The sequence below is a fragment of the Mesorhizobium sp. LNHC221B00 genome, assembly GCF_000502935.1.
GTDB classification, from domain to species: Bacteria; Pseudomonadota; Alphaproteobacteria; order Rhizobiales; family Rhizobiaceae; genus Mesorhizobium; species Mesorhizobium opportunistum.
In genome coordinates this window covers 1-112,364 of record NZ_AYWR01000003.1, presented here as the reverse complement: position 1 = coordinate 112,364, position 112,364 = coordinate 1, and the positions used below count along the sequence as shown (strand labels likewise).

The window sequence follows — 112,364 nt, the reverse complement described above, 5'->3', positions numbered from 1 at the left end:
TTTGGGCGGCGTCTCAGCAGGTTAACTAGCGCTTTGCGCCGATCGACGAGTGGCCGATCGCGAAGACCCTCGCCGTCGATCTTGAGCAGGTCGAAGCCGGCAAGCATGGTCCTGACGTCTCCCGCCGCGGCCAAGAACCCGCTGAAGACTGGGAATGCGCGACAAGCCTTCTGGTCAACGACGAACGCCTCACCGTCTATTATCGCGTCCGAGGCGCCGAGCTCGGCCACCGCCCGGGACGATAGTCGGAAACCTGAGGGTCCAGTCGTGGAGGTTGCGGGTCGAGGTAGGCCCCCATCGATAGTCGTCCCATTTCATTTCGTGTAGCCAATCAGGGCCCTGCCGGACGCGGCCGACCAGCGGTCGATGTTCGCGACGACCCGAATGTCCAGTCTCGTGTAACTCAGCCTAAAGCGGCCTGTCCGCCCAAAAAATGACATTCAGTTGCCTCCAGCCTTTCGACACGACCCACTTCACGATCTCGTAACTCGCCAACCTAGCGGCTTGTTGCTTGAGCTGCGCGTTCCTAGGGTGTGGTCGCTAGGCCTCAGCAACAAGAGCTGGTTGCCAGGCGGGCGGAGGCTCAACGAGATAGCCAGCTCAGGACAAGGAGAGCAAGCAATGGTCGCTTTTACCCTCAATGGCGAGGCGCGAACACTCGACGTCGATCCAGAGATGCCGCTGCTCTGGGCGGTCCGTGACGTCATCGGACTCACGGGAACGAAATTCGGTTGCGGGCTTGCCCAGTGCGGCGCTTGCACGGTTCACGTTAACGGCATGCCGACGCGCTCTTGCCAGACCGCAGTCGGCGACATCGAAGGAGCCTCGATCACCACCATTGAGGGTGTGTCGGGCAAGATAGGCGAAACGGTCCAGGCCGTGTGGGCCGAGTTCGACGTACCTCAATGCGGCTATTGCCAGTCTGGCCAGATCATGTCGGCCGTGGCCCTCCTTACAGAAACGCCTAAGCCGACGGACGATGATATTGATTCGGCGATGAGCGGCAATCTCTGCCGCTGCGCCACCTATCATCGCATCCGCGCGGCCATCCACGAGACCGCCAACCGGCTGGAGACTTGAGGCATGTCGCAGTTTCTCTCGAAGCATAACTCCGTGCGGCCCACGCGCCGCCGGTTCCTCGTCGGCGCGGGCGTCACCACCGCTGGCCTCGCCGTGGGCTACCGGCTAGTGCTGGCGGCGTCCGACATCGCACAAACGACTACTGCAAAGGTTCAGGCGAACCCCTTCCAGACCTATGTCGAGATCACAAAGGAGAACCGGATCATCATCTACTCCTCGCAGTTCGAGATGGGACAAGGCTCCTATTTCGGCATCGCCACCCTGGTTATGGAAGAGCTCGACGGCGACTGGGCGCAGGTGGACGTGGTCGGCGGATATGGCAATACCGCGCTCTACGGCAATGTCGCCTGGGGCGGGGCCGCACAGGTAACTGGTGGCTCCACGTCGATGAGTTCGTCGTGGGAACGCTACCGCAAGGCGGGTGCTGCCGCACGGGCCTTGCTGGTGGCGGCCGCGGCGCAGCGGTGGGATGTGCCAGCCGGCGAGATCAAAGTCGCTTCCGGGGTCGTGTCGCACGCCTCAGGGATGCAGGCGCGCTACGGTGACCTGGCTGAAGCCGCAGCGGGAATGCCGGTTCCCGACGACGTGCCGCTAAAGCCGCGCGACAAGTGGGCCCAGATCGGATCGGACAGCCTCAAGCGCTACGATTCCGCCGGCAAGACCAACGGCGCGCAGACCTACACGATCGACCTCATGATGGAGGGACTCCAGACGGCCGTTATGATCCATCCGCCGAAGTTCGGCGCCGAGATCGAGAGCTTCGACGCAACCAAGGCCAAGGCACTCGACGGCATTGTCGATGTCGTCCAGACGCCGCGAGGCATTGCCGTGGTTGGCAGGGACACCTGGACGGCGCTGAAGGGCCGCGACCTCGTGGAGGTGACCTGGAACGAGGAGAAGGCCGAAGAGCGCGGCACGGCCGAGATCATGGCCGAATACAACAAGGCAGCAGACGATCTGGGCGCGGCCACCGCGCGCGACGACGGTAACACTCCCGCAGCGTTCGCCAGTGCTGAGAAAATCATCGAGGGGCACTACGAATTCCCCTATCTTGTCCATGCTTCGATCGAGCCACTCAACGCGGCCGCCCGAATCAACGAAGACGGCACCATCGACGTCTGGGGCGGACACCAGATGCCCGACCTTTATCAGGCGGCTGCCGCTCAGGTAGGCGGCACCACGCCGGACAAGGTGAGGCTGCACGTGATGAAGACCGGCGGCAGTTTCGGCCGCCGCGCGGTCTTGGATGCAGATGTCATCATCGAAGCTGTTTCCACAGCGCGTGCACTGGGACGCGGCAAGCCAGTGAAGGTGCAGTGGACCCGCGAGAATGACATGCGGGGTGGGCGGTACCGGCCGGCCTATGTGCACGCAGTCAAGGCGGGGCTCGACAAGAAAGGCAATGTCGTCGCTCTCCATGACCACATCGTGGGCCAATCGGTCTTGGGCGGTTCGACCTCTGCGGCGATGATCAAGAACGGCATCGATCCAACCTCCGTAGAGGGCGCCACCAACCTGCCCTATGCGATCCCGAACCTGAAGGTCGAGCTGACCACCACGGACGTGAACATCCCGGTGCTGTGGTGGCGTTCGGTAGGCTCCACCCACACCGCTTACGCGGTGGAAACCCTGATCGATGAGCTCGCCGCCGCTGCGAACCGTGATCCGGTCGACTTCCGCTTGTCAATGCTCGGTCACCATCCACGGCATGCCGCCGTGCTTAAAGTGGCTGCTGAGAAGGCAGGCTGGGACAAGCCTCTGCCGGAAGGCCGTTTCCGCGGCGTGGCCCTGCATGAAAGCCTCTCGACCTATGTCGCCGATGTGGTGGAGATCACCCTCAACGATGAAAATGGTTTCAAGGTCGACCGCGTCGTCTGCGCGGTAGATTGCGGCACCGCGATAAATCCTGACCAGATTCGCGCTCAGATGGAGGGCGGTATCGGATTCGGGCTAGGCGCGATCCTCCAGGAGGAGCTGACCCTGAAGGGCGGTGTCGTAGACCAAGAGAACTACGATACCTATACACCGCTCAGGATCGAGCAGATGCCGCGAGTCGAGGTGCACATTGTGCCGTCCGAGGAGCCGCCCACGGGAGTTGGTGAGCCAGGTGTGCCGCCGATCGGCCCGGCCGTCGCCAACGCGCTACGGGCGGCGACGGGCAAGACTATCCGCAAGCTGCCGATTATAAAGAACATGTCAGGAATGACACCATGAAACAGCCGCGATGAAGATCGCGCCGTTTTCGAACGCCTCCTGACAGGCGCTCATTTCCATGGGTCAAATTCCGGCGGCTGCCCGCTCCAATAGCCGGTTTGGAGACGGCACCCCGTGTTCTGAACGACCACAGACGGGCCTTGGCGCCGGTTCCACTGAAGAACCGCTTTCGAGACGCAAATGCGTCCACTCCATTGAAGAGCACAACCGTATAGCACCAGGAAGGCTAGCTACCTCCATCGCTTCGGAGACCCAGGAACCCTCAGAAAACCGAACCTCCCGAGCTCAGAGGCGCTCGTGATCACAATCGCGCTGGTGCGTGGATCATTGTTCAAGGGTTTGCCGATAGGCAGGCGAGATGGCCGATCGACATGATCTTCGCCCGATGCCCTACAAACACAATGCCAGCCGCTGTCACGGAGTCGCGAAGACGAAGGCAATGAGGGTCGACGCCGATACTCGTCGTTTGGTTGACAGAGCGCTTGGAATGCCATGCGCTTCACATCGGAGTAGCCATCCGGGAAGCCTGAAGCGCTTTGAAAACGCATGTGCTGCGGCTGTTATTCATAGCGTGGATGACTTTGATCAAAACAATCGATTTCATCACTCTTCCGGAATCGTGCATGGACAAAAAAGAGCCTCACGCACCAATCACACGCTGCTCTATCGCGTGACGAAAGCTGCCTTAGGAATAATCCAAAGGAGAAAATCTTCGATGCGCCCTGACGTGCAGTGGAGGTCGTGCCGAGAAAGTGAGTTGCAACTGGCCGACAAAGTCGGGCGGTGCGACCATGGTCGCTTCGGAGAATGAAATCGGGCCAGTTCACGGGGGCGGTACTGTTATTCGTCGACGGCCGCCCTTCCCAAGAACAGGCGGCATCGCAAGTTGGTTCTGCCGATGAAAACGACATCGCCGGATACATTTCAGCAGCCGCTCAGGATTGGATGATCCAGCCAAGCTCTCGGCGTGATGGCACTGTAGGCGTCACAGTCGAAGCATCTCATTGATCGTTTATGAGGCTTTCTTCGATGCCGCTGATGCCTGACGGGCGGTCGCAGCTGCAGGCGACAACACGGCCTATTTAGTTGGAAACAGTCGAGGTAAGCCAATTTGGCTTCCCGTTACTATTTGGAGAAAGAAATGCTGTGCCTAGGAATCAGCGGCGGACTTGACCAAGTCCATGAAAACCGATTCGAGCGTCCGAACGCCTTTATGCACGATGGCGCCGCGGTGCTCGTCCGAGACGGAAAGGTGATAGCCGCCGTAGAAGAGGAACGCCTCAATCGAATCAAGCACTCGAACAAGCTGCCAAGTGGTTCGATTCAATACTGTCTCTCGACGGCCGGGGTTCAGCTCAGCGACATTGATCGTGTCGCGGTCTACGCCAGCGAGCCCTATGCCAACGCCATGCTTGAAGGTATGTCCGCTTCCCAACCGGACATTCTCTCCACTCCGTTGGATGCTAAAATGTTGGTGCAGAACCTGTTAGCGCGTGAGTTCGGCACTAAGTTGGACAGTTCGCGTATTTCATTCGTAGGTCATCATCAGGCGCACGCCGTGAGCGCCTTTGCAATGTCGGGCTTCGAACAAAGTCTCATTCTAGCGATCGATGGCTGTGGTGATTTCCTGTCGGGCCTTGTGGCGGTAGGGTCTGGCACAGAAATTACGCAAATCGAGGCTTTCCCGGAGGACAATTCTCTTGGGCTGTTTTATCTCGAGACGATCCGCTGTCTCGGCTACGGCATGTTCGACGAGTATAAGGTAATGGGACTCGCGCCCTATGGCGACCCCGCTCCCTATCGCGAGCTCTTCGAGCAGTTCTACGAGCTCTCCGCCAACGGTGGCTACCGTGTTCACCTCGACCGCATCGGTCCGGCGTTGCTCCGCAACATCGAGATCAGGCGAAAGGGAATGCCTTTCACCCAGCAGCATCGAGATGTGAGTGCGTCACTGCAGGAAGCGCTTGAGCGGATCGTGTTCCACATTCTCCGGCACCACCGTGAGGCCACCGGCATGAAGCGGTTGTGTCTGGCGGGAGGGGTAGCCCACAACTGCACGATGAACGGCAAGCTGCTGTATTCAGGGCTTTTCGAAGACATCTTCGTGCAACCCGCGTCTCACGACGCTGGCTGCGCATTGGGAGCTGCGCTGATAGTCTCTAACGAGATGGGCCGCCCCGCGCCGCGTGAGCGACTGCAGGAGGTCTATTGGGGTCCTGATCTCGGGAGCGACCGCGCCGTGGAACAGGAACTGAATGCATGGTCCGGACATCTCGAGGTTGAACGCTCTTATGACGTAGCGAGCAGTGCAGCCCACTGGATCACCAACGGCGCCGTGATCGGCTGGGTGCAGGGTCGTTCGGAGTTTGGGCCACGTGCGCTGGGCAACCGCAGCATTCTTGCCGACCCTCGGCCCGCTGCAAACAAGGACCGGATCAATGCCATGGTCAAGAAGCGCGAAGGCTATAGGCCTTTCGCACCATCTGTGCTGGAAGAGGATGCGAGCGAATTTTTCGACCTCCCGGACGGTAAGCACGAATTTCCATTCATGAATTTCGTCGTTCGCGTGCGTGACTCAAAGCGCGCCTTGTTGGGTGCCATTACGCACGTCGACGGTACGGCTCGGCTGCAAACAGTATCGCGCGATGCCAACCCCGCTTACTGGGAGGTCATCAATGCGTTCAAGAAGCGGACAGGCACTCCAATTCTGCTCAATACGTCCTTTAACAACAATGCTGAACCGATCGTGGATACGGTTGCAGACGCGATTGCCACATTTTTGACGACAGAGCTGGATGGACTTGTGGTCGGGCCCTTCTTGGTAAAAAAACGGGCTGCAACGCTGCAGGATTGGACTGCGCTTGCGATTTCATTGCCTCCCTCAGTCTCCCTCCATCAAACCCGTGCTTACACAGCGCGAGATCATCAGGAGACTGTCTGCGAGATTATTCCGAACCACTCCAGCATTGACAGTGTGCGAATTTCAAACGACCTGTTTAATCTGCTGATGCGGATTGAGGGCGAAGCCGTGTTAAGCGATCACCTCAATATAATTGCGCCGGATAAGGCTAAGCATGAAGCTCTGCTGGAGGACCTGCGAAGACTGTGGGAGCAGCGCCTGGTTCGGCTGCATCCCTCACAAGCTGCTCGGATGGATCATGGGTCCGATAAAACGCCGGACCAGCCTAATAGGCTATCAATGTGATAGAGATGCCGCTCAAGCTCGGCCAATCAATAGTGTTCATCGACCCCGCCTGCGAGCTCACCGCTGTGATTAGGGGGGTCGAGGTCGCCCTGGTCAGTATGCTTAGGAATGCTATTGAATGGGTCGTGTGCCTGGGTTGGAAAGGCGGGTCTGGCCTCACCGGACTTCTGTGTCGAGAGGTCCAGCCCGCAAAACTTTAGAAACTGGCGATGATGACCTAAGCGGCGAAGATCGCCGGCTTCGGCAATGACGGTCAATGCCTCGATCGGTCCGATGCCCGGGATTTGTCGCAGGAGCTGATAATCCTGGCTGTGCCGCAGCAGATCGTCGGCCTGTGCTTCGATCTCATTGCGGTGCCGGATCAGGCTGCGTGCTTCGTCAATGACCATCTGGAACATGCGAATGGCAGGCGCATCAAGTCATCCAGTGGCAGCGGCAATCCGATCGATGGGCGCGCCGTCTCGAAAACATCGTCAGAATCTGTGTCTTGCTGACCTTGCGGCCGACGGCATCCCAAGCTGCTGCCACAAACTCCTCCTTCGTCAGCGCCGTGAAGCTTGCTGGGGTCGGAAAGGCATGGAGGAAGGCAAAGAACCGATCGCTGCGGCTGTTCCCCCGGAAGCGATCGATCTCGGGAAAATACAGCGGCTGGTAGTGTGTCAGCATGCGGTGCTGGATCTCGGTCTAGGCCCTGGCGATCGCTTCATGTGTCTTCGACAGTTCATGCACTTCGTTGATGCCGGCTCGCAGCGGATCATGGTAGACCTGCGTCGCCTGTATCCTGAGCATGTGTAGGATCACCTGGGCATCGATCTTCTTGCCGAATATGACGCCGAAGGCCTAAGGAAGCCCAGGCATCTGTTCTCGATTTTGCCTACTAGGCTGACGAGAAGGTCGCGTGCCGACAGCAGCACCCGCACGACACAGGTGCCGTGGCTCTTGATGCGAACCTGCTTAAACCATCCGGTCCGTCCGATCTGAGCAAGGCCCGCCGCTCGCGGCGGCCCGATTTGTCCGGCATCATCGAGAGGGCGGCGCTTGACACGATCGGAAGTCCGCGCTTCGTTAACTCGTTCCAGAGCCAGATCGCAAGCGGTCACGGCTCCATGCCGATCCGCTCCGTCTCCGCAGCTCCACAGTCCCGCCCGCATCTCCCGGTCGCGCCCGGGTAGCCATTGCGCTGCAAGGCGGGTCTGATCGCTACGGCGGCGCCGCCACCATCAGTCGGTTCGGCGACAAAGCCAATCATCTCCCGTAAGAGAAGTGCTTTCGGGCAAGTTCCGCAGGTTCAAGGAGATCGTTGACGGCGCCGCCACTTGGGAGCTGCGTCGAGTGCATGGTCGAGCTTGCCGCCCAAGGTACGTGGCTTCGAAATGCGTGCGATTGCGCCTCATTCAAGACCGGTAGCGGGTGGTCGCCGACATACAACGGGGCGCCGGCGACTGAAACGAACCCGTCGGCCACGACGGAGCAATCCTGCCGCCTGACCAGGCGCGTGGAAAAGTATCACAACGGTGACCACAGCGTCGCTTCAGGCCGTCAAAAGCTATTGCCGTGCGTCAAGGCGGGCTAGGTGACCCGTCGGAGGCCGGCACCAGCGGCTTTGTCGGGACAAGACCATGCTATTGGGATTTGGCCGCCGCAGCCGCGAGCATCGCTTCTCCCATCGCAATGGCCCCTTGGGCACGCAGCATTTCACCAGGGTTCTGAATGTCGCGCAAGTCTTTGTTCTGGCTGAGTTTTGATTTTCCAACCAGGCCGGTGATCTCGATCTCCAGGGCGACGATTGCCTTAACCATCGTGTCGATGAAGTCCTTCGGCGCGTCGCCCATCTTCCACGGGGCAGGCTGCGAGGCTTCTTGCATATGAGTGAGCTTCGCCACGTTACGGCGTACATATCGCCCATCATCCCGGACAGTGATGCGTCCGTGGGCGTGGACGACGAGATAGTTCCACGTCGGCACCTGCTTGTGGAGTTCGTGCTTGCTTGGATACCAGTTCGGCGAGATGTAAGCGTCGGCCGCACGGAAGATTACGAGAACCTCATCGCCATTGGCGACTTCCTCCCAGACTGGGTTCTTGCGAGCGACATGGCAATTGAGAACGCCCTTGTCTCCCTTCGAGCGGTCAAGCTCGAAGGGGAGGTGGTTCGCGTCCAGTGTGCCTTTGCTTTGGGTGACGAGGATACCAAGCGGGTGTTTCTCGATAAGCTCGAACAGGGCGTTCTGATCAGGGACGGCAAAATGAGGCGGAACGTACAACGGTTTATCTCCTGTCGCGAATGTGCGGTTGCTAGTAATCGGCGGAGCCTTACGGAACGGGCTCCTGAATCTTCGCTGCCGTCGACGAGTGCCCCGGATCTCGGTGTCCACCACGCTCAAGAACCGCCATCGAGAAATGGGCGGGCACATCAGATGCCGCCGCGTATGAGTGCGGTTGGTCAGTGACAAGCCGCGCACTCTCGCCTTCGCTTAAAATGACCACATGGGTACCTACCACAACGCTCAGGGCACCCTGACTGACCGAGATCAACTCGCGCGTATCCGGACTATGAGCATCCGCGGAAAACACGTCGCCCGGCATAATGACCCAGCTCCACAATTCGAACATCGTGCGTCCCGAGGTCGACGAATGCAGTTGTGCAGAGCTTCCCTTGGCGCTCGTCCAAAGCCTCCTGGTCTCTGTCCGCTCGATGGGAAGGCACACCGTGGAAGGGTGCTCGTTCAACAAATCGGCCACCGAGAGCGAAAACGCCGCCGCCAGCCGACACAGTATGCCGATACTGGGGTTCGCCCTACCCTGCTCCAGCGCGACCACGGTTCCCTTGGACAGGCCGCTTAGTTTAGCCAGTCGATCCAGGGTCAGGTTTTGGTCACGCCTCAAGTCTCGGATCCGGGCCGCTATCGCTTGCCCAAGGACCTGCTCGGCATCAAAGGCTGTCGTAACATCGGTCATTATATTGACTTAGGACCTCGGCTCACCTATTGCGGTCAGTATAATGACCGGGGCGAAATTGCAACTGCCCGTTAGGAAGGAAATAACCGATGCGTTTTGAGACGAAGGCGATCCACTGCGGCCGAGGGGTCGACGCGTCCACGGGGGCCGTATCCATGCCGCTGCACACCAGCACGACGTTCGAACGCGGTGTCAACGGGTCATTTCCGTCCGGCTTCGAATACACAAGGGATGGAAATCCTACACGCAATGCGTTCGAGGCGGCCATGGCGACGCTTGAGGGAGGGGAAGACGGCATCGCCTTCGCTTCGGGCATGGCCGCAATCGCTGCAGTTTTCGAGAGCCATCCGTCGGCGGGTCGGATCGTTCTGCCGGATGACATGTATTTCGGCATTCGTTCGCTGATCGAAGAGACCGACATTGGGTCTCGCTTCGACTTTGCCCCAGTCGACATGCGCGATTTGGACGCTTTGCGCGCCGCGGTGACATCGAAGCGGACTGGCCTCGTCTGGATCGAGACGCCGTCAAACCCGATGATCCGCGTTGTCGACATTGCGGCCATCTGCGCAATCGCGCACGAGGCAAACGCCTTGGCGGTGGTGGACAATACGTGGGCCACCCCAGTGCTTCAACTGCCACTCGAAATCGGGGCAGACGCAGTGATGCACTCGGCGACAAAGTACATTGGCGGCCACTCGGATTTGATGGCCGGTGTCGTCATTGTCCCAAACGCGTCACCCCTCGGTCGCCCATTGCGGATGGTCCAGAAACACAAGGGCAGCGTCGCAGCGCCCTTCGACTGTTGGCTGGCGTTGCGGGGCCTGCAGACATTGCCGGTCCGCATGCGCGCCCATTGCGAAGGCGCCCAGAAAGTGGCCGAGGCCCTGGCGTCTCATCCGCGCGTCGAAAAAGTGCTCTTTCCTGGTCTGCAAACTGATCCGGGACACGATCTTGCTACGCGGCAAATGAGCCATTACGGAGCGATGCTATCCTTTATCGTCGAGGGCGGAGCCGATGCTGCAATGGCCGTGGCCGGCCGCCTGAAGATTGTTGTCCGGGCGACAAGCCTTGGCGGGACGCATTCTCTGATAGAGCATCGCGCATCCGTTGAAGGTGCGAAGTCCAAAGCGCCAGGCGGATTGCTGCGAATCTCTGTAGGGCTTGAACATCCTCAGGACATTATCGATGACCTGATGCAGGCCCTAGGCGAAACCTGCAAAGCGGGAGTCCAATGACGGGTGCAAGACTCTGGCGCCGCTTTATGTGGCGGCTGGCGCAGCCGACGATCGGCAGAACAATGTTCCTGCTGAGTAGAACGCACGTCCTCTGGTGAACCGCTACCGCCGTGTCGCATCGTCTCGGGCGCGTGGTCGCATGGGTGATGAACGTCTTCGGGTTTCTGGACGATGGCCACGCGCCCGACCGGAAGCGGAAATACCCAGATTTGCCGTTGACCTGCTGATGCTCAACCTCGTCGGAGATCGCGGTCAGCAGATGGGATGGATGTGCTGGCACTACGGCAGTTTGACAAGCCGGCCATCGGGGCGCTAGCACCGTCCAAAGCCAAGAGTCGCAGGGCAGAACTGACCGCACCAAGCGGGCTGCGGGACCCATCAGCTAACGGCCAGGTTGGTACCTCAACGCGCATCAGCACCGTGGATGCCACATTGTCCTTGTTGCGAGCGCGATCTCGGAACTTCGTTGTGACGCAGTCAGTGCACAGAGCGCACCGCTGCAAGCAAATGAGCGGAAGAACGACACCCAGTGGAGGCGAGAAGTGATGCGGCGTCAAGATCCTCTGCGCTTTGCGGCAAACACACTGATCCCTCTTCACAACCCGGTCTTTCGTTCTATCTGGACAGCCACGCAGATATCCAGCCTTGGCTGGCTGGTGCAGAGCGTGGCTATAAGCTGGCTCATGGCCACGATTTCAGCCTCCGATCTGATGGTTGCGCTCGTACAGGCTGCATCGACACTGCCCGCGTTCTTCCTGTCGATCCTTGCTGGAGCCATTGCAGACAGCTTCAGCCGCCGTGGCGTGATGCTTGCCGGACACTGCCTGATCGCACTGGCATCCACGGCGCTGGCACTCTCTGTGGGACTGGGCTTTGCTAGTCCATGGCTGATCCTGGGACTGAGTTTCTTGGCCGGATGCGGCTTTGCCTTGAACGATCCAGCCTGGCACGCCTCGGTCGGCGATATCCTGGAAAAGCGCGACATACCCGCTGCAGTGACGCTGATGTCGGTGGGGTACAACGTGGTTCGGAGCATAGGACCGGCGCTGGGCGGTGTAATCTTAGCTTTGCTGGGCCCCCTTACGGCTTTCGCCCTCGCTGCGCTAAGTGACCTGGTCCCGTTGAGCGCTGTTTTGCGCTCACAGTGGCAAGTTCGCTCTTCGCCTCTTCCGCGCGAGCGGATGACTACGGCCATTCATGATGGCATGCGATTCACGGCGATATCCTCAGAGATCAGAGTGGCGATCGTGCGTGCAACCCTGTTCGGGCTATCAAGCATCTCGATCCTTGCTTTGCTCCCCCTCCTGGTTCGCGACCAACTGGCGGGAGGGCCAATTGTGTACGGCGTGCTATTGGCCGGCTTCGGCACAGGCGCCTTCATCGCCGGCATTGGCAGCAGCTACTTGAGACGCATCACGTCCCAGAACCGATTGATCACGCTCGCATCCGTTGCTTGCGCAACGTGCTGCCTTTTGATGGCCCTCACATCGTCGGTGGCTGTGGTGGCGATCGCGCTTGCAATCGGTGGCGCTGGCTGGGTTGTCACCTGGACCGGAACCGACGTGTGTGTGCAGTTGGCAAGCCCAAGGTGGGTCGTTGGTCGCACCCTGTCCATTTATTACGCCCTGACCTACGGCGGCATGGCAGCGGGTAGCTGGATCTGGGGTGCTGTCGCGCAGTACTATTCGCTGACGTGGGCTTTGGAAGGTGCTGCAGCGGCACTGTTGCTGGTCGCGGCTGTGGGAAAGCTATTGCCGGTGCGGCTATGGGAGGAATCGGATCAAGCGGCCGTCGACTTCAGGCCACCAGAACTGGCCCTCCCTTTGAAGCCCAGGAGCGGTCCGATCGTGATCAAGGTGGAGTACTCGATACTCGAGGAGAGTATCGATGAATTTCTGAGCTGCATGCGCGAAAGGCGGCGCGTTCAGAGCCGCGCCGGTGCGCGGGACTGGACCCTCCAGCGAGACCTTCAGAAGTCGACGCTTTGGACCGAGACATTCCGCACGCCGACATGGACGGACTATCTTCGTCTAAACCATCGACTAACGGTGAATGACAGGGACATAGGCGAGCGCCTTGCCGCTCTGCACATGGGTGATTCTCCGCCTCGCATCTCACTTTCAATCGAGCGGTCGACAAGCCCCGCCCCCGGCAGCCAAGTCCAGCCTGTGCCTTTTGTATCGCGCCCGTGAGAAAACCAAGACTTGTCTGGGCTTGCACACGGAACGAGCTACTCCTTAATTTGCCTGCCCGGATTGCAAATCGTTCCGGCCGGTTAGGCGAACATGAGGATTCGCGTGGCAATTATGTCCATCACGGGTCCCATGTTCAGCCCGAGACCCCCCTCTCTGCCGCCAGATCGGCTTGAGCACGGATTCAGGTCGCCTGTCCTTTGCATAGCGGCGGGCAACGAATAGCAAGGGGGCGGAGGGTATCCCCGTCTGCGAAGCGGGCAGAGGAGGATCCGCAAGGCGGGTTGCTGGGGAGACGGGCCGCGCGCCTCTTTCCGCCTAGTTTTCTCCGTTACAAAGTCCCCCGGGACGGACTGCCAGTTCACGCCAGGGCCAACAGCATGCTCGCACGGGCGACCGCCGCGTCTGCCGGTCCTGCGAGTAGAATAAGATCGGGAAGTGCGGCTTCATCCTCGATGCCAGAACTCGCGTCGCCGTACCGCGGCCGCCAGAGCCCCTTGCGCTGTCACGAGTCAGCCCACCTTTCTAGCTGGCAGCGCATCGGGAGCCGATCCGCAGCACCTGTCGGCGCGCCTTCCGTGTCAACGCAGAACATGATGCATATTCCCAGCGCTTTTTGACAGAGCGAACTACAAAATGCAGAACACTGACTCTCCGCCAAATGAATGCTGCGAGCAAGCAGCAGGCGGAGGAACTCCGTCTGGGCTGAGTATGTGTTTCAACGCAGACAAATAAATTATAGCCAGTTCACGAAACGCCGGGCCCGCTCCTCTGGCGTCCGATCGTCCAGGAAATCCCCTCGGCGCGCACCACGCCAGACACCTCCTTGCCGATATGATGCTCAAGCACCGGCCGCCAAGGCACCAGCGTGAACTCGCGCGATTTCTCGATGACACCGTATTTTCCGCCGGCGAGCTCGACGCAGCAGCGCAGTGTTCCGTCTATTCGATTGCCATGCTGCGCTTCAGAATACGAGAGCCCGAGTTCGTCCGAGAGCTGACTGGCAACACGGTTCAGCTCTCGTTGGCGCAGCATTGAAAGCATGTTGGCGCGATAGATGACCCGATCCTGCGCATCATGGGCAAGACCTTGCGCGATCAGCCACTGCTGTCGGCGGGCCTGGATCTGACGTACTTCGCGACCGAAGCCAGAGTCGCGCAAGGACTCAGGGTGGGCTGATACCAGCTCCTGGTCGATCCAGGTGGCGCCGTCGAAGCCTACTTGGCTCTCCAGCGGCATTGATGAGAGCTTGTCGACGACAACAGGCTGGGCCCTCGCTCGCTGACGCTCGTAATCCGCGACGCGGTTGAGATGGTCGGGCGCGACTGTCCATGTGCCGTCCGGCTCGCGCTCGACGCCACCGGTCGCACGGCGGATCGCCTCCAGTCGCCGCACGTGCGTTTCGGCAAAGCGTTCGGTGGCCGAGGGGTCATGCTTGAGATGGATATCGATGCTGTAGCGCCCGTCGTTGACCGTGGCGATGCCGGCAATTGTGCGGTCGACTTTTCTTGGCCCGGTGTCCCTCGGCCTGACCCGCACTATGCAGCCCTCTGGTGTCGGTTGGGTGGCCTCGCCTTTGCCGATATCAAAATAGTGGCTTTTGCCGTCCACGCCGTCGACGACGAGGTAATGGCGGTCAGTGATTTCGTCGGCCAGCCCGCGCCCGACGACACGTCCGACCACGGTTTGAGCCGACCCGTCGGATCGATCGTGGATAAGATGGTCGGCGGCACTGCGGACGAGCCCCTTGCCGGTCAGCTCGCGATGGATGGTCTTGACGATATCGCCGCGCGCGCCGATGCGGCGTAGCGTGGCTTCGAGCTCATCCTCCAAGCGCCAGCGACCGGCAGGCATCTCCCCGGCGAGGCCCATCCGCTCGAGCTTGCGCAGGCGGCCCTGGTGCAGCGTCTGGCGAAAGGTGTCTCGGCTGGCCAGTGAGACACACCCCTCATCGTCGCGCATGCGCATCAGCTGCCGGTCGATGCTGGTGAAGCGTTCCTGCTCCATCTCCTGGCGCAAGCGCTGCTCGATCTCGCGGTCGGTGCGCGGGCCAAGGTCGAGGCTAACCAGTTCGGCTGCGCGCTCGCGCAAGCCAGAGGAGATGTAGTCCCGCGCTATGACGAGGTTTTCGCCGTGATCATCCCTGCCGCGCACGATGATGTGGGTGTGAGGATGGCCGGTGTTGAAATGGTCGACGGCCACCCAGTCTAGCCTGGTGCCGAGGTCTTCTTCCATTTGCGCCATGAGGCGCCGGGTGAGCGGCTTCAGGTCATCATACTCGATTCCGTCTTCAGGGGCGACGATGAAGCGGAACTGATGACGGTCACCGTTCGAGCGATCGAGAAAGGCCCTGCCGTCCGCGCGGTCATTGTCGGCAGCGTAGAGCTCGCCACGCTCGCCTTCCCGGGTGACGCCGTCGCGCTGGAGGTAGCGGAGGTGCGCACGAGCCCCGTCGACTCCCTTGCCGGCCAGCTTGACGATGCGTGCCTTGACGACTGCGCGCCGCTGCCGAAACGCCGCGTGGCGGTCGCGCGCTCTAAGAACGGCGGCAGCGGCCCCGCCGCGCCCCACCCGGCTTCCGATGAAGCGGCTGCCGCGTCCGCTCCTGCCGCCTGCTCGGTTGATCGCGGCCTGCACCTGGCCAGCGTAGCGTTTGCCCGCCTTCGAGCCGCGCGAGCCAATTTTGCCGAGCTTCGGCGTGAATTCGTCATCCTGCATGCGGCCTCCGATGAACCAGCAGCAAAATCAGAAGCTTGCCCGCCAGACCCTCCTGGACCCGGAGGCAACCTCCTGGGAAAAGGATGTGCAGACAAACACTTCGCCGCCTCCAGGAGGCGCTGCCTTTATCTTGCCTTCCGCGGACCTGCCTCCCTGGCCCCCGCCCGAACCACGGTAGCCGCTGCCCTCACCTGCGATCCGGCCGGCCTGACCTTGCTCGCTCCGATCCGAGCGGCACCAGGAGTTGGCCATTCGGGCCGGTCACGGAAACACCGTTTCGGAGAAAAAACAGCGACTGCCCGGACGGGATTCCCGGCGCGCTTTTGGAACGGGATTTGCCGGTGAGCGCGTCCATATCGGCGGCCGAAATGCCCGCCGCCTTGATCTCTTCCAGATACGAAACCGTCTCGCTGGGCAGCGGTCGCCCGCGCTGCAAATGCTGCTCGTAGCGCTCCGGCCCGGCGTTATAGGCTGCAAACAGGCCTGGAAATCCGAAGCGGTCATACATGGCGCGCAGATAGGCAGTGCCTGCCAGAATGTTGTCGCGAGGGTCGTGCGGGACGGCTCCCAGGCCAAGCTCTGCGCGCAACTCCTCGTAGGTGGCTGGCATCACCTGCATGAGGCCAATGGCGCCGGCGCTCGACGTGACCGGCCGCCCATTGAGCGTCGTCTGCCCCCGGCTTTCGGCATCCATGACGGCATAAATCCAGGTTTGTGGAATGCTGAAACGCCGGCTTGCTTCGGCTACGAAGGGCTGCCATCTTGCAAGCTGCGGACTATGGGAGATGACGACCGGCTTCGTGTTGGTCGCGGCGGAACAGGAGCATGGTGCGAGACACGCCATGCCCAGCATAAGGAGGGTCACTCGGTCCATAGCGGCACGAGCCTCCCGATGATGTTTTCGGCCGGCACCGGCCCGAAATAGCGGCTGTCGAACGAGCGATCTTTATCGCTGCCGAGCAGGAAAACCTCGGCGGCGGCGAGTTTTCGGCATGCATTCCACCAAGGCAGCGGACGGTGCTGCGTGTCGGTTGCAAGCCGGCGCGCGGCTATCTCGCCGCCGATGATGATGGCGTCGCCGAAGGTGCAGACATGCTCGCCGGGCAGCGCCGCAAGGCGCTTGATCAGCGGCACGTTGCTGGGCAGATAGAAGCGTTCGGCGGCGAGATCGGCGACCGGTCTTGGTGGGCGGACGAGTACGAGATCACCAAGAGCGGCAGATCCGGATGCGGCGCGATAGAGGCCCACCGGCGCACTCGCCGAGGCGTTCCAGACCAGCCAGGGCGATGGTTTGCCGAAGGCGGCGAAGCCAATCAGGCCAAGGCCGATTGTGGCAACGACGATCGTCTTGCGGGCTCGAATGCGCCGCAGATGGCTGCCGATCAGACGGATGGTGGGACGCCGGCTCATGAGCGGCCTCCCTCACCGGCCGAGCCGGATTCGTGCGCGCCATCCTCGGGCGCGGTCTCCTGCGCGTGCCCCTTCGACCAGTCGTCGAGTTCGTCGATGTGATAGCGGACATAGCGGCCGTGCTTGCGGAATTGTGGGCCACCGCCTTTGAGGCGCATCTTCTCCAGCGTGCGCTGGGACAGCCCGATATAGAAGGCCGCCTGCGCGGTGTTGAGAAACGGACTGCCCTTCTTGGCGCGGGCTGCGCGTTCGTTTTCGTCGTCCATGATGATCCTCGGTTCGTTACGGGCAAGCGAGGCGAGGATCGGCGAGCGAGATCGTTTTGGGGACGGGCGAAGAGTGGGGGGCGAGTTTTCGCCGCCCCTTCGGCGGCCTCACGGGTCCTGAGAGAGGCCCTGCGCCGATTGGCGGCGCAGGGCTTTGCGGGTCGGCCGGTCAGTCGACCGGGTTCCAGATGATGGCGTAAGTGTCGTCGTCATCCTGGCCGGCGGCGCGGCCCAGATTGGCGTAGAGCTTGCGCGGGCCAAACTCGGGGGCCGCAATCGACAGGCTCACATAGTCCTTGCCGGAGGCCTCGCCGGTGCGGATCCAGGCCGCACCCACTTCGACCCCTTGCGTCAGCACCCGGAAGTCCGGATGGGTGTCGGCGCTCTTTGCCTGATTGGGCACGATGTCGATGTCGGCGCGGACGCTGAGCGTCTTGAGCTGGCCCTTGTAGCCGCCGTTTTCCTGTTTGGTGACGTATCCGATTGCGGTCATTTTCAGTCTCCTCTTGGTGCTCGCAGGGGACCATTCCCCTGCGATGGCGGACCGTGATGGGCGCGTCCGGATCGCCGGAACCGGCACGGCCGCAGCGATAGCGGAGGACCCGAGCGGGGAGTTTTTTTGAAGCGAAGCGGCGCGAGGAAGCCGCCGCAGGCGGCGGGGAAAAAAGCTGCCGGCGAGGGTTTCGGGCCGGCCGGATCCGCCCATAGGTCGTCAAGCCAGGCGCAGGGGAATGGTCCCTGAGACACAATGGAGACAGGTTGCGCGATCGGGGGCACAATAAGCAGGCGGCACTATGCAGGGGGCCGGCGGCGCGGGCTCTCTCGGCAACCGGATGTACAATTGGCGCCATGCGCCTGGCGCCTCAGCAAGCAATCCGGGGCGGTGCGGGGCTGCCGAAATGGGGGCGAATTGGCGTTGGAATTTATCGCACGCGGCACTGGCTCGGCAAGACGATCAATCGGAGCCGGCGCGGCCCGGAGCGGCGCGCGCGTCCTTAGCGGCAGTACTCGAGAAAACGCCGCTCGGGCCCTGATCGACTATTCGCCACGAACAGCGACTGCTTCCTTGCGCACAGATCGGCGAATAGGAAGGCCTCGCAGCTGGGTAGCTTTCGGCCGGGAATTTGATCCAGCGCGGCAGCCAGGCCTCAAGCTGAGGCGGCTTCTCGATGTTCTTGCCGCCGATCTCGGCGAGCATCGAATCGGCGATTTCCTTGTCGCGCAAGCGATCGAAACGCCATTGTCCGGTTGCCGCCATATGCCGACGACGCGCATGAATTGTCGTCGCCAAGCGCCCACCTTGCGCGCGAACATGCCGGCGGCAGCAAGGGGTCGCGATTGCCGCCGGCCACCACGCTATTCTCGGTCCGGTGATCCGAGCAGGGCCAACAGCTTGTGCCGCATTTGCCGAATGCGGCGTCAGCCTTGCAGCCGGCAAGGATGGCAGTCACCGTCTCGTTGGCTGCGCGCTGCGACCCGGGGCGCACCTTGGCGATGCAGATCGGCATAGTTCTGCATCGGGGCGGGTGAGTCCCGGGCGCCGTCGGGAATGGGCATCTCCTCGCTATCCGGCGTCGGCTCGGTCGTGGCCAGTTGAGCATCGGGCATCGTCATGCCGCAGTCCCTTCTTGCGCCTCGCCTTCCGCATCGGCCTGAAGGCCAAGCAGGAAATCGGCGGCCTTCGAAGCGAGGCTGGCGGCACGGAAAATGGCGCGGTTGTCCTCGCGCAGCACCTTCAGCCATGAGCCGATGTAATCGGCGTGACGCACGGTCGGCTCGATGCCGAGATTGCTGCAGACGAAGGCGGCAGTGATTTCGGCGACCAATTCTTCACGCGCGTAAGCCTTGGAGCCGAAGGAGCCGGAGAGGTCGCGAGCAAGCCGCGTCGGGTGGCCGGTCCAGTGGCCAAGCTCGTGAAAGCAGGTCCGGTAATAGTCGATCTGCTGATGGAACGCCGGCTGCGGCGGCACCTGAATGTGGTCGCTGCCCGGCATGTAGAAAGCGCGATCGCCGCCGACCCTGAAATCCGCACCACTGGCGCGAATCAGCGTTTCGGCCTGCGGCACGATCTCGCACTGAGGCAGCGGCTCGGCGGGGGCATGGAGGTGTTCCGGAAGATTGTCGCACTGCGCGACATTAAAGACGGTAAAGCGCTTCAGAAAAGGCACGGCCTGTGGTGCATCGCCCTCGTGGCGTGCGCGCTCCTTCTCGTCCTTGGGGACAAAGCGGTCGGCATGCACGATGGTCGTGCCGCGCTCGCCTTTCCTGACATTGCCGCCCAGGGCAAGCGCCTGCCGGAAGGTCAGCCAATTCTGGCTGGGATAGCTGCGCTCGATGACGGCGCCCCACAGGATGAGGATATTGATGCCGGAATAGCTGCGCCCCGTGGACGCATTCCTCGGCAGGCCGAGGCCTGCTTTTGCGCTGCCCCATGGCTTGACCCATGGCACGGTACCGCGCTCCAGCTCGGCAATGATGCGGTCGGTGATCTCCTGATAGAGGCTGGCGCCCGGGCGCCTGCCCTTGCCTGCGCCAGCCTCTCCGCTGGTGGTACGCTTGCTGTTTGCACGCATGTGTTATCCTCCGCTCACCAATCGCCGCGCCTTTCCCCGGAAGCGGGGTGGGCGGCGAGTCGCGACCGGAAGGGCCCGCCCAGTAGGCGGACCGCATCCGAAGGACCGGAACGAAGAGGAGGACCCTGAGCGGCACGCGAAGGGTTGCGGGCTGCCGCAGCGGGTCTAGAAGGGAGTGCCGCCCGCCCCGCGCCACCGGGAAAGGCCAACAGACAAACCGCGCCGCCCGCAAGGGCGGCGGCCGTCACAGCCCGAAGGGCTGCCCACGCCAAGGGGCGAAGCCGAATGGCCGAGACCGCCTGAGCTTGCCGAAGAAAAGCGGGCTCGGTTCACGAGCACCTGGTGCGCGTCGTCAGGCGCGCGGGCGCGCGCCAAGTTTTTTCGCACATGGTCAGGCGGCGCAGTTACGTCGAGAACCCAAAGGCACCGCCGCCGTGCGCGCGGCTTCCTCCGAAAACCAGCGCTCGCCTTTCAACAAATTGAGGCATTGTCCTAGACAATATTCCTGTCCGGATCATGATAGATGCGGCGCGCCCGCTAGGACCGGAGGCTGGACAGAATCTCGCACGGATCAGCGTCAATGGCCGCAGTTATGTCGAGAAACTCGATGACGTCGAGACGCCGCTCTGCGCCCTCGTACTTGGCCACGAAGGATTGGGGACGACCAAGCTTGTCAGCCAGCTGCTCCTGGGTCAGGCCTTTGGCCTTGCGCAGCGAAACCAGCTGGGCCAGAAACCGCTGGTGGCGGGGCGATCGAAGGGATTTGGGCATGGAGGCGAACCGGTCGGGTAAAGACCGGATCAGCGACTAATCCCGGTTTCGGATTATCCCATTTTGGGATATACTGCGTGCGCTCACAGGCGAGGTTCGCAGGCATGAATGGACCAATGGGAACAGATGAGACTCGAAGCTCAACTTTGAGCGATGAAGTCCCCTGGTCGGAGAACCTCACGAGCTACGACAGGGAGCATTTCACGATCTACCTGCGGATCCTGGATGCCTGCGCCGACAATGCCAGCGAAAAGGAGATGGCCGAGCGCATTCTCGGCATCGACCCGTCCATTGACCCGGTCCGCGCCCGCAAAGCTCTTCGCAGCCATATCGACCGTGCGAACTGGATGGTGACGACCGGCTACAAGGAACTGTTCGCCGGCTGATGCACAACGCCCACTGCCACGTGTTTCGAGCAGGCAAGTCTCTGTAGCCAAATTCGGCAGCGCACGGCCGCGACAGCCGGCGCGGCGGGAGCGGTCACAACTGGTTCGCGTGCTGTTTGACTGCCATTTCCAGTGCTTGCATCAAAGGCACAGCCTTGGAGAAGAGGAAGCCCTGAGCGGTTCGGCAGCCAAGCTTGTGCAGGGTTTGCCGATCCGCCTCTGTTTCGACGCCCTCGGCCATGACCTCGATCCCGAGCATGTCACCGAGTTCGATGACCGATTTGACAAGCAGTCGGTCCTCTCGGGACTTGGCCAAGCCGCGAATGAAGCCCTGGTCTATTTTCACCTTGCGTATCCGACGGTCCTTGAGAGATGCCAAAGTAGAAAAGCCGGTGCCGAAGTCATCGAGCGCGATGGAAATACCGGCATGTGAAAGCCGTCCGAGCTTTTCATCCACTCTGTCCGGGTCCACCGGCGATTCTTCGGTAATCTCGATTTCGAACATCGTCGCAGGCAGGCCTCTTGCCGCCAGACCCTCCAGAACCATGTCGTCGATATCGCCGGCTTCCAGTTCGCGAGGGGAAACATTCATCGCCACACGAATGTCACGACAGTCAGCTTTCACCAAGCCGTCGATAAAAGCACAACAGTCGGCGAATACGGTTTGCGTCAGCAGCTGAAGCATTCCGGTTTCGCGTGCGGCCGTGATGATTTCGGGTGGAGAGATGGCACCATGCGTCGGATGGGACCATCTCAGCAAGGCTTCAAAACCGACCACGGTCTCGGTTTCGAGTTTCACGATCGGCTGGAACCAAGGTTGCAATCTTCCCGTCTTTATCGCCGAATGAAGATCCCGTTCGATCGACTGGCGACGTTGCAGTTCCCTGTCGAGTTCGGCATCGAAAAGGCAAAATTCGTTCCTGCCATGGCGCTTGGCCGTATACAGGGCGATATCCGCCCGCAACAACATTTCAGTCAGGCTCGGCGTCTGCGCCAAGTATATCCCTATCGATGCCCCGACCCGAACGGACGCGACTTCGATATAGGGGCGAGCAATTTTGGCTATGATATTGGAGGCGAGATCACTGGCAGAAAGCGAAGCTCTCGTTGAGGGAAAAACCAGCACGAATTCATCGCCGCCGATACGAGCGAGCGTTGAGCCTTCGGGTGCTTCCTGCTCTATGCGGCGGGCGATCATGACAAGCAGTTCATCACCGGTCCTGTGACCGTAGGTGTCGTTGACAGATTTGAAGCCGTCCAGATCAATCAGCATTGCCACGAAGGGGCCATCCGCGGTCTTGAACCGACCGATGGCGTGTTCAAGGCCCCGCCTGTTGAGAAGGGCGGTCAGATGGTCCTCCCTGGAGTTGCGCTCCATTTCCGACGCAAATCGCTCTGCCTCATGTCTCAGGCGGCTTGCTTCGCGGAAGCGCGCCTGCCCAACAAACGAAGCTCGGACCAAGCCGCCCATGAAGAGCAGAACGGTGAAAGCCAGAATGTAGCGTTCAAAATTGCCTTTCGCCAAAAGGCACGCCACCGTGATGAGGAGTGGAGGTGTGATGAAGCTGGTCGCCGCCGCGGCATACGAACTGCCATATGTAACCGCACCAGCTGAAATGCCCGCCAGTATGACCAGATGCATCGGTGCTTGTGGTGTTGTGTATCCAACAGTCAGCACGGCCGGGAAGGACCAGGCAAACCCTGCCAGAAGGGCAAGGACGCCAAACATGCGAAGGCGCGGCAAAACGCCAAGCAAATCCTGATGGCGCCCCGTTTCCTTTAGCTGAAAACGGGCGAGTGCAAGCCGGGCGGCATTTAGCGCATTGACGACCAGGAACCAGCTTGCAGCGGCAAACCCGCCGCCAGAAAGGGCCTGCACCGCGCAAATCAGGCCTGACAGGATCGCGCTTATCGGCATCGACACGAAGAGCCCGGCCCTCAGGTCAGCAAGCTGATCCTGACGGATTTTGGCCTCCAGCGATTCTTCTTCCTTTTGGGGTGCCATGAATGGACCAGCTTGCTTGCGTCGTTGTTCGCGAGGACCAAACCTATGCAAGCCCACTGAAGGACGGGTTAACTACCCAGCGAGGGTAACCAGTGCGCTCACCATGCTTCGGGTCACACCTTTGGCTTAGCATTGCCGAATCATCAAGGCTTCGCCCGCGCGCGTGCCTTGATCCGAATCATGCCATGATCGGCAACGTCACCAGGAGACAGCCTTGCCCCTCGACGACGCGCGCCAGCAAGACAAGGAAGCCTCGCCGAGACAGCGTTCCAGAGCGGCAGCGCTCTGTGCGATTCACCGCCTGAGCATGGCCGAAATGCCATGGCGGACAAAGGGAAGATGTTGGGCAAAGCGGAGCCCAGCATGTCTTGCAAGCCGTGCCGCCGAGTGCTCGCTTGAGTAGAGACCGACAAGCATGTTGGTGGCATGATAGAGCGGCCCCGCCGACAGCCGCAGCCGGCTTTCGTATCTGCCGAGCATGTCGGGATCGGCAATGTCGCGGCGGGCGCGACATGCTGTCAGTATTTTATGAGCGAGTTGCTTCTGGCCGCCGAGGCCGATGTTGAAGCCATGCGCGGTCACCGGGTGCATGCCAATGGCAGCGTCTCCGATCAGTGCCGCACTCGGAGCCGAGAACTTGTGCGCCCAGGTCGTGACCAGCGGATAGGCATGGCGGGTGCTTGCCAGGGTCATCTGCCCGAGGCGTCCTCGACACCGGTTCATCAATTCCATGAGGAACAATTCGTCATCGAGAGCAGACAGTCTGTCGGCCTCGCTTGAGCGCAAAGTCAGAAGCAGCGACGACAGGCCTTCCATGAGCGGCAACATCGCTATGGTCTGATGGTGGTCGAACCATTCGACCGCGATCTGGTGATGGACGCGCTCGTGCCTCACTCGGCAAATCAGCATGGAGTGGCCAAGCGGATGGATGTTGGCGCCAATGCCGAGCAGGTCGCGCATCGCGGACAAACGCGAATCCGCTGCTACGAGCAGCCGAGCGGCCAATTGCCTGCCATCAGAAAGCGTTATGACCGCCTCGTCTTCGCTATTTGTTGCATTGACGACCGAGTTGCCGCACAGCAGCCGGGCATGATCCTGGAAGTGGACAATTTTGAACAGGGCATCGCGGATCCGACAATTTGGGACCAGAAATCCGAGTGGTTCCCCAGATCCGCTGGGAGCATCGAAGCTCAGGGCGAAAGGGCTGGATCCGTTGAGCACGCGCGCGCCATGAAGCGGTGATTTGTCCGATGCGGGGATGGCATCCCAGGCGCCGAGCTCGCGAAGGATTCTCACTGATGCGTGGGTCAGCGCGATCTCGCGACCGTCGAAAGCCGGATTCGCCAGGCTGTCGAGCGACTGCCGTTCAACCACTGCCACCTTGAGTCGGCTCCAGGCGAGCGATGCTGCGAAGGCAAGTCCGACCGGCCCAGCTCCGACGACAATGATGTCGAATGTGTCGACATAGCCGGCCATCAGCGTGCCGCCATAGCGGCTATCTTCGATACGAAGCGCTCTTGAAGCATCGCAATCACCCACGGTTTGTCGCTCATCTCCCCAACTCGATAGACATGCGTTCTCCGTTGGAAGCCTGGTCAATGAAACCATGCCGATGAAGAGATAACGCTGATCTGGATCAACCAGGCTCGACAAACCCGGCAGCGGCGGGTTCACGGTCGAGTGGTCGATTGCCGTGAAAACGTCTGCATGTCTGGGCATTCTGAATGGTCGGCTTCCCAATCGCGTGCCCCTCCTGGCCAAAGGCTCGGCAACGCATTGTGGCTGATCCGTTCTTCGCACGCGCGCCGATATCGTCATGACGCGGGCAATCGCCAGCAAAGATTCGGTCGACTGACGACCAGCATCCGCACAGTCGTTGGCGCCGCCAACCGGTTCAGCCTCGCGGCTCTTCCCGATCGATAAGGACCCGCTCGGCGGAGCCGGAGAGATCTTCGTATTGGCCGCTCTTCAAGATCCACAGGAAGCCCCGGTCCAAGCCCCACCAAAACAGGCAGCGGCCACCGCATTTCCGTCAGGACGGGCGTCTTGCTGCCGACAGCGTGCTCTCCGACCATAACGCGCTAGACGCCGAAGGAACTCGCCGACGGCCTCATGTCCAAGTGATGTGGGAAGGGAGCAGAACCAAAGGGACTCTGCTTGGCGTCCCCGCTTTTTTCGCAGCTATGAAACCATCACTGAGAACGGATCCGTACTGAGGAGGAGGCGGTCCTTGACTTGCCCGACGCGGCAACCTTCTCAGCCGCAACGATCGCTGCCTTCCGCTGACGCTCGTCGACAATCGCCCCCTTCAGTTCGACAAGGCCGTCGCTGACCCTCACATCGATCAAGTCACCACCGCTCCAGGTTTGTGGCTGCAGTTCGGCAAGGATAGCCTTGCGGATCAGTTCGTCATCGGGTGGCGTGGTTCCCTGTTTCGGCATGGCGGATCAGGACAAGCAGCAAATCAGTTCGCGTGATGATGCCGACGACCCTTTCCCGATCGACAATCGGGACATTGTTGATGCGGTGTTGCATCATGAGGTCGACAGGAGGCGCCCAGATGAGGTGTGTGGTCCTCACCTGATGGATGATCCGTCCATTCGAGCGCACACATAGTCATTGGCGGTTGTGCCCGGGCCAAGATCAAGCTCCAGCCAGCGCGGACGCACACGCTGGGTTCCGAGTTCCTCTCGGCGCAAGAAGTCGCTTTTGCTTACAATGCCAACCAAGGTGCCGTCGCTGGTCGTTACCGGCAGGCAGCTGACTTTGCTTGAAAGCATGACCGCTTCGGCGATCGTCGCGTTCGCATGCGTCGTGATGACTGGCTTTGTCATTAAGGATTCGGCTTGCATCCTCACCCTCCTGATCTTTCGTCGGACGACGATAGGACATCCCGACCCGCGGCGCGTTGATCTGAGTCACTTGGAACGAGTGGCATTCTCCGCGCCGTCGTCGCTGTCGATGAGAATGCGCTCCGCCGCGCCATCGAGATCCTCGTACTGGCCGCTTCTCAACGCCCAAAGGAAGCCGGACAGGCCGAGTGCGCCAAGGAATAGCGCTACGGGGATGAGGTAGACGAGCGTCGTCATGACGATTGAGCCAAGGCGCCGGCCCGCGCGGGCCTGTCTTGCCGCGCAAATACGGACGACGCACCCGTTGCGAAGCCTTGCAGACGCATGGCATTTCCAACCACGAGCAATGACGAGGCTGACATCGCGACCGCGGCGATAAGAGGCGTAACATCGCCCAGAATGGCGATCGGAACGGCAACAGCATTATAAACGATCGCAATTGTTATGTTCTGTCGGATCAGGCTTCCCGCCTTGCGCGATACGTCAACAGCCAGCGGGACCGCCAAGAGGCTTTCGCGCAGGAAAACGAAGTCGGCTGCATTGCGGCCAATGTCGGCGGCGGTGGCGGGTGCGATCGAGACATGCGCAGCGCTCAGCGCCGGCGTATCGTTGAGCCCCTCGCCAACCATCAGAACCTTGTGCCCGTCCCTCGCCAGCGTCTCGATGCGTTCAACCTTGCCGGACGGCAGCAGGCAGGGAACGAAATCATCGACACCAAGCCCGTCCGCAACCTCGGCGCAGGCTTTCGCGGTGTCGCCCGACAGCATCTCCACGCACATACCAGCGTTGTGCAGTTGATCGATGGCTGCCCTGGCGTCGACGCGCAGCGCATCCTCGAAATCGAAGGTCGCGACAATGATCCCGTCTTTGGTCAGAACCGTCCCGCCATAGCCATGTCTGCCTTCGCGGCCGGTGCGGGCTTTCCATCCTCCGCGTCGACCCAGCCGCCAGGTGCTACCGGTCGCTGTGGCTTCGATCCCGAAACCCGGGTGCTCGGTGACGGCATCGAATTTGTGCTGCCCGCCAAGGCAGGCAAAACCGGCTATGGCCTTTGAAAACGGGTGACGCGAGTGCGCAGCCATGTCTCCCGCGATTGCCAGCATGGCCGGATCAATCGAGTCCGCATTGACCAGCCGGGGCTGGCCGAGGGTGAGCGTTCCGGTCTTGTCGAACACCGCTCTATCAATCGTCGCCAGGCGCTCCATGGCCGAACCGTCCTTGACCATGATGCCGTTCTCGAACAGGCGCCGCGCCGCGACCACCTGGACGATCGGTACGGCGAGGCCGAGCGCGCACGGGCATGTGATGATGAGAACGGCAATGGCGATGGTTATCGCCCGGTGCCAGTCACCGGTCGCCGCCATCCAGCCAAGGAACGTCGCGAAGGCTGTGAGATGAACCACCGGGGCATAGAGCACCGAAACACGATCGGCGATCCGGCGATAATGCGCGCGGCCGCCCTCTGCGGCTTCCATGAGCCGAACCATTTCCGCCAGAAACGAATCTTTCGCGGCGGCTGTCGCCTCGATCGTCAGCGGGCCGGTTAGGTTGAGGATACCGGCCTGAACGGCTTCGCCTGCTGCAACGCTTCGAGGCGTGCTCTCGCCGGAAACCAACGAGCAGTCCAGATCCGAGGCCCCTTGAATGATCTTGCCGTCGACGGGGATTCTCTCGCCGGCAGCGATCAACAGCAGCATGCCGGGTTCGATCTCGCCAACCGGCAGATAGTCGCGTGCACCATCGCCGCGCAGCACCATGGCGCCACGTGCGGCCAACTGGGACAGGCCTTTCACGGCGGTCCGGGCACGTTCGCGCATGACATGATCCAACGTGCGGCCGATCAGGAGGAAGAACAGCAGCGACACCGATGCGTCGAAATAGGCGTGGTCGCCATGGGTGATCGTCTCATAGAGGCTCATGGCGTATGCCAGCGACACCCCGACCGCGATCGGCACGTCCATGTTCATGCGACCGTGGCGCAACGCATTCCAGGCCGAGCGGAAGAAGATGCCGCCGGCGAAGGCTAGTGCAGGGATGGCGATAACCGCCGAGACCCAGTGGAACAGGTCGCGGGTAGCGCCTTCGGCACCGGACCAGACCGAGACCGAAAGCAGCATGATGTTGCCCGCCGCAAAGCCCGCAACAGCGACGGCGCGGATGAGCTCCGAGAGCGTCTTGTCCTTTGTATCGGTGTCGGCTTCGAACAGATGTGTCTGGTAGCCCAGGCGTCCGAGGATAGCGACGAATGGCGGAACGTCGTCGCCGCGCCAGCGGATAGACACCCGCCTCGTTGACAGGTTGACGCGGGCGGCTTCGACATGATCGAGCTTTCCCAATGCCGTCTCGATAGTCTGAATGCAGGCACCGCAGCGAACGGCCGGTATCGAAAGCTCGGTCTGATGAAGGTCGTCGCCAAGTGATCGGCTCGCCAGCTTGATTTCCTGGCTGGACGGCAGGGCCGAGGTCACGCTGACCATATCCAGCGCCATTTCAGCACCCGGCGCACAACAGCTCATTGCAGCGCTCCATGGGAAATCACGATCCTGCGCACGTCGCGATACGGTTTATCCAGGCCGGCATCGGCGTCGACTTCGACAATCCAGACACCATCCTTCGGCAAATGCTGGGCGGCGAATTCCTGACCCGAGGCGAGGACGAGCTTGATGGATTCATCCTCTTTTTCGTAAGCGGGATGGCGAAACAGCGCCTTCACGCCATGCAAGGGAACCGGTTTGCCGGCGGCGTCGATGAGGCCGTAGCGGACTTCACCCGATGCGATGGTCAGCTTGCCGGTCCAGCCGAGGGCTGCCTGCGCCCGCCCTTCCTCGGCCTTCCTGTTGAACTGCTGGCTCGCCACATAGGTGTTTTCGACGACCAGGCCGGTCCAGCTCGTGTTGGCAAGCGTCGCCATGGTCAGATTGACCGCGATGACCACACCGAAAAAGGCCAGGATGATGGCCAACATGTGCCTGCCGGTGAATTCGCGGGTTTTTTGTGTTCTGGCGCTCATCTGGCAGTCTCCGGCGCGTTGAAGGTGGCGGTGTACTCGTTCGACTCGAAGCTGGCTCTGTCCTCGACGCGGAACTTGAAGGTCTGTGCCGGAGCGCGGATCTGGTCCGCCGGCTGGCGAACGAAGACCCTCAGCATTTTCAGGCGGTCGGGTTCGACCGGAATGGCGAAGGAACGGCCTGCGGGGATGTCGTCGCCGACGACGACCATGTCAGCGCCTTCAAGGCCCTGCATGGTTACGACGATCGTCCTCGGCTCGGGGATCATGTTGAGCAGCTTGACGGTGTAGCCGTTGCGGATCGAGCCGTCGGAGAGCGTCACGAATTGTGGATTGCGGTCGTGCAGGACATTGATTTCGAGCCGGTCGCGCGTCAGCAGCGAGTAGAGGAGGCCCAGGCCGATCAGCGACCACATAGCCATGTAGACATAGGTGCGTGGCCGAAAGATCTTGCGGATGTGGAAATGCGCCACTCTGTCCGAAAACAGGCCGTCATCCGTCCTGACCAGCGCCGGATTGACTGAGCTGGACCCGCCTGCAGTCGCCAGCATCATGTTGGCGTTGTAGTCGGAGAGCGTCGCATAGGCGATCAGCCCACGCTCCCTGCCGAGCTTGTCCATGACGCCGTCACAGGCGTCGATGCAGAGCGCGCAAGTGATGCATTCGAGCTGCTGGCCATCGCGAATGTCGATCCCCATCGGGCAGACCGCGACACAGGCATTGCAGTCGACGCAGTCGCCCACGAGCTGGCCTGCGGCCAGCACCTTCTTGGCATGACGCGTGCGCGGTTCGCCGCGCCAGTCATTGTAGGTGACGGTGAGCGAACTTTCATCGAGCATGGCTGCCTGGATGCGCGGCCATGGGCACAAATAGGTGCAGACCTGCTCGCGCATCAGCCCGCCGAACGTGTAGGTCGTTGCCGTCAGCACCGCGACGGTGATGTAGGCGACAGGCGCTGCCGTTCCGGTGAAGAGTTCGCCGAGCAGCGTCGGCGCGTCAGCGAAATAGAAGATCCAGGCGCCGCCCGTCAGCGCGCCTATGGCCAGCCAAATGGCGTGTTTCGATACCCGCAGCACAAGCTTGCGGGGAGTCCAGAGACCGGCATCAAGCTTGATACGAGCGTTGCGGTCACCCTCGATGGCTCGCTCGACGACAAGGAACAGATCGACCCATACGGTCTGCGGGCATGTGTAGCCACACCAGGCACGGCCGACAGTCGAGGTGATCAGGAAAAGACCGACGCCGGCCATGACCAGAAGGCCGGCGACATAGTAGAATTCCTGCGGCCATATCTCGATGAAGAAGAAATAGAAACGCCGGTTGGCGACATCGAGCAGCACGGCCTGGTTCGGGCTAAACGAGCCCCGATCCCAGCGCAGCCACGGCGTCAGATAGTAGATGCCGAGCGTGACCGCCATCACCAGCCATTTGAACTGGCGAAAGCTGCCCGAGGCCCGCTTCGGGAAGATCTTCTTGCGCGCGGCGTACATTGGCTGACGCACCTTGGCGGAGTTGACCGGCGTGGGTTCGATCCTTTCTATTTGCGAGTTATCAAGCACGAGAAGCTCCAGTCACCAGCGACGATTTCGCCGGAAGCCGACTCATCGGTTCTGGATGATGCCGAGGCCCGGCTTACGCCGGGCCTCGTCGCTTGGCGGGAGGGGGAGGACGAGAATAGGCTTCTGCTCCTATTCTCCGCCGCCAAGCGAATGGATGTAGACCGCCAGTTCCTTGACCTTGGTCTCGCCGAGGCGCACGCCCCAGGCCGGCATCACGCCCTGTTTCGGCGCGGTGACCTGGGCGGCGATGGCCGCTTCGCCTGACCCGTAGAGCCAGATGGCGTCGGTCAGATCTGGAGCGCCGAGTTCCTTGTTGCCTTTTGCATTGTCGCCGTGACAGGCCACGCAATTTTCGGCGAAGACCTTGGCGCCGGGCGCGACCAACGATTGATCGCCGACAGTGCCGGACAGGCTGGCAACGTAGGTGCTGACCTGTTTGATCTGATCGGCGGTGATGATGTCGCCAAAGGCCGGCATTTCCGACAGGCGCGTAGCCGGGTCGGAGGCGAAGCGGATGCCATGAGCGATCGTCTGCTGGATCTGGTCCACCTCGCCGCCCCACAGCCAGTCGTCGTCATTTAGGTTCGGAAAGCCCTTGGATCCCTGGGCGCCGGAACCGTGGCACTGCACGCAATTGACCTTGAACGCGGCGGCGCCGGCAGCGACGGCGAATTCGCGCAGCGTGTCATCCGCAGCAATCTCCGAAACACTTTTCGACTCTATTGCGGCGACATATTTGCCCTTTGCCGCTTCGGCCGCGGACAACTCGTTCTTGACTTCGTTGCGGCTGGAATAGCCAAGTACGCCCTTTGTCGCGGAGTGCAACAGCGGCCATGCCGGGTAGGCAATTGTGTAACCGATCGCCCAGACTATGGTCATGTAGAAGGTGATGACCCACCAGCGCGGGAGCGGGTTGTTGAGCTCGCGAATGCCGTCCCACTCATGACCGGTCGTCGAGATGCCGGAAACCTCGTCAATGTGATCGCTGCTCATGATCAGTCCTCCTTCAGAGGAATTTGAGCTGCTTCGCCGGCTTGCCTGCGGCTGCCGGGACGAAGTGCAAAGGCAACGGATCCGATGAAGAAGAGAGCCATGGCAAGCAGGCCCCAGCTGTCGGCAAACTCCCGCATGAAATTGTACGTCATCGCCATTGTCCTCAGCGGTAGCCGGCGGTCTCATCGTAGTTCTTGAAATCGACAAGCGTGCCGAGCATCTGGAGATAAGAAACCAGGGCGTCCATTTCGGTGACTTGCTGCGGATCACCGTCGAAATCGCCTATCCTGGCCTTGGGGTAGCGGGCCTCGAGGCCGGACGTGTCAGCGTTGGGATCGGCCTGCGCCATCAGATCGGCATTGGCGTTAGCGATCATGTCATCGGTGTAAGGGACACCGACACGCCTGTTTGCGACCAGATGCGTCGAGAAGTCCTTCACCGCGATCGGCGTGTCCTTCAGAAAGCCATAGCTCGGCATGATCGATTCCGGCACCACGTTCCGTGGATCCGTCAGGTGTTCGACCTGCCACAGATTCGAATAGCGGTCGCCCACCCGGGCGAGGTCCGGTCCGGTGCGCTTCGATCCCCACTGGAAGGGGTGGTCATACATCGACTCGGCCGCCAGGCTGTAATGGCCGTAGCGCTCAACCTCGTCACGGAACGGGCGGATCATCTGGCTGTGGCAGAGATAGCAGCCCTCGCGCACATAGATGTTGCGCCCGGCGAGTTCGAGCGGCGAGTAAGGCCGCATGCCTTCGACTTTCTCGATCGTGTTGTCGAGGTAGAAGAGCGGCGCGATCTCGACGATGCCGCCGATTGTCACGACCAGCAGCGACCCGAGGAGAAGAAGTGTAGCGTTCTTCTCGATGACCGCGTGTCTGTTCATCAACCTCATTTTCTGTCTCATCATCGCGCAAGCTGGAGGGCGGGGGTCGAGCGCGGCATCGGATCCTCCTCGCGCCGGTAGCCCAGGATGGTCATGGCGATGTTCCAGGCCATGATCAGGGCGCCGGAGAGGTACATGGCCCCACCGATGGCGCGCATCACATAGTAGGGGTGCATGGCGGCCACGGTTTCGGCGAAGGAATAGACCAGGAAGCCCTGCTCGTCGTATTCGCGCCACATCAAGCCCTGCATGATGCCGGACACCCACATGACCGCGGCGTAGACAACGATGCCAAGCGTCGCCAGCCAGAAGTGCCAGGTAACGAGGCGCAGCGAATAGAGTCGTTCACGGTTCCACAGCTTCGGCACCATAAAGTAGATCGCGCCGAACGAGATCATGCCGACCCAGCCGAGTGCGCCCGAATGGACGTGTCCTATGGTCCAGTCGGTATAGTGCGACAGCGAGTTGACCGTCTTGATCGACATCATCGGACCCTCGAAGGTGGACATGCCGTAGAAGGCAATGGCCATCACCATCATGCGGATGATCGGATCGGTGCGGAGCTTGTCCCAGGCGCCCGACAGCGTCATCAGGCCATTGATCATGCCGCCCCATGACGGCATCCACAGCATGATCGAGAACACCATGCCGAGCGTCTGCGCCCAATCGGGCAAGGCGGTGTAGTGCAGGTGATGGGGTCCAGCCCAGATGTAGAGAAAGATGATTGCCCAGAAATGGACGATCGACAGCCGGTAGGAATAGACCGGCCGGTTCGCCTGCTTGGGTACGAAATAATACATCATGCCGAGAAAGCCGGCGGTCAGAAAGAAGCCCACGGCATTGTGGCCGTACCACCATTGCGTCAGAGCGTCCTGGACCCCGGAGAAAGCCGAATAGCTCTTCGAGCCCAGGAAGGAGGCGGGCATGGAGAGGTTGTTGACCACATGCAGCATCGCGATGGTGACGATGAAGGACAGGTAGAACCAGTTGGCGACGTAGATGNGAGGTTGTTGACCACATGCAGCATCGCGATGGTGACGATGAAGGACAGGTAGAACCAGTTGGCGACGTAGATGTGGGGTTCCTTGCGCTTCAGGATCGTGCCGAGGAACAGGATGAGATAGGCGACCCAGACGATGGTCAGCCAAATGTCCACATACCATTCGGGTTCCGCATATTCGCGGCTCTCGGTGATGCCGAGCAGATAGCCTGTCGCTACCATCACGATGAAGAGCTGGTAACCCCAGAACACGAACCAGGCGAGATCGCCACCGAACAGCCGGGCGCGGCAGGTGCGTTGCACGACATAGAGAGACGTGCAAAGCAGCGCGTTGCCGCCGAAGGCGAAGACGACTCCCGACGTATGCAGTGGCCGTAAACGGCCAAAGTTGAACCAGGGCTGGATGTTGAGATCGGGATAGGCGAGTTGCAGCGCGATGACCACGCCGACAAGCATGCCGATGACACCCCAGAACATGGTGGCGATGGCGCCATAGCGGATTGGCCCGTCCATGTAAGCGGACGGGTCGATCGGCGCGGCAGGCTTGAACTCAGTGTTGCGCAACAGGATCGCAGTGAAGCCAGCCAAGGCGAAGAATAAGACCCACATATGCTGGCGAAAGGGTTCATCCACCCCAGCGCCAGCGGCCACCAAAGCCGCGAATGCGAACAGGCTTAGAAGCACCATTTCTTTGCCGAATTTCATCGCAAGCCCCGATTTCCAATTCCGGCGGATGCCAAACCGCGGTGCCTTATTGCGCAGCCGTCGCCTGCTCGCCCTGATCCATGTCAGAGCCGCACCATTTTGCTTCGAGCAGCATCGAGTTCGGTGCGATCAGACTGTGTCGAATGTGGAAGTGCAGCAGCGGCCGCCGGTTTATGGACAGGCCCGGCGTCCCCAGTTGGGGCCCGGGTATGGAGGCGATCGCGGGCGTGTGGGGAAGCGCACCTTCTGTGACGCTGGTAAGCAGGCCGATGCCTTACCGAACGTCGATCGTTTAATGCCTTGGAACAGCCAGCGCCAGCGTTGCGCTGCCTTCGTTACATTTATGGTTTGGACGGCGATTTTCGCCTGCGTATGAGGCATATTGACTTCGGCCAAGTGTGGATGCTTCGCCGACGAGCCGAAACGCAACTGGCGCATACGATCGGATGGACAACGGGCTGTCGCTACGCGATGTCTTCTGAGCCCAACGCGAGCATGCCCTACCCCGAATGAAGTAAGTGGCGTGGGCCATGCAGCTTCGTGTCATTCAAACGGCTGTTGCGCCTCGGCCGCCGCAGCGCCGTTCCAGCCGGCTCATGCTGTCCACGGTGACGCGGCGGTTGTTCTCGATCCGAATCACGCCGTCCATTCTCAGGCTGGTCAGCTGACGGCTCACGGTCTCGTTTGTGATTCCAAGGAAATCAGAGATGTCGGCACGCGTCATCGGCAGCTCGAAGCACGCCGACCTAGCCGCCGGGTCAACATTATTGGAGTCGATGTTCCGGGCAATCATGAGGAGAAAGCTCGCCACCTTCTCTGGTGCGGTCTTGCGCCCCAGAGTCACCATCCATTCGCGGGCCTCGTCAAGTTCGTTCAGCGCCTGCTTGAGCAGGCGATGCACAAATTCGGGTGACTGCTTCATCATCCGTTCGATGGCCGCTCTCGGAAACGAGCATAGCGAGACAGCTGTTGCCGCTTCCGCATTGATCGCACTTTTCATCTTGAAGGGCCGTCCCAGAAAATCCGGCGCGAACTGGAGACCGACGATCTGCTGGCGGCCGTCCGAAAGGCTCTTCGTGAGCTTCACCACGCCTGAAAGCACGTTTGAATAACAGTCGACCGCCTCGGCGTCGCCGATCAGTTCGACCCCCGGCTCGATATTGTGCCGCGACGACGTCTTGGCGAGCTGAGCCAAATCGTCTGGCTCGAGCGCGCCACAGACACCGCGGCGCCGTGCCTCGCAAGGCAGGCAAAGAACGGGAATGCCGGAACTGTGAATATCCTGCCGTAATGTCATTCGATCGCTCTACCGGTCCAGTGCGGGCAGGATAGCAATCCACGGTAGAAAAATCCTTGCGGCAGTTTGTCCGTGCTGAAGGTTGATCGAAATCAGGGCTTAGGCTCATCCAAGCATCCACAGTTCGGGCGACGCAAACACGGTGGACCACGACATGCGACAAAAGCTAGCTGCCAGACTTGGCGAGAACGTCCCGCGCTATACCAGTTATCCGACTGCGCCCTATTTCCATGCGGGCGTCGATGCCGTCGTTTACCGAGGCTGGTTGGAGGCGCTCGAAGGTGGTGACGAGATATCGCTTTACCTGCATATTCCCTATTGCGACAGGCTCTGCTGGTTCTGCGCGTGCCATACCAAACAGACGCGCCACTACGAGCCGGTGGCCGCTTATCTGCGCTCGCTGTATGCGGAGATCGCCACGGTTGGCGGCCTTGTTACCGGCAAGGGCCGAGTTCGCGCGGTTCATTTCGGCGGCGGTTCCCCGACGATGCTGGAACCTGAGGATATAGTGGCGCTGGGAAGCGTCCTGCGCAACAGCTTCGCCTTTCTTCCCGGCGCCAAGATCAGCGTTGAAATCGAACCCAATGATATGGACGATGCCCGCCTCAATGCGCTTGCCGAAATCGGCACGACCCGTGCGAGCCTCGGCGTCCAGGACTTCGATCCGAAGGTTCAGAAGGCAATCAACCGCGAGCAGAGCTTTTTGCAGACCAAAGCGGTAGTCGACGGTGTTCGTTCGCGCGGCGTCGAATCGGTCAATCTAGACCTGCTCTACGGCTTGCCGCACCAGACGAGGGAGAGCGTCTCCTCCACCGTCGCGCAGGCGCTGACCTTGGAACCCGACAGGATAGCGCTTTTTGGCTACGCCCATGTGCCGTGGTTCAAGAAACATCAGACCATGATTGATGAGGCCTGGTTGCCAGGGCCGGAGGAGCGGTTTGCCCAATCACAACTGGCAGCCCACGCTATTCTTGACCGAGGATACGAAGCAATCGGGCTCGATCATTTCGCCAAACCGGGCGATGCGTTGGCAGTAGCGGCTCGCGCGGGGGCTTTGCATCGCAATTTCCAGGGCTATACAGAGGATCGCTGCGAGACATTGATCGGTCTCGGTCCGTCATCCATCAGTCAGTTTCGGCAGGGCTATGCGCAGAACATGCCTTCGACCAGCGAATATCGACGCATGGTTGATGACGGCGGGCTGGCCGCCGTCCGCGGTATCGCACTTTCCGACGACGACCGCGTTCGCGGCTGGATCATCGAGCGGCTGATGTGCGACTTCGCCTTCTCGGCCATCGATCTGGTGGAACGCTTCGGCGAAGCCGGCCAGAGGCTCCTCCTTCAGTCGAGTTCCATGGCCCTACACGATCCGGTTCGATTGCTTGAACTTGATGGCGACAGATTCGTTGTGCCGGCTGAAAGTCGCCCTTTCGTCCGAAGCATCGCGGCCAGGTTCGACAAATATTTCGAAACTGGAACGGCCAGGCACTCGGCGGCAGTCTGAGCACCGCAGAGGAACGGTCATGGCTCTCACTCGATCGTGAACCGATTGCGATCGTTTTCCACTGTTGACCGGCGACCGTCGGCCGAGACGGTTCGAAGCGGACCAGACGCGTCTTGGCATAGCGACGATATCGCCCGCTCATGCCCTGCCTGTCAGATCATGGTTGTCGGCGACAGCTCCCTTCGACCTTGCAAGGAGAATGCAAGGTGCCGTGCAAGCGGCTGACAACACTTGGGCCGGTGGCAGAAGTCCGCAAGCACCCCGGCAGCGCGGTCAACGTTGAACCACCCGTTCACCCGAATATGCCGGTGCAGTTCAGGTGGAAAGGGCCTGGCCTAGACGGCTCTCTTGTTACCCCAGAGCATAACGTGCAGCTGCGGTAGCACGCGGGCTTCGAACCATTTGTCGCGGGTCACGCTGTCAACCAGCCACTCCATGCGCTTCAATATTCCGTCAAGGTCGACGGGCGCGTCATCATTTGCCGGGTGTGGCGGCGTGTGATTGCCGGGTTGCAGATAGATCGGAAGTTGCGGAAATTGCGCAGCGGCGTCTTTCGCGTAGGCGTAGTCCCTTTCGTCGAAAACAATGAGCTTGAGCACGATTTGGGGCTTGCCTTGTGCCGCCTGGAGGCACGCCTCGACAGCGGCCCAATCTGTCGTCATTTGGCTTGACGGCGGCTTTGGGCTGAGGATCAGCACGTCAAGGTGCGCAAACCAGTCCCTGGCAAGCGAACCTTGGGTTTCCAGCGCAAAACGGTAACCGTCACCATGGCCTCGGTCGATGAGCGCGCCGAGCGGCTGGATGGCCGGATTGCCGCCTGACAGCGACACCATAAGCGGGCGGCCACCGGAAAGCGCAAGCACATTTTTCCACACCGCGCCGACGGACATCATCTCCCATTCATGGCGGAATTGATTGTCCACAGCATGCAGGCTGTCGCACCAGGAACAGCGAAAGTCACACCCGCCGGTTCTGACGAAGATCGTCGGCAAACCTATGAGCACGCCCTCGCCCTGGATCGTCGGCCCGAAAATCTCGCTAACGCGGATTGCGGGATGAGTATTGGTCATGGCCGGTATTCCGCCCAGGTTTTCGGCGTTTCGCTCACCCGCACGGCCGCGGTTTCGCTCAGGCGTGCCTTGCACCAGTCGTAGAAATGTCTGGCCAGATATTCCGCCGTGACTTGCTCGTGTCCCAGTACTTCGTTGAGATGTCGGTGGTCGAAGCTCTCGTCGATGTAGCGTTTGAATGGCGCCAAATCGTGGTAGTCGCGCACGAAGCCGTGATCGTCCAGTCCATCCGCTGAAAGCTCCACTTCGACGATGTAGTTATGTCCGTGCAGGCGCGCGCATTGGTGATCGGGTGGCAATGAGGTGAGCTGATGCGAGGCTGAGAAGTGGAATTCCTTGGTGATGCGGAACATTACGCGGTGGTCCTTCGCAGCGCTCCCAGCCAGAAGTCGGAGTCCTCGTACTCGGTTGGGTCCGGGTGCCCAGCGATGTGAAACGCCTCACGCCGCTCGACGCAGGTCCCGCACCTCCCGCAATGACGCTCGGCGCCCCTGTAACAGGACCAGGTCTGCGCAAACGGCGTGCCGTATGTGGCTCCATCCCTAACAATGTCCGCCTTCGTCAGGTTCACATAGGGTGCATAAAGGCGAATCTGCGCGTAGCCGTCGAGCGCGTGGTCCTGCATCATCTGGAAAGCATCGATGAAGGCCGGACGGCAATCGGGATAGACAATATGATCCCCACCATGCACGGCCGTCGCCACCGCGTCAGCGTCTTGCGCTGCGGCGAGGCCGAAGGCAATGGCCAACATGATGGCGTTCCGGTTGGGCACCACCGTTGCCTTCATCGTATCTTCGGCATAGTGCCCGTCGGGCACGTCCACATTGTCGGTCAGCGCGGAGCCGGAAAGGCCGCCGCCGATCTCGTGGATATCGATGATTCGCTGCGGGACGCCCAGGCGCTCCGCGCAAAGGGTGGCGAAGCCCAATTCCTTCCTATGCCGTTGGCCGTAATCGAACGATAGCAGGCCGGTAAGCTGGTGCTCCGCTGCCACCTTGTGAGCAAGAGTAACGGAATCCAATCCGCCGGAGCAGACGACGAGAGTCTTCATCGTTGGGTCCTTGTTTTAACCGGGTAGGCTGCGACCGGAGATTTCTCTGCGCTCCAGTACTTCAGGAAAACCATTTTGTGAAGTGAACGGAGACCAGTTTCGTGCGCTTGCGTGCGGTTGCGCAAAACGCCCTCGCGGTGAGCTGCAAGGACACGGACTGGTGAGACGTCACGCTTTAGCGGAATGCTCAAGCGAACGCTGCTCGCGGACAAAGTTCTCGACGAGCAGAGCCTGGCGGTTCCGAGCGCCGAGGGACGCCACTGCAACGGTTGCAGGGTACAAGGAGCCCGGATGGCTTGCCGCAAAGATGACCGGCAAACCCTGAATAACCGGTGATGAGCCGACATCTGTGAACAAGCGGTGTGGTCGATTGCAATCACCCATGTCTTGCGCACAGGTACCTTATGTCAGTGGATGAACTGAACTTGATGGTTTTACAGATGGCAGTCGAAAGCGTCCGCTCGCTCTCGTTGAGCTTCGCTGAAAAAGCCGCCGAGATAGCCACCAGGAGCCGCGGCATCCTGCTTTTCGACGTGCGGATCGACGGTGACGCGCAGGTCCAGCGGGTCGCAGCCATCCGATATCACGGCGGCCAATTCGGCGTGCTGGCGTTGGATGTACACGGCCTAGTTACCCACTATTGCATCGTTAACGGTATGTTCTCACATTACATTGCGTCCTTGGAGAGCTGGCACAGGATGCCCCTGTCGATGCAGGCCAAGATGGATGCCAACGGCAATGCCCGTCTCTTCGTAGCCGCGTTGCGGGATGCCGGACATATGCTGGGCACCTAGCATTGGGCGAGAATGCATCTGTGAATTTTGCATGTGCGTCACTGCGATGGCGCCGGCATGATCGTCATGCTCCAAAACGGCTGCGGCCCCCGCGAAGCGGTCGCCGCGATGATGGTGATCAACGGCGTTGCATCGATGCGAGCGTTTAGACAGAGGTCTCCTCCTGGCATCGAGCGCATGCAAGGAGCTACGCAAGCGCAACTGCATCAAGTATTTTGAAGGGACGACCTCATGCATGGAGCTTGCGCTGCATACGGGCGGCGCGAGCCGCGTTGCCATCCAGCAGAGAGGGTGCTTGCGGTACTCTCAATGACCCGAGATCGCAAATGGACGTGGGTAAGCACCAGAACTGGCAACACCCATGGTGGTCCGCTGGACTCGCTGGAGGAAGCACAAGGTGTCGGCGGGCAGAGCGCAGCGAGTGCCTACCTCGATCTTTCTAGAAGCGCGCCGGCAGCCTGGGCGGGGGGCTTGGGGTTAGACTGCCGGCGCACGCCACTCACGAAGAGCGGCCCCTTTTCGTGGTTCGAACACCCATAGTCAACCCGGAAACGTCAGGATGTCCGCCATGTTATTTTCAGAGCGGCGCGATGCCGGCCATGTTGGCCGATTCAGCCTAGGAGTAGCCACTCTCGTAGGCCGAGTTGATGCTCAAGCGGCAGCATCGCCTCGCCGAACTACCAAGAGTTCGCCGTTACAATCCTTCGTCGCGAGCCGATGCCCTCGTGCACGTTTCGTAGCACTCCGGGCGGCTATATCGCCTTGTTGTTCGCGAGCCCATGTGAAGGGTTCCTGCATCGGAAAGTTGACGAGATTCTCTTGGCGGTACTGCGCCAGAGGCATCCCAACGGAATCAGCGTCTACAATCAGCCGCAAGCTTCACATCACAAGAGCGGTAGTCCACCCATTGCGGATCATCCGACTGATCAGGCGGCGTCCGAAATGTGCGACTCTGCCTCAAGGATTCCCACAGGTATGGAAAGCGATCTCGCTATCCGATCCCGATATCCCTTGTTGTACCTCAGACCTCGCTCGATGTTTTGAATTTCCTCAGCGGCAAGCCCGCTCGCGACCGTCAGGTCCTCGATCGAATACCCAAGGTGCTCACGATAAGCGCGGACGATGTGGGTCCCCTGCGACATAGCCGTCAAGACTGGTTCGGGAATGCGCGAATCGTTCATAAACATCTCCAAGAACATGGGAGCTCCCTCGGGAGATACCCCCCGGCGGCGCAGACCAAGCAAATCAAAAAATGGACGTCCATTCAGCCGGACCGGCCTCATCCATGGAATGGGCCGCCTGAATTAGGAGCTGGGTCGGAATATGGCGGCTCACCTCCTTCTAATCAAGAAAGCCAACGGCGAGAATTATTCGCGAAGGATCGCAGGTCGGATGCGCTACAGCCGATCAGGCCATCTCAGGAGGGGGCCCTGGAACTCTGAACACCAACTCGAACTCCCGGTACGGACACTGCTTCCTTCGGCCAATCTCCACCGGCGGGGGAGCGAAAGACCCACTCTTGAAAGCCCCCGGCTGCGTGCTGACGTCGGCTCTAGGAAGCTCGATCGCCCTGTGCCCCGATCGACCGGCCGAAAAAAGGGATTCCAAATTCCAGCAAACACTGGTCATCTGGTTTTCATCCGGATCCAGACAAAGGGTAGCTTTCCATCGAGAGCTTCGCCATCTGTACAGGTTCACAATCATTCGACCGTGACCGATTTTGCGAGATTGCGCGGCTGGTCTACATCTGTCCCCATGAAGAGCGCCGTGTGGTAGGCAAGAAGCTGTATCGGCAGCGAGAAGATCATCGGCGCGATAATCTCGTCGACAGCCGGCAGCACGAGCGTGTGCATGGTGTCGAGTTTCGATGCGGCTGCCCCATTTTCATCGGTGATGAGGATAATCCGCCCTCCACGGGCAGCCACTTCCTGCATGTTGGAGACGGTCTTGTCGAAAAAGCGGTCATGGGGCGCGATGACGATCACCGGCATGTTCTCGTCTATCAATGCGATCGGCCCGTGCTTCAATTCACCCGCTGCATAGCCCTCGGCATGGATGTAGGAAATCTCCTTGAGCTTCAGCGCTCCTTCCATCGCTAGCGGGAAACTGGTGCCACGGCCGAGATACAGGACGTCACGACACTTTGACAGTTCGCGCGACAAGAACTCGATCTCCGGCTGGATGCTGTTGAGTACCTGGCCCATGACGCGCGGCAATTCGGCGAGGGTCCTGACGAGCGCCTGCAGCTCGCCTTCGGGGACGGTCCCGCGGGCTCTGGCGGCGCCGATGGCGAGTGCGGCTAGAACGGCAAGCTGGCAGGTAAAAGCCTTGGTAGAGGCGACGCCGATCTCCGGTCCGGCAAGGATCGGGAAGACCGTATCGGCCTCCCGAGCGATGGTCGATTCGCAGGCATTGACGATAGCGCCAATTTTCAGCCCACGCTCCTTGCAGTACCTCAACGACGCAAGCGTATCGGCGGTTTCGCCGGACTGCGAAATGAAAAGAGCCGCCGATTGCGGCGGCAACGGGATGTCGCGGTAACGGAATTCGGACGCAACGTCGATTTCAACCGTCAGGCGCGCATAGCGCTCGAACCAGTATTTTCCGATCAGTCCGGCGAAATAGGCGGTCCCGCAGGCAGAGATCGCCAAGCTCGGAACCTTGGCGAAATCGATGCCAGGAACCATGTCGCGATTCTCTATGATGTTGGTGTAATGACGGAGAGTATCGGAGATAACCTCGGGCTGCTCGTAAATCTCCTTCTCCATGAAGTGGCGATGGCTGCCCTTGTTGGCCAGATCGGCCGCGGCCGTGGAGATATGGCGCGGACGCTCGACGGGATGGCCGTCGATATCGAAGATATGGGCGCCCGAATTGCCGACAACGGCCCAGTCGCCGTCTATGAGATAGGTAATTTCGTTGGTGAAGGGAGCAAGCGCGATCGCGTCGGAGCCCAGGAACATCTCACCGTCGCCGTGACCAATCGCCAGCGGTGGTCCGTTGCGCGCCGCCGTGATGGTCGACGGTTCATCTTCGAAGAGCACGGCAAGCGCATAAGCTCCCCTGACGCGTTTCAGCATGGCACGCGTCGCTTCTTGCGGCCTCATGCCCTCCCGTCGGTATCTTGCCAACAGATGCGCGACGACCTCGGTGTCGGTGTCGGTCTGGAACTCGGCGCCCACCGCCGCCAATTCGTCCTTCAGCTCGGTGAAATTCTCGATGATGCCGTTATGGACGACGGCGACACCGTCGGTAAAGTGCGGGTGCGCATTGCGTTCCGTCGAGGCCCCGTGGGTTGCCCAACGCGTGTGGCCGATGCCGATATTGCCGCTCAGCGGCTCTTCCTTCAGTCTCCTCTCGAGATTGACGAGCTTGCCCTCGGCGCGCCGGCGATGCAAGGCGCCCTCGATGATCGTCGCAACGCCGGCGGAATCATAGCCGCGATATTCCAAACCCTTCAACGCGCCGACCAACCTATCCGACACCGGCTGTTGCCCAACGATGCCAACAATCCCGCACATGTTCGTCTCCGCATTCTTTCGGGCAGCTTCAGAGGCGAGACGGATACCCACCGGCCGCTTTATGACGGACCTTGTAGTAGTATGCCGTAATATTGGTAAAATTGATTGTAGTGATAACTACCATCCACCCCATGGATAAGGCCGCGTCTGTGGGCCCTGACCTAGCTTCTATTCGTGCCTGAGTGCCTGACGCTCTTATGACGATCGCAAACTCACACACGCGGCAGGACACGCGGTGAACGGTGAAGCCTCAGACAGGCCAGCAGGCCTTGGACAGCGGACGTACAACGGGATGGCAACGGCCGAGTTACAGCCCAGAATGCGCTCGAAATAATGGCCGCTGAGCAACGGACGGCCAAACCGCGCCTCAGCCTCCGCATGCTCCGCCGGCATGAATTCGAGTCGGCGATCGAAATTGCCGAAACAAGGTGTGCACCTGGCGAATGCGGCTACATCTTCACGAGGCCGGGAAAAAGCCCATCCATCCGCAGCGCGTCGACAACGTCCTGGCAATTGACACCGGCAAACATCGTGTCCTGGGCTCTTTGCGACCTTCGGACCGGCTTTGCACCACGCCAGTGCATTCTCCGTGCCGGCATGGTGCGCGCCAACATGAACATGGGCAGCCACGCCGGGTTCTCGCGAATATCCGACAGGTAGGTCGGAATGCGTACGGCTATGCGACGCAGCATGCTGCCGTTTCGCGCGATCGTTTCAAGGCTCGCCGCGCCGGCTTTGTCGGGGTTCATAACGGTCATCGGGATCCTCAAGGCATGAATGCACTCATCGACGAAGGTTGGGTCCCAGTGCTTCGCCGCGATTCGCCGCGGAATTACCTCAGGAACTGTCTGTAGCCGCCGCCCATCAGGTAGCGGCCACGTTGGATGGCGCGACGTACCTGATCGCGAAGATGGCCACCTGGATGACGCCAATCTTCTTCGACGCGGCGTGTCCCGAACAAGGCAATGGCGACCTCCTGATGAGATGCTCCGGCAAGCGAGCCATCCAAAGCCTGGAGTACGATACGCAGACGCGCTCCGCGGTGTTCCGGCGGAAAGCAAGCAGCTGACAGGCGGGCGCAACCATTGACGTGGTTCAAGAACTGAAGGGCAGCGACATGGAACTTGAGGTGCTGCGGCTGAACGATCGCGTCGACATATAGCCGCAACGGGCGGAGGACGGACGCACCGGAAACGGCGATCTGCAGACTCCGGCAGTTCTCCCTCAGCAGCACGTGCTGCACGCCCGCAGCTGTCAGCAGGATGTCCTTGCAGCATGAGAGCGAAGAAAGGTGAAGCGGTTCAAAATCGTGGTCGAGCCCAAGCGGCTCCGCGGCCGCTCGTAGAATACAGGCGCAATCGCGCGGATCCCAAAAGACCCTTGCCGATGTAGCGTCCGAAAGTGGCGCGTCGGCGAAAAAGAAGGCTCCATTGTCTTAGGAGAGCTGATCCTGTCGTCAACTCGATTATCTGCATGTCGCCTTGGGGTCCGACAATGCAGGCGGACGGTGCCATTTTGGCGTGGTCGCGCTGGAATTGTGGATTGCGCCGAAGAAACTCCCAGGCCCAGCCGGTGCGTGGCAATCGTCTGGCATAGTGGTAAGCGTCGTGGCGACGCCAGTCCGGCCAGCATACAAGGCCGACCGTCGCTTCCTTGGACAGACCAGCATCCTTCATGGCTCAGGTGTCCACTATGGCGCTATGCCGACGGGCCTAGAACCGGTTGCCACAGTACCGGTCCAATCAGACGTCCCCTGCTGCGGATGCGCAAAAGGCTCGCGTGGGAAATCTCGAGAAACCCAGCCACCGCCTCCGTTTTGCCGACGCATTTGGGTTCTCCGATGCGCGACAATGGCCACGTAGCCAGGCGGAGGATCCGCTCCATGCGCGTATCCGTCACCGTTACTATCCGGGTCAGATCCTTGGCCAAGCCGAATTCGATCATGCCCGCGAAGAGCTCGTAGGTCGCCTGGGCCAGCCNCTATCCGGGTCAGATCCTTGGCCAAGCCGAATTCGATCATGCCCGCGAAGAGCTCGTAGGTCGCCTGGGCCAGCCCGCCCGCAGCCTTGGGCGCCGACGGAGGAAGATCGAGCGCGAAACGACTGCTCTCCCATATGTCGGTGGTCGAGGGCACGACGTCAGCACCCAGCAGCACCGGGAAGGTGTCGCGCAACATTGTGGGTCCGGTGCTGGGCAGAAGACGCACGCAACCGCGAATTCGCCAGTCGGATCCTTTGAGGAGCAGATAGACGGGCTTCAGAGCATCAAACGGATCGGATTCCATCTGGTCTTCGGTATCAACTTCCCAATCGAGCCTTTCCTTGAACACCCGAAACCTGAGCCCGTGCATCTCTTTGAGTTCGCCTGCAAACTCGTTGTAAAAGTCTGGTGTTATCAGTTGCATCATGGTCGCCTCCATGTGGGATGTGTTCCCGCCATCGAAGGGCAAAGCTGACAGCGATGCAGCCTGTAGAGGTTTACAGGTATCGTGGCTGAAGAATCAGGATCTCGTCTGGCCGGAGGCAGCCATTCGTGCAACGGCCTGGTTGATCGTTCGGACGCCGAACTTTGCCTTGGCGTTTTCCAAGTGAAAAGTCACGGTGCGCTTTGAGACGCCGAGAAGCTGGCTGATATCCCAAGCCGACTTGCCGCGCGCCGCCCATTTCAGGCACTCGAACTCCCGCGGGGTGAGCGTTACACCATCCACCACGCGATCATCGGCGAGCCTGCGCCGGACATGGATATGAAAGTTGATGGCCACCAGCTGCAATGCTTTTTCGTAACGTGCCAGTGACCGTAAAAGAGGCGGACGGGACTCGTCGGAAGCAAAGGTCAGGGCAGCAAACCGGCCGAGATGATCATGCATGGACATCGTCAGGCCGCCGCAGATGCCAAACTCAGCCGCACTCTCCAGAATTTGTTGCTGCGAATTCGGCAGACAGTGTCGAGCGCGGTCCACACCCCAATCGAATGTATCCCAGCCTTGCAGCCCGCGCAGGATGACCGGATCAAGACTGTGGTACCGCTGTTGCAGATAACGTGATGTCCAGGATGAAGGATAGTTTGAAATCAATTGGGGGGCGTCGCCGGAGGCCGACGGGTAAGTGAAATAGGCGAATAGCGGGAAGTCGAAGCCGGCTGCAGCGGAGGCCATTGCCTCACAGAGATCGGCAGCATCAACACTTGCAGACAGTTGCTCGACGAAGTTCTCAAACACGCGATGCATTTGCCCTGTGCGTAACCTCCGTTCGCTCAATGCCAGGCAGAGACCTTGTTTTAAACGATCCCGGACGGATACAGCGCGTGCCGGAACGTGGCTAATCTGTTGAACCAATCCGAAATAGTCTGACGTTGTCTATGAGACGTGTGCCGCCGAGCCAGGCCGCGGCAAGCAACCGTGCCGGTCGATCAAGGCTTGTCATCGGGTGCAGATCTGCCTCTTCGCGAAGTTCCAGGTATTCGACCTCGCGATAGCCTGCAGCCAGAATTGCTGCGCGAGATTCTGCAAGCGTTGGCAGGACGGGTGAGCCGCGCCCAAGCCGCTCAGCCGTCTTGAGCAGGACCGATGATAGCTTGGGAGCAACAGCGCGTTGCGCTGGCGAGAGCCGCACATTGCGCGATGATAGCGCAAGACCGTCGGCTTCGCGGACTGTCGGACAGGCAACAATGGTGATTGGAATATCCAGATCCCGGGCCATGCGCCTGACCAGGTGAATTTGCTGAAAGTCCTTTTCGCCAAAGAAGCCGAAGTCAGCGCTGGTCTGCAGGAAGAGCTTGGCGACGACGGTCGCCACGCCATCGAAATGTCCCGGCCGGAAGGCACCGCACAGGCCCTCGCTGACACCGGACACCGAAACGGTGGTGGCGAAGCCCGCCGGATACATCTGATCTGCATCTGGCGCATAAAGCAGGTGCGCGCCAACCGGTGCCAGCTTGGCGGCATCCTCGTCCTCGGTGCGCGGATACGCGGCAAGATCGGCCTGGCTGTTGAATTGCTTCGGGTTGACGAAGAGCGTCACGATCACACGGTCTGCCTTCTCGAGTGCAGCGCGCACCAGGCTGAGATGGCCCTCATGCAGGACGCCCATCGTTGGCACCACGGCAATCCTCACGCCCTCGCGGCGCCATGCGGCGACGATTTCGCGAAGCTGGTCAACGCTCCTGACGATCGGCACGCTCACGCTGCTTCTCCGCTCTTGGTGGCGTCCGTGTCGGCGGGCTTGGGCGCATCGGCAAACACGTGCTTGGCGGCCGGAAACTGGCGCTCCTTCACCTCGTGCGCATAGGAAGCGATCGCAGCCGCAGCCGCCTCCCCCAGTTCAGCATAGCGCTTGACGAATTTGGGTCGGAAGTCGCCGAAGAGGCCCAGCATGTCGTCGACGACGAGAATCTGGCCGTCACAGGCTGCCGAGGCACCGATGCCAATGGTCGGGGCCGCCACCTCCCCGGTGATCCGGCGGGCGAGCGCTTCAGGAACCTTTTCCAGGACGACCGCAAAGGCGCCCGCTTCGCTCACCGCAATTGCGTCGCGCCTGATGCGCTCGGCATCCCCGCCCCTGCCCTGCACGCGGTAGCCACCGATGGCGTTGATGGCCTGCGGCGTCAAGCCGACATGAGCCATGACGGGCACGCCGCGTGCGGCGAGGAAGCCGATCGTCTCTGCCATCGTTTCGCCGCCTTCGAGCTTGACGGCCGTGCAGCCGGTCTCCGACATGACGCGCGCAGCATTTCGGAAAGCCTGCTCTGGGCTTTCCTCGTAGGAACCGAACGGCAGGTCGACCACCATCAGCGCCTGCTTGATGCCACGGCGCACCGCCTGGCCGTGCGTGATCATCATCTCCAGCGTGACACCGAGCGTCGAGGGCAGGCCGTGGAGAACCATGCCGACGCTGTCGCCGACGAGCACCACATCACAATGGGGATCGACAAGCCGGGCGACTGGGGTGGTGTAGGCGGTAAGGCAGACGAGCGGCGTCCCACCTTTGCACGAACGAATATCCGGCGGTGTGATCGCCTTGGTGTCACCAAACGCGCTCAATGGATCCTCCTTCCCCTACGTTACCAACCGCGGGTGTCGCCTTTGGCACATTTTTGTGCAGGTGCGAAGAGCTAAAAATGCCCGTGCAGCTGTGGGGTGTTGACGTGCCGACAGGCGCGCTTACACTAAATCGATTAAGGTCCCCCGAGCTGGCCAAGTAATTCGCGAACATGGACGATCAGGCAATACGACTCAGGAAAGACAGAGCCGCCTTCAAGGCCGACGACGTCAAAGTGGACCTGATCGCCCTTGTCGTCGCCGTAAACGACAGTGAACCCTGTGTCCTCACCATCGGCCAGGCAGACACCTTGCCCTCCGGTCCCTTTGCGCTTGAGCACCGATCGCTGCAATCCGGCTTGAGGGGGTGGGTCGAGCAGCAGACCGGCCATCGGCTGGGGTACATTGAGCAACTTTACACGTTCGCTGATCGGGATCGCATCGGCGCCGAGCGCCAGCAGCGCGTCATCTCCATCAGCTATCTTGCATTGACCCGCAAGGAACAGGCAGCGGGCTCGCCCAAGTGCGGATGGCAGAGTTGGTATGAATATTTTCCATGGGAGGACCACCGCTCCGGCACGCCTCCGGTCGTGCTGGACGTTCTGCGACCACGCTTGATTGAATGGGCAAACGGCGTCCGCGATGCGGCCACGCGACGTGAACGCTGGCAGCGGGCGACGATAGCCTTCGGCTTCGACGACCGCCTTTGGAACGAGGAACTCACGCTTCAACGCTATGAGTTAGTCTACGAAGCAGGCCTGGTCCAAGAGGCCGTAAGAGGGCGGGACGCGGCGCCCCCTCCGCTGGTGCCCAGCAAGTCCATGGTCGCCGATCATCGCCGCATCGTGGCGACCGGCATTGCGCGGCTGCGCTCCAAGATCAAATACCGGCCGGTCGTCTTTGAGCTGATGCCGCCGGTCTTCACGCTTTTGCAGCTGCAGCGAACCGTCGAGGCGCTCGCCGGCAGGCTCATCCACAAGCCGAACTTTCGCCGACTGATCGAACAGCAGGAGCTGGTCGAGGAGACCGGAGAGGCCACCGCTGAGACCGGCGGCCGGCCAGCGAAGCTTTTCCGTTTCCGCCACGCCGTTCTCGACGATAGGCTCATCTCCGGGACAAAATTGCCGCTGGCGCGGGGTTGACATCCCTTATACTCACAGCAAGTATATGCTGGTTATTTTCAATTAGAGTATAAGCGGGAGGGGGTCGATGAGCGCCATGCTGCCTACGGCCGCGTTGCTCTACGAGCACGTCCGACGAGTGATCCCGCCGATCGAATGGCCGGCTTTCGCCGAGGATATCGAGGCGATCCTTGCACTGAAGCGCGAGCGCAACGCCATCATCCTGGCGCACAACTATCAGACGCCCGAGATCTTCCATTGCGTGGCCGACATCGTCGGCGACAGCTTGGCATTAGCCCGCACGGCTGCGACGATCGAGGCGCAAGTCATCGTGCTGGCCGGCGTCCATTTCATGGCCGAAACGGCCAAGCTCCTTAATCCGGACAAGACCGTACTCATTCCGGATCTCAGCGCCGGTTGCTCGTTGGCGGAATCAATCACGGCAGAAGACGTGCGCTTGATGCGCCAGCGTTATCCCGGGGTTCCGATCATCACTTATGTAAACACGTCGGCCGAAGTGAAAGCCGAGTCGGATATCTGCTGTACATCCGGCAACGCCAAGGCGGTCGTCGAATCCCTTGGGGTTCTCCGGGTGATCATGCTGCCGGACGAATATCTGGCCCAGAATATCGCCGCCCAGACCGATGTGCAGATCATCGCCTGGAAAGGGCATTGCGAGGTGCATGAGCGCTTTACACCGGCCGACATCCGCGAGTTGCGCGAAAGCCATGCCGGCGTGGTCGTGCTCGCCCATCCCGAATGCCCGCCCGACGTCGTGGCTGAAGCAGATTTTTCCGGCTCGACGGCTGCCATGTCCGACTATGTCGAAAGGCAAAGGCCGCCACGTGTCGTGCTGATGACGGAATGCTCGATGAGCGACAACGTCGCGTTAGCGCACCCAGAGGTCGAGTTCATCCGGCCCTGCAATTTGTGCCCGCACATGAAGCGGATCACGCTTGCCAACATCCGCACGGCGCTCGAGCAGAACCAACATGTCGTAACCATCGAACCCGGGATCGCCGGGCGCGCGCGGCTTGCGGTCGAACGGATGCTGGCAGTTTGAGCGCCGACCTCCGCAGCTTCTTCGGGCGGCCGATCATCATCGGCGGCGGCATCGCCGGACTGATGACCGCGCTTCAACTGTCGCCGGAGCCGGTGCTTCTTCTGTCAAGGTCGCTGCTGGGAGCTGACAATTCGAGCACCTGGGCACAGGGGGGTCTGGCTGCAAGTTTCGGCGAAGACGACGATCCGGCAATGCACCTGGCCGATACGCTTGCCGCCGGGGATGGTCTCTGCGACAGAGACGTGGCGAGCCGCATCCTCCAAGCCGCGCCCAAGGCGATAGAGGGGCTTGCGGGCTTGGGGGTTCCCTTTGACCGCACGCCGAAAGGATCACTGTGCCTCGGATTGGAGGCCGCACACAGCCGACGTCGCATCGTTCATGCGCATGGGGACGGCACCGGGCGTGAGATCATGCGTGCCCTGATCGCGGCTGTGCGTTCCACTCCGTCGATAGTTGTCGTGGAGGGCGTGGAAGCGCGCCGGCTGGCCGTGCGAGAGAATGCGATCCGGGGCGTCTGGGCGAGCTGTTCGATCGGACCTTTCTTCTTCGGCTCACGGCGGGTCGTCCTCGCCACCGGTGGCATCGGGGGACTGTTTCTCGACACCACGAACCCTTGGGGCAGTTGCGGACAAGGCCTTGCACTTGCGGCCCGCGCTGGAGCTGTCCTAGCCGACCTCGAATTCATCCAGTTCCACCCGACCGCGCTTGACGGCCCAGAACGCCCTATGGCGCTGGTCAGCGAGGCTGTCCGAGGCGAAGGTGCTGCCCTGATCGATGAAACCGGCCAGGCTTTTCTTCAAAGCGTGCCAGGGGCGGAACTTGCGCCTCGCGATGTCTTGGCCCGCGCCGTTTGGAACCATCTTGCGAACGGCCACCGTGTTTTTCTCGACGCCCGACAACGGCCTGGCCCGGCATTCGCTCGACATTTCCCGACAATCGCATCAGCCTGTCGTGGAGCGGGCATCAATCCCGCGCGCGATCTCATCCCCATTCGTCCGGCCCAACACTACCACATGGGTGGCGTTGCCGTGGACAGCTTTGGCAGGACCTCCGTCGAGGGGCTGTGGGCCTGCGGCGAAGTCGCTTCGACAGGACTGCATGGCGCCAACAGGCTCGCCAGCAATTCCTTGACCGAGGCAATCGTGTGCGCCCGCTGGGTCGCTGAAAGTGTCGCCGGAACGCCTGCTCGCAGAACAAGACCTGCGTTTGCGAAGGTTTACCCACCGCCCGCTCCGATACCCGTGCGTGTTTTCCTGTCGCGCGCACTCGGCATCGTCCGGGACGGTGAAGGGTTGAAAGCAGCCGCGCGTGCCTTATTGCCGCTCGCCGAAAGCAAGGATGCGGTCTCGGATCCGGCGGCTGTCGGGCTAATGATCGCGGTTGCCGCCTTGTTGCGCGAAGAAAGCCGCGGCGCTCATTACCGGACAGATTTTCCTCATCATGCGACTGCCGCCCGACGGTCCGAAATCACGCTCGAAGCCGCCTTGGGCACTGCGCGCGAACTCGGACACTCGCCAAACTTGGAAGGGGCAAAGTGATGAGGCTCTCACCGCTTCCCACGGTCATGCTTGAGCCGCTTGTACGGGCATCGCTTCTTGAAGACCTTGGCAGAGCCGGCGACTTGACCACGGATGCCATCGTCCCGAAGGAATACCAAGCGGGAACCGTGTTGGTGGCGCGACAGTCCGGAGTTGTAGCCGGCCTCGATCTGGCGATGCTCGCTTTCCACTTGATTGATCCTGATGTCGACATCTCGGTGGAGCGGGCAGACGGCTGCAATGTCGTGGATGGAGAGATCATTGCATCAGTGGTTGGCCCGGCCCGGGCCATTCTCACAGCCGAAAGGACGGCACTCAATTTTTTGTGCCATCTGAGCGGCATCGCCACAGCAACGGCATCGATCGTCGCTGCGGTTCGTGGATATGGCGCGAAGATCGTCTGCACACGCAAGACGACGCCTGGATTGCGGGCAGTCGAAAAATATGCCCTGCGCGCAGGTGGCGGGTCCAATCACCGCTTCGGCCTGGACGATGCAATTTTGATCAAGGACAACCACATCGCCATCGCAGGCGGCGTCCGCCCAGCGCTCGAGCGAGCACGAAGAGCGGCCGGTCATCTCGTCAAGATCGAAGTCGAGGTCGATACTCTGGCCCAGTTGGAGGAGGTACTTGGCTTCGCTCCCGATGCGGTTCTGCTCGACAACATGTCCCTCCCCGATCTTCGCCGCGCCGTCGCAATCGTCGGTGGCCGCGCTATCACCGAGGCTTCTGGCGGGATCACGTCCCATACAGCGCGAGCGGTTGCCGCGACCGGCGTTGATCTGATTTCGGTCGGCCGACTCATCCACAGCGCGCCGATCCTGGATATCGGCCTCGACCATCGGGGCTCATGATTGTCTGAGTAACGAACAGGATTTGGTCAACTGTCCTCTCCGATCGTCGACAGTCAGATAGCAAAGACCCCGCAAGACAGACCGGAGGAACAGCATGGACATGCAAACGGCAAGTTCAACGCAGACATCGCCACAGGCTCAATCCCCTGACACTGGAGCGTGGACCCTGGAAAAGGCTCAGGCACTTTACCATGCCCCCTTCAACAATCTCCTCTTCCTGGCGCAGACCGTGCACCGCCAGAATTTCGATCCAAACAAGGTCCAGCTCAGCCGGCTGCTCAGCATCAAGACGGGCGGATGCCCGGAGGATTGCGGCTATTGCAGCCAGTCGGCGCATCACGAGACCGGCCTGAAGGCGTCGAAGCTGATGGAGGTCAGGCGCGTCGTCGCCGAGGCGAAGAAAGCGCGTGACGCCGGCGCCACGCGTTATTGCACGGGAGCCGCCTGGCGGAACCCCAAAGCGCGCGACATGGATGCGGTGGTGGCGATGGTCGAAGGCGTCAAGGCGCTGGGCATGGAGACCTGCATGACGCTCGGCATGCTCGATCTTGAGCAAGCCGCTCGACTGAAGCAAGCGGGCCTCGACTACTACAACCACAACATCGATACGTCGGAACGCTACTACAGCGAGATCATCAGCACGCGCGGCTATGCCGAGCGGCTCGACACGCTTGAGCAGGTTCGTCGATCCGGCATCAAGGTCTGCTGCGGCGGTATTGTCGGCATGGGCGAAGATCCGGTGGACCGGATCGACATGCTGGTGACGCTGGCGAACCTACCCGAGCCGCCGGAAAGCGTCCCGATCAACATGCTGATCCCGATCGCCGGCACCCCGCTTGCCGAAGCCAAGCCCATCGAGCCGATCGAATTCGTGCGCGTGATCGCCCTGGCGCGCATCATGATGCCGAAATCGCATGTGCGTCTTTCCGCCGGCCGCACCGCCATGACCGACGAGATGCAGGCGCTGTGCTTTTTTGCCGGTGCCAATTCAATCTTCGTCGGTGACACGCTGCTGACGGCGGACAATCCCGGCGAGGACAAGGATAGCCTTCTGTTCCGCCGTCTCGGCATTGAGCCGATGGAACTCGAGGCGCAATGAACGGGGCACCGCTTGCCCGCTATGACGCGACCTTGCAGGGACTGGCCCGCAAGGACCGGCTGCGGACGCTTGCGCCGCGCGCAGGTCTCGATTTCTCGTCGAACGACTATCTCGGGCTGGCCTCGTCCAGGAGACTTGGCGATGCTGTTGTGGCGGCGATTGCGCGGGGCACGCCGGTTGGCGCCACTGGGTCGCGGCTGTTGCGCGGCAATGCACCGGAACACGAGCAGCTCGAGGCAGACGCGGCGGCATTCTTTGGAGCCGACCGCGCGCTGTTCTTCGGCAGCGGCTACATCGCCAACTTCGCTCTGCTGAGCGCCCTGCCGCGGAAGGGCGATCTTTTGGTTCTCGATGAGCTCGCCCATGCCAGCATGCATGAGGGTGCGCAGGCCGGGCGCGCACAGTTCGTGCTGGCCGCGCACAACGACGCCACCGCTGTCGAGGATGCGATCACACGTTGGCGCGCCGCAGGCGGCATGGGGCGCGTCTGGATCGCGGTGGAGAGCCTTTACAGCATGGATGGCGACCGCGCGCCTTTGGAAAGCCTGGTCGCGCTTGCCGATCGGCACGAGGCATTCATCGTCATTGACGAGGCGCATTCGACCGGCGTCTGGGGACCGGACGGCCGGGGGCTTGCCGCCGCTTTCGAGGGCCGCGACAACATCGTCGCGCTCCACACCTGCGGCAAGGCGCTCGGCGCATCTGGTGGGCTCGTGACCGGGCCGAGGGCACTGTGCGAGTATCTGATCAACCGTTGCCGGCCATTCATCTACGCGACCGCGCCATCGCCACTGATGGCGGTCGTGGCGCGCGAAGCACTCGCAATGCTCGCCGACGACCCTATACGGCGTATTCAGCTGCATGAACGCGTTGACCTCGCCGGCCGCCAGCTGGCCGAGCGCTGCGGCGTGATACCCAGCGGCTCGCAGATCCAGCCCCTGGTAATCGGCGATGTCAGGCGCACCCTGGCATTGGCGGCGCGCCTGCAGGCCCGCGGCTTCGACATACGCGGTATTCGTCCTCCGACCGTGCCCGAGGGCACGTCGCGGCTGCGCATCTCACTGACGCTCAATGTCGGCGAAGCCGACATTTCCGCCATGGTCGAGGCGCTGGTCGAGGTGTTGGCCCAAACATCACCGGAGGCGGTATGACCCAACGCATCGTCATCACCGGAACCGACACGGGAGTTGGCAAGACCGTGTTTGCGGCTGGGCTCGCCGGTTTGCTCGACGGCTTTTACTGGAAACCGGTGCAATCGGGCCTCGACGGCGAGACCGACAGCGAAGTGGTCGCGCGGCTTGCCGGCTTGCCCTCAGAGCGCGTGCTGCCGGAAGCCTACCGCTTGCGGAGCCCGCTGTCGCCGCATCGTTCGGCCGAGATCGACGGCGTGGCGATCAAGGCTGCCGATCTTGCTTTTCCCGTCCTACCGACGCCGCTCGTCATCGAAGGCTCCGGCGGCCTGATGGTGCCGCTTAACCGGCGCACAAGGCTCATCGACATCTTCGCTGAATGGCGGCTGCCCGTTATTCTGTGCGCCCGCACCACGCTCGGCACCATCAACCACACCTTGCTCTCGATCGAGGCGCTCCGCGCCCGATCCATCCCGTTGGCCGGCATCGCTTTCATCGGCGATGAGATGGCCGATACGCAACGGACCATCGTGGAATTCAGCGGTGCGCCGCAGCTCGGCAGGCTGCCGCACCTCGATCTGCTGACCGGCAAGACACTGAGGGACGCAATGATTGCCGGCTTCGCCTTCGCCTCGATTACTGGAGGTGACTGATGTCGCAGTCTCATGTGTGGCATCCCTTCACCCAGCACGCGCTCGAGCCTGCGATCCCAGAAATCGTCCGGACTGAAGGCGCCTATCTCCGCAGGGCCGACGGCGCCCGCATCCTGGACGCCATCTCCTCCTGGTGGGTCGTCACACATGGCCACCGCCATCCCCGCATCATGAAGGCAATCGAGACAACCGCGTCGAGCCTCGACCAGATTGTCTTCGCGGGCTTCACGCACGAGCCGGCAGAGCGCTTGGCCAAGGCGCTTGTCGGCCTCGCTCCCGCTGGACTCGACTGGGTGTTCTATTCCGACAGTGGCTCGACCTGCGTCGAAGTTGCGCTGAAGATGGCGCTCGGTTATTTCCGCAACATCGGCGCCCCACGCTCTCGCATCGTCGTCATGGAGCACAGCTATCATGGCGACACGATCGGCACGATGAGCGTCGGTGCGCGTGGCGTGTTCAACGCCGCCTACGAACCGCTGCTGTTCGAGGTCGACATCATCCCCTTTCCGGCAGCGGGGCGCGAGCAGGAGACGCTGGATCGTTTAGAGGCTGTGACCCGCGATCGACGAGCCGCAGCCTTAATCGTCGAGCCGCTGGTGCTGGGCGCCGGCGGCATGCTGATGTATCCGGCTTCAGTTCTGGCCGAATTGAAGAAGATCACTGAGGCCTCCGGCACGCTGCTGATCGCCGACGAAGTGATGACCGGCTGGGGGCGGACCGGAACCATGTTCGCCTGCGAGCAGGCATCGATCTCTCCAGATATCCTGTGCACCTCGAAAGGCCTGACCGGCGGCGCCATCCCGCTGGCCGTAACGCTTGCCACCGATGCCATCTTCCAGGCTCATTATTCCGAGGACCGGAAGAAGACGTTTTTCCATTCGAGCTCCTACACTGCCAACCCGATTGCCTGCGCGGCAGCACTTGCCAATGTCGAGATCTGGCGGGACGAGCCGGTGGCCGAGCGCATTGCGGCCTTGAGCGCAATGCAGGCCACCGGGCTTCGACGCTTTCGCGACAACAGCTTCTTCACCGACTGCCGAGCCACGGGAACAATCGCGGCGCTCGACCTGCGAACCGGTTCCGCAGGTTATCTCGCCGAGATCGGACCGAAACTGCGCGCTTTCTTCCTCGAGCGAGGGCTACTTGTGCGCCCGCTCGGCAATGTCCTCTACCTTCTGCCACCCTATTGCATCACCGGCGACGAGCTCGAGCGACTCTATGACGCCATTGAGGAGGCGGGCGAACGCTTCGGGTCCAGGCCATGAGCAAGTCGTCGCGCATACTCGGGTTTGGCCATCATGCGCCTGGGCGAAAGGTGGCGAATGCCGAAATCGAGAGCAATCTCGGTCTTGATCAAGGCTGGATCGAAAGGCGTACCGGGATACGGTCGCGCTTCTGGGCAACCGACGAAGACACGCTGTCTGGTCTTGCTGCGCAGGCCAGCGACATGGCGCTGGCGAACGCCGGTATTGCGCGCCACGACATCGGTCTGCTGTTGCTTGCCACCTCGACACCCGACCATCTTCTGCCGCCGAGCGCGCCGCTGGTCGCACACAAGCTTGGCCTTGGCCGCGCAGGCGCGGTGGATCTGACAGGCGCGTGCGCCGGCTTCATCTATGCGCTGATGTTTGCGGACGGATTTACCCGCCTGCACGGCAAAGCGAGCCTTGTTATCGCCGCCAACATCCTCAGCCGCCGCATCAATCCAGCCGAGCGCGCAAGCTCGGTCCTGTTTGCCGATGCCGCCGGCGCCCTGGTGATCGGTCAGTGCGATGATGCTGATCGGGGCATTCTCGGTGCCTCGGTGGCTTCGGACGGCTCGCGATACGGGCTGATCCAGATTCCCGCAGGAGGAAGCAACAAGCCGTTCCACGGTGACCTCGATCTCGCGCAAACCCGAATGAGGATGACGGACGGCCGCGAAGTGTTCGCAAAGGCCGTCGAGATGATGACCGATTGCTCGATAAGCGCGCTAGCCGCTGCCGGAGTGCGGCCACACGATCTCGGCCGGTTCGTGCCGCATCAGGCCAATACTCGGATTTTCGACGCGGTCGGGAGGAACCTCGGCATCGCGGACCAAGCAATTGTCAAGACGATTGCCGAATACGGCAACTCTTCGGCCGCGACGATCCCGCTGTCGCTCTCGCTCGCCAACCAGACGGAGCCATTCCAGCCTGGAGAGAAAATCCTTCTGTCGGCGGCGGGTGCGGGTCTCAGCGGCGGCGCTCTCGTGGTTGGAATCTAGCCGGCCGGCTCACGCGCGCAGGACTGGTCATGAATGGCAATAGGGCAACAGAACCAATGCCAAAATGGCCTTCTGAAGCTCGACATGACCGAGCTGACGCAGCACGACCCCGTGCGAGCCTCTGGATGAGATCAAATGCATCACCCGTTGCATCATTCGTGCCATCTGAATAAAGCTCAAATACAAAGGGTGAGCCGCCCCATATATGTCTGATACCCGACATTGTTCACATAAAAGGCTCGATGCTTACACGCTCTTTGCTCTCTTCTCTTTGCTGTCTGCTCTTTTCTCTTTGCTCTTTGCTCTTCCGTCTTGACTAGCAGGAGCATGCGGCTTATCTCATTGCCGCGTTAGCACTCGCTTCGGCTGAGTGCTAAGCACGCTCCGGCAACGGAGAACCGTTCAACATCCGCACCAAGGAAATCCAAAAATGGCAAAGTCGAATTTCCGGCCGCTGCATGACCGCGTGGTCGTTCGCCGGGTCGAATCCGAATCCAAGACCGCCGGCGGGATCATCATCCCGGATACGGCGAAGGAAAAGCCGCAGGAAGGCGAGATCATCGCCGTCGGCTCCGGCGCTCGTGACGAAGCTGGCAAGCTGGTCCCGCTGGACGTCAAGGCCGGCGACCGCATCCTGTTCGGCAAGTGGTCGGGTACCGAAGTCAAGCTCAATGGCGAAGACCTTCTGATCATGAAGGAATCCGACATTATGGGCATCATCGGCTGACACGCTGCCGCCTTTCCTTCGCACCATCAAATCTGAATTTCGGGCGAAATGCCCAGGAGTAAAAAAATGGCTGCCAAAGACGTAAAATTCTCCCGCGATGCCCGCGAGCGCATGCTTCACGGCATCAACATCCTCGCCGACGCGGTGAAGGTGACCCTCGGTCCCAAGGGCCGCAACGTCGTCATCGACAAGTCGTTCGGCGCACCGCGCATCACCAAGGACGGGGTCACCGTCGCCAAGGAAATCGAACTTTCCGACAAGTTCGAAAACATGGGCGCGCAGATGATCCGCGAAGTTGCTTCGAAGACCAACGACATCGCCGGTGACGGCACCACGACGGCGACCGTTCTGGCGCAGTCGATCGTCCAGGAAGGCAACAAGGCCGTTGCCGCCGGCATGAACCCGATGGACCTGAAGCGCGGCATCGATCTGGCCGTGACCGAAGTCGTCGNGTTGCCGCCGGCATGAACCCGATGGACCTGAAGCGCGGCATCGATCTGGCCGTGACCGAAGTCGTCGAGGCGCTCGGCAAGGCTGCCAAGAAGATCAAGACCTCCGGGGAAGTTGCCCAGGTCGGCACGATCGCCGGCAATGGCGACGAGTCGGTCGGCAAGATGATCGCCGAAGCGATGCAGAAGGTCGGCAACGAAGGCGTCATCACGGTTGAGGAAGCCAAGACCGCCGAGACCGAACTCGAAGTCGTCGAAGGCATGCAGTTCGACCGCGGCTATCTCTCGCCGTACTTCGTCACCAACGCCGACAAGATGGTTGCCGAGCTCGAGGACGTCTACATCCTCCTGCACGAGAAGAAGCTCTCCAACCTCCAGGCGATGCTGCCGGTTCTCGAAGCCGTCGTGCAGACCTCGAAGCCGCTGCTCATCATCTCGGAAGACGTCGAAGGCGAGGCTCTGGCCACGCTGGTCGTCAACAAGCTGCGTGGCGGCCTGAAGATCGCCGCCGTCAAGGCGCCGGGCTTCGGTGATCGCCGCAAGGCCATGCTGGAAGACATCGCCATCCTCACCGGTGGCCAGGTCATCTCAGAAGACCTCGGCATCAAGCTCGAGAACGTCGGCCTCAACATGCTCGGCCGCGCCAAGAAGGTGTCGATCTCCAAGGAGAACACCACCATCGTCGACGGCGCCGGCAAGAAGGCCGAGATCCAGGGCCGCGTTGCCCAGATCAAGCAGCAGATCGAAGAGACCACTTCGGACTACGACAAGGAGAAGCTGCAGGAACGCCTCGCGAAGCTCGCGGGCGGCGTTGCGGTGATCCGCGTCGGCGGTGCGACGGAAGTCGAAGTCAAGGAAAAGAAGGACCGCGTCGATGACGCCCTCAACGCGACCCGCGCGGCCGTCGAAGAAGGCATCGTTGCTGGCGGTGGCGTCGCTCTCCTGCGCGCTTCGGCCGACATCAAGGTCACCGGCGTCAATGCCGACCAGGCCGCCGGCATCAACATCGTTCGTCGTGCGCTGCAGGCTCCGGCCCGCCAGATCGCGGCCAACGCCGGTGCGGAAGCATCGATCGTTGCCGGCAAGATCCTTGAGAACAAGGGCTTGACCTTCGGCTACAACGCCCAGACCGGCGAATATGGCGACATGATCGCCATGGGTATCGTCGATCCGGTCAAGGTCGTGCGTACCGCCCTCCAGGACGCGGCCTCGGTCGCCGGCCTGCTCGTCACCACCGAAGCCATGATCGCGGAGGCTCCGAANCCTCCAGGACGCGGCCTCGGTCGCCGGCCTGCTCGTCACCACCGAAGCCATGATCGCGGAGGCTCCGAAGAAGGAGTCGGCTGGCGGCGGCGGCATGCCTGGCGGCATGGGCGGCGGCATGGGCGGCATGGGCGGCATGGATTTCTAAGAAATCCATAAAGCACGCCCATGAACTCACATTGCTCAAGCCCGCAAGCGGGCTTGAGTGGCGGCATGGATTTCTAATCCGCGCTTCCATCAGCCTTCAGATACGGAAAGGGCGGCAGCGATGCCGCCCTTTTTGCTTGCATGCTTCCTGATCGCCGCCCTTCGATGCCCTCAGACGGTTGTATCCGCGCGTTGCCGTGCCTCCCCAGCCAGCACGGCGCCTTCAATCAGTGCCGCGACCTCGTCGGCCACCGCCTTCAATGGCGCGCGGTCGCGGGTGGCGCGCGCGATCACCATCAGCCCTTCCAGCGATGATTCGACCAACAGCGCCAAGGCATGCGCGCGACGCTCTGGCACCCCTGCCCTGACGAAGGCATCTCGCAGCAAGCCTATCCACTGCTCGAAGGCCGAGCGGCACAGATCAGCCAGCTCCGGCACGTCGGTCGGCGAATCCAGCACGACCGGGGCGATCGGACAGCCGAGCGAAAACTGGTTGTCCTCCAGCATGCGCGCCACTGACTGGTAGATATGATGGACGGCAACCGCCGGATCGCGCTCCGCGGCCAGCGCCTCGGTGAGCCGCTCCGTCACCTCGGCAACGCTATCGCGCGTCACCTCGATCACCAGTTGGTCCTTGCCGCCGGGAAAATGGAAGTAGAGCGAACCGCGCGGCGCGCCGCTGGCGCTCAATATGTCGTTGAGCGAAGTGCCGTGATAGCCGCGTTGCCTGAGCAGCAATCCGGTCGTTTCGAGTATGCGGGCCCGTGTATCGTTCGCCATGTCAACCTCTGTCAGCAGCGATCATTATAGGCCTTGCGTCGAATATGACAATCGGTCTACATAATATGTAGATCAGTCTATATATTCTGCACAAGGGTGCGGCGCAGCGTTTCAACCAGGAGGGTACAATGGCAATTCGTGAAGCTTCGGCCAGATGGCAAGGCACGCTGAAGGAAGGTTCGGGCCAGTTGCGGCTCGGCAGCGGTGTCTTCGAAGGCGCCTATTCCTTTCCGTCGCGTTTCGAGAACGGTCCAGGCACCAACCCGGAGGAGTTGATCGCGGCGGCGCATGCCGGTTGCTTCTCGATGGCGCTGAGCGCCGTCCTCGGCAGCGAGGGTCACACTGCCCAAACTATCCACACGACAGCCAAGGTGCATCTCGGGGCGACCGCGGCCGGACCGACGATCACCCGCATCGAACTAGAGACTGGAGCAAATGTCGCCGGGCTGGGCGTAGACGATTTCGAAAGGCTGGCGCAGTCGGCCAAGGCAGGCTGCCTCGTTTCCCGGGCGCTGGCCGGTGTCGCCACGATCACGCTGAAGGCGACCCTTGTCGACGCCGCCATCGATCACTGAACGAAAGGAGCCAACCAATGACCAGGGAACTCATCATCGACCTCGCCACGGCAAAGCTCTCCGGCGAAACAGCCGAAATCATGCGGCGTTACAACGACGTGTTCCAGCGTCACGATCCATCGGCGCTCAACGAACTGGTGGCGCAGGACTGCGTGATCGAGAACACCACGCCGGCGCCGGACGGCGCCCGCCGCGCCGGCAAGGCCGCCTGCGTCGAACTGTGGTCGGCGATCGCCACCGGACCCGGCACGCGCTTCGACATCGAAGAGACTTTCGTGGCAGGCGACCGTGCCACGATCCGCTGGCGCTACTGGATGGCCGACGGCCATTCGGTGCGCGGCGTCAACCTCATGCGCGTCGCCGACGGACGGATCGTCGAGGCGATGGGCTATGTGAAGGGATAACGCGCCCTGAACAGGGATATCCGGTTTTCCGTCCGGAATTGCGTCTGAACAAGCACGGGAGCGGATCAGCGGGACTGAACCGCTCCCGGTGGCGCTACCGATCGGCCAATGCCAGCTTGGCGCCGAGCATGACGAAGGCTCCGGCAAACGTCCGGCGCATCCAGGTCAGCACCATGGGCCGCGACACGACATGGCTGCGGATCGAGGCGGCGAAGATGCCGTAGCCGACGAAGACCACGAAGGTCAAAAGCATGAAGACGGAGCTGAGCTCCAGCATCTTCGACAGCGCGTTGGGTTCGGTGGTGCTGACGAATTGCGGCAGGAAGGCGAAGAAGAAGATCGACAGTTTCGGGTTGAGCACGTTGACGAGAATGCCGGTGGCAATCACCTTGCCGGCCGAGCGCGGCGCGACATTGTCCTCGACGCTCAGGCCGCCCTTCTCCTTCAGCGTGTTCCAGGCCATGTAGAGCAGATAGGCGACGCCGAGATATTTCAGCGTCTCGAAGGCGACCGCGCTGGTGTGCAGCAGCGCCGCAAGGCCGGTGATGGCGGCGGCCATGTGCGGGATGATGCCGAGCGTGCAGCCGAAGGCAGCAATGATCGAGGCCCGCGCACCGCGCGAAAGTCCGGCGCTCAGCGTGTAGAGAACGCCGGTGCCGGGCGAAGCCACGACGATCAGCGACGTCAACAGGAATTCGATGCTCACGATGATTTCCTCCGGCCCCCTGCCCGGCCAGGAAGGTACCGGGCTGCGGGTCGGCGCACAAGCGGGGGGAGATTGGCAGTTACACGGGCAATTCTAAAAGATCGGCAATCCGTGTTCGCGGCGCGCCATCAGGCACTCCGCGTCGCCGGGCATGCAGGCGCGGCAGACGTCCGGCCGGACATCATATATGCCGCAAGCGGTCGCCTTGCCGACTTCGCCGGACAAGGCCGAGCAGCGCACGCCGTCGCAGCGCATGCCGGACAGGTCAGCCGCTATGTATTTTTCCGGAATGCGGTCGAGCTGTGCGTCATCCTCGGTGGAAAAACGCGGCCATTCGGCCGAGTACGAGCAACAAGCGCCGCAGCTCTGGCAGTCGAAGGCAGGCACCTGCGAGCCGCGCGGTGCGAGCGCGGCAAGGTCATGATCGGCGTCGCGCGGCAAGGCGCTATTTCTTCTTGCCTGCCTTGCCGCGGGGCGTCTCGGCCGGCGACTTGAACAGGTCGGTCGCAGTGTCGGCAGCGTCGGCTTTCGGCGCGGCGGCCGGCTTGGCCGGTTTGGCGGCGGCGACCGACGCCGCAGGCTGGTCCTTGGCGGAGAATTTTATGGCCATGTCAGTCCTCGTCGGCGAAACGCGATGATGGTGCGCGTGGATTGCGCAGGCGGCCGATCAGCGCCGAAACCGCCGTGATGTTCATTTCCTCGGGCGACCAGTTCTTTACCGTCTCGATGTGGTGGGGCGCCAGTTCGCGATGCGTGCTGCCGCTGTAGGCGGCGTCCTGATAGGTCACCCGCTCATGGGTCTTGGCGTCTTCGCGGACATATTCGATCAGGTAGTTCGGGCACTCGGCACGGCCGCGAACGCCGACGCGCACCTGGGCATCGCCATGGGCGCGTTTGCAGCGCTCGAGCTTTTCCAGCACACGGCGGACATATTCGACCGGCTTGTCGAGCCCTTCGACCATGTCGGCGATGGTCGCGTCGGCGGCGATCGGCGTTGGCGGTACCCGCTTGGTGGCCATCAGCGTTTTCCAGCCCGTTTCGGCAATGCCGGGCGGGCCGCGGCCGCGGCCATCTCGTCGGCTTCCTTTTCCAGGCGCAGTTCGCGCAAGCGTGCCGTCTTGGCCTCACGCGCCGCGCTGACGGCATCGCGCTCGGACATGATGCGGTTGAGCGACATCGACTGGGTTTGCGTCTTGCTGAACAGCGACACCGCCGGTTCGGCGGCTGTCTTCGAATGGGCGGTCAAAATCTTTCTCCTGTCAGGAGCCTGGTGCCGATAGGGCGAGACCGGGTCTTCGGTCAGGACCACGCACTGCTGGAGCGTCCCTTAGCACGTTCAGCACGATGCGCAGCGCATTTTCGGCGGCAACAAGCGTAAAATGAAAAAGGCCAGGCACCGCCTGACCTTCCATGGGAGCACCGCGCATCCACGCGCATCCAGATGGATGCACAGGATGGATGTACAGGAACACTCCTCTCATGCGCATGATGTGCCTTGGAAACTCAGGTCTCCGTGGCCATGCGCCAGAATTCGCCACTCACCGGTGCCAGTACATCCGTGGTCACCGGGAGGGCCGAATTCTTTTTTCAGGCCGCCTTCAACTGGTCGGCGGACATCTTGCCCGACTTGTTGTCGCGGACCATCTCGTAGCCAAGCTTCTGGCCCTCGACGATGTCGCGCATACCGGCGCGCTCTACGGCCGAGATGTGGACGAAAACGTCGGCCGAGCCGTCGTCAGGCTGAATAAAACCAAAACCTTTGGTGGCGTTGAACCATTTAACTGTGCCGGTGCTCATAAACGAACCCTTTCCATGGCAAATATTCGCTAATCGCGGTGCGAATGCACAACGATTTTTGTCTCGATTTTTGATGGGGAAGTTCGTCAAAGGCGCGCATTCGGGCGCGGATAACAAAAGTCAGTCAAACAAATATCGACATGTTTCTTCTAGACTTCTTTTGGCGGCGAGTCAATTTCTGGTTTTTCAGCGACCCGGATTCAATTTTGGGTTGCCTGGCGCATGGGCCTCAACTGGCCAAGCCGCTGAACGACCACGCGTTCATTTTTCCTCAAAAAAGCATCACGCCGGAACCAATTCCGCGCTGGCGCATTTCGAGGGTGTCGGTAGTCCTATCAATCTCAGGACTGCTGACAAAAGGACGCCTCCCGCACGATAAAAGGTGCGAGGGGCGTTCTTGTATGTGCCGGGTCGTAAGCTCGCGCCGATCAGCGGCAGTATCTCGTCATGGAACCCGAGGTCACGCGACGCTGGAGGTCACAGGTCCCTGCTCCGCCCGCGGTTCAGCGCTCCTGATCGGTCGGGCGGATGAGGATTTCGTTGATGTTGACGCGCGGTGGCTGGCTGACGGCGTAGAGGATGGCGTTCGCAATATCATCGGCGGTCAGCGCTTCCAGGGTGGCGAGGCGTTGGTCGAGGCCGGCCTTCATGGCGGGATTGGTGATGTGGTCGCCAAGCTTGGTGCGCACCAGGCCGGGTTCGATGACGGTGACGCGCACCTTGTCGACATAGACCTCGCGGCGTAGCGATTCCGAGAAGGCGACGACACCAAACTTGGTTGCCGCGTAGCCGCTGGCACCCGGATTGGCGACGCGGCCGGCGACCGAGGATACGTTGACGACATGGCCCTTGGCAGCCTTGAGGTGCGGCAATGCCGCCTTGGTGGCGGCCATCAGACCGATCAGATTGAGTTCGATCATGCGGCGCCAATCGTCGAGGTCGGCTTCGGCCGCCGGCGACAGCAGCATGACGCCGGCATTGTTGACGAGAATGTCGAGCCGGTCCCATTCGGAGACAACCTTGTCGACCATGGCGGTGATGTCACTGCCCTTGGCAATATCGGCTTCGATAGCGAGCGCCTTGCCGCCAGCCTTCTCGATGCGGCCAACCAGCATGTCGAGGCGATCGGCGCGGCGGGCGGCGACCGCCACCTTGGCGCCGGCGGCGGCAAGCGCCGCCGCGGTCGCCTCGCCGATGCCCGACGAGGCGCCAGTGACGAGCGCGACCTTGCCCATGAGAGGGGAATTAGAGGATGTCATGGATCTTCTCCAGATGCCCGGCCCACCCCTTCAGATAGGCCGCGCGGACGTTTCTGGAAGCCCAGCCTGTGCAAGGTTATTCGTCCGGCCCGGGTTCCGGCCACGTCTCCTTCGCCGCTTCCGCATACCAGTGCCGCATCGCAGGCGTGGCCAGCACGGCGTCGACATAGGCCCTGGTGTCGGCCGCCAGCACGCCGCCATAGACGTCGAAGCGGGTGACGACCGGCGCATACATGGCGTCAGCGGCGGTGAAATGGCCAAACAGAAACGGGCCGCCCTTGCCATATTTTTCGCGGCACTCGCGCCACAGCGCCTCGATGCGGGCGCGTTGCGCCTCGCCTTCGGCGTCGAGCGGCTTATGGACCTTGGGCCGGCGCAAGTTCATCGGCCAGCCGTAGCGGACTTCGCGAAAACCGGAATGCATCTCGGTCGCCACCGAGCGCGCCAGCGCGCGGGCGCCAAGGTCGTCCGGCCAGAGTTTTTTCTGCGGGTAGAGGTCTGCAAGATATTCAAGGATGGCTAGGGTTTCCCAGACGATCCTTCCGCTGTGATTCAAAACCGGGACCTGGCCGGTCGGCGACACCTTCGCCAGATTGGCGGCGGTCTCCGGCGTGCGCAGGCGCACAAAACCCTCCTCGAACGGGATCTCCAGATGCCGCATCGCCAGCCATGGACGCAGCGACCATGAGGAGAAGCATTTGTTGCCGATGTAGAGCGTGAATTCCACCATTTTTCTCCCCGCGCACGATGTCCAAACCCGATGCGTATTCACAGCCTAGCCTGCCGAGCTTTCGCCAGGAAGCGACAGTGCGACCTGATCTGCCGGCCGAGCGACGCCTGGAACCCAAGCGGTATCTGTCCGTTGGCTTGTCGCGGATGAATTCGTTCGAATTCAAAACCAATTCCTTCGAATTCAAAACTGGGAGATGCCGAAATGGTGAACAAGGATCAGGTCGCAGGCGTGGCCAAGCAGGTCAAAGGTTCGGTCAAGGAGGCCGCAGGCAAGGCGACCGGCAACAGGCAGACCCAAGCCAGAGGCATGGCCGACAAGGCTACCGGCAAGGTGCAGAAGGCCTATGGCGATATGAAGGAAAAGATCAAGAAGGCGCTTTGACCTCTTCGGATGCTACATCGACTGTCATGTGCTCCAGCCTTTGCTGAAGGCATTGGTGAAGGCGACCTCGCCATGGTCATCGATCGCCTCGCCAAGCGCGACGTCCATGCCGTCGCTGGTCACCCTGGCGACGGCGAAACCTCCCATATAGGCGGCCTTCGGCTTGAACAGGTCGAGCCCGTCGCGGCGGTAGATCAGCGGCGTGGCGTGCTGGTGGCCGTGGAAGATGGCGACGACATTGTAGCCCTTCAGCGCCGCCAGCAGCGCCTGCCTGTCGGCTTCGCCCCACCAGTGCGGCGCGCCGGCGCCGTCATCGTCGTAGGTTCTCTTGGCGGCATCCCAACGCTCGATCGAGAACGTGTCCCAGCCATAGTGCTGGAACAAGATGACGGGACGACCGTCCGCCGCGTAGGTCGCCAGGTCCTGCTTCAGCCATGGCAGGCTGCTTTCGGCGCCGTGGCCGATGTCACCAGCGAAACGATGGGTCTGGACGAGATGCAGGCCGCCCCAGTCCCAGGAATAGCAATCGGTGTCGACATCGTAGCTGGTGGCCGGCACAGGCGGCTTGAAGAAGACGCCGGCGCGGTGGTTGACCTCGACATAGTCGCGCATCTCGCGGCGATACCAGTCGACATGGTGCGGCGGCCCGTTCTGGTCGAGATCATGATTGCCGAGACCGACATAGACCGGCATGTGAACGCGATCGGGGCCGACACCTTGCTGGTAGCGCTGGCTGAACTGCAAAAGCTGCGTGCCCTCGCTCGGCTGGGTGATCTGGCCGCCGCCGTCATCTGTGATGTCGCCGCCAACGACGAGACCGAGCGGCGTGCCGATGCGGCTGCCAGCCGAACGCAGGCCGGTGGCGACTCCGTCGATTTCGGCGGGCCAGTCCTTGTCGCCGATGGCGTTCAGCGCCGCTACATTGCGCAGCAATGCCGCGTCGGTCTTGCCTTCCTGCTGGCAGTTGGGGCTCAAACCGCTTGCCATGCGGCAGGCATGGATATCGGCGATGAACAGGAAAGTGGCGTCGATGGGCTGGACGCGTTGCCCGGTCTGACCGAGCGCCGGGCGCGACAGCACGCCAGCCGCGGCAAAACCGGCGGCCCGCGCTAGGAAGCAGCGTCGTGAAAGCAATGTCGGCGACAGTCGATTCATCATGGGGGAATTTCAACACGGAGGGCGGGCGGCCGTCCAGCGCCTCTCCTTGCAGCCGAGCATCGACATAGGTTCATGGGTCTGGCATGTCTAACCCTCAACTTGCGCGAGCAGAGGAGGACGAAATGAAAACCGCACCGATCTGCGTGATCCTTGCCGCGATCGTGATCCCGTCCGCGAGCACCGCGCATGCCGCCGGTTGCATCGACGCAAAGTCCGCCAAGAATGGCTTCATCCTGGCGAGGCCCGGCATCCAAAGCGAGTTTCGGCCCGTAGCCGGCGGAATGGTCTCCGTCGTCAACACCTACGCTTCGCAATCACCACAGAAGCAGTTCCTGTTTGCCGGCCTGATCGAGGTGTTTCGCGACAGCGACACCGGCCGGCTGGCGATGATCCCATTTTCCGACCTGCGAAAACTGTTTCCGCTGAAGACGGGGACCAAAGGCACGATCGAGTTTGTCGAGCTGTCGCCCAGCAAGCTAGCGAAGAGCACCAAGACGCTGACGCTGGTCGTCAAGGGCAAGGAGACGTTCAGCCTGGGCGACTGCAAATACAATGTGCTCGCCGTCCAGGAGACCTTCAAGAACGGAGCCGGCGAGACGCTCGATGCCTATACCGCGCTCTACGCACCCGATCTGCAAGCCGCCCTCGCCCGGCGCTACGATGAAGGCACCAGCAAGGAATCGGTGAACGGCTACGAGACGATCAAACCGCTGACCGAGTAAGGGACGCTGGCCGAGTAAGAGACTAGCTTCACGAGTTTCCGTACCGCCGCAGCACCCTGCGACGCCGCCTCGCTCCCGTCTCTCCCTGGGAAGACTCGCCCTGGGACGACTCGGCCTGGGAAGCGTCCCATTCCAACGCCGCGAGGCAATCGCGCAACGGGCCGGCGTCCTGCGCCGTCTTGGCCATCGACATGGCCCCGGAGTAGGTGGCGACCACCAGCGCCGCAAAGCGTTGGGCATCGGTGCCCTGCTCCCTGCCCGCCTGCTGGTCGGCCCTGATCTTGTCGGCGATCGCCTGCCGCCATTCCGAAAAGATGCCGGCAAGGGCGGTGCGGAATTCCGGGTCGGCAAGGGACAGTTCGTGCGCCAGGTTGTTGAGCGGGCAGCCGCGCACGAAACCCTGCTGTTCCAGTTCCGCCGCCACGGCCTCGAAGACAGCGCGCACGCCCTCGCGCACCGAGGCCGCAGCCTTGACCGGCGCGATCCATGTCTCTTCGACCGCCGCCGCCACGCGCTCCTCGATCACCGCCAGGGCCAACGCCTTCTTGGTCGGGAAATGGTGATGCAGCGCACCGCCGCTGACCCCAGCCGCCGCCATCAGATCGCCGAGGCTGGATGCGTGATAGCCGCGCGCCTGGAACGCGACCTCGGCGACATCGAGCACTTTGTTGCGCAGGCCCTCGGGGTCGTTGGTGCGTTTTGATGGCCGCCCTTTCAGACGCCCGGCGATCTCTGCTGACATTTGCACACGATAGCAGATTGACAAAACAGGACAACCGGTCTGTTTTGTAAACCGGATGATCAACCTGTTTTGGAGATGACCGATGGACCTGCCCCCGAACACCGGGCCCGATCTGCCCGCGTCGCCCGTCGTCGAATTGCGGCAATACACGTTGAAATCGGGCCAGCGCGACACACTCATCGACCTCTTCGACAGCAAGTTCATCGAGGGCCAGGAAGACGCCGGGATGACCATTATCGGCCAGTTCAGGGATCTCGACCGTCCCGACATGTTCGTCTGGCTGCGCGGCTTCGACGATATGGACTCACGCAAGGGATGCCCTGGCCGCGTTTTACGGCGGCCCGATCTGGGCGGCGCACCGCGATGCGGCCAATGCGACGATGATCGATTCCGACGATGTGCTGCTGCTCAAACCGGCGTGGCCAGGCGCCGGCTTCGACCTGTCAGGGCTGCGGCGAGCAGGCCTGGCCACCGACGAAAAGCCAAGCAAGAACAGGCCCCTGCCCGGCATCGTTGTCATCCAGATTCACCATCTGCGGCGCAGCGCCGAAACCGGTTTCGCCCGCCGATACCAGGCCGAGATGGCACCACTGATGGCGGCAACCGGTGCGAGCCTGCTTGCCGCGTTCGTTACCGAGCATGCCGAAAACAGCTTTCCGCGCCTGCCGGTGCGGGTGAGCGAGAACGTCTTCATCGGCGTCCTGGGTTTTGACGGAGCCGAAACGCACGCACGCCACGAGGCCGCGCTCGCCGGCTCGGCCGCATGGCGGGTCTTCTGGCAGGCTGCGCGGCCTGATCTGACCAAGCCGACGGAGATGCTGCGGCTGTCGCCCACCGCGCAATCCTTGCTCGGGCGGTGATCTCAAGCCTTAGAAAGCCTCGATGATGGCCTTGGCGACGAGAGCCGGGTCTTCCCAATGCGGATTGTGGCCACAGGCCTCGGCGCGGACGAGGACGGCCTCGGGAAGAGCCCTGAGCAATGCCTGCTGGTGTGCCTCGCCGAACAGCGGGTCGCACGCGCCGGCTAGGATCAGCGTTTGGGTCCGAACTGTCTGTGCCGCATCGGTCAGGTCGGCCCGGCGGATCTCTTCCAGGATGGCGCGCCAGCGCGCCGCCGGCATCGCCGAGGCATCCTCCGCAAGACCGGCGAGAAAGGGCTGCGGCACGCCGTCCCGGCAGGCATGCCACCAGGCATAGAACGGGTCGGCCGGCGATATCGGATCACGCAGAGCCTGGACACCCGCGACGAGCGGATGACCCTGCTCGAAACCGGGCTTCAGCGTGCCCGCCGTGACCACCAGCCCCCCGACAAGGTCGTTGTGCCGAGCGGCAAGCGCGATGGCCACCATGGCGCCCAGGGAATGGCCGACGACGACGGGCCGGTCGAGCCGCAAACGCCCGATCAGCGCGGCGATGTCATCGGCAAAATCGGCGATGGCGTAGCTCTTGCCTGCTTGCGATCCGCCGTGGCCGCGCAGGTCGGGCATGATCAACCGGCGGCCGGCCAGATGCGGCGCAAGAAGCGAAAAGCTGCGGCTGGTGTCGGTGAAGCCATGCACCAGAAGCAGCGCCGGCTCGGCGCCCGCGATCTCGACATAGGCGACCTCGAGGTCGCCAACATCGATCAATCGCTTGCGGCCGGCCCAGGCCTCCTGTTCGGCCCCAGCGTCGGGCAAGGCATCCAGCGCGGCGGATCTCACAGGCCGAGCTTTTCCTTGACCGCGGCAAGGCCGGGCTTGCCGTCGAAAGTGGTGACGCCGGCGAGCCAGGCATCGAGGCGGTTCCTGTTCAGTGTGACCGCCTTCAGCGCCCCGTCCTCCGGCTTCATGCCGTCATTGATCAGGTAGCCCATGCCGACATTCTCGAAATCGATGTCGAAGGCGAGATTTTTCAAGAATTGCGCGACGTTCGGGCACTGATCGAGATAGCCCTTGCGCACCTGCGTCGTCACCGTGGCGGCACCGAAATTCGGGCCGAAGAACTTGTCGCCGCCGGTCAGGTACTTGAAATCGTACATGGTGTTCATCGGATGCGGCGCCCAGCCCTGGAAGACGATGAACTGCTTCTCCTTGATCTCGTAGCCGACCTCGGAAAGCATGCCAGCCTCGCTGGACTCGACCACATGCCAGCCATCGAGGCCAAAGCTCGGATCGGCGATGGCGTCCATCATCAATTGGTTTGAGCCGGGCTCGATGCCGTACATCTTCTTGCCGAACTTGTCGGCGAACTTGTGCAGGTCGGCAATGTCCTTGACGCCGGCCTCCCAGACATAGGTCGGCACGGCGAAGGTGTATTTAGCGCCGACGAGATTGACGCGCACATTCTCGATCGAGCCATCCTTCTTATAGGGCTCGTAGTAAGTGACCATCGCCGGGTCCCAGTAGCCGAGGAACAGGTCGAGATCCCTGTTCTTCATGCCTTCGTAGATGACGTTGATGCCAAGCACCTCGCTTTGCGGCTGATAGCCGAGCGCTTGCAGCAGGACGTTGGCCACGCCCGTGGTGAAGGCAAGATCATTCCAGCCCGGCTCGGCCATGCGGACCGTCCTGCACTCCTCCGCTTCTGCCGCCTGGGCTGCCTGAGACGCCAGCGCCAACGCAGCGAGACACACGCCATTTGCAAGGATGCGCAACATTCCGGTTCTCCTCTTGTGACCAATTATTGCCTGATTGACCAATTGGTCTTTTTATTGCCCCACCGGTCAATGATTGATCTGACTGGACGAAAATGTCAACGTGGATTCGCCATGCATGGATCGACCCCGTGAAACTCAAGCGTCTCGGCGACATACGCCGCAAGGAATTGCGGCAGGCAGCCTTCGCGGTCCTGGAGCGCGAAGGCATTGCAGGTGCCACGCTGGAAAAGGTTGCCGCCCATGCAGGCGCCTCCAAGGGCATCGTGCTGCACTACTTCCGCAACAAGCAGGAATTGTTCGAGCATGCCATGCGCGAGGCCAATGCCGTCCTGCGCGACGCGGTGGTCACCCGGCTGCGCCAGGCGCGGACGCCGATGGAGCGCCTCGATGCCGTAATCGACGGCAATTTCGAGGAGCACCTGTTCCGGCCACCGCTATGCCATGCCTGGCTTTCGCTTTGCGCCGAGGTGCCGCGCGACGAGAAGCTGGCGCGCATCCAGAAGGTGCTTCACGCCCGCATGCGCTCGAACCTGCTGTCCGGCCTGCGCGGCCTTGCCCCGCCTGGAGATGCGGACGAGATAGCGCTTGGCGTCACCGCGCTGATCGACGGGCTTTGGCTGCGGCTCGGCCTGCAACCAGGCAGCGTCTCGCGCGAACAGGCGATCCGCCAGGTCAGGGATCTTGTCGCCGCGCGACTGGCCATGCACCGGCCTGCGGCCGTCGGCGCGTAAACCGGCCGGCTTGCCAGCCGGGCTGAGTTTCATCTCATGGGAACAGGCGCACGGTCAGATCGGCCAGCCGGTAGCGCGCTTGCGGTGCTGGAGACCGGATTTCAGACTACCGCCGGCGGCGGCGTGATCCCCCAGGAGCTTCGCCCATGCCGCCACGGCCGCCGCGCGGGTCAGGCGGATCTGCGCGAAGTGCTGCGCCTCCGTGGCTATTTCGGCTTCCCTTTTCGGATTGGCGCGCAGCCACTCGATGCGCTCGGCCAAATCCGACATGTCGCGCGCCACCGGGACATAGTGGCGAAACGGCTCGATATCGTCGAAAAACCATTCGCGCCATGGCCGATCCTGCAGCAGGACCACCCGTTTGGTGTGGAGCAGCATCTTGAAGCGGCCACTATAGCCGGCGCCCTCGATGTCGATCATGTACCTGTACGTCGCGACCTGTTCCTCCATCGTCCTGAACCTGGTGGAATAGCGATTGATGGCGACATCGTAGTTCGGCTCGGTGTCGTAAGCCTCCAGCAAGTCTGGCCGGGCTTTTGCGAGATCGACGACCCTTTTGCGGGCTTCGTTCATGCAGCGCCCCGCCCAGAACAATCTGTTGTCGCGCGGCGGCTCTTCCGATGCCGCCGCCATCGCCCGTGTCATCTCATCATAGTCGTCGAACTTTGCGTCCGGCCATCCGTCGAAAACGAAATCGGGCGCCGCCACCTCGCCATAGCCGTCGGCTTGGGAGAAGGCAAAGCGGGTGCGGAAACGGCGATGCCTTCTGCGGGACGGCGTGTCCCCGAGAAGCATGTAGAAAGGCGGCATGCTGCGGGCGCCAAGCGACGCCAATGCCTCGGCAATCAGCGTCAGGACCTGCACGTGCCGTTCAAGCCAGGCGGCACGGGAGCGCACGATGAGCTTCCCGTCGTCGAGGCGACAGTAGATTTCACCCCGATTGAGCCCGGGCAGAAAGCGCCTGCCGACCTCGACGACATCGACCGGCAAGGGAAGCTTTCGGTTCGCCGTCTCGAGAGTAGCCATTTTCAACAATGCTCTTGCGGGATTCAACAATGCTTCTTGGGAAAGGTATTTCGATAGGAGACCCGTGGCGCTTCACTTGAAACTGCACGACCGCTCGGTCAAGCCGGCTATCCTGTTCGCCCCTCCGAAGCAAGCCGCAGCGCCGGCGGCGATCGAAGTTCATACCGTGGGATAGGCCGCTGGGTTGACCACTGCCGCGACTATGCAGTGCTCTTGGGCTGGCCAAGGCTGCTTTGGAGCGTTCCCATGAAACTTCGCAACAAGCGCGCGCTGGTGACCGGCGGTTCGGACGGCATCGGCCTTGCGATCGCCGAGGCGTTCCTGCGCGAGGGCGCCGATATGCTGATCGTCGGGCGCGACGCCGGCAAGCTCGAAGCCGCTCGCGACAAGCTGACGGCTACCGGTCCTGTCGGCACGGTCGAGACATTGTCGGCCGATCTTGCCGCCAGCCCCGGTATCGACGCCGTCGTCGACCATGTGAAAGCGGCCGGCCAGCGGCTCGATATCCTCGTGAACAATGCCGGTGTCGCCTACCTCGTGCCGTTCGAGACCGTCAGCGAGACACAGTTCCAGCACTCCTTCGCGCTCAATGTGACGGCGGCGTTCTTCCTCACCCAGGGTCTGTTGCAGCATTTCGGCGCCGGCGCATCCGTCATCAACATCTCCTCCTATTTCGCCAACAAGATGATCCCGAAGCGGCCATCCAGCCTCTACTCGCTGTCCAAGGGCGCGCTGAATTCGCTGACCAAATCGCTTGCCTTCGAACTCGGCCCGCGCGGCATCCGGGTCAACGCCATCGCGCCCGGCACCGTCGACACCGCCATGCGGCGCAAGACCGTCGACAACCTGCCGGCCGAGGCACAGGCGGAGCTGAAGGCCTATGTCGAACGCAGCTATCCGCTGGGCCGCATCGGCCGCCCGGACGATCTGGCTGGCATCGCGGTCTATCTCGCAAGTGACGATGCCGCGTGGACGAGCGGCGGTATCTTCGCGATCGACGGCGGATATACTGCGGGGTGAGCGCCAGTTGTCGCCCTGCCTGAGACGGACATGCGCGGCGTTGTTGCCCCGGACCGGAGAGATCCGATCGTCAGCCAAACGGCTGCTTCAGCTGACGAGCGCAGATCCTATCGACAAGAATAAATACTGGTCTTTGTTTATTTTCTTCATTGCTTACCAGTTAACCATTCAGATGGGCGGCTCGCCATTTTCCTTATTTCGCCAGGAAATCTTTAGCAACTTTTTACATACGCAATGAATATTTCCCCCACATGCCGATGGGGGATGTACATGAATCTTTTGTTTGGATTTTCCGGGCGCATCGGGCGTGGGCAATGGTGGTTGGCCCAGTTCGTGGTGCTGGCCCTGTTGGTGGTGACCGCCGGCGCCCTTGTCCATGTCGCAGGCTTATCGGCTGGACAAAGGCTCAGGGCGCTCCATTCAGACAGCCTAAGTGTCAGCCTGGCGCTAATCATCGGCTCCGTCCTTTCGCTCTGGATCAATTTCGCCGCAACGATCAAGCGGTACCATGATCTGGGCAAGTCGGGCGTATGGTCCCTGCTGTTGTTGCTCCCCTATATCGGCGGACTGTGGGTGCTCGTCGAATGCGGCTTTTTCTCCGGTTCAGGCGGCAACAACGACTATGGTCCGCCATCCGGCACGGATGATTCCAGAAGCGAACTCAGCACACACATCTCGCGTATGAAGGCCGAGCACTCTGTTCAGCAGCAATCGCGATCCACCAGGCTGGACCAGCAAGCCAGCAGGATCGATCCCGCACCACCGGCGCCGCAAACGAGGCGTCCCACAGGTCCAACCGGATTTGGCCGCCGCGGCCTCTAGGTCGGGAAAGACAGTTCCGGGAACATGCGGGTCCGGGAACATGCGGGCGCCTGCATACAAGCGTAATCCCACGGGACCATCTTCAACCGATTTGCATCCTCACCGTCCGCAATCTCCGCTTGATGCGTTTTGTGCAACGCGATACGCCGTTGCCCAAATCGACAGACCGGAGACTTGCCGTGAGCACGCCAAAGACCAGAACCGAAACGGACACGTTCGGTCCCATCGAGGTCGCCGCCGACCGCTATTGGGGCGCGCAGGCGCAGCGTTCCCTGGGTAATTTCAAGATCGGCTGGGAAAAGCAGCCGGTTTCGGTCGTGCGGGCGCTCGGTATCGTCAAGCGGGCGGCGGCGGAAGCCAATATGGAGCTGAAGCGGCTCGATCCCGCCATCGGCAAGGCGATCATCGCGGCCGCGCAGGAGGTCATCGACGGCAAGCTCAACGACCATTTCCCGCTGGTGGTCTGGCAGACCGGCTCGGGCACGCAGTCCAACATGAACGCCAATGAGGTGATCTCCAACCGGGCGATCGAGATGCTGGGCGGCGTCATGGGCTCGAAGAAGCCGGTACACCCCAACGACCACGTCAATATGAGCCAGTCGTCGAACGACACCTACCCGACGGCGATGCACATCGCCTGCGCCGAGCGCATCGTGCACGACCTGTTGCCGGCGCTGAAGCACCTGCACAAGGCACTGGCCGCCAAGAGCAGGGAGTTCAACCACATCATCAAGATCGGCCGCACCCACACGCAGGATGCCACGCCGCTGACACTTGGCCAGGAATTCTCGGGCTATGCGGCGCAGGTCGCCTCGTCGATCAAGCGCATCGAGTTGACGCTGCCCGGCCTGCAGGAACTGGCGCAGGGCGGCACCGCCGTCGGCACCGGACTCAACGCCCCGGTTGGCTTTGCCGAGCGGGTGGCCGACCGCATCGCCGCCATCACCGGCATCGCCTTCGTCACCGCACCCAACAAGTTCGAGGCGCTCGCGGCGCACGATTCCATGGTGTTCTCGCACGGCGCCATCAATGCCGCTGCCGCAGCCCTGTTCAAGGTCGCCAACGACATCCGCTTCCTCGGCTCCGGGCCGCGCTCGGGCCTCGGTGAATTGTCGCTGCCGGAAAACGAACCCGGCTCGTCGATCATGCCGGGCAAGGTCAACCCGACGCAGTGCGAAGCGTTGACCCAGGTCTGCGTGCAGGTGTTCGGCAACAATGCCGCCGTCACTTTCGCCGGCAGCCAGGGCCATTTCGAGCTCAACGTCTACAATCCGCTGATGGCCTACAATTTCCTGCAGTCGGTGCAGTTGCTCGCCGACGCTTCGGTCTCCTTCACCGACAATTGCGTCGTCGGCATCGAGGCTCGCGAAGACAACATCAAGGCGGCCCTCGACCGCTCGCTGATGCTGGTGACGGCGCTGGCGCCAACCATCGGCTACGACAATGCCGCCAAGATCGCCAAGACGGCGCACAAGAAGGGCACGACGCTGCGCGAGGAAGCGCTGGCCACCGGCCTGGTCAGCGAGGCCGACTATGACCGGCTGGTGCGGCCCGAGGACATGACGCATCCGGGGTGAGGTTTTCGGCGGGAAAATTTACCCCCGTCACCGCCTCATCCGACACGAATTTCGCGCGCGTCGCGCGATCACGGGAACGTATGACCTGTGAACAATGTGTCGCCACATAGGCGGCTTTGGTGAACAGTCGGCATCGTCTATCTGGGTGGTCACTCAACCCATTCGGAGAGCCACCATGTCCACCAACACTTCCGCCGCCGGCGCCGGCACAGCGTCCAATAGTTCTGTCACGATCCTGCTCGGCCGCATCCTGCTCGCGGTCATTTTCCTGCTTTCCGGCTTCGGCAAGCTGACTGCCATTTCCGGAACCGCTGGCTATTTCGGCGCCCTCGGGCTGCCGTTGCCAACCGTAACGGCCGTCGTCGTCGGCCTTATCGAACTGCTCGGCGGGCTCGCCATCCTCGTCGGCTTCCAGACCAGGATCGCCGCTTGGGTGCTCGCGATCTTCACGGTCGCCACCGGCCTTGTCGCCCACACCGGCTGGGCCGACCAGATGCAGATGATCCAGTTTCTCAAGAACCTCGCCATCACCGGCGGCTTCGTGCTGCTGGCTTCGTCGGGCGCCGGCGCCTACTCTATCGACGCCAAGCGCGGCTGAGTTTCCTTGTTCTGACGCAATTTCCGAGGGAAGGCGCCACGCGCTTTCCCTCGAATTGCTCCGAGCCTTCCCTCCCAAGCCTTTTAAATGGAAGCGGCGCGGAATTTTCCGCGCCGCTTTTTCGTTGTCTGGAATAGGTGGCTCTCCGGTTTCAGCCGTGGCCTCGCAGGCGTAGACTGCCTGGCCGCCGGCTGAGCCCGATTGTGCGGCGACAAGGGAGATGGGCCATGGCTCGCAACGCATTGCTCCTGGTTTCGCGGCTGCTGTTTGCCGTGCTTTTCGTACCGTCCGGCTTCCAGGCGCTGGCCAACATCGCCGGCACGACCAATTATTTCGCCGGCCTGGGCCTGCCGCTGCCCACGCTTGCCGCCTGGGGCACGGGCCTGTTCGAGCTGATCGCCGGGCTGCTGATCCTCATCGGCTTCCAGATGCGGATCGTGGCGCTGCTGCTTGCCGCCTTCTGCATCGCGGCCGGCTTCATCGGTCACTACGGCCAGGGCGCTGGCGATGCGACGCTCGCCTTCCTGCACCAGCAGATGCTGATGAAGGACATTGCGATCGCAGGCGGTTTCCTGGCGCTGGCCATGGCCGGTGCGGGCGCCTGGTCGGCCGACGGCCGCGGCGCGGTTTGATATCGTCTTAGTCCCGAGCCAGGTCGACCCCCACTCCGTCTCGGCTTCGCCGAGCCACCTCTCCCCCGATCGACGGGGTAGAGGNAGTCCCGAGCCAGGTCGACCCCCACTCCGTCTCGGCTTCGCCGAGCCACCTCTCCCCCGATCGACGGGGTAGAGGAAGGCGCGAGCCTATTGCCGCCAACACCTTTTCCAACGAGGCTCCCTTCCTTTCCCTCCGGAGGGGGGAAAGGTGGCGCTGCGAAGCAGCGACGGATTGGGGGAAGCCGGTCATCAAACGCGAAACCGCTTGCAAGTGGCGCGATTGGGTTGATCTGATATCCGCGTGCGCTCTGGTAGACTGTGTCTATTTCACCGACATGCTCGGGCCGCCCTCGACCGCCAGCACCAGCCGGCGGTTGGTTATCCTTGCCAGTTGCGCCAGCCGGCCGGCGGGACGCTCGCCATAGAGGTCGGCCAGCGAGGCCGGCAACACCAGCGCCAGCACGCCGTTGGCGCGCTGCTCCCACTTGAGCCTGGGCATGATGCCGGGCATCGAGGCCGTCAGCAGATAGACCACGCGCATCATCGCAGCCAGAACCCGGGCACGTTCCAGATAGCGCGGCGTCGCCAGCGCCTTGATTTCGGGCGCGATGGATTCGTTGAAGATGCCATCGTGGCGATAAGCGTTGGCCAAGGCCAGGAAGGCACGGCCGGGATGGTCGACGCCGAAGAAGGAGGCGTGCGCGATGATGTTGAGCGACTGCCTGCCGCGATACTCCGGATGGGCGCGCCAGCCGATATCGGCCAGCAAAGCGGCGGCGTGACGGTAGCGCGCCTCGTCCTCGGTCTCGTCGATGCCGAAGGCGGCAAAGGATTTGGCCGTCCAGTCGACCAGTTCATGCGAATGGGTGAGCGAGCGCGAGCGCAGCCGGGCGAGTTCCTCGGATGCCGAAATCAACGGATCGGCCTTCTGCTCGGCCTCGTCGAGCAGCGAATAGAGGAAGCCTTCGCGCACACCGAGTGCCGAGACGATGATCTTCGACGGCTGCATGGCCGCCATGATCTCCTGCAGCACGATAGAGCCGTAGGGCAGCAGCGAGCGGCGGTTCTTCGAGACGCCTTCGATGCCCTTGATCTTCTCGATCTCGGCTTTGGCCACCTGCTTGAGAAAGGCCGTCGCGCTCTCGGCGGATATCTCGTAGTGGTGCATGACGCCAAGCGGGTAGTTGGTCATCTCCATGTGCAGCCGGGCGAGGTTTCGCCAGGTGCCGCCGACGGCGTAGAAGGGCCGGCCCTGCCCGCCCTTCAACAGCTTGGCCCGCGCCAGTTCGTCGCGCGCGATCTTCTGCGCCTGGGTGAGCGAGTTCTTGGCCATGTCCTGCAGGCGCAGGCCACCGAGCGGCAGCGTTATGCCATCGCCGATCGCCTCGCCATTGACGTCGACCAGTTCGAGGCTGCCGCCGCCGAGATCACCGGCGATTCCGTTGGCCGGGTGGAAGCCGGAAATGACGCCGAGCGCCGAATAATAGGCCTCCTGGCGACCGCTGATGACACGTATCTCGGTCTTCAGCACCTCTTCGGCGCGGTGGATGAAATCGGGACCATTGATCGCCTCGCGGGCGGCGGCGGTGGCCAAGACATACATATGCTCGGCGCCGGCCTGGTCGGAGAGCGCACGGAAGCGGCGGAACTCCTCCATCGAGCGTGTCACCGCCTCGGGATCGAGTTTGCCGGTCGAAACGATGCCGCGGCCAAGGCCGGCCAGCATCTTTTCGTTGAACAGCATGGTCGGCGAACGCGCCAGCCCCTCATAGACGACAAGGCGGATCGAATTCGAACCGATGTCGATGATGGACAGCGGTCGGCGGTCCTGCAGCCGGCCCTGGGAATCAGACAGCATCAGCCGGACGCTGCAGCGTTCTTCTTGCGGCGCTTGAACTGCGCGATGCGCTTGGGCGCGTGCGACTTCAGCGCGTCACCCCGTCCCGACAGGCTCGGATTGGTCATGAAATATTCCTGCGCGTTGAACGGTTCCTCGCCCTCCTCCAGCACGACGCGCCGGGAGGTTCCATCAGCCAATACGTCGAAACTTTGCTGATTGTCCATGATGTTGCCGAGCATGATCTGGCCAAGGACCTGTTCATGCACAGTTGGATTGGTGATCGGCACCATGGTCTCGACGCGGCGGTCGAGATTGCGCGGCATGAGATCGGCCGAGGAGATGTAGACGATCGCTTCGTCCGAGGGCAGGCCATAGCCATTGCCGAAGCAATAGATGCGGCTGTGCTCGAGGAACCGGCCGACGATCGACTTCACCCTGATGTTTTCCGACAGCCCCGGAACCTGAGGCCTGAGGCAACAGATACCGCGCACGACGAGGTCGATCTCGACGCCGGCGCGGCTGGCATCATAGAGCGCATCGATGATGATCGGGTCGACAAGCGCGTTCATCTTCATCCAGATGCGCGCCGGCTTTCCCTCCAGCGCATGGGCGACTTCGGCGGAAATGTGCTTCAGGATGCGGCTTCTCAGCGTGAAGGGCGAGATCGCCAGCCGCATTTCATCGGTCGGCTCGGCGTAGCCGGTGATGAAATTGAACAGCTGGGCGACGTCGCGGGCGATCGTCGGATCGGTGGTGAAGAAGGACAGGTCGGTGTAGATGCGCGCGGTGACCGGATGGTAGTTGCCGGTGCCCAGATGCACGTAGTTGCGCAGCTTGCCGTCTTCGCGGCGCACCACCAGCGACATCTTGGCGTGGGTCTTGAGTTCGAGGAAACCGAACACGACCTGCACGCCAGCGCGCTCCAGATCGCGCGCCCAGCGGATGTTGGCTTCCTCGTCGAAACGGGCCTTGAGTTCGACAAGCGCGGTCACCGACTTGCCGGCCTCGGCCGCATCGACCAGCGCGCGCACGATCGGGCTGTCGTTGGAGGTGCGGTAAAGCGTCTGCTTGATCGCCACCACCTCGGGGTCGGCCATGGCCTGGCGCAGGAACTGCACCACGACGTCGAAGGATTCATAGGGGTGGTGGACGATGATGTCCTTCTCGCGGATGGCGGCAAAACAGTCGCCGCCATGCTCGCGGATGCGCTCGGGAAAGCGCGGATTGTAGGGCGTGAACTTCAGGTCGTCGCGGGCGACCGCCACGATCTCGGAGATCTGGCTGAGCGCCAATGGGCCGGTGAGCACGCTGATGCGGCTCGACGAGACGCCAAGCTCGCCGGCAACGAAGTCGCGCAATTCGCTGGGCATCAGCTTGTCGAACTCGATGCGGATCACCGAACCGCGGCGGCGGCGCTTCAGCGCCGTCTCGAACAGGCGCACCAGATCTTCCGATTCCTCCTCGACCTCGATGTCGCTGTCGCGGATGATGCGGAATGTGCCGGAACCCTTGACCTCATAGCCGGGGAACAGCTTGCCGATATAGAGGCCGACCGCCTCTTCAAGCGGGATGAAGCGGACATGGTGCTTGCGATCCGGAAGGCGGATGAAGCGCTTCAGCGCCACCGGCAGGCGCAAGAGCGCGCTCATCTCCTCGGCATTCTTGCGATGGCGAAGCTGCAGCGCCATCGAGAAACCGAGATTGGGAATGAACGGGAATGGATGCGCCGGATCGATCGACAACGGGGTCAGCACCGGAAACACCTGGTCCTGGAAATGCTCTTCCAGCCAGGCCTTCTCGTCCTTGGTCAGCGCATCCCGCGTAGTGGTCTCGATGCCTTCCTTGTTGAGCAGCACGGTCAGCGCCGACAGGCTCTTCTGCTGGTCTTCCTGCAGCCGCTCGACCTCGCGCAGCAGCTGTTCGAGCTGCTGTTCGGGCGTGCGGCCGTCAGGGCTCTTCAAGACGATGCCCTCTCGCACCTGGCCGGCGAGGCCGGCGACACGGACCATGAAGAACTCGTCGAGATTGGCGGCCGAGATCGACAGGAAGCGGACGCGCTCCAGCAGCGGGTGATTGGTGTTCAGCGATTCCTCGAGCACGCGGCGATTGAACTGCAACCAGGAAAATTCGCGATTGACGAAACGGTCTGGATTGCCGCCCTCCGGGCTTGCCGCCTCGACATTGATGAATTCGCTCTGCACCGGCTTCAGTTCGTTCATTGTTCCTGCTCTTCCCACCAGCTCGGCCGGTTAACCGGCTTAACTTATCCTCTGACAGGCTTTTGCGACAGTTTGATTTCATCGATCTTGCAAAGAGACCTGTTATGATCCAGATGCATGCGAGACTGCGTTAAGGAGACGACGATGGCAGGCGGTTCCATTCCCCATTTCCAGAACGATGCGGGCTTTCCGGCAATCGACATCGGTGTCAAGGAATTCATGTGCACGGGCGCCAATCCGCCTTTCGACCATCCGCATGTGTTTCTCGACATGGGCGACGACAATGAGAAGGTCTGCCCCTATTGCTCCACGCTCTACCGCTATTCGCCGAAGCTGAAGGCGACGGAAACGCTGCCGGCGGGCTGCCTTTACATCGACCAGGCCGCCTGATCCTTCCGCGACGGACCTGATGGATGACAAGCGCTCCCGGCAAGTCGTCATCGCCGGAGCGGGCGTTGCCGGGCTGACCGCGGCGCTTGCCTTCGCCGAACGCGGCTATCCCGTGCAGCTGTTCGAACAGGCGCAGCGGCTGGAGGCCGTGGGAGCCGGCATCCAGCTTTCCCCCAATGCGACACGCATCCTGCGCCAGCTCGGCATGCTCGACCGGCTGCTGCCGGCCGCGGTGCGGCCTGAGGCCGTGGTGCTGAAGGACGCAAGGACGTTGCGCGAACTGGCGCGTGTCCCTCTCGGGCAAGCCGCCGAAGAACGCTGGGGCGCGCCTTATCTCGTCGCCCACAGAGCCGATCTGCAGAGCGCGCTGACCGCACACGTCGCCGAAAGCCCGAATATTCAGCTGGTCAAGGGTGCGCGCGTCAGCGGCTTTGCCACAGGCGACCATGGTGTGACGGCGACGCTGGAGACGGACGGGGAGACGGACGGCAAGATCGTCCAGTCGCAGGGCTTCCTTCTGGTCGGCGCCGACGGCGTGTGGTCATCCGTGCGCGCGGTTGTCGATCAGGCTCGGGGAGGATCATCAAGAAGCCGTTTTTCCGGCGAACTGGCTTGGCGCACGACTGTCACCGCCGATAGCGGCGCCGGACAAGCCTTTGCCGCGATTGGGGCGGCTGATTGTGTCACGACTTTTCTGCATCCCGGATTCCACATGGTCGCCTATCCCGTCAGCAAGGGCGATGCCTTCAACCTTGTCGCCTTCACCAAAGGCGAGCGCATTGCCGAGGGTTGGTCGGGTCGTGCCGATCCCGTCATCCTCGCCAATGCAATGAGCGGCACGGCGGCAGCCCTTGCAAGACTGGTCGAAATGGCGGGCCCGTGGCTGACCTGGCCGCTCCATACAGTCGACCAGAAGCTGCACTGGACGACACCAACCGGCATCGCCCTGATTGGCGACGCCGCACATGCGATGACCCCATTCGCGGCACAAGGGGCTGCCATGGCCATCGAAGATGCCGCAACGCTTGCCGGGGTAATTGCCGATTTCCCGGCTGATCCGAAGCAGGGCCTGGCGATTTGGGAAAATCTCAGGCGACCGCGCGTCGAGAAGGTGACCCGGCGCGGCGCGCTCAACCGGCTGGCCTGGCACGCCTGGGGCCCGGTGGCATTGGCTCGCAACCTGGTGCTGGCGACGCGGCCGGCGGAAAAGCTCGCGGCGGATCTGGAATGGCTCTACGGGTGGGAGCAACCGAAGATTGTCAGGCGGTAGGACATCGAGACAATAAAGAAATCGATAGGCTGGCGGGACAGCGCCCCCCTCTGTCCTGCCGGACATCTCCCCCACGAGGGGAGAGATTGGCAGCTTTGGCGCCGGCGTCCTTTTTGCAAACGTTGGAGATTAGCGAAAGCCGGAGCGAGATCCGGCAGGACAGAGGGGGGCCCGAAGGAACGCGACGCTTGCCAATTCGCGGAATGCCCACGCTAATCATACAGCCGCATCGACAGTCCCAGCGAAGCCGGCAGCGGGTTCCACCAGCCGGTGCGCAGGCCGGCGGTGCGCAACGCCGCCGCCGTCCAGGTGTTGCAGCCGACCAGTGCGTTGAAATGCCCGCTCGCCTCGTAGAAGCGGTCGAACCTGGAATAGGCCGCATTCTCGATGACGATTGGGCCGCCAGTCCCCTGCTGGAAGCTGGCTGCGATAAAATCGAGCAAGTCCGCAAAACGGTCCTCGCCGATATCGAAACCGGCAATGTCGGGATGTGGCTCAGCGATGGCGCCGGCGACATCGACATGCATGACCGACGCGTCAATGGTCAGTGCTTTCATCACCGGAATGGCCTTGAGCTGCGACCAGGTCGGCGTTTCCAGATAGAAGGCGCGGCCACCCCAGCCAAAGACGATGTAGCGCACCTCGGGACTGTCGGCCGGGATGCCGGCCTCGACCAGGAAACGAAAGCGCTGGCGCACGGCATCGTCCACCGGAATGGCGATGTCGGTGTGGATCGGGTTCTTCAGCACCAATATGTGCCGGGTGCCCTCGCCCGCAGCGGCGGCCGGCCACAGCGGCCGCGGCACCAGCGTGCCGAGCGTCGCGGCGAGCGCGGCCGCTATCAACAGCAGAGCCAGAAAACGGCCGAGTTTTCTCATGAGGCGGCGACTCTGCGGCTCAGTCGCGTTCCAATGCAAGCGATCCACTCGCTCAAATGCAAGGAAGCCCGGCCGTGGTGCGGCCGGGCTTCCTGAACTGGCGTCGGATCGCTCAGTGCAGGATCTGCGACAGGAACAGTTTCGTGCGCTCGTGGCGCGGGTGGTCGAAGAACTCGGCCGGCGTGTTCTGCTCGACGATCTGGCCCTGATCCATGAAGATCACCCGGTTGGCGACCTTGCGGGCAAAGCCCATTTCGTGGGTGACGCACAGCATGGTCATGCCTTCTTCGGCCAGGCCAACCATGGTCTCCAGCACTTCCTTGATCATTTCCGGATCGAGCGCCGAGGTCGGCTCGTCGAACAGCATGATGCGCGGGTTCATGCACAGCGAGCGCGCGATCGCTACGCGCTGCTGCTGGCCGCCGGACAGCTGGCCGGGATATTTGTTGGCCTGTTCCGGGATCTTCACGCGCTTGAGGAAGTGCATGGCGATTTCCTCGGCCTGCTTCTTCGGCGTCTTGCGCACCCAGATCGGCGCCAGCGTACAGTTCTCCAGGATGGTCAGATGCGGGAACAGGTTGAAGTGCTGGAACACCATGCCGACCTCGCGGCGCACCTCGTCGATCTTCTTCAGATCGTTGGTCAACTCCTTGCCGTCGACGATGATCTTACCCTTCTGGTGCTCTTCCAGCCGGTTGATGCAGCGGATCATCGTCGATTTGCCGGAGCCCGACGGGCCGCAGATGACGATGCGCTCGCCGCGCATCACCTTCAAATTGATGTCCTTCAGCACATGGAACTCGCCATACCATTTGTGCATGGCGATGATGTCGATGGCGACATCGGTGGTGGAGATATGCATCTTGGCGGCGTTGACCTTGATCTCTTCCGCGCTGACGGCATTTTCGGTGGCCATGACGGGGTCCCCTTGCTTTTTTGTTTAGCGTTTGTGGCCGGTGTCGAGCCGGCGTTCAGTGTACATTGAATAGCGCGACATGCCGAAGCAGAACAGCCAGAACACGAAGGCGGCGAAGACGAGACCGGATTTCGCGGTCTGCGCCGTTGCCCAATTGGCGTCGGAAAAGTTCTGCTTGACGATGCCGAGCAGGTCGAACATCGAGATGATGAGGACCAGGCTGGTGTCCTTGAACATGCCGATGAAGGTGTTGACGATGCCGGGGATAACCAGCTTCAGCGCCTGCGGCAACACGATCAGGCTCATCTTCTGCCAATAGCCGAGGCCGAGTGAATCGGCGCCTTCATACTGGCCCTTCGGGATCGCCTGCAGCCCGCCACGCACCACCTCGGCCATATAGGCGGCGGCAAACAGCGACACGCCGATCAGTGCCCGCAAATATTTGTCGAAGGTGACTCCGGCCGGCAGGAACAGCGGCAGCATGACGGAGACGAAGAACAGGACGGTGATCAGCGGGATGCCGCGCACGGCCTCGATGAAGATGACGCACAGCATCTTGACGATCGGCATCTTGGAGCGCCGGCCGAGCGCCAGCACTGTGCCCAGCGGCAGCGACACGGCGATGCCGACGAAGGAGAGGCTGAGCGTGATCAGCAGCCCGCCCCAGCGCGAGGTTTCGACATGCGGCAGACCGAACATGCCGCCAACCAGCAGGAAGAAGGAAACGATCGGCAGCACCAGGAAAAGCAGGATGGCGTTCAACCCCTTGCGGGGCACGCGCGGGATCAGCATCGGTATCAGCAGCGCCGCGAACAGGATGGCGACCACGATCGGCCGCCAGCGCTCCTCGACCGGATAGGTGCCGAACATGAACTGGCCGAACTTGGCATTGACGAAGGCCCAGCAGGCGCCGCTCCAGCCATCCGGCTGAATGCCGCCTTGCGCCACGGTCGCGCAGACGGTGCGATCCGGCCCGGTCCAGACGGCATTGATGAACGCCCAGCCGATGACCTGCGGCAGCACCCAGGCGACGATGATGATGCCGAGGATGGTCAGGATGGTGTCGCCGACCGTGCCGACCAGGTTCTTGCGCACCCAGGCGATCGGACCGCTGACGCTTGCCGGCGGCGGCTGCGCCAGCGCCATCTCGGTACGCACCCAGGTCATGTCGTGTTCCTGCATGGTCCTACCTCTCCACCAGCGCCATTCTGGCGTTGACCACGTTCATGACGGCCGATGTCACCAGGCTGAGGATGAGATAGGCGATCATCATGATCAGCACGCCTTCGACCGCCTGTCCGGTCTGGTTGAGCACCGTGCCGGCGGTCGCCGTCAGGTCGGGGTAGCCGATGGCGATGGCCAGCGAGGAGTTCTTGGTCAGGTTGAGATACTGGCTGGTCAGCGGCGGAATGACGATGCGCATGGCTTGCGGCACCACGACCAGCCGCAGGATCGATCCGGACCGCAAGCCAAGGGCGGCGGCGGCCTCGGTCTGGCCCTTGCTTACGCCCCTGATGCCGGCCCGCACGATCTCGGCGATGAAGGCCGCCGTGTAGCAGGACAGCGCCAGGTAGAGCGACAGGAACTCCGGCTTGACCTGAAAGCCGCCGGTCAGGTTGAAGGTCGACTGTTTCGGAAGATCGAAGCTCAGCGGAAAGCCGCTCAGCACGTAAGCCAGCAGCGGCAGCCCGACAATCAGCGCCACGGAAGTCCACAACACAGGAAATTGCTGGCCTGTCGCCATCTGCCGCTGACGCGCCTTGCGAGCGACGAACCACGCCATGGCGATGCCGACGACGAGCGCGACCAGGATCAGCCAGGAGCCGTCGCCCCAGACCGGGCGCGGAAAGTAGAAGCCGCGCTGGTTGAGGAAGGAGCCGAAGGGCAGGTTGTAGCTGTCACGCGGCGGCGGCAGCACGGCCAGCACGCCCGAATACCAGAAGAAGATGACCAGCAGCGGCGGGATGTTGCGGAAGATCTCGACATAGACGGTGCAGATCTTCTGGATCAGCCAGTTCTGCGACAAACGGCCGATGCCGATGACGAAGCCGATGATGGTGGCGGTGATGATGCCGGCGACGGCGACGATGATGGTGTTGATCAGGCCGACGACGATGGCGCGGCCATAGGTCGAGTCCGACGTATAGGCGATCGGCGTGTCCGAGATGTCGAAACCGGCGCGTCCCCTAAGGAAACCGAAGCCGGAGGCGATGTGCAGGCGCTGCAGATTGTCGATGACGTTCTGCACGATCCACCAGACAGAGCCGAACAGCACGATGACGACCAGCGTCTGGAAGAAGAGACTGCGGACTTTCGGATCATTGACGAACGAAGCCCGGCTTGGCTCCTCGCGAAGGATTTCCTGCGATGCCATGCGACCATCCCCTGGAAAGAGAAACCGGGAGGCAGACGATCTGCCTCCCGGATCACATTTCGGTCAGCGGATCGGCGGAGCGTATTGCAGGCCGCCCTTGGTCCACAGCGCGTTGATGCCGCGGGCGATCTTGAGCGGGCTGCCCGAGCCGACATTGCGATCGAACATTTCGCCGTAGTTGCCGACGGCCTTGACGATGTTGACGACCCAGTCGTTGGAGACACCGAGATCGGTGCCGATCTTGGTGTCGGCTTCCTGGCCGAGCACGCGCTTGATCTCCGGACTGGCGGAGTTCTTCATCTCATCGACATTGGCCTTGGTGATGCCGAGTTCCTCGGCGTCGAGCAGCGCGAAATAAGTCCACTTGACGATGTGGTACCACTGGTCGTCGCCCTGGCGCACCGCCGGTCCGAGCGGCTCCTTGGAGATGATCTCGGGCAGCACGACGTGATCCGCCGGCGAGCCGAGGGTCAGGCGGATGCCGTAGAGACCCGACTGGTCGGTGGTGTAGACGTCGCAGCGGCCGGCGTCATAGGCGGCATTGACCTCTTCAAGCTTCTCGAAGACGACCGGGTTGTACTCCATCTTGTTCGCCTTGAAGTAGTCGGCGAGGTTGAGCTCGGTGGTGGTGCCGCTCTGCACGCAGACTGCGGCGCCCGAAAGCTGGAGGGCCGAGTTGACGCCCGGCAGCTTCTTGGCGTTGATCATGAAGCCCTGGCCGTCATAGTAGGTGACGCCGATGAAATTCAGGCCAAGTGCCGTGTCGCGGTTGATGGTCCAGGTGGTATTGCGCGACAGGATGTCGACTTCGCCGGACTGCAGGGCGGTGAAGCGCTCCTTGGCGCTGAGCGGCGTGAACTTGACCTTGGTACCGTCACCGAAGACCGCGGCTGCGACAGCACGGCAGAAATCCGCATCGATGCCTTGCCAATCACCCTTGTCGTCCGGCGCCGAGAAGCCGGCGAGGCCTGTCGAGACGCCGCACTGGATGAAGCCTTTCGCCTTGACCGTGTCGAGCGTGGTAGCCGACGCGGCCGACGCCATCAATCCAAGCGCAGCGGCGCCAAGAATGCCGATAGCAATGTGTTTCATGACCCACAGACCCTTTTCTGTTTTCAGGCAAAACCTGATCTTTTTTCCCGTGTGAACGCAGCTCCCATTCCGGCCCATTCCCGGAACCCCGCATCGTAAACCGACGCGCTGCCTCCCATTCACGGACAGCATCGAAGGCGATAATTCCCGTGAGGTCAAGGGAAATGACTGATTTCCAACGTGTTTGAAAATCGATTGCCCCGAATGCCTGAATTGCGGACAAGAGCGCCCGCGATTTAGTCATGAGCGCAAATAAAGTCGGCACGATCAGCTTTACGTAAAGGGAGGTTCCCGGTCGAAATCCGTCCTTGCCCGTTACTCGGCGTTACTGGCGTCCCGCCGCGATCGACTGACATCATCTGTCTCCGGGCCCGGCGTTCGCGGGCGAGGATGCGAAGCTGTTCAGGATGCTCCGACGATGAACCAGACGCCGATTGAGGCCATCAGCACGCCCGTGATGCGCGGCACCAATTGCCCGGTGGGGATGATCTTCTCCAGCAGGACGAGTGCGGCGATGCCGGCGATCCACAGCACGTTCATGACGCCGCCGACGAACAGCAGGGCCATCAGCGCCCAGCAGCAGCCGAGGCAATAGGCGCCGTGGGCGACACCGAGCCGAAGCGCGCCGATCGGAGTGGAACGGAACCCGCCATGGCTGGCCAGGAACGCGATCGGCGCCTGGCATTGCCGCAGACAGACGCCCTTCATTGGCGTCCATTGATAAAGGCCGGCCGCGATCAGGACGAGACCGCCGAGGATCGCGCTGTCGGTCGCCATCGAAGGGCTGAGCAAGGCAAGGCCGGCGAGCAGCCATTGCGCGGCGGTCGCCACCAGGCTGAAGACGACCCAGACCGCGAGATAACCGGCAAAGAACCATCCCGTCGAGGCAATGGGCCGGCCGTCGGCCCGCGCCTTGCGGCCGACGCCGGCGTAAAGCAGCAGCATCGGCGCCACCGAAGGCGTCATCATGCCGACCATCATCACCGTCCACATCGTGAAGATGAAAGCGAAATCCGCCGCTGCCCAGGCCCGGAAAACGGGCGCCGCGGTGGCGCCCATGTCCATGCCGGCGATGTCCATGCCGGTCATGTCCATGCCGGCTATGTTCATGCCGGCCATGTTCGACATGTCCATTTCGGCCATGCCGCCGCCCGCGCCGGCCGGCGCGGGCAAACCGGGGGTGACCATGCCGGCGGCGAGCCACAGCACATAGGCCCAGGCGAGCACCGCGATCACGACGAGGGCGGCCGTCACGACCGCGCGGTCGCGCCGCAGCGCCGCCTCGAGGGCCGTGTCGCTCATGGTCGGCTCAATGCACGACGCCGCTTTGCGTGAGATGCAGATTGGCAAAGTGGCTGTGGGTGTCGGCCAATTCGAACGCGATCGGACCGGTCGCCTTGGTCCAGCCGCGCCCGATTTCGGCGAGTGCGTATTCGAAACCGCGCGGAAGGTCTATGCGCGCCCGATGCTCGGCGCCGGTGACGGGATTCTTGATCGGCTCGCCATGGCCCTCGGTGACGCCCGGCACGTGCAGATGGCCTGTCCTTGCGTCGACGTCGACCTTGAAGTCGATGGCGGCGAAGATCGGGTCATGCAGCGTATCCAGCGTGGTCGAGAAAACCTGGAATATGGTCGCTCCGGGCTCGGTGTCCTCGCCGCCGAGAATGCGAAGCAGGGCTACGCGCTGCGCCTCGTTCGCCCGTTCGTCGATGACCACCGCCGCCTCGCCGCCGCCTTCATGAATTGCGCCAGGCCAGCGAAACACACCCGCGAAACGCAGGCCATCGAGCCTGGTGTCGCCGTGATAGCCGCTTTCGACCTCCATGCCGACCACGGCCTGGCAGAAGCCGTAGGTGGGCAAGGCGTTGAATTGGCACGGGCAGCCATAGGCGCAGTTGCAATTGACGAATTCACGCGCCTTTAACATCCACTTGACGTTGGACATAACGATCCCTCCCATTGTTGTTCGGCGGGAACGAGAAGCGGTGATGCGGAAGCCCAATTGCCAGTGCGTTAGCCGCTGCCGGGATTGAACATCCGGTAAGATTGGCCCGCCTACTTTGCATTAGATATCCATCATATACCTTTTGCGGCGGCTTACAATATCCGGCGGCCAGATCGAACTCGGCAAAGCTGTCTTCGAATTGGCACATCCGAAGTCCGTCCGGTGGCGGCGGCTGGGCTGTTGCACGGCCCATGGCACCGCACTATGGCTAGCGCCTTGTGAAACGAGGCGATCAAGAATGGCGAATGACGGCAGCGGGCCAGGCAAGATGGGCATCAACACGCGGCTTGCCCATTCGGGCAACAACCCGCACGACTATTTCGGCTTCGTCAATCCGCCCGTGGTGCATGCCTCGACCGTGCTGTTTCCCAATGCCGCCGCGATGGCGGCGCGCGACCAGAAATACACTTACGGCACGCGCGGCACGCCGACGACGGACGCCCTTGCCCACGCCATCGACGCGCTGGAAGGCTCGGCGGGCACGATCGTGGTGCCGTCAGGGCTTGCGGCGGTGACCATACCGCTGCTCGCCTTCGTATCGGCCGGCGATCACCTGCTGATCGTCGATTCCGTCTATCACCCGACCCGCAATTTCGCCGACACCATGCTGAAGCGGCTGGGAGTCGAGGTCGAGTATTACGACCCCCATGTCGGCGCGGGCATCGCCGCCCTGATCAAGCCTAATACCAAGGTGGTGTTCACGGAATCGCCGGCCTCAAATACCTTCGAGGTGCAGGACATTCCGGCCATCGCCGCGGCCGCGCATGCGGCCGGCGCCATCGTGATGATGGACAACACCTGGGCGACGCCGCTCTACTTCCGTCCGCTCGACCATGGCGTCGACATCTCCATCCATGCGGCGACGAAATATCCGGCCGGCCATTCCGACGTGCTGCTTGGCACGGTTTCGGCCAATGAGCGCTGCTGGAAGCAGCTCTATGAGAGCTTTTGCACGCTTGGCTGCTGTGCTGGACCCGACGATGTCTACCAGGTGCTGCGCGGCCTGCGCACCATGGGCGTGCGGCTGGAGCATCATCAGCGCAGCGCGCTCGCCATCGCGTCGTGGCTCGAGGGCCAGCCGGGCGTGGCGAGCGTTCTCCACCCTGCTCTCCCCAGCCACCCTGATTATGGCCTGTGGAAGCGCGACTTCTGCGGTTCCAGCGGCATCTTCTCCATCGTGCTTGCCGGCGGCGGCCAGAGACAGCAGCACGCCTTCCTCGACGCTTTGCGGATCTTCGGGCTCGGCTATTCCTGGGGCGGCTACGAGAGCCTCGCCGTGCCGGTCTGGCTCGGCGATCGCGTCGTTGCAAAAGCCGCCTATGAAGGCCCGTTGATCCGCCTGCAGATCGGCCTCGAGGATGCCGAGGATCTGAAGGCGGATATCCAGCGTGGTCTGGCCGCCGCGGCCGCCGCCTGACCGCGCGTACGGGCCGGCTGCCGAGCAGAATCAGCAAACGACCGCAAGGCATTGACGCTGATGACAAAGCGCGAGCCGCTCGCAGCATCCCAGCGCGGCGTGGCGCGCAATATTATTCTCCCGGGCCGCGGCTTTCCGGATTTGTTTGACTTTCAAATCCGTGGGTTCGGCTTCATTGCGTGCTGCACGCATTTTAGCCAATCCATTCGTCACCAAGCCGATCCCTTCACCACAAAGTTGCCATGGCCTTTCGTCTTTTTGTCCCTATCCTTGCCGGCGCGACGCTGCGTGAACGCCTGTTGGCGTGCATCGGAGCGACGATCGGCATCGCACTGACCGGCGCCATCAGCGGACTCGCGATGGGCGGCGGCCCGCATGTGGCCCTGCTGGTGGCGCCGATGGGCGCCTCGGCCGTGCTTCTCTTCGCCGTGCCCGCGAGCCCGCTGGCACAGCCCTGGTCGATCATCGGCGGCAATTCCATATCCGCGCTGGTGGGCGTGACCGTCATGCATTTCGTCCATGATCCGATATTTGCCTCCGGCCTCGCGGTGGCGCTCGCCATCGCGGCGATGTCGTTCACGCGCTGCCTGCATCCGCCGGGTGGTGCCGCGGCGTTGACGGCGGTGCTCGGCGGGCCGGCCGTCGTCAGCGCGGGATTCCTGTTTCCCTTCGTGCCGGTGGCCCTGAATTCGATCATCCTGGTCACGCTCGGCTTCCTCTTTCACAGGCTGGCACGGCGCAACTACCCGCACGTCGCGGCACCCGTCGCCAACAGCCACGGCACCGCCGATCCGCCTGCGGGGCAGCGCGTCGGCTTCCGGCCCGAGGACGTCGATGCGGCGCTGACCACACTCGACGAAACCTTCGACATCGACCGCGACGACCTTGAACGGCTGTTGAGACAAGTCGAACTGCAGGCGATGGTGCGGTCGCACCGGACGCTGCTTTGCCAGGACATCATGTCGCGCGACGTGGTTGCAGTGCCCGAGCAAGCCAAGGTCGACGAGGCGCGCCAGCAGCTGCTCGATCACAACATCCGCACCCTGCCGGTGGTCGACGCCGAAGCGAGGCTGGTCGGCGCCGTCGGCCTGCGCGAGCTGACGAAGGCCGTCGATACGGTGAAGGGTGTGATGTCCAGGGCCGGCACCGCCTCGCCCAATACGCCAGCGATGAGCCTGCTTCCCGTGCTGACCGACGGCCGCAGCCACGCCGTGGTCATCGTCGACGGCGAGCGGCGCATTCTCGGCCTGATCACGCAGACCGATCTTCTGGCGGCGGCGGCGCGCGTACAAACGGCAGACAACGGATTGGCGGCGGCCTAAAAAAAGCGAAGCCGGATCGCCGAAACCCGGGAACCTTTTTGCGGCAGGCGCATCCAACGTGCAGTCAAGTGTCTGTTCGGGCGTCTATTCGGGAGATCCGGTCGCGATGAGCAAGCTCGCAATGCCCGCCACGCCCGCAGTGGCCCAAAACCCTTCCAGCGACATGCTGCTCGTGCAGCGAGCGCTGGCGGGCGAGGCGGACGCCTTCCGCGCCATCATCAAGACGCACAACCAGCGGCTCTTCCGCATCGCGCGCGGCGTGGTGCGCAACGACGCCGAGGCCGAGGACATCGTCCAGGAGGCTTATGTCCATGCTTTCGCCAGTCTGGCGGCATTCCGTGGCGAGTCCTCGCTCGCCACCTGGCTGTCGCGCATCGTCATCAACGAGGCGCTGGGCCGCCTGCGCAAGAGGCGGCGCGTTGTGGCAATGCCTGAAAATCCGGAAGCGCGGATCATCCGCTTTCCCCTCAATCCCAGCGACGATCCGGAGCGGACGATGGCGCAGCGGCAGATTCTCGCACTTGTCGAACGGGCGACCGACAGCCTGCCCGATATCTACCGCATGGTCTTCGTGGCCCGCGTCATCGAGGGCCTGAGCATGGAGGAAACCGCCGACCTGCTCGGTCTGCGGCCTGAGACGGTCAAGACCAGGCTGCACCGGGCGCGTGCCCTGTTGCGCAAGGCGCTGGACGACGAGATCGGCCCTGTGCTGCTCGACGCCTTCCCCTTCGCCGGCCGGCGCTGCGAGCGGCTGACCCAGGCGGTGATGGGAAGGCTGGGCTTCGAATGATCTTGTCCTGATTTTCCGGGAACGTTTCTCCAGCTTCCGCATCCAATCAGCGTCAACTGAAAAATGTGAGCCCGGCGCCTCCTCGCGGCCGGGCAAGGAGGATGCCATGTTCACCCGATACACCGCCGCCCTTGCCGCCTTGCTTCTCGTCAGCGCCGCCCCGTTCGCACAGGCCGCCGACAAGCCGAACGACCCGCAGATCGCCCATATCGCCTATACGGCCGGCGTCCTCGACATCGAGGCCGCCAAGCAGGCGATCAAGAAATCGAAGAACAAGGAGGTTCTCGATTTCGCCAAGGACATGGAGCGCGACCACGAAGCGGTAAACAAGCAGGCGCTCGAGCTAGTCAAGAAGCTCAAGGTGAAGCCCGAGGACAACGCCACCAGCCAGGCGCTGACGAAGGCGGCGAAAGAGGAGCGCGCCAAGCTCGCCAAGCTGAAAGGCGCGGCCTTCGACAAGGCTTATGTCGACAATGAGGTCGCCTACCACAAGCAGGTCAACGGCGCGCTCGAAACCCTGCTCATTCCCTCGGCCGGCAATGCCGAGTTGAAGGGCCTGCTGGAGACTGGCCTGAAGATCTTTCAAGGCCATGAGCAGCATGCCGAACACGTCGCCGGCATGCTGAAATGAAAGCGGGAGCTTCAAATCGCCTGCCATGGCTGGCCACGCTGGCGCTGGTCCTTGCGGCGGCGCCGGCGGCGGCCGCAACCATCCAGGTCACCATCGACAAGCTGGTCTTTTCGCCTGACGTCGTCGAGGCGAAGGTCGGCGACACGATCGAGTGGGTGAACAAGGACGTGATCGCCCACACAGCCACAGTGAAAGGCGGCTGGGAAGTGATGATCCCGCCACGGAAATCAGCAAGCCTGACATTGAAGGCGGCGGGAACGCTCGACTATTTCTGCCGCTTCCATCCCAACATGAAGGGCCGATTGCTGGTGTCGCCGTGATCCAACGCGGAGGAGGCCCGCCGGGCCTCCTCCGGCCGTGCGATATGGGTCCATGAGCCGTCGAAGCCCGGCTTGCGGCGCTCGATCCAGGCATCGAGCCCTTCGCGCAGATCGGTGGTCGGGGCCATGCGGGCGAACTGCTCGGCCTCGACCAGCAGCCCTTCGGCAATGCTCTGGTTGAGGCCTCGCGCCACTGCCGTCAGAATGCTGGCGATGGCCGGTTGCGAGTGCCGCAGAATGCGCCTGGCCAGATCAAAAGCCGCCGGCATCAGTTCGGCATGGGGCACAACCTCGTTGACGAGACCGAACTCAAGCGCCCGCGGCGGCGGAAACCAGTCGCCCGTCAGCAGCAGCTCAAGTGCCCGCTTGCGCCCGGCCAGCCTCGGCAGGCGCTGCGTTCCGCCAAAGGTCGGCGGCATTGCAAGGTTGATCTCCGGCTTGGCGAACAGAGCTCGGTCGCTGGCGATGGCGAGCGGCACGGCCTCGGTGATCTCGCAGCCACCGCCAAAAGCAATGCCGTTGACGGCCGCGATGATCGGTTTGCGGAACGCTTCCAGCCTCGCCGTCAGCCGCTGCCCGCGCATGACGAAGTCGCGCATGGCGACATCGGAACCAAGTGCCACGCTGGCCGAAAATTCATGGATGTCGCCACCCGCCGAGAAAGCCCGCTCCCCTGCTCCGGTGAGGATGACAGCCCGGACGCTGCCATCGACTTCAATCTCGTCGAGGATCGCGAGCAGGCGATCGATCAGGGCATAGTTCAACGCGTTGAGCTTTTCCGGACGATTGAGGGTGAGGACGGCAACCTCGTCTCGGGTTTCGTTCAGGACAAGATCGGTCATTTGCTTTTCCTCTTCAGCTGCGGCGAGAAAAGGAACATGCTTTCTGTTGCCTGTATATTCACTAGTCGGTATACATAGTCCATGCCTGAAGCTCAAAGTCCGACCCGCAAACGCATCGTCGAAGCCGCGACGAAGCTTTTCTACGCCGAGGGAATCGGCCGTGTCAGCGTCGATGCCGTCGCCGAAAAGGCCGGGCTCACCAAGCGGACGCTCTACTACCATTTCAAGAGCAAGGACGACCTGATCGCCGCCTATCTCGACGGGCGCGACCAGCCCAATCTGAAGCAGATGGCCGCGTGGTTCGACGCCCAGGAGGGCGGTGCGGACCGCAAGGTCGAGGCGATCTTCAGCAATCTGGCGCGGGTGGCGCGCCATCCGAAGTGGAAGGGTTGCGGCTTCCTGCGCACCGCCGCGGAACTCGCCTCGATGCCTGGCCATCCGGCGATCAAGGTTGGGTCGCGGCACAAGTCCAACTTCGAAGCATGGCTGGCTGGCGCATTGTCCGGGTACGACATCGAGGAGCCGCAAGCCCTGGCCCGTGAAATCGTGCTGCTGATAGACGGCTGCTTTTCGATCATGCTGATCCACCGCAATGCCGACTACATCGAAGCCGCCGGACGAGCCGCGGCCACGCTGGTCAAGGCGCGAATCTCAGGCCAGGCCTAAAGCGCGTCGCGCCGAAACGGATTCATGCGACGCGCTTTAGACCCTTGTTTTTATGCATGTCGTTCTCCCAAAACCGAGATCACTTTTGGGCGACATGCATTAGAATCCCAACGCCAGCCAAGCGGTGCCGGCGACGAGCGTGATCATTGTCAGCGGCAAGCCGACCTTGAAGAAAGCACCGAAGGACAATGGTGTGCCGGCGGCCTTGGACTGTTCGGCAACGATCAGGTTGGCGACCGAGCCGAGCAGCGTGAAATTGCCGGCCAGCGTCGAGCTCATCGCCACCACCAGCCAAGCGCGTTCGGGGTTTTCCAACCCGGGTATGAACGGCCTGAGCGCCAGTACGGCCGGCACATTGCTCATGATGTTGGAGAGCACGGCCGTGAAGCCGGACAAACGCCAGACATTGTCCAGACCGAGATTTTTGGCCGAAGCGATCATATCAGGCGTCAGCAGCGTCTTTTCGGCGCCGGCAACCACGACGAACAGCCCGGCGAACATGAACAGCAGCGGACCGTCTAACTCACGGTAGATGCGTTCCGGCTTGATGGCGCGGGTGAGCAGGAGAATGGCGCCGCCGACCAGCGCCGCCTTGGCCACGGGAACGCCGGCGAAGAAGGCGATCGCCAGCCCGATGCAGACGATCACCGCCTTCAGCACTTGCCCGCGATGCATGCGGCCGCGCGAGACGTGCGGCGTCAATTGAGCGGTACGGGTGAATTCGGCCCGGTAGACGATGCGCACGATGACGATGACCGCGACCAGTCCGAACAGCGCGACCGGCGCCAGCGCCGCCGAAAAGGCCGGATAGGAAATGCCCGATAGCGCGCCGATGACCATGTTTTGCGGATTGCCGGTGATGGTGGCGACGCTGCCGCAGTTCGATGCCGTGGCGGTGGCGATCAGATAGGGGACTGGGTTGCGGTTGATGACGCGGGTGACGTGGACGACGATCGGCGCCATGACCAGGCAGATGGCGTCGTTGACCAGGAAGGCCGACAGCACGCCGGTTAGAAGCGTCACCATCACCAGGAGCATGAACGGTGCGTGCGCGTGCTCGATGGCGATCGCGCCAAGGCCGCGAAAGGCGCCCGATACCTTCAGATGCGCCACCACGATCATCATGCCGAGCAGAAGCGTGATGGTGTCGAAATTGATGGCCCGATAGGCATCCTCCATGCTGAGCGCGCCAATGGCGATCATCGCGGCGCCGCCAAGCAGTGCGATCCCCGCGCGGTCGAGACGCAGGCCAGGGATGCGGCCGATGGCGACGCCGGCATAGGTGAGGACCAGGATCAGCAGTGCCGTGGCGCCCATCAATGTCATCGGTGGAAGTCCTGCTCGATCTGTTGGCGCGCCGAAGGGTGTCTGGAAAGGCCAGACGGCGTGGTGCCGTTAACGCCGGTAGAAATCAAGCTGTTGCCGCAATGCCTGCGGCGAAAACAGCTGTTCGACGGTCTGCCTCGCCTTCTTGCCCACGGTTTCTCGCCGCGCCGGATCGGCCTTGAGCTCGGCCAGGATGCCGGCCGCCTGCTGCGTGGTTTCGAACAGAAAGCCGTTTTCGCCATGCCTGATGTGGTCGGCATAGCCGCCATGCACATGACAGACCACGGGCAAACCGCAAGCCATCGCCTCGACCACGACGCGGCCGAACGTCTCCACATGCGAACCGGTGCGGTAGTAGAACACGTCGAGCGTCGGCAGGAACTGTTCGGCGGCAAATTGGCCCTGCGGCAGGAGTTCGAGCAGCGGATGCGGCGCGAGCCTGTCCCTGAGCGGCATGCCGCCTTGGATCCGCACCGCGACGCCATCGGCCAGCAATGCCTCGTAAAGCGCCGCATCGTCGGCATGATGCTTGTCCGCCGTGTCGCGGCTCAGCCGGCCGACCGTAAACGGGCCGTCCGGCCTCCCTTGCCGTGGCGCGAAACGGTCGATATCGATCGGCGACGGATGAACGACGCCCTCGACCCGCAACAGGCGCTTTTGAAAGTCGGATATCAACACCAGTTCGGCGTCTGGCCAGCCAAGCAGGCGCGGCATGCGCGTCGTCAGCGCGATGATCTTCGGGTGGAAGGTGTTGAAGACATAGATCAGCCGGCGCGGCTTCGGGATCAAGTAAGGCCATAGCTTGTTGCGCCAATGCGCGCCGAGGAAGACATAGGTGCCACCGTCCGGCGCGTTGCGCGTTGCCGGCGAGACGGGGCGAATCGGGAATTGGCGCATCAGCTCGTCCGATACGCGCGACGAGGTTGCCCACAGCCGCACCGGCACATCGGCGCTCAACAGTCGGTACAGGTCCAGGGTTTCGCGTTCACTGCCGCCAAACGGGTTCTGAAAACCGTTGAACAAATGGATCATGATCGCTGCGCTTACCTGGCCTTGCCCGGAGGAAGCACAGCGGTGAGAGAGCGTCAAGGAAGCCGCCCGCGTCAGCCCCCAGCCACTTGCAAGCCGGTGGTCAATGCATGGTGGCGGCGCTGGGTTCCGGGGCGGCCTGCGCCGGATCGAAGCTGACCTGATCGCGGCCATTCGACTTGGCGGCATAGAGCCGTCTGTCGGCGGCGGAGAATATCGCCTCATAGGTGGTCGGCCCGTTGAAGCTGGTGCCGCCGATGCTGACGGAAAGCGGACAGGAGCGGCCACCGGGCGAAAAGTCCATCTCGCTGATGCGCCGGCGGATGCTTTCGGCAACCAGCCAGGATTGCGAGGGATCGACACCAGGCAGAAACACGCCGAACTCCTCGCCGCCAATGCGGCCGACGATATCGCTGCCGCGCAATTGTGCCTTGATCGTCTGCGCTATCAGCTTGAGCGCCTGGTCGCCGCAGTCATGGCCGAGGCGATCGTTGATCGACTTGAAGTGGTCGGCGTCGATGATCAGCAGCGCGCCGGAACGGGTCGGCTCCTGTTTGCGGGTCTGCTCGAGATAGGCTTCGACCAGCATCGAGAAGGCACCTCGGTTCAACACCGCCGTCAGGCTGTCCGTCGCCGCGATGACGCTGAGATCGCGCTGGGCTATGGCCAGCTGCCGGATCTTCCACATGAGAAAAAACAGGAACGAGCCGCCCAGCACCAGGGGAAGCATCAGGTCGGTCAGCTGCGCACGCCAGACGGCCTCGGTCGAAAGATAGGGGAAATTGAACGAATCGACGAAAAACGCCACAGCGATAAAGAACGCCGTTCCGGCGGCAGTGACAGCGACCACCCTGCCCCAGCTGGTCGGCGACAGGTCGAGCTTCATCCCGTTTCACTCCGTTAGCCGTCTCTACTATGACGTGCCAACGCAAACAAAATGATAAGATGTTCGTTTCAATTCTAGATCGGTTGAGCGGGAGCCGGAGCACGCTTGCCTCACTGGGCGGCAGTGCTCCGGCGGCTGAAGCGAATTCACCGAATTTCGCCTGGATGAGGGGAGATCCTGAATTCAGCGGTTGGGTGATGGCCCACCCGCCTCGACAACGAAGGATGCCGCGATCAGGTCGTCGGCATCCAGTCGCAGCGAACCGTCGCCCGCCCCCATGATGGCGGCGACCTTGTGAAAGGTCCTCATCTCATGGTCGGAAATTTCGGCATCATGCATTCTGGCCTTGAGTTCGGCGATACGCCGCACCAAAGCAGGGGACGTTCCAATTTCACGTTTCGACATGGCCTGCTTCTCCTCCCCCAACCCGCACCTATTTTGCCCCCGCCCGTTTCGCTGGTCCTCACACTGCCTGTTTATCAGGCACCGCGAATACAAGGCCCCGAACGCGCGGTGTGTGCTAAGGTTCCAGGCCAGGAAGATCACGAAATAATTCCGGGACGATGATGCTGAGCGGCCGGAGCCGACGGCACGCATGCTGATTTTGTCGCGCTTTTGTTTGCTCGGATTGGGAACTCGCCGGACCGCGGTCCCGCGCCCAAAATGGGCTGGCGCCCAGCCAGCGGTCCGCCCAGCGGACAATCAAGTCCGCCGCGTAGCTCGCTTCCTCACAGGAAACCTTACTCGTGGTGCTGCACGATATAGCTCGTGCTGACGGCGCTGCTCCCAATGCCTCGGGTCACCACAACCGTCGTATATCCGGTAGGCAGCGAGCCGGTGACGGTCTGGTCGACAGGACGGCATCGGCCGACTATTTCTCCGCTAGGCGCTGCCGCGAGCCTGTCGGCCAATGAGGCACGGCATTCCTCAAGCGAGGCATAGCGAGTCTCAGGTGCCCAATTGACAGGTTTGCAGACGGACGCTTGGCTTGGGCTGCACGAAAGCAAAACCATCACCGCTGCAGTTGCTGGATCCATTCCCGAGGCTCTCATGTCGGACGAGCCTAAACGCGGGTCGGAAATCTTTGTTTCGCAGCCGCTAAAATATTGTGCCGCCGGGGATGCTCCTCCTCGAACCTTTGGCACGCGGAATTGCCAATAGGGTTCTGGCGCTGCTTGCGCGGGCCGATCGCCGGTCCCAAAGCTCCGGCAGCCCGCAGCTTGCTGGCGGGCTTATCTCGCTGATATCGATTCCGCCAATTCAGCGTGTGGCTGGCGACAGCTCAGATGCCAAACGCACGCTCGCGCCCGAGAAGACCACGAAGGCAAACACCAGCACGGCAGCGGCCACGATCAGCGAGCCGGCGGCGACGACCGGCTCGATCGCCGTATAGCCGCCGTGTAGCATCAGATACAGCGCTGGCAGCATGATTACCAAGCCGATCGTATAGAGGCCGTAGTGGATCATTGCGATCTTACGAGCCGCCTTTGCGGGATTGAGGGCGTAGTAGCCGCCGAATATCGCGCTTGTGACCCATCCGAGCAGATTGATATGTGCATGGGCCGGAAAAGCACCGTGGTCGCCCGAGATCGCCATCTGCAAACCGGCGCCTATTCCCAAAATGAGCCACACGACGGCGGTCTTGAAGAAAAGATCTGAAACTCTAGGCATGACACTCCTCCCAAAATGCCGATTTCAAAGCCCTTCGATATTAGGTCTTCCTAAAATGAAAACGCAATCAAAATCAAACCCGACCACAAGACCCTCTCGGGCCAAAAGTGTTACCCATGTCTCCGGTATAAACCGTAACCTATGTGTCCGGAACGGACCCTGAAAAGATTGGCGATCCCGACAGGATTCGAACCTGTGACCATCGGCTTAGAAGGCCGGAAGAAATCGAGGCGGATCGGCGATAGTTCCAACTTTGCGCAGGTGCTAGCATGCGGAACATTTGGTGAAACTTGGAACTGAAACCCAGGTGCAATTGACCCCCTCTAGCCACGAACCCGCCGGCCCATGCCAGACACTTTGTCGGGATCGGGCGAATAGATCAGGCCGACGTCCTTGCCGCCGCACTTGGCGCATCGCATCCTGGGGATGAGATCGTCCGCCATCGCCGGTGCATCCGGGCCTAGCTTGGCTTTCACCTTTTCGAGATCGAGACGCTGATTGTGATGGCATGAGGGCCGACGACAGTCGGCCACCAGCTTCATATGCTTGTCGATCAATTCTTGAACTGTCCAGCCCATGCGACCCGATATAAGCTCACTCGTCGCTGAAGCCCAGCACCGAGGCGTGGCGCAGCTTTTCCTCGCCGCGCAGGTGCTTGATGCGCAGGCCTATGCCGGGCGATACCCACTGCGCGGCCGGCCGCTTGAGCCCGGCAGCCGGCGTTCCGGCATGTGCCTCGACCCGCTTCCATAGCCGTTCCTTCATGTCACGGCCGAGACTGATGACGGCAGAACCGACATATTTGCCGGTGCCCGGCTCGGCCATCAGGGCTTGCGATGCATGGCCGCGCTCGCGCTCGACGCCGAGCAGCTCCAGGTCGCTGATCACGTAGCTTTTCGCCTTGACCCAGTTCGAGGTCGGGCCGCTGCGGTAGCGGCTGTCGGCGCGCTTCGACACCACGCCCTCGATCCCCGCCTGGTCGACCAGGTAGAAGATCGACTTGGCGTCGCCCGGCAGCGCCTCGCTGAACTGGATGCGGCCGACTTGCCCGGTCGGCTCGATGATTGCGGCCAGCATCTCGCGGCGGGCCTTGCAGCCGATGTCGCGCAGATCGTAGCCGTCTAGGTGCAGAATATCGAATGCGCCTAGCACCGCCGCATAGGGGTCCTTGTGAACAGCCCGCTGCATGGCATGGAAATCCGGCAGGCCGGCGGCATTGGTGACGACCGCCTCACCGTCGATGATGGCGGTCTGGCACTTCAGCAGTTTCGCCGCCTCGGCGATGCCGGCGAATTTCGCCGTCCAGTCGGCGCCGCTCTTGGTGAAGACCCTGATATCGTCAGGCCCGTTGATGACGATCTGGACGCGATAGCCGTCAAGCTTGATCTCATGAATCCATCCGTCGCCCTCGGGCGGGCTGGCGACCAGTTTCGGCACCATGGGCGGGATGAACGACAAACGCATGAACGATACTCGGGAACCGCACATCAATCAGTTTTGGCTAAAATAGTTCCCAAACCGCAAACCAGCAGGCCGACGATCCTCACATGCCGCGCAGCGCGCGCCAGATGTCGTGCCAGTAATAGGTGATTGTCGAGGCCACTGCGCCAGCGGCGATGCCGGTCACGCCAAGCGCGCCAAGCCCCATCAGTTTCCAGCGCGTCACCTCGTCGGTGACCATCTTGGTGTCGGCGACATCGGATTTCATCGACGCGACGTCGACGGTTATGCCCGCGACATTGATCCTGACTTCACTAAGATCCTCGACCAGCTCGTCGACCCGGCGATGCACCGTGGCGCGGTGCTGATCGCCAAGCTGGATGCTCTTTTCGATGCCTTCCACCTTGGCCAGCAGAATGCCAAGGGTCCGCTCCACGCCCGTTGCCGCCATGCTCTATCCCCGCCGGTTGCATTGCTTCAGATCGAAAGGATGGCGATCGCCGCCAGGCAGGCCGCCATGCCAACCAGCATCACCGTCAGCCACGGTTTCATGGCGCGTCCCATTTGATGATCTTGTCCATTCGCACCGAGCAGACGGCGAGCGCCGCTTCGTTGGCATCGCCGCGCTCGACGAAGTCGCCGGTGGTTTCAGGACCGCCGGGCTTGTGCCATGGCGGCGGACAGCGGCGCTTGAAGGACGCCGGGATGTGCCGGTCGAGCGTCACGTATTTAGTGAGGACCGGCGGGCTTGTCGGCGTACAGGCCGCGCAGAGCGCCAGGCACAGGAGCTTTGAGATAGGCATCAACATCCGCATTTTTCGCCCTCAGTTCGGCCAGCGTCCTTGCGACGGCCAGCGCGGATTGGTTCGCAACATCGATTTCGGCGGCGAGATCGGCGGCCAACTGGTCGGCCCTCGCCTGCGCCTTGGCCTGCGCCGTCATCGTCTTTTCATTGTCGGCGTTGACGTCCAGTGCGGTCTTCAAGCTGCGCTCGGCCGCCTGTTGAGCGACGATCGCGTCGCGCGCGGACAGCTTGTAGTGATAGGCGGTCAGCCCGAGCGCCAGGAAGGCGATGACGACGCAAAGCGCGGCTATGAGCCTGGTGGTCATCAGTGCGCGCCCAGCAGGCACAGCGCCTTTTCGCGCTTGCGGCGCTCGAACAGGCCGCGCAGCACCCTGCCGCCGGCCTTGTCGAACCAGGTCAGCGCCTGGCAGCCGCCGGCGATGTCGCCGGCATTGAGGCGGCGGGTTGCAGTCGACTTGCCGATGGCGCCGATGCCGCAGTTGAAGGCAGTCGAGGTGTAGGCGGCGTCGCGCGTCGCCGGCAGGCGCGCCGCGATCGTCACCGGGCTGAAGAAACGATGCAGCCCGGCGCGGTGCTCGGCAACCTCGACCCAAAGCAAGGCGAGGCATTCCCGGTCGGTCTTGACCATGTCGGCAACGACACCACGGATCGAGCCATAGCAGATCGTCCAAATGCCGACCGCATCGCGATACGCCCGGTTGCGCTTGCCCTCTTCCCTGGCGATGAACGGCACGGCGATCTCAAGCGTTTGCGCCTCTGTCGCGATGCCGGAATCGGATGTGGCCGCCCTGGAGGGCGCGGCGAAGATGACCGCAAGCGCAATGATGATGGCTATGATTGCGGCGACGCGCAGCCATTCCTTCCACGGCGAAAGCCCTTGCTGCCAGACGCGGCCGACGATGCCGGCAAGCAGGAACAGCACGCCAAGCCACCATGCCAGATAGGGATCGTAATCCTGGCCGGTCAGGCTATAGCGAAGCTCGGGCGCGATGAGCACGGCGAGGCCGGCCAGCTGCATCCAAAAGCTGAGCGACAACAGCACGACGCGGCGCCAGTCCGTAACGAGACGGGGCATGTGTTTTCCTTTCCGGGATCGATTGGCTATGTTGCGGCGATGAAAGAGCCCAAACGCGACTGGTTTTCGCTGCCCAAACCGTGGCTGGAGCTGGATCAGAATCTGCGCGACAGGGTTGTCCGCGAGGCTGGCGAGATCCGCACGCATGATGGCGGGCGGCTCGTGCGTCTTGACGGGCTCTGGGAGGTTCTGGAGAGCGGCGATAGCCACGATGCGGCGGTGGTGCTCAATGTGCTGCGGAAGGCGAACTAACCTCTCGATCTACGATCTTGGGAAAGCCGCAGTTGGCACCGCAAACCCTGCATCCGAGGCATAGCGCGCCACGCCTTTGGTCATTCTAAATTCATCAGCACGACCGTTGAAGTCGAATGAGCTTGAACCGACGAATCGATAGCCTAATGCCATCGGATCGGGGGAGTTGCCGATGTTGTAGTTATAGCCAATTGCCTTTCCGCCCATTACGCCGTCCGCGTAGAGGCGAAGGACGTTCGACGCATCACGATCCACGGCAATGTGATGCCACGTCCCGACAACCGGCGTGAACGGGAAGCCACTGCTGAAGTGAGCGTTGCCGTCCCGGAACAGGAGTTCGGAACCGCTATAATAGAGCATCCATGTGTCGGAGCCACCCATGCGTCCAAACAGGAGCGGGTTTCCCGTTATCGCCGTCCAACGGAACCACCCCTCGTAGGTGAAAGGCCCCGCGTCGGGTGAAAAGTCAGCGTGGGCGGCGAGTTGTATATAGTCGCCAACGCCATCGAAGACCACGGACGACGTTCCGAATTTGAACGCGCTTGTATCAAGATGGGCGTTACCGCCAAAGGTCACGGGGCTGTGCGCCGACAGGCTTTCGTCCGTGGTTGTGGTAGCGTTGTTGGCGCCGTTGAGACCCAGCAGCAGAACGACATTGGCGAAATACGGATCGGTGACGGGCGCAGCTGCATCGGCGAACTGGTCGATGACGATCGAGAACGGGCCGGCATCGGCATTGTTGAACCAAAGCGCAATGCCGAAGGTGGCGACGCCGGAGACGTTGGAGAACGGCGTCGGCGTGGCGCCGGTGTATTCGTCGGTATAGGTGACATTGTCGGGGCTGGTCTGGAACTTGTAGGTGGCGCCATCCGCCGAGACGACCAGCCTGATGTAGTTCGGCCCGGCCTGGGTGCCGTTGGCGGATGCCCCGCCATCCGATGTCGTGTGCCCGGTGTCCTTGTTCCAGCCGTTCGGCGGCGTGCCGTTGACCTTGTATTTATTGAGGCCGGTGGTGCCATTTCCGCGCAAACCGACGATGTGGAAATCGTTGTTGGCCTTCAGGCCGAAGCCGACCATGGCGAGCTTGCCCTGCTGGGCGAGCTGCGAAAACTGCGGCGTGTAGCGGAAGGTGTATTGCCGGCCGGCGGCGATCGTCGCCAGGGGATAGACGAACTTGCCGAACGAGCCGGGCTTGACCTGGCCCTTGACGGTGGTGTTGCCCGAGGCCGTGGTGGTGACGATTGGATCGGCGACAAAGCCGCCATCGGTTGAACCGCTGCCGCCACCGACAACGACAGCCCTGCCCGGCCCGCGTCGGCCAAGCATATAGGGTGCGGCGGTCATCAGGCGGCTCCCTGGAAGCCTTCAAGCGTAGCGATCCAGGTCGACTGCGCAACGGGCGTGAACGCGTCCAGCGTCTGCAACAGGCCGAAGACGGTCTTGGCGCCGGAGGTCGGCAGCGTGATGATGCGCGCGCCCTCGTCGGGCACGAAGAGACCGCCAGAACCATCGCTGAAGGTCCGCATCGAGCCGGACAGCGAGCCGATGAAGGTTGCCCTCGGCTGCGAAAACGCAGCGTGATCGCCGCTGTTGACGGTCGGCGAGGCGCGGTAGAGCCACATGCGCAGCGACTTGCCGGCGACACCGGTGTCGGAAGTGATCAGCCGCAGCCGCTCAATCGTGACCAAGTCGTCGTTGATGTCGGACAGCGAGAAAGAGAACGGCGTGACAGATCCGGCCGTGGCGCTGTTCGAGACGCCTTCGTTGGCGACATAGGCGGTGGTGTTGTTCAGGCGCGTCATCGTCGCGGCGACGGCCTCGATGAACTTGGTCTTGACCTTGCCGATCAGGCTGGTGCCAGGGCCAACTACCAGCGTGCCGGCGATCCACTGCTTGACCAGGCCGCGCAGATATTGCTGCACGGTACCGTTGGCGTCGGTGATGACGGCCGCGCCGGCCGTGGTGCCGAGGATGCCTTCGAGGCCGTCGAGCAACCCGACGAGCGTCGTCGCCAGGTCGGTATGCAGAGTGTCCAGCTTGGTGTTTGAACTGGCAATGGCCGTTTCGATGCCGTCGATAGCGGCAAAGTCTTCGTTCGACAGCGCGACCGGGCGGGATGCGGCGGCAGCAACGCGGCCGGGCGCGAGCGGCGCCTCGACGTTGACGATATCGCCATTGGCATTCTTGATGGGGATTTGGGTCATGTCAGATATCCTCCAGCAGGATCAGCAAGCCGCTGTTCTTGGGTTTCGAAAAGTCGAACACGCCATCCGGCGACGCCGCGGACCCGCCGCCAGCGAAGCCAAGGATCATGCCGAGGCGCAAAAAGAGCGAAAAGCCGAGCATCAGCGTGCCTCGACCGCGATCAAGTCGCCAGGCGCGACCAGCAGCGGATAGGGCATGCCTGATGGAACCGGCCACGCGGCGCGGACACCCTCGCTTTCGGCCGTGTCCGGCGCCGGCCCGACCGCGACCCAGCAATCGGCATCGGCCAGCAGCACGACGATGGTCTCGCCGGCTTCGACGGTCAGCGTGCCGGTGTTGGGCATGGTGATTTCTTCCGAGCGGGCGGCGGCGCCGACCGCCACGTCGACGACCTGGCTGCCGAAGACATTGGGAAACGCGCGGCTATAGGTAACGATGAGCGTGGCCATCGGCGGGTTCCTTCAGGGGTTGTGAGAAAATCAGGCGGAAAGGGCGGGCAGCCAGATGTCGGCCAGCGGCGCGTAGAGCGTCACCTTGCGAATGAAGGTGCCATTGTAGGACTGGTCGGTTGGATCGCCGCCGAAGGAGGCGGTTGCCATCGGGTTCATCGAGATTGGTGCGACGACCTGAGTAACCACGGCACTGCCGTCGCACGATATGCTGAGGAAATCGTTGGTCCTGGTCACGGCGATCTTGTGCACACCTGGCCCATGCGAGGTGTTGATCTCGACGTTTCGGGTGTTGAAGCTCGCCTCATGCGCATCCACACGCAGGCCAGTGAAGGCGGTGCTGCGCTCTATGCGGAACGTGTGATTGTCATCGACATCGGCAAGATAGAGCAGGTAGGTGGCGCCATCCGTCGTCAGTTCGTCCCATTCGATGACGACCGTCCAGTCGAGCGTCAACAGCAGCGCCAGATAATCTGCGATTGCCGCCACGACGCCGTCGACATCGTCGTTGAGGATTTCCAGTCCGCTCACACCGATGCGCGCCGGCTTGTCGATGATGGATGCTGCGGCAACCGGCGAACCGGCAAGCTCATAGACCTCGTTGATATAGTCAGCATCGGCGAGCACGGTCGGCGAAAACACGCTTCTGCCGCCAAGCGGCTGGGCTGCAACACCTGGCATCATGATGTCGTCGTCTCCCTCTCGCACAAGATCCACAGCACGCCGGGCGTCGTCGGGGTAAGGGTATCGCCATCCGGCTGCACGGCCGCGCCGATGCCGCGATAAGTCTTGCCCTTGTGGGTAATGAGGATCGCCGAGACATCGATCGCCAGCGGCGAGAAGACATAGTCCATGCCCTCTCCGGTGTTGGGGTCCCAAAAGCCGGTCACGCCATATTGGCAGTAGTACGAGCTCGCAGAGTACGGGTCGCGCCCCACCGTGCCGTCCGTGCCGCCGAAAAAGCCGGTGCCTTGCAGCGGTGCGTCGGTGAAATTGGCACCGCGCATCTGCAGGGTCGCGTTCGGCACGGATTGGAAGGCGATGCTCTCATGGTTCGGTATGCCGAAATCGGGCAGTGCTTCACCGGCAAGCGACTGGAATTCGGCGCGCGGATACCAGCTGAAGATCGTGTTGGTGGTGCCGTAGGCTGACAAAACCACCGTCCACGGCGTCAGCGAATGCACGTCGGGAAGGCTGGGCAAGCCCTCGAACGCGTCTATTTTCAAAGGCCCCCAGTCACCGGTGTTCTTGCCCCATGCGCCATAGCCCGGCGACGGCGCCACGGCCCATTCATACTGAAAGCCGGTGATGTAATTCACGGAATTTGGCGTGAGCGGATTCTCGGCCAGCGGCGCCTCCTCCGCGACCGCCGTCCAGTCCCACGGCTGCTCGCCATCCGTCACCTCGCCGGATGCGCCGCCGGGATAGGGATAATCCTTGACCACCGAGCGGCGTATGATGTTCAGCGCGAAAGCGATGTATTTCACGGACGTGAAATGCACGGCGACGATCTGCTGGAAGAAATCGAGTTCGGCCGGATTGGCGAGCGACCCATAAGGACCGGGCATCAGGCGGTCACGTCCTCGGCAAGGCGCCCGATCAGATCCCACTCGCTGCCATCAGGCACCACCTTGCAGGTCACAGTGCTGCCGCGGCCGGCGGTCTGATTGATAAAGCCCTCCATGCCATTGACGGGGACATCGGTGCTTTCGGGGAATGCGATTGCGCCATCGCCGACCTGACGGAAGGTGACTTCGGTGTCGGCCGGCAGGTCGGGCGGAAGAATTACCGTCAGGGTTTCGCTGCCGTCGTAGCGCAGATAGCGGTTCGCGTGGGACGCCGTGACGGTGAAGGTGCCATCGGTGGTGGCGTCGATGTCCATACCGATCGACGGCCGGAAGTTCGCCTGCGGCAGCGTGAACGGGCCGAAGACGGTGCCGTCCTCCAGGTAGATCCGCATCTGCACGCCGATGACGGTGATGTTGGAGATGTTGAGCGGCTCGGGGATGTCGCCAATAATGGCGTCGATGCGCTGCGCCAGCTCATAGGTGTTGCCGTCGAATTCGCTGGCATTGAGCGGCGATCCCTCGCCGGCGCCCCATGGCCCGGTGCTGACGTATTTCAGTGCGGTCATGAAAAAATCCCCTCAACCACCGGTGTGGTCCTGCGTCTCCGAAGGGTCCTTCGACCAGTCGAAATTGAAGCGCTTGTACCGCCCGGTGGTGCGATCGACGAACATCACTTTCAGGATGCGCTCGACGATGACGTATTGCTCGGAGTCCTGCGGGTTGACGACCTTGATCTTCTCGACGCTGCGGTCGACGTAGTCGAAGTCGTCGATGACGATGCCGTCCTTGGGATCGTCAGCCGGATCGTCGGGCGGCCATATCACCGACATGCCCGGATTGCTCTTCTGATCCGGCGTCGTCAGCGTAAAGGAAGACGGCCCGCCGAAGTGGAAATGCGCCGGGCCATCGCCTTGCGGAGGAATGCGGGCCAGCGCCCTTTTCAGCACCGCCTCGCCATTGCCGGCACTGTTGATGACGGAGAGCCGCGCGCCGCTGGAATTGCGGCCGGCGCGCCACGGATTGGAGAGGCCAACGAGATCGGCCATCAGGCGGCTTCCAGGTTTATGGTCCTCGGCACCATCATCGCGCTCACCTCGATCGGATAGTCGGTGATGAAGGGCGGATCGTCGCGATCGAGCGTCAGCTTCTTCAGGTCGCCATCGACCTCGGTGTCGATCTGGTTCAAGGCGTCGATCGCCGCCGACATGTCCGACAGGAATGCGTTGAGCACTTCGCGCTGCTCGACGATGCCGTTGATGACGGTGATGTCCTCGACCAGATCGGCGGCGCGCATGTCGAAGAAATTGACGCCGTCGTCATTCGGCGGCACCAGCATATAGTCTTCCGACAGCGTCACTTCGCCGGCGACCGGCATGACGGTGCGGCCGACATACGCCTGGATGCCCGGTTCCAGAATGCCTTCCTCGGCATAGACCGGAGCGCCGGGAACCGTGGTCACGCTGTTGCCCTTGCCGATGGTGCAGCCGATGGTGATCGAGGCGACCAGCGCGCCGTTCTGGACATTGAGCGCATAGCCGATGATCTTGCCCGTCGCCTCGCCGCCCGGAATATGCGGGTCGACAATGCGGGCGTTCTTGCGGCAGGAGAGATCAAGCCCGTCGCGGAACTTCACCGAGAACGTCACCTCGACCGCCCGGCTGCGCGCCAGGATGGCACCGCGGCACAGGCAGACCAGATAGTCCAGGCTTTGCCGGCCGCGCGGCGTGGTGAGATAGGCGCGCTTCCTGACATCGCGGATCGGCATGGCGCCGTCCGGATTGTCGGTGTCCG

General features: G+C 62.1%; 118 protein-coding genes and 4 pseudogenes (1 of these 122 running past the window's edge). 39 read left to right on the top strand and 83 right to left on the bottom strand.

From position 1 onward, the window contains the following. Positions 1–230, bottom strand: partial view of a hypothetical protein gene (locus X741_RS1000000167940; protein WP_023689393.1) — the 5' portion only. Its footprint begins 151 nt before the window's first position; the window shows 230 of its 381 coding nt (coding positions 1–230); it begins with the start codon at positions 228–230; its stop codon lies off the left edge, out of view. A 391-nt stretch (positions 231–621) separates the two neighbouring features. Between X741_RS1000000167940 and X741_RS161450 the strand changes: the two genes are divergently transcribed. From X741_RS161450 to X741_RS161460, 3 genes are all read left to right on the top strand, one after another. Beyond that, positions 622–1,080: a (2Fe-2S)-binding protein gene (locus X741_RS161450; protein ID WP_023689394.1), complete on the top strand. Its 459-nt coding sequence runs from the start codon at positions 622–624 to the stop codon at positions 1,078–1,080. A gap of 3 nt (positions 1,081–1,083) precedes the next feature. After that, positions 1,084–3,294 (top strand): xanthine dehydrogenase family protein molybdopterin-binding subunit, encoded by a 2,211-nt coding sequence (locus X741_RS161455; protein ID WP_023776439.1) that lies wholly within the window; start codon positions 1,084–1,086, stop codon positions 3,292–3,294. Positions 3,295–4,435: 1,141 nt separating this feature from the next. Further along, positions 4,436–6,499 (top strand): carbamoyltransferase, encoded by a 2,064-nt coding sequence (locus X741_RS161460; protein ID WP_023689396.1) that lies wholly within the window; start codon positions 4,436–4,438, stop codon positions 6,497–6,499. Positions 6,500–6,657: 158 nt separating this feature from the next. On the opposite strand, the pseudogene X741_RS01000000166250 reads toward X741_RS161460, so the two are convergent. The 3 genes and pseudogenes from X741_RS01000000166250 to X741_RS161470 all read right to left on the bottom strand — a co-directional run. After that, positions 6,658–7,309, bottom strand: a pseudogene (locus X741_RS01000000166250) (transposase); the annotation flags it as partial. A gap of 812 nt (positions 7,310–8,121) precedes the next feature. Beyond that, the gene (locus X741_RS161465; protein ID WP_023776437.1) at positions 8,122–8,760 is read right to left on the bottom strand and encodes an FMN-binding negative transcriptional regulator; all 639 of its coding nucleotides are present in this window, start codon (positions 8,758–8,760) and stop codon (positions 8,122–8,124) included. A 49-nt stretch (positions 8,761–8,809) separates the two neighbouring features. Beyond that, the gene (locus X741_RS161470; protein ID WP_023776436.1) at positions 8,810–9,454 is read right to left on the bottom strand and encodes an XRE family transcriptional regulator; all 645 of its coding nucleotides are present in this window, start codon (positions 9,452–9,454) and stop codon (positions 8,810–8,812) included. Positions 9,455–9,543: 89 nt separating this feature from the next. Between X741_RS161470 and X741_RS161475 the strand changes: the two genes are divergently transcribed. Both X741_RS161475 and X741_RS161480 read left to right on the top strand, forming a co-directional pair. Continuing rightward, a complete protein-coding gene (locus X741_RS161475; protein ID WP_023740430.1) occupies positions 9,544–10,689 on the top strand; it encodes a PLP-dependent aspartate aminotransferase family protein in 1,146 nt (381 codons plus the stop codon). A 545-nt stretch (positions 10,690–11,234) separates the two neighbouring features. Further along, a complete protein-coding gene (locus X741_RS161480) occupies positions 11,235–12,881 on the top strand; it encodes an MFS transporter (protein ID WP_023776435.1) in 1,647 nt (548 codons plus the stop codon). Between the two features lie 747 nt (positions 12,882–13,628). Here the strand turns inward: X741_RS161480 and rlxS are convergent. From rlxS to X741_RS161520, 9 genes are all read right to left on the bottom strand, one after another. Continuing rightward, on the bottom strand, positions 13,629–15,599 hold the full coding sequence (gene rlxS / locus X741_RS161485; protein ID WP_023776434.1) for a relaxase/mobilization nuclease RlxS: 1,971 nt from the start codon (positions 15,597–15,599) through the stop codon (positions 13,629–13,631). A 187-nt stretch (positions 15,600–15,786) separates the two neighbouring features. Next, positions 15,787–16,473: a lytic transglycosylase domain-containing protein gene (locus X741_RS161490; RefSeq protein WP_023766619.1), complete on the bottom strand. Its 687-nt coding sequence runs from the start codon at positions 16,471–16,473 to the stop codon at positions 15,787–15,789. After that, positions 16,461–17,009 (bottom strand): S26 family signal peptidase, encoded by a 549-nt coding sequence (locus X741_RS161495; RefSeq protein ID WP_023776433.1) that lies wholly within the window; start codon positions 17,007–17,009, stop codon positions 16,461–16,463. The genes X741_RS161490 and X741_RS161495 overlap by 13 nt, the downstream gene beginning before the upstream one ends. After that, entirely contained in the window at positions 17,006–17,275 is a 270-nt protein-coding gene (locus X741_RS161500; RefSeq protein ID WP_023735797.1) for a helix-turn-helix domain-containing protein, read from the bottom strand. Before X741_RS161500 ends, X741_RS161495 begins: the two co-directional genes overlap by 4 nt. A 169-nt stretch (positions 17,276–17,444) precedes the next feature. Continuing rightward, positions 17,445–17,768, bottom strand: a complete 324-nt coding sequence (locus X741_RS161505; protein ID WP_023776432.1) for a DUF736 domain-containing protein — start codon at positions 17,766–17,768, stop codon at positions 17,445–17,447. Between the two features lie 462 nt (positions 17,769–18,230). Continuing rightward, positions 18,231–18,533 carry a hypothetical protein gene (locus X741_RS161510; protein WP_023776431.1) on the bottom strand — a complete coding sequence of 101 codons (303 nt, stop codon included), beginning with the start codon at positions 18,531–18,533 and terminating at the stop codon, positions 18,231–18,233. A gap of 161 nt (positions 18,534–18,694) precedes the next feature. Further along, positions 18,695–18,889: a hypothetical protein gene (locus X741_RS1000000169520; protein ID WP_155930546.1), complete on the bottom strand. Its 195-nt coding sequence runs from the start codon at positions 18,887–18,889 to the stop codon at positions 18,695–18,697. Beyond that, positions 18,886–19,848, bottom strand: a complete 963-nt coding sequence (locus X741_RS161515) for a zincin-like metallopeptidase domain-containing protein (RefSeq protein WP_023776430.1) — start codon at positions 19,846–19,848, stop codon at positions 18,886–18,888. Before X741_RS161515 ends, X741_RS1000000169520 begins: the two co-directional genes overlap by 4 nt. A gap of 537 nt (positions 19,849–20,385) precedes the next feature. Beyond that, on the bottom strand, positions 20,386–20,619 hold the full coding sequence (locus X741_RS161520) for a helix-turn-helix transcriptional regulator (protein ID WP_023735803.1): 234 nt from the start codon (positions 20,617–20,619) through the stop codon (positions 20,386–20,388). Between the two features lie 104 nt (positions 20,620–20,723). Between X741_RS161520 and X741_RS161525 the strand changes: the two genes are divergently transcribed. Continuing rightward, entirely contained in the window at positions 20,724–21,005 is a 282-nt protein-coding gene (locus tag X741_RS161525) for a DUF2285 domain-containing protein (protein ID WP_081731037.1), read from the top strand. A 94-nt stretch (positions 21,006–21,099) separates the two neighbouring features. Here the strand turns inward: X741_RS161525 and X741_RS161530 are convergent, their stop codons facing one another. The 15 genes and pseudogenes from X741_RS161530 to X741_RS161575 all read right to left on the bottom strand — a co-directional run bounded on the left by X741_RS161530 (position 21,100) and on the right by X741_RS161575 (position 35,309). After that, positions 21,100–23,010 carry a bifunctional diguanylate cyclase/phosphodiesterase gene (locus tag X741_RS161530; protein ID WP_023776429.1) on the bottom strand — a complete coding sequence of 637 codons (1,911 nt, stop codon included), beginning with the start codon at positions 23,008–23,010 and terminating at the stop codon, positions 21,100–21,102. 294 nt (positions 23,011–23,304) lie between these two features. After that, the gene (ubiM, locus tag X741_RS161535; RefSeq protein WP_023776428.1) at positions 23,305–24,486 is read right to left on the bottom strand and encodes a 5-demethoxyubiquinol-8 5-hydroxylase UbiM; all 1,182 of its coding nucleotides are present in this window, start codon (positions 24,484–24,486) and stop codon (positions 23,305–23,307) included. A gap of 418 nt (positions 24,487–24,904) precedes the next feature. Then, positions 24,905–24,982, bottom strand: coding sequence for a cbb3-type cytochrome oxidase assembly protein CcoS (gene ccoS / locus X741_RS1000000171635; protein WP_348625672.1), 78 nt, complete (start codon positions 24,980–24,982; stop codon positions 24,905–24,907). Between the two features lie 220 nt (positions 24,983–25,202). Beyond that, on the bottom strand, positions 25,203–25,451 hold the full coding sequence (locus tag X741_RS1000000170745) for a BON domain-containing protein (protein ID WP_023776427.1): 249 nt from the start codon (positions 25,449–25,451) through the stop codon (positions 25,203–25,205). Beyond that, positions 25,420–25,545, bottom strand: coding sequence for a CBS domain-containing protein (locus tag X741_RS1000000170740; protein ID WP_245272649.1), 126 nt, complete (start codon positions 25,543–25,545; stop codon positions 25,420–25,422). Before X741_RS1000000170740 ends, X741_RS1000000170745 begins: the two co-directional genes overlap by 32 nt. 41 nt (positions 25,546–25,586) lie before the next feature. After that, positions 25,587–25,862 carry a CBS domain-containing protein gene (locus tag X741_RS1000000170735; protein WP_245272648.1) on the bottom strand — a complete coding sequence of 92 codons (276 nt, stop codon included), beginning with the start codon at positions 25,860–25,862 and terminating at the stop codon, positions 25,587–25,589. A 66-nt stretch (positions 25,863–25,928) separates the two neighbouring features. Beyond that, the gene (gene ccoS, locus X741_RS161540) at positions 25,929–26,099 is read right to left on the bottom strand and encodes a cbb3-type cytochrome oxidase assembly protein CcoS (protein WP_023762793.1); all 171 of its coding nucleotides are present in this window, start codon (positions 26,097–26,099) and stop codon (positions 25,929–25,931) included. Continuing rightward, positions 26,096–28,378 (bottom strand): cation-translocating P-type ATPase, encoded by a 2,283-nt coding sequence (locus X741_RS161545; RefSeq protein WP_023776425.1) that lies wholly within the window; start codon positions 28,376–28,378, stop codon positions 26,096–26,098. Before X741_RS161545 ends, ccoS (X741_RS161540) begins: the two co-directional genes overlap by 4 nt. Next, on the bottom strand, positions 28,375–28,872 hold the full coding sequence (locus X741_RS161550) for a FixH family protein (protein WP_023776424.1): 498 nt from the start codon (positions 28,870–28,872) through the stop codon (positions 28,375–28,377). Before X741_RS161550 ends, X741_RS161545 begins: the two co-directional genes overlap by 4 nt. Beyond that, positions 28,869–30,428, bottom strand: coding sequence for a cytochrome c oxidase accessory protein CcoG (gene ccoG / locus X741_RS161555; protein ID WP_023776423.1), 1,560 nt, complete (start codon positions 30,426–30,428; stop codon positions 28,869–28,871). Before ccoG ends, X741_RS161550 begins: the two co-directional genes overlap by 4 nt. A 129-nt stretch (positions 30,429–30,557) precedes the next feature. Beyond that, on the bottom strand, positions 30,558–31,421 hold the full coding sequence (gene ccoP / locus X741_RS161560) for a cytochrome-c oxidase, cbb3-type subunit III (RefSeq protein ID WP_023776422.1): 864 nt from the start codon (positions 31,419–31,421) through the stop codon (positions 30,558–30,560). Positions 31,422–31,423: 2 nt separating this feature from the next. Next, on the bottom strand, positions 31,424–31,573 hold the full coding sequence (locus tag X741_RS161565; RefSeq protein WP_023766610.1) for a CcoQ/FixQ family Cbb3-type cytochrome c oxidase assembly chaperone: 150 nt from the start codon (positions 31,571–31,573) through the stop codon (positions 31,424–31,426). Between the two features lie 11 nt (positions 31,574–31,584). Further along, positions 31,585–32,316 carry a cytochrome-c oxidase, cbb3-type subunit II gene (ccoO, locus tag X741_RS161570; RefSeq protein WP_023766609.1) on the bottom strand — a complete coding sequence of 244 codons (732 nt, stop codon included), beginning with the start codon at positions 32,314–32,316 and terminating at the stop codon, positions 31,585–31,587. Between the two features lie 11 nt (positions 32,317–32,327). Further along, positions 32,328–34,012, bottom strand: a pseudogene (locus X741_RS01000000166240) (cbb3-type cytochrome c oxidase subunit I). Positions 34,013–34,559: 547 nt separating this feature from the next. Beyond that, complete coding sequence (locus X741_RS161575) at positions 34,560–35,309, bottom strand: Crp/Fnr family transcriptional regulator (RefSeq protein ID WP_023776421.1); 750 nt, start codon at positions 35,307–35,309, stop codon at positions 34,560–34,562. 154 nt (positions 35,310–35,463) lie between these two features. On the opposite strand from X741_RS161575, the gene hemN reads away from it, so the two are divergent. Further along, positions 35,464–36,813, top strand: a complete 1,350-nt coding sequence (hemN, locus tag X741_RS161580) for an oxygen-independent coproporphyrinogen III oxidase (protein ID WP_023776420.1) — start codon at positions 35,464–35,466, stop codon at positions 36,811–36,813. Between the two features lie 335 nt (positions 36,814–37,148). Here the strand turns inward: hemN and queE are convergent, their stop codons facing one another. The 3 genes from queE to queC are packed head-to-tail and all read right to left on the bottom strand — an operon-like array spanning position 37,149 to position 38,934. Continuing rightward, a complete protein-coding gene (queE, locus tag X741_RS161585) occupies positions 37,149–37,883 on the bottom strand; it encodes a 7-carboxy-7-deazaguanine synthase QueE (protein WP_023735817.1) in 735 nt (244 codons plus the stop codon). Continuing rightward, positions 37,880–38,236, bottom strand: a complete 357-nt coding sequence (gene queD / locus X741_RS161590; RefSeq protein ID WP_023776419.1) for a 6-carboxytetrahydropterin synthase QueD — start codon at positions 38,234–38,236, stop codon at positions 37,880–37,882. The genes queE and queD overlap by 4 nt, the downstream gene beginning before the upstream one ends. Next, positions 38,236–38,934: a 7-cyano-7-deazaguanine synthase QueC gene (gene queC, locus X741_RS161595; protein WP_023776418.1), complete on the bottom strand. Its 699-nt coding sequence runs from the start codon at positions 38,932–38,934 to the stop codon at positions 38,236–38,238. Before queC ends, queD begins: the two co-directional genes overlap by 1 nt. Before the next feature lie 404 nt (positions 38,935–39,338). Here queC and X741_RS161600 point away from each other — a divergent pair, with 404 nt between their 5' ends. Next, positions 39,339–39,728 carry a hypothetical protein gene (locus tag X741_RS161600; RefSeq protein WP_023735820.1) on the top strand — a complete coding sequence of 130 codons (390 nt, stop codon included), beginning with the start codon at positions 39,339–39,341 and terminating at the stop codon, positions 39,726–39,728. Between the two features lie 926 nt (positions 39,729–40,654). Here X741_RS161600 and X741_RS161605 read toward each other — a convergent pair. From X741_RS161605 to panB, 8 genes and pseudogenes are all read right to left on the bottom strand, one after another. Beyond that, entirely contained in the window at positions 40,655–40,909 is a 255-nt protein-coding gene (locus tag X741_RS161605; RefSeq protein ID WP_023735822.1) for a helix-turn-helix domain-containing protein, read from the bottom strand. A gap of 519 nt (positions 40,910–41,428) precedes the next feature. After that, the gene (gene glmS / locus X741_RS161610; RefSeq protein WP_023776417.1) at positions 41,429–43,249 is read right to left on the bottom strand and encodes a glutamine--fructose-6-phosphate transaminase (isomerizing); all 1,821 of its coding nucleotides are present in this window, start codon (positions 43,247–43,249) and stop codon (positions 41,429–41,431) included. 291 nt (positions 43,250–43,540) lie between these two features. Continuing rightward, a pseudogene (locus X741_RS01000000166235) lies at positions 43,541–44,007 on the bottom strand (hypothetical protein); the annotation flags it as partial. 74 nt (positions 44,008–44,081) lie between these two features. Next, a complete protein-coding gene (locus X741_RS1000000167930) occupies positions 44,082–44,483 on the bottom strand; it encodes a DUF2285 domain-containing protein (protein ID WP_245264243.1) in 402 nt (133 codons plus the stop codon). Between the two features lie 456 nt (positions 44,484–44,939). Beyond that, entirely contained in the window at positions 44,940–45,656 is a 717-nt protein-coding gene (locus X741_RS01000000166230; protein ID WP_348625670.1) for an acyl-homoserine-lactone synthase, read from the bottom strand. 93 nt (positions 45,657–45,749) lie between these two features. After that, positions 45,750–46,475: a LuxR family transcriptional regulator gene (locus tag X741_RS161615; protein ID WP_023776416.1), complete on the bottom strand. Its 726-nt coding sequence runs from the start codon at positions 46,473–46,475 to the stop codon at positions 45,750–45,752. Between the two features lie 91 nt (positions 46,476–46,566). Then, entirely contained in the window at positions 46,567–47,430 is an 864-nt protein-coding gene (panC, locus tag X741_RS161620; protein WP_023776415.1) for a pantoate--beta-alanine ligase, read from the bottom strand. Then, complete coding sequence (gene panB, locus X741_RS161625) at positions 47,427–48,287, bottom strand: 3-methyl-2-oxobutanoate hydroxymethyltransferase (RefSeq protein ID WP_023776414.1); 861 nt, start codon at positions 48,285–48,287, stop codon at positions 47,427–47,429. The genes panC and panB overlap by 4 nt, the downstream gene beginning before the upstream one ends. A 170-nt stretch (positions 48,288–48,457) precedes the next feature. Between panB and X741_RS161630 the strand changes: the two genes are divergently transcribed. The 11 genes and pseudogenes from X741_RS161630 to groL all read left to right on the top strand — a co-directional run bounded on the left by X741_RS161630 (position 48,458) and on the right by groL (position 60,574). Then, a complete protein-coding gene (locus tag X741_RS161630) occupies positions 48,458–49,426 on the top strand; it encodes a membrane protein (protein WP_023762816.1) in 969 nt (322 codons plus the stop codon). A gap of 67 nt (positions 49,427–49,493) precedes the next feature. Further along, a complete protein-coding gene (nadA, locus tag X741_RS161635; protein WP_023776413.1) occupies positions 49,494–50,468 on the top strand; it encodes a quinolinate synthase NadA in 975 nt (324 codons plus the stop codon). Next, positions 50,465–52,006, top strand: a complete 1,542-nt coding sequence (locus tag X741_RS161640) for an L-aspartate oxidase (RefSeq protein WP_023776412.1) — start codon at positions 50,465–50,467, stop codon at positions 52,004–52,006. The genes nadA and X741_RS161640 overlap by 4 nt, the downstream gene beginning before the upstream one ends. Further along, positions 52,006–52,860 carry a carboxylating nicotinate-nucleotide diphosphorylase gene (nadC, locus tag X741_RS161645; RefSeq protein ID WP_023776411.1) on the top strand — a complete coding sequence of 285 codons (855 nt, stop codon included), beginning with the start codon at positions 52,006–52,008 and terminating at the stop codon, positions 52,858–52,860. The genes X741_RS161640 and nadC overlap by 1 nt, the downstream gene beginning before the upstream one ends. A gap of 100 nt (positions 52,861–52,960) precedes the next feature. Further along, positions 52,961–53,959: a biotin synthase BioB gene (gene bioB, locus X741_RS161650; RefSeq protein WP_051410408.1), complete on the top strand. Its 999-nt coding sequence runs from the start codon at positions 52,961–52,963 to the stop codon at positions 53,957–53,959. Continuing rightward, entirely contained in the window at positions 53,956–55,110 is a 1,155-nt protein-coding gene (locus X741_RS161655; protein ID WP_023776409.1) for an 8-amino-7-oxononanoate synthase, read from the top strand. Before bioB ends, X741_RS161655 begins: the two co-directional genes overlap by 4 nt. Continuing rightward, positions 55,107–55,742, top strand: a complete 636-nt coding sequence (gene bioD, locus X741_RS161660; protein ID WP_023735844.1) for a dethiobiotin synthase — start codon at positions 55,107–55,109, stop codon at positions 55,740–55,742. The genes X741_RS161655 and bioD overlap by 4 nt, the downstream gene beginning before the upstream one ends. Beyond that, positions 55,742–57,007, top strand: coding sequence for an adenosylmethionine--8-amino-7-oxononanoate transaminase (locus X741_RS161665; RefSeq protein WP_023776408.1), 1,266 nt, complete (start codon positions 55,742–55,744; stop codon positions 57,005–57,007). Before bioD ends, X741_RS161665 begins: the two co-directional genes overlap by 1 nt. Next, a complete protein-coding gene (locus tag X741_RS161670) occupies positions 57,004–57,987 on the top strand; it encodes a beta-ketoacyl-ACP synthase III (protein ID WP_023776407.1) in 984 nt (327 codons plus the stop codon). The genes X741_RS161665 and X741_RS161670 overlap by 4 nt, the downstream gene beginning before the upstream one ends. Before the next feature lie 430 nt (positions 57,988–58,417). Next, on the top strand, positions 58,418–58,714 hold the full coding sequence (gene groES, locus X741_RS161675) for a co-chaperone GroES (protein ID WP_019863563.1): 297 nt from the start codon (positions 58,418–58,420) through the stop codon (positions 58,712–58,714). Positions 58,715–58,780: 66 nt separating this feature from the next. Then, positions 58,781–60,574: pseudogene (gene groL, locus X741_RS01000000166225) on the top strand (chaperonin GroEL). 170 nt (positions 60,575–60,744) lie between these two features. Here groL and X741_RS161680 read toward each other — a convergent pair. After that, positions 60,745–61,353: a TetR/AcrR family transcriptional regulator gene (locus X741_RS161680; protein WP_023766449.1), complete on the bottom strand. Its 609-nt coding sequence runs from the start codon at positions 61,351–61,353 to the stop codon at positions 60,745–60,747. 128 nt (positions 61,354–61,481) lie between these two features. Here X741_RS161680 and X741_RS161685 point away from each other — a divergent pair, with 128 nt between their 5' ends. Both X741_RS161685 and X741_RS161690 read left to right on the top strand, forming a co-directional pair. Beyond that, positions 61,482–61,928 carry an OsmC family protein gene (locus tag X741_RS161685; protein WP_023776406.1) on the top strand — a complete coding sequence of 149 codons (447 nt, stop codon included), beginning with the start codon at positions 61,482–61,484 and terminating at the stop codon, positions 61,926–61,928. 17 nt (positions 61,929–61,945) lie between these two features. Next, positions 61,946–62,332, top strand: coding sequence for a nuclear transport factor 2 family protein (locus X741_RS161690; RefSeq protein WP_023776405.1), 387 nt, complete (start codon positions 61,946–61,948; stop codon positions 62,330–62,332). Positions 62,333–62,426: 94 nt separating this feature from the next. Here X741_RS161690 and X741_RS161695 read toward each other — a convergent pair whose 3' ends face one another. The 8 genes from X741_RS161695 to X741_RS161725 form a co-directional block, all read right to left on the bottom strand. Beyond that, positions 62,427–63,038 (bottom strand): LysE family translocator, encoded by a 612-nt coding sequence (locus tag X741_RS161695; RefSeq protein ID WP_023766446.1) that lies wholly within the window; start codon positions 63,036–63,038, stop codon positions 62,427–62,429. A gap of 93 nt (positions 63,039–63,131) precedes the next feature. After that, positions 63,132–63,425: a YkgJ family cysteine cluster protein gene (locus X741_RS161700; RefSeq protein ID WP_085984580.1), complete on the bottom strand. Its 294-nt coding sequence runs from the start codon at positions 63,423–63,425 to the stop codon at positions 63,132–63,134. Between the two features lie 58 nt (positions 63,426–63,483). Next, complete coding sequence (locus X741_RS1000000167925; RefSeq protein WP_023766444.1) at positions 63,484–63,648, bottom strand: hypothetical protein; 165 nt, start codon at positions 63,646–63,648, stop codon at positions 63,484–63,486. 1 nt (position 63,649) lies between these two features. Next, the gene (locus X741_RS161705) at positions 63,650–64,057 is read right to left on the bottom strand and encodes a hypothetical protein (protein WP_023776403.1); all 408 of its coding nucleotides are present in this window, start codon (positions 64,055–64,057) and stop codon (positions 63,650–63,652) included. Continuing rightward, on the bottom strand, positions 64,057–64,284 hold the full coding sequence (locus tag X741_RS161710) for a hypothetical protein (RefSeq protein ID WP_023766442.1): 228 nt from the start codon (positions 64,282–64,284) through the stop codon (positions 64,057–64,059). Before X741_RS161710 ends, X741_RS161705 begins: the two co-directional genes overlap by 1 nt. 341 nt (positions 64,285–64,625) lie before the next feature. Beyond that, positions 64,626–64,835 carry a cold-shock protein gene (locus X741_RS161715; RefSeq protein ID WP_010915421.1) on the bottom strand — a complete coding sequence of 70 codons (210 nt, stop codon included), beginning with the start codon at positions 64,833–64,835 and terminating at the stop codon, positions 64,626–64,628. Positions 64,836–65,338: 503 nt separating this feature from the next. After that, positions 65,339–66,094, bottom strand: coding sequence for an SDR family NAD(P)-dependent oxidoreductase (locus tag X741_RS161720; RefSeq protein WP_023776402.1), 756 nt, complete (start codon positions 66,092–66,094; stop codon positions 65,339–65,341). A gap of 76 nt (positions 66,095–66,170) precedes the next feature. Continuing rightward, on the bottom strand, positions 66,171–66,824 hold the full coding sequence (locus tag X741_RS161725) for a glutathione S-transferase family protein (protein WP_023776401.1): 654 nt from the start codon (positions 66,822–66,824) through the stop codon (positions 66,171–66,173). A 204-nt stretch (positions 66,825–67,028) separates the two neighbouring features. Here X741_RS161725 and X741_RS161730 point away from each other — a divergent pair, with 204 nt between their 5' ends. Beyond that, complete coding sequence (locus tag X741_RS161730) at positions 67,029–67,208, top strand: CsbD family protein (protein ID WP_013896186.1); 180 nt, start codon at positions 67,029–67,031, stop codon at positions 67,206–67,208. Between the two features lie 24 nt (positions 67,209–67,232). Here X741_RS161730 and X741_RS161735 read toward each other — a convergent pair whose 3' ends face one another. Continuing rightward, positions 67,233–68,366, bottom strand: a complete 1,134-nt coding sequence (locus X741_RS161735) for a metallophosphoesterase (RefSeq protein WP_023776399.1) — start codon at positions 68,364–68,366, stop codon at positions 67,233–67,235. A 122-nt stretch (positions 68,367–68,488) separates the two neighbouring features. Between X741_RS161735 and X741_RS161740 the strand changes: the two genes are divergently transcribed. After that, positions 68,489–69,088, top strand: a complete 600-nt coding sequence (locus X741_RS161740) for a hypothetical protein (RefSeq protein WP_023776398.1) — start codon at positions 68,489–68,491, stop codon at positions 69,086–69,088. Positions 69,089–69,116: 28 nt separating this feature from the next. Here X741_RS161740 and X741_RS161745 read toward each other — a convergent pair whose 3' ends face one another. Then, a complete protein-coding gene (locus X741_RS161745; protein WP_051410393.1) occupies positions 69,117–69,830 on the bottom strand; it encodes a TetR/AcrR family transcriptional regulator in 714 nt (237 codons plus the stop codon). A 398-nt stretch (positions 69,831–70,228) separates the two neighbouring features. Here X741_RS161745 and X741_RS1000000171630 point away from each other — a divergent pair, with 398 nt between their 5' ends. After that, a complete protein-coding gene (locus tag X741_RS1000000171630; protein ID WP_348625669.1) occupies positions 70,229–70,690 on the top strand; it encodes a hypothetical protein in 462 nt (153 codons plus the stop codon). A 9-nt stretch (positions 70,691–70,699) separates the two neighbouring features. Here the strand turns inward: X741_RS1000000171630 and X741_RS161750 are convergent, their stop codons facing one another. Further along, positions 70,700–71,530, bottom strand: coding sequence for an alpha/beta hydrolase (locus X741_RS161750; protein ID WP_051410392.1), 831 nt, complete (start codon positions 71,528–71,530; stop codon positions 70,700–70,702). Continuing rightward, on the bottom strand, positions 71,527–72,465 hold the full coding sequence (gene choX, locus X741_RS161755; RefSeq protein ID WP_023776395.1) for a choline ABC transporter substrate-binding protein: 939 nt from the start codon (positions 72,463–72,465) through the stop codon (positions 71,527–71,529). Before choX ends, X741_RS161750 begins: the two co-directional genes overlap by 4 nt. A 92-nt stretch (positions 72,466–72,557) precedes the next feature. Between choX and betI the strand changes: the two genes are divergently transcribed. Beyond that, the gene (betI, locus tag X741_RS161760; RefSeq protein ID WP_031249770.1) at positions 72,558–73,196 is read left to right on the top strand and encodes a transcriptional regulator BetI; all 639 of its coding nucleotides are present in this window, start codon (positions 72,558–72,560) and stop codon (positions 73,194–73,196) included. Between the two features lie 54 nt (positions 73,197–73,250). Here betI and X741_RS161765 read toward each other — a convergent pair whose 3' ends face one another. After that, the gene (locus X741_RS161765; RefSeq protein ID WP_023776393.1) at positions 73,251–74,222 is read right to left on the bottom strand and encodes a glycosyl transferase family 90; all 972 of its coding nucleotides are present in this window, start codon (positions 74,220–74,222) and stop codon (positions 73,251–73,253) included. Positions 74,223–74,468: 246 nt separating this feature from the next. Between X741_RS161765 and X741_RS161770 the strand changes: the two genes are divergently transcribed. From X741_RS161770 to X741_RS161785, 5 genes are all read left to right on the top strand, one after another. Next, the gene (locus X741_RS161770) at positions 74,469–75,242 is read left to right on the top strand and encodes an SDR family oxidoreductase (protein ID WP_023776392.1); all 774 of its coding nucleotides are present in this window, start codon (positions 74,469–74,471) and stop codon (positions 75,240–75,242) included. A gap of 270 nt (positions 75,243–75,512) precedes the next feature. Then, complete coding sequence (locus X741_RS1000000167380; RefSeq protein WP_198023928.1) at positions 75,513–76,064, top strand: DUF805 domain-containing protein; 552 nt, start codon at positions 75,513–75,515, stop codon at positions 76,062–76,064. Between the two features lie 179 nt (positions 76,065–76,243). Further along, positions 76,244–77,641: a class II fumarate hydratase gene (gene fumC / locus X741_RS161775; protein ID WP_023776390.1), complete on the top strand. Its 1,398-nt coding sequence runs from the start codon at positions 76,244–76,246 to the stop codon at positions 77,639–77,641. 175 nt (positions 77,642–77,816) lie between these two features. Next, positions 77,817–78,239, top strand: a complete 423-nt coding sequence (locus X741_RS161780; RefSeq protein WP_023776389.1) for a DoxX family protein — start codon at positions 77,817–77,819, stop codon at positions 78,237–78,239. Positions 78,240–78,466: 227 nt separating this feature from the next. Further along, a complete protein-coding gene (locus tag X741_RS161785) occupies positions 78,467–78,871 on the top strand; it encodes a DoxX family protein (RefSeq protein WP_023776388.1) in 405 nt (134 codons plus the stop codon). 346 nt (positions 78,872–79,217) lie between these two features. On the opposite strand, the gene ppx is transcribed toward X741_RS161785, so the two are convergent. Then, on the bottom strand, positions 79,218–80,753 hold the full coding sequence (ppx, locus tag X741_RS161790) for an exopolyphosphatase (RefSeq protein ID WP_013896201.1): 1,536 nt from the start codon (positions 80,751–80,753) through the stop codon (positions 79,218–79,220). After that, on the bottom strand, positions 80,753–82,954 hold the full coding sequence (locus X741_RS161795; protein ID WP_023776387.1) for an RNA degradosome polyphosphate kinase: 2,202 nt from the start codon (positions 82,952–82,954) through the stop codon (positions 80,753–80,755). Before X741_RS161795 ends, ppx begins: the two co-directional genes overlap by 1 nt. Positions 82,955–83,098: 144 nt before the next feature. Here X741_RS161795 and X741_RS161800 point away from each other — a divergent pair, with 144 nt between their 5' ends. Then, positions 83,099–83,344 carry a zinc-finger domain-containing protein gene (locus X741_RS161800; protein WP_013896203.1) on the top strand — a complete coding sequence of 82 codons (246 nt, stop codon included), beginning with the start codon at positions 83,099–83,101 and terminating at the stop codon, positions 83,342–83,344. Positions 83,345–83,363: 19 nt separating this feature from the next. After that, the gene (locus tag X741_RS161805; protein ID WP_023776386.1) at positions 83,364–84,614 is read left to right on the top strand and encodes an FAD-dependent monooxygenase; all 1,251 of its coding nucleotides are present in this window, start codon (positions 83,364–83,366) and stop codon (positions 84,612–84,614) included. A gap of 212 nt (positions 84,615–84,826) precedes the next feature. Here X741_RS161805 and X741_RS161810 read toward each other — a convergent pair whose 3' ends face one another. The 7 genes from X741_RS161810 to X741_RS161840 all read right to left on the bottom strand — a co-directional run bounded on the left by X741_RS161810 (position 84,827) and on the right by X741_RS161840 (position 91,819). Further along, complete coding sequence (locus X741_RS161810) at positions 84,827–85,492, bottom strand: TIGR02117 family protein (RefSeq protein WP_023776385.1); 666 nt, start codon at positions 85,490–85,492, stop codon at positions 84,827–84,829. A gap of 112 nt (positions 85,493–85,604) precedes the next feature. Continuing rightward, positions 85,605–86,408 (bottom strand): amino acid ABC transporter ATP-binding protein, encoded by an 804-nt coding sequence (locus X741_RS161815; protein ID WP_010915400.1) that lies wholly within the window; start codon positions 86,406–86,408, stop codon positions 85,605–85,607. A gap of 24 nt (positions 86,409–86,432) precedes the next feature. Continuing rightward, positions 86,433–87,590 (bottom strand): amino acid ABC transporter permease, encoded by a 1,158-nt coding sequence (locus X741_RS161820; RefSeq protein WP_023766422.1) that lies wholly within the window; start codon positions 87,588–87,590, stop codon positions 86,433–86,435. A 4-nt stretch (positions 87,591–87,594) separates the two neighbouring features. Then, entirely contained in the window at positions 87,595–88,782 is a 1,188-nt protein-coding gene (locus X741_RS161825; protein ID WP_013896207.1) for an amino acid ABC transporter permease, read from the bottom strand. A 63-nt stretch (positions 88,783–88,845) separates the two neighbouring features. Continuing rightward, a complete protein-coding gene (locus tag X741_RS161830) occupies positions 88,846–89,874 on the bottom strand; it encodes an amino acid ABC transporter substrate-binding protein (protein ID WP_023766421.1) in 1,029 nt (342 codons plus the stop codon). Positions 89,875–90,276: 402 nt separating this feature from the next. After that, on the bottom strand, positions 90,277–91,176 hold the full coding sequence (locus X741_RS161835; RefSeq protein WP_023776384.1) for a DUF2182 domain-containing protein: 900 nt from the start codon (positions 91,174–91,176) through the stop codon (positions 90,277–90,279). Positions 91,177–91,183: 7 nt separating this feature from the next. Beyond that, positions 91,184–91,819, bottom strand: a complete 636-nt coding sequence (locus X741_RS161840; protein WP_023776383.1) for a DUF1326 domain-containing protein — start codon at positions 91,817–91,819, stop codon at positions 91,184–91,186. Positions 91,820–92,117: 298 nt separating this feature from the next. On the opposite strand from X741_RS161840, the gene X741_RS161845 reads away from it, so the two are divergent. From X741_RS161845 to X741_RS161865, 5 genes are all read left to right on the top strand, one after another. After that, positions 92,118–93,296 carry a cystathionine beta-lyase gene (locus tag X741_RS161845; RefSeq protein ID WP_023776382.1) on the top strand — a complete coding sequence of 393 codons (1,179 nt, stop codon included), beginning with the start codon at positions 92,118–92,120 and terminating at the stop codon, positions 93,294–93,296. A 242-nt stretch (positions 93,297–93,538) separates the two neighbouring features. Continuing rightward, on the top strand, positions 93,539–94,618 hold the full coding sequence (locus X741_RS161850; protein WP_023776381.1) for an HPP family protein: 1,080 nt from the start codon (positions 93,539–93,541) through the stop codon (positions 94,616–94,618). Positions 94,619–94,724: 106 nt separating this feature from the next. Then, positions 94,725–95,408 (top strand): RNA polymerase sigma factor, encoded by a 684-nt coding sequence (locus X741_RS161855; protein WP_023776380.1) that lies wholly within the window; start codon positions 94,725–94,727, stop codon positions 95,406–95,408. Between the two features lie 106 nt (positions 95,409–95,514). Then, the gene (locus X741_RS161860; protein ID WP_023776379.1) at positions 95,515–96,039 is read left to right on the top strand and encodes a DUF4142 domain-containing protein; all 525 of its coding nucleotides are present in this window, start codon (positions 95,515–95,517) and stop codon (positions 96,037–96,039) included. Then, complete coding sequence (locus X741_RS161865) at positions 96,036–96,359, top strand: cupredoxin family copper-binding protein (RefSeq protein ID WP_023776378.1); 324 nt, start codon at positions 96,036–96,038, stop codon at positions 96,357–96,359. Before X741_RS161860 ends, X741_RS161865 begins: the two co-directional genes overlap by 4 nt. Here X741_RS161865 and X741_RS161870 read toward each other — a convergent pair. Then, a complete protein-coding gene (locus X741_RS161870; protein ID WP_023776377.1) occupies positions 96,305–97,201 on the bottom strand; it encodes a crotonase/enoyl-CoA hydratase family protein in 897 nt (298 codons plus the stop codon). The genes X741_RS161865 and X741_RS161870 overlap by 55 nt on opposite strands. Positions 97,202–97,282: 81 nt before the next feature. On the opposite strand from X741_RS161870, the gene X741_RS161875 reads away from it, so the two are divergent. Next, positions 97,283–97,867 carry a TetR/AcrR family transcriptional regulator gene (locus X741_RS161875; RefSeq protein WP_023776376.1) on the top strand — a complete coding sequence of 195 codons (585 nt, stop codon included), beginning with the start codon at positions 97,283–97,285 and terminating at the stop codon, positions 97,865–97,867. Positions 97,868–97,966: 99 nt separating this feature from the next. Here the strand turns inward: X741_RS161875 and X741_RS161880 are convergent, their stop codons facing one another. The 11 genes from X741_RS161880 to X741_RS1000000167375 all read right to left on the bottom strand — a co-directional run bounded on the left by X741_RS161880 (position 97,967) and on the right by X741_RS1000000167375 (position 106,099). Beyond that, on the bottom strand, positions 97,967–99,193 hold the full coding sequence (locus X741_RS161880) for an anion transporter (protein ID WP_023776375.1): 1,227 nt from the start codon (positions 99,191–99,193) through the stop codon (positions 97,967–97,969). A 69-nt stretch (positions 99,194–99,262) separates the two neighbouring features. Next, complete coding sequence (locus X741_RS161885) at positions 99,263–100,225, bottom strand: glycosyltransferase family 4 protein (protein ID WP_023776374.1); 963 nt, start codon at positions 100,223–100,225, stop codon at positions 99,263–99,265. 100 nt (positions 100,226–100,325) lie between these two features. Then, positions 100,326–101,108: a GGDEF domain-containing protein gene (locus X741_RS161890; protein WP_023776373.1), complete on the bottom strand. Its 783-nt coding sequence runs from the start codon at positions 101,106–101,108 to the stop codon at positions 100,326–100,328. 183 nt (positions 101,109–101,291) lie between these two features. Then, positions 101,292–101,513, bottom strand: a complete 222-nt coding sequence (locus X741_RS161895) for a hypothetical protein (RefSeq protein WP_023766409.1) — start codon at positions 101,511–101,513, stop codon at positions 101,292–101,294. An 855-nt stretch (positions 101,514–102,368) separates the two neighbouring features. Continuing rightward, on the bottom strand, positions 102,369–102,779 hold the full coding sequence (locus X741_RS161900; RefSeq protein ID WP_023766408.1) for a hypothetical protein: 411 nt from the start codon (positions 102,777–102,779) through the stop codon (positions 102,369–102,371). A gap of 323 nt (positions 102,780–103,102) precedes the next feature. Next, complete coding sequence (locus tag X741_RS161905; RefSeq protein WP_245272647.1) at positions 103,103–103,321, bottom strand: hypothetical protein; 219 nt, start codon at positions 103,319–103,321, stop codon at positions 103,103–103,105. Between the two features lie 52 nt (positions 103,322–103,373). After that, positions 103,374–104,243, bottom strand: a complete 870-nt coding sequence (locus X741_RS161910) for an RNA ligase family protein (RefSeq protein ID WP_023776371.1) — start codon at positions 104,241–104,243, stop codon at positions 103,374–103,376. Positions 104,244–104,322: 79 nt separating this feature from the next. Then, entirely contained in the window at positions 104,323–104,670 is a 348-nt protein-coding gene (locus tag X741_RS161915; RefSeq protein WP_023776370.1) for a DUF1515 family protein, read from the bottom strand. A gap of 97 nt (positions 104,671–104,767) precedes the next feature. Beyond that, positions 104,768–104,944 carry a hypothetical protein gene (locus X741_RS1000000169510; RefSeq protein WP_023776369.1) on the bottom strand — a complete coding sequence of 59 codons (177 nt, stop codon included), beginning with the start codon at positions 104,942–104,944 and terminating at the stop codon, positions 104,768–104,770. Positions 104,945–104,948: 4 nt separating this feature from the next. Then, positions 104,949–105,329 carry a hypothetical protein gene (locus X741_RS161920; protein WP_023776368.1) on the bottom strand — a complete coding sequence of 127 codons (381 nt, stop codon included), beginning with the start codon at positions 105,327–105,329 and terminating at the stop codon, positions 104,949–104,951. Further along, positions 105,329–106,099: a lysozyme gene (locus X741_RS1000000167375; RefSeq protein ID WP_023776367.1), complete on the bottom strand. Its 771-nt coding sequence runs from the start codon at positions 106,097–106,099 to the stop codon at positions 105,329–105,331. The genes X741_RS161920 and X741_RS1000000167375 overlap by 1 nt, the downstream gene beginning before the upstream one ends. Here X741_RS1000000167375 and X741_RS1000000170280 point away from each other — a divergent pair, their 5' ends adjacent. After that, the gene (locus tag X741_RS1000000170280) at positions 106,100–106,351 is read left to right on the top strand and encodes a hypothetical protein (protein ID WP_031249760.1); all 252 of its coding nucleotides are present in this window, start codon (positions 106,100–106,102) and stop codon (positions 106,349–106,351) included. Positions 106,352–106,360: 9 nt separating this feature from the next. Here X741_RS1000000170280 and X741_RS161930 read toward each other — a convergent pair whose 3' ends face one another. The 9 genes from X741_RS161930 to X741_RS1000000170275 all read right to left on the bottom strand — a co-directional run. Continuing rightward, entirely contained in the window at positions 106,361–107,695 is a 1,335-nt protein-coding gene (locus X741_RS161930) for a LamG domain-containing protein (RefSeq protein WP_023776365.1), read from the bottom strand. Then, the gene (locus X741_RS161935; RefSeq protein ID WP_023776364.1) at positions 107,695–108,555 is read right to left on the bottom strand and encodes a hypothetical protein; all 861 of its coding nucleotides are present in this window, start codon (positions 108,553–108,555) and stop codon (positions 107,695–107,697) included. The genes X741_RS161930 and X741_RS161935 overlap by 1 nt, the downstream gene beginning before the upstream one ends. 1 nt (position 108,556) lies before the next feature. Continuing rightward, positions 108,557–108,697 carry a hypothetical protein gene (locus X741_RS1000000169505; RefSeq protein ID WP_023776363.1) on the bottom strand — a complete coding sequence of 47 codons (141 nt, stop codon included), beginning with the start codon at positions 108,695–108,697 and terminating at the stop codon, positions 108,557–108,559. After that, positions 108,697–109,005: a hypothetical protein gene (locus X741_RS161940; RefSeq protein ID WP_023776362.1), complete on the bottom strand. Its 309-nt coding sequence runs from the start codon at positions 109,003–109,005 to the stop codon at positions 108,697–108,699. The genes X741_RS1000000169505 and X741_RS161940 overlap by 1 nt, the downstream gene beginning before the upstream one ends. A 30-nt stretch (positions 109,006–109,035) precedes the next feature. Then, on the bottom strand, positions 109,036–109,689 hold the full coding sequence (locus X741_RS161945) for a hypothetical protein (RefSeq protein WP_023776361.1): 654 nt from the start codon (positions 109,687–109,689) through the stop codon (positions 109,036–109,038). Then, entirely contained in the window at positions 109,686–110,573 is an 888-nt protein-coding gene (locus tag X741_RS161950; protein ID WP_023776360.1) for a hypothetical protein, read from the bottom strand. The genes X741_RS161945 and X741_RS161950 overlap by 4 nt, the downstream gene beginning before the upstream one ends. Continuing rightward, a complete protein-coding gene (locus tag X741_RS161955) occupies positions 110,573–111,139 on the bottom strand; it encodes a hypothetical protein (RefSeq protein ID WP_023776359.1) in 567 nt (188 codons plus the stop codon). The genes X741_RS161950 and X741_RS161955 overlap by 1 nt, the downstream gene beginning before the upstream one ends. A 12-nt stretch (positions 111,140–111,151) precedes the next feature. After that, a complete protein-coding gene (locus X741_RS161960) occupies positions 111,152–111,619 on the bottom strand; it encodes a hypothetical protein (RefSeq protein WP_023776358.1) in 468 nt (155 codons plus the stop codon). Further along, positions 111,619–112,364, bottom strand: a 746-nt coding sequence (locus X741_RS1000000170275) for a hypothetical protein (RefSeq protein WP_032927470.1), incomplete at its 5' end; no start/stop codon positions are given. The genes X741_RS1000000170275 and X741_RS161960, both read right to left, overlap by 1 nt.

Coding starts and splice junctions, on each gene's coding strand:
- X741_RS161450 (WP_023689394.1), top strand. CDS start 622: ATGGTCGCTTTTACCCTCAATGGCGAGGCGCGAACACTCGACGTCGAT.
- X741_RS161455 (WP_023776439.1), top strand. CDS start 1,084: ATGTCGCAGTTTCTCTCGAAGCATAACTCCGTGCGGCCCACGCGCCGC.
- X741_RS161460 (WP_023689396.1), top strand. CDS start 4,436: ATGCTGTGCCTAGGAATCAGCGGCGGACTTGACCAAGTCCATGAAAAC.
- X741_RS161470 (WP_023776436.1), bottom strand. CDS start 9,454: ATGACCGATGTTACGACAGCCTTTGATGCCGAGCAGGTCCTTGGGCAA.
- X741_RS161475 (WP_023740430.1), top strand. CDS start 9,544: ATGCGTTTTGAGACGAAGGCGATCCACTGCGGCCGAGGGGTCGACGCG.
- X741_RS161480 (WP_023776435.1), top strand. CDS start 11,235: ATGCGGCGTCAAGATCCTCTGCGCTTTGCGGCAAACACACTGATCCCT.
- rlxS (WP_023776434.1), bottom strand. CDS start 15,599: ATGCAGGATGACGAATTCACGCCGAAGCTCGGCAAAATTGGCTCGCGC.
- X741_RS161490 (WP_023766619.1), bottom strand. CDS start 16,473: ATGGACCGAGTGACCCTCCTTATGCTGGGCATGGCGTGTCTCGCACCA.
- X741_RS161495 (WP_023776433.1), bottom strand. CDS start 17,009: ATGAGCCGGCGTCCCACCATCCGTCTGATCGGCAGCCATCTGCGGCGC.
- X741_RS161500 (WP_023735797.1), bottom strand. CDS start 17,275: ATGGACGACGAAAACGAACGCGCAGCCCGCGCCAAGAAGGGCAGTCCG.
- X741_RS161505 (WP_023776432.1), bottom strand. CDS start 17,768: ATGACCGCAATCGGATACGTCACCAAACAGGAAAACGGCGGCTACAAG.
- X741_RS161510 (WP_023776431.1), bottom strand. CDS start 18,533: ATGGCGGCAACCGGACAATGGCGTTTCGATCGCTTGCGCGACAAGGAA.
- X741_RS1000000169520 (WP_155930546.1), bottom strand. CDS start 18,889: ATGACGATGCCCGATGCTCAACTGGCCACGACCGAGCCGACGCCGGAT.
- X741_RS161515 (WP_023776430.1), bottom strand. CDS start 19,848: ATGCGTGCAAACAGCAAGCGTACCACCAGCGGAGAGGCTGGCGCAGGC.
- X741_RS161520 (WP_023735803.1), bottom strand. CDS start 20,619: ATGCCCAAATCCCTTCGATCGCCCCGCCACCAGCGGTTTCTGGCCCAG.
- X741_RS161525 (WP_081731037.1), top strand. CDS start 20,724: ATGAATGGACCAATGGGAACAGATGAGACTCGAAGCTCAACTTTGAGC.
- X741_RS161530 (WP_023776429.1), bottom strand. CDS start 23,010: ATGGCACCCCAAAAGGAAGAAGAATCGCTGGAGGCCAAAATCCGTCAG.
- ubiM (WP_023776428.1), bottom strand. CDS start 24,486: ATGGCCGGCTATGTCGACACATTCGACATCATTGTCGTCGGAGCTGGG.
- X741_RS1000000170745 (WP_023776427.1), bottom strand. CDS start 25,451: ATGCCGAAACAGGGAACCACGCCACCCGATGACGAACTGATCCGCAAG.
- X741_RS1000000170740 (WP_245272649.1), bottom strand. CDS start 25,545: ATGCAACACCGCATCAACAATGTCCCGATTGTCGATCGGGAAAGGGTC.
- X741_RS1000000170735 (WP_245272648.1), bottom strand. CDS start 25,862: ATGCAAGCCGAATCCTTAATGACAAAGCCAGTCATCACGACGCATGCG.
- ccoS (WP_023762793.1), bottom strand. CDS start 26,099: ATGACGACGCTCGTCTACCTCATCCCCGTAGCGCTATTCCTTGGCGCA.
- X741_RS161545 (WP_023776425.1), bottom strand. CDS start 28,378: ATGAGCTGTTGTGCGCCGGGTGCTGAAATGGCGCTGGATATGGTCAGC.
- X741_RS161550 (WP_023776424.1), bottom strand. CDS start 28,872: ATGAGCGCCAGAACACAAAAAACCCGCGAATTCACCGGCAGGCACATG.
- ccoP (WP_023776422.1), bottom strand. CDS start 31,421: ATGAGCAGCGATCACATTGACGAGGTTTCCGGCATCTCGACGACCGGT.
- X741_RS161565 (WP_023766610.1), bottom strand. CDS start 31,573: ATGACGTACAATTTCATGCGGGAGTTTGCCGACAGCTGGGGCCTGCTT.
- ccoO (WP_023766609.1), bottom strand. CDS start 32,316: ATGAGGTTGATGAACAGACACGCGGTCATCGAGAAGAACGCTACACTT.
- X741_RS161575 (WP_023776421.1), bottom strand. CDS start 35,309: ATGACATTACGGCAGGATATTCACAGTTCCGGCATTCCCGTTCTTTGC.
- hemN (WP_023776420.1), top strand. CDS start 35,464: ATGCGACAAAAGCTAGCTGCCAGACTTGGCGAGAACGTCCCGCGCTAT.
- queE (WP_023735817.1), bottom strand. CDS start 37,883: ATGACCAATACTCATCCCGCAATCCGCGTTAGCGAGATTTTCGGGCCG.
- queD (WP_023776419.1), bottom strand. CDS start 38,236: ATGTTCCGCATCACCAAGGAATTCCACTTCTCAGCCTCGCATCAGCTC.
- queC (WP_023776418.1), bottom strand. CDS start 38,934: ATGAAGACTCTCGTCGTCTGCTCCGGCGGATTGGATTCCGTTACTCTT.
- X741_RS161600 (WP_023735820.1), top strand. CDS start 39,339: ATGTCAGTGGATGAACTGAACTTGATGGTTTTACAGATGGCAGTCGAA.
- X741_RS161605 (WP_023735822.1), bottom strand. CDS start 40,909: ATGAACGATTCGCGCATTCCCGAACCAGTCTTGACGGCTATGTCGCAG.
- glmS (WP_023776417.1), bottom strand. CDS start 43,249: ATGTGCGGGATTGTTGGCATCGTTGGGCAACAGCCGGTGTCGGATAGG.
- X741_RS161615 (WP_023776416.1), bottom strand. CDS start 46,475: ATGCATCGCGTGTTTGAGAACTTCGTCGAGCAACTGTCTGCAAGTGTT.
- X741_RS161630 (WP_023762816.1), top strand. CDS start 48,458: ATGGACGATCAGGCAATACGACTCAGGAAAGACAGAGCCGCCTTCAAG.
- nadA (WP_023776413.1), top strand. CDS start 49,494: ATGAGCGCCATGCTGCCTACGGCCGCGTTGCTCTACGAGCACGTCCGA.
- nadC (WP_023776411.1), top strand. CDS start 52,006: ATGAGGCTCTCACCGCTTCCCACGGTCATGCTTGAGCCGCTTGTACGG.
- bioB (WP_051410408.1), top strand. CDS start 52,961: ATGCAAACGGCAAGTTCAACGCAGACATCGCCACAGGCTCAATCCCCT.
- X741_RS161655 (WP_023776409.1), top strand. CDS start 53,956: ATGAACGGGGCACCGCTTGCCCGCTATGACGCGACCTTGCAGGGACTG.
- bioD (WP_023735844.1), top strand. CDS start 55,107: ATGACCCAACGCATCGTCATCACCGGAACCGACACGGGAGTTGGCAAG.
- X741_RS161665 (WP_023776408.1), top strand. CDS start 55,742: ATGTCGCAGTCTCATGTGTGGCATCCCTTCACCCAGCACGCGCTCGAG.
- X741_RS161670 (WP_023776407.1), top strand. CDS start 57,004: ATGAGCAAGTCGTCGCGCATACTCGGGTTTGGCCATCATGCGCCTGGG.
- groES (WP_019863563.1), top strand. CDS start 58,418: ATGGCAAAGTCGAATTTCCGGCCGCTGCATGACCGCGTGGTCGTTCGC.
- X741_RS161680 (WP_023766449.1), bottom strand. CDS start 61,353: ATGGCGAACGATACACGGGCCCGCATACTCGAAACGACCGGATTGCTG.
- X741_RS161685 (WP_023776406.1), top strand. CDS start 61,482: ATGGCAATTCGTGAAGCTTCGGCCAGATGGCAAGGCACGCTGAAGGAA.
- X741_RS161690 (WP_023776405.1), top strand. CDS start 61,946: ATGACCAGGGAACTCATCATCGACCTCGCCACGGCAAAGCTCTCCGGC.
- X741_RS1000000167925 (WP_023766444.1), bottom strand. CDS start 63,648: ATGGCCATAAAATTCTCCGCCAAGGACCAGCCTGCGGCGTCGGTCGCC.
- X741_RS161705 (WP_023776403.1), bottom strand. CDS start 64,057: ATGGCCACCAAGCGGGTACCGCCAACGCCGATCGCCGCCGACGCGACC.
- X741_RS161715 (WP_010915421.1), bottom strand. CDS start 64,835: ATGAGCACCGGCACAGTTAAATGGTTCAACGCCACCAAAGGTTTTGGT.
- X741_RS161720 (WP_023776402.1), bottom strand. CDS start 66,094: ATGACATCCTCTAATTCCCCTCTCATGGGCAAGGTCGCGCTCGTCACT.
- X741_RS161725 (WP_023776401.1), bottom strand. CDS start 66,824: ATGGTGGAATTCACGCTCTACATCGGCAACAAATGCTTCTCCTCATGG.
- X741_RS161730 (WP_013896186.1), top strand. CDS start 67,029: ATGGTGAACAAGGATCAGGTCGCAGGCGTGGCCAAGCAGGTCAAAGGT.
- X741_RS161735 (WP_023776399.1), bottom strand. CDS start 68,366: ATGATGAATCGACTGTCGCCGACATTGCTTTCACGACGCTGCTTCCTA.
- X741_RS161740 (WP_023776398.1), top strand. CDS start 68,489: ATGAAAACCGCACCGATCTGCGTGATCCTTGCCGCGATCGTGATCCCG.
- X741_RS161745 (WP_051410393.1), bottom strand. CDS start 69,830: ATGTCAGCAGAGATCGCCGGGCGTCTGAAAGGGCGGCCATCAAAACGC.
- choX (WP_023776395.1), bottom strand. CDS start 72,465: ATGTTGCGCATCCTTGCAAATGGCGTGTGTCTCGCTGCGTTGGCGCTG.
- betI (WP_031249770.1), top strand. CDS start 72,558: ATGTCAACGTGGATTCGCCATGCATGGATCGACCCCGTGAAACTCAAG.
- X741_RS161765 (WP_023776393.1), bottom strand. CDS start 74,222: ATGGCTACTCTCGAGACGGCGAACCGAAAGCTTCCCTTGCCGGTCGAT.
- X741_RS161770 (WP_023776392.1), top strand. CDS start 74,469: ATGAAACTTCGCAACAAGCGCGCGCTGGTGACCGGCGGTTCGGACGGC.
- X741_RS1000000167380 (WP_198023928.1), top strand. CDS start 75,513: ATGAATCTTTTGTTTGGATTTTCCGGGCGCATCGGGCGTGGGCAATGG.
- X741_RS161780 (WP_023776389.1), top strand. CDS start 77,817: ATGTCCACCAACACTTCCGCCGCCGGCGCCGGCACAGCGTCCAATAGT.
- X741_RS161785 (WP_023776388.1), top strand. CDS start 78,467: ATGGCTCGCAACGCATTGCTCCTGGTTTCGCGGCTGCTGTTTGCCGTG.
- ppx (WP_013896201.1), bottom strand. CDS start 80,753: ATGCTGTCTGATTCCCAGGGCCGGCTGCAGGACCGCCGACCGCTGTCC.
- X741_RS161795 (WP_023776387.1), bottom strand. CDS start 82,954: ATGAACGAACTGAAGCCGGTGCAGAGCGAATTCATCAATGTCGAGGCG.
- X741_RS161800 (WP_013896203.1), top strand. CDS start 83,099: ATGGCAGGCGGTTCCATTCCCCATTTCCAGAACGATGCGGGCTTTCCG.
- X741_RS161805 (WP_023776386.1), top strand. CDS start 83,364: ATGGATGACAAGCGCTCCCGGCAAGTCGTCATCGCCGGAGCGGGCGTT.
- X741_RS161810 (WP_023776385.1), bottom strand. CDS start 85,492: ATGAGAAAACTCGGCCGTTTTCTGGCTCTGCTGTTGATAGCGGCCGCG.
- X741_RS161815 (WP_010915400.1), bottom strand. CDS start 86,408: ATGGCCACCGAAAATGCCGTCAGCGCGGAAGAGATCAAGGTCAACGCC.
- X741_RS161820 (WP_023766422.1), bottom strand. CDS start 87,590: ATGCAGGAACACGACATGACCTGGGTGCGTACCGAGATGGCGCTGGCG.
- X741_RS161825 (WP_013896207.1), bottom strand. CDS start 88,782: ATGGCATCGCAGGAAATCCTTCGCGAGGAGCCAAGCCGGGCTTCGTTC.
- X741_RS161830 (WP_023766421.1), bottom strand. CDS start 89,874: ATGAAACACATTGCTATCGGCATTCTTGGCGCCGCTGCGCTTGGATTG.
- X741_RS161835 (WP_023776384.1), bottom strand. CDS start 91,176: ATGAGCGACACGGCCCTCGAGGCGGCGCTGCGGCGCGACCGCGCGGTC.
- X741_RS161840 (WP_023776383.1), bottom strand. CDS start 91,819: ATGTCCAACGTCAAGTGGATGTTAAAGGCGCGTGAATTCGTCAATTGC.
- X741_RS161845 (WP_023776382.1), top strand. CDS start 92,118: ATGGCGAATGACGGCAGCGGGCCAGGCAAGATGGGCATCAACACGCGG.
- X741_RS161850 (WP_023776381.1), top strand. CDS start 93,539: ATGGCCTTTCGTCTTTTTGTCCCTATCCTTGCCGGCGCGACGCTGCGT.
- X741_RS161855 (WP_023776380.1), top strand. CDS start 94,725: ATGAGCAAGCTCGCAATGCCCGCCACGCCCGCAGTGGCCCAAAACCCT.
- X741_RS161860 (WP_023776379.1), top strand. CDS start 95,515: ATGTTCACCCGATACACCGCCGCCCTTGCCGCCTTGCTTCTCGTCAGC.
- X741_RS161865 (WP_023776378.1), top strand. CDS start 96,036: ATGAAAGCGGGAGCTTCAAATCGCCTGCCATGGCTGGCCACGCTGGCG.
- X741_RS161870 (WP_023776377.1), bottom strand. CDS start 97,201: ATGACCGATCTTGTCCTGAACGAAACCCGAGACGAGGTTGCCGTCCTC.
- X741_RS161875 (WP_023776376.1), top strand. CDS start 97,283: ATGCCTGAAGCTCAAAGTCCGACCCGCAAACGCATCGTCGAAGCCGCG.
- X741_RS161880 (WP_023776375.1), bottom strand. CDS start 99,193: ATGACATTGATGGGCGCCACGGCACTGCTGATCCTGGTCCTCACCTAT.
- X741_RS161885 (WP_023776374.1), bottom strand. CDS start 100,225: ATGATCCATTTGTTCAACGGTTTTCAGAACCCGTTTGGCGGCAGTGAA.
- X741_RS161890 (WP_023776373.1), bottom strand. CDS start 101,108: ATGAAGCTCGACCTGTCGCCGACCAGCTGGGGCAGGGTGGTCGCTGTC.
- X741_RS161895 (WP_023766409.1), bottom strand. CDS start 101,513: ATGTCGAAACGTGAAATTGGAACGTCCCCTGCTTTGGTGCGGCGTATC.
- X741_RS161900 (WP_023766408.1), bottom strand. CDS start 102,779: ATGCCTAGAGTTTCAGATCTTTTCTTCAAGACCGCCGTCGTGTGGCTC.
- X741_RS161905 (WP_245272647.1), bottom strand. CDS start 103,321: ATGAAGCTGGTGGCCGACTGTCGTCGGCCCTCATGCCATCACAATCAG.
- X741_RS161910 (WP_023776371.1), bottom strand. CDS start 104,243: ATGCGTTTGTCGTTCATCCCGCCCATGGTGCCGAAACTGGTCGCCAGC.
- X741_RS161915 (WP_023776370.1), bottom strand. CDS start 104,670: ATGGCGGCAACGGGCGTGGAGCGGACCCTTGGCATTCTGCTGGCCAAG.
- X741_RS161920 (WP_023776368.1), bottom strand. CDS start 105,329: ATGACCACCAGGCTCATAGCCGCGCTTTGCGTCGTCATCGCCTTCCTG.
- X741_RS1000000167375 (WP_023776367.1), bottom strand. CDS start 106,099: ATGCCCCGTCTCGTTACGGACTGGCGCCGCGTCGTGCTGTTGTCGCTC.
- X741_RS161930 (WP_023776365.1), bottom strand. CDS start 107,695: ATGACCGCCGCACCCTATATGCTTGGCCGACGCGGGCCGGGCAGGGCT.
- X741_RS161935 (WP_023776364.1), bottom strand. CDS start 108,555: ATGACCCAAATCCCCATCAAGAATGCCAATGGCGATATCGTCAACGTC.
- X741_RS1000000169505 (WP_023776363.1), bottom strand. CDS start 108,697: ATGCTCGGCTTTTCGCTCTTTTTGCGCCTCGGCATGATCCTTGGCTTC.
- X741_RS161940 (WP_023776362.1), bottom strand. CDS start 109,005: ATGGCCACGCTCATCGTTACCTATAGCCGCGCGTTTCCCAATGTCTTC.
- X741_RS161945 (WP_023776361.1), bottom strand. CDS start 109,689: ATGATGCCAGGTGTTGCAGCCCAGCCGCTTGGCGGCAGAAGCGTGTTT.
- X741_RS161950 (WP_023776360.1), bottom strand. CDS start 110,573: ATGCCCGGTCCTTATGGGTCGCTCGCCAATCCGGCCGAACTCGATTTC.
- X741_RS161955 (WP_023776359.1), bottom strand. CDS start 111,139: ATGACCGCACTGAAATACGTCAGCACCGGGCCATGGGGCGCCGGCGAG.
- X741_RS161960 (WP_023776358.1), bottom strand. CDS start 111,619: ATGGCCGATCTCGTTGGCCTCTCCAATCCGTGGCGCGCCGGCCGCAAT.